Below are 112778 nucleotides of genomic sequence, written 5' to 3'. Positions count from 1 at the left end.
CCGATGGCACGAAAGAGCGTATCCGCGCCGCCATGCGCCATGCAGGGCTGATAAACTGAGGATCGCACTCTGAAATCCGGGGCGCCTTCGGGCGCCCTTTCCATGTGGGGCAAGGCACATGCGCAGCGTCAAGACCATCCATGTCGTTTCGGCTCATGCCGAGGGCGAGGTCGGTGACGTGATCGTCGGCGGCGTTGCACCGCCGCCGGGCGAGACCCTGTGGGAGCAGAGCCGCGCACTCTGGGCCAATCAGAGCCTGCGCGACCTTGTGCTGAACGAGCCGCGCGGCGGCGTCTTCCGCCATGCGAACCTGCTGGTGCCGCCGAAAAACCCGGCCGCCCAGATGGGCTTCATCATCATGGAACCCGAGGACAACCCGCCGATGTCGGGCTCGAATTCCATCTGTGTCGCGACGGTGCTTCTGGACAGCGGCATCCTGCCTATGGTCGAGCCGGTGACGGATCTGGTGCTCGAAGCGCCGGGCGGTCTGGTTGCGGTGCGCGCCGAATGCCGCGATGGCAAGGCCGAGCGCATCTTCGTGCGCAACCTGCCCTCTTTCGCCGATCGGCTGGACGCCACGCTGGATGTGCCGGGGTTGGGCCGGATCACCGTCGACACCGCCTATGGCGGCGACACATTCGTCGTGGTCGATGCCCAGACGCTTGGCTTCAGCCTTCGGCCCGAAGAGGCCCATCGCATGGCAAAGCTGGGCGTCCAGATCACCAGTGCGGCGGATGAGCAACTGGGCTTCCATCACCCCGAAAACCCCGACTGGCGGCACTTCTCGTTCTGTCTGTTCGCATCGCCGCTGACCCGCGTCGCTCAGGGCTGGGAAACGCAGCACGCGGTCTCGATCCGCCCCGGCAAGATCGACCGCTCGCCCACCGGCACCGCCGTTTCGGCGCGGCTGGCGCTGATGGCGGCCCGCAACCAGATCGCGCCGGGCGAGGTGCTGCGGGCGCGCTCGCTGATCGGCGGGCAGTTCGAGGGCCGCATCACCGGCGCTGCGCGCGTCGGCGACAGGCCCGCGATCCTGCCCGAGATTTCGGGTCGCGCCTGGATCACCGGCACGCATCAGCACATGCTCGACCCGGCCGATCCCTGGCCGCGCGGCTATCGCCTGACCGACACCTGGGGCGCGCGATGAGGCAGGAAGACCTGCGCGGGGCGGGCCTGATGACCGCCGCGATGGCAGGCTTTGCCGTCGAGGATCTGTTCATCAAGAAGGCTTCGGCCCATCTGCCACCCGGGCAGATCCTCCTGACCATGGGGCTGTGCGGCCTCCTGTTCTTCGCGCTTCTGTCGCGGCGCGCGGGCGAGCCTGCCTTTCCGGCGCTGTTCCGGTCGCGCGGCATGTTGATCCGCTCGGTCTTCGAGATCGCCGGGCGGCTGTTCTACGCGCTCGCACTGGCGTTGACGCCCTTGTCCAGCGCCAGCGCCATCCTTCAGGCGACGCCGCTGGTGGTGATCGCGGGCGCCGCCCTGCTGTTCGGCGAGAAAGTGGGCTGGCGGCGCTGGCTGGCCGTTCTGGTCGGTCTGGCGGGCGTGCTGGTGATCCTGCGGCCCGGGGTCGAGGGGTTTTCGGCGCTGTCGCTTCTGGCTGTGGCCGGGATGCTGGGCTTTGCCGGGCGTGACCTTGCCACGCGGGCAGCATCACGCGGATTGTCGAACCGCCAGCTCGGCACGCTGGGCTTTGCGATGCTGGCGCTGGCAGGCGCGATCATCCTGTCCTGGACCGGCGGGGCGCATCTGCCCTCGGCCCAGGCGGCGGCGCTGGTCGCGGGCGCCACAGTCTTTGGCATCGTCGGCTATCACACACTCACGGGCGCGATGCGCACGGGTGCGGTGGGGGCGGTCACGCCCTTCCGCTACACAAGGCTGGTCTTCGCACTGATCCTTGCCGCGCTGATCCTGGGAGAGCGGCCCGACACAGCCACCATCCTTGGCGCTACGCTGATCGTTCTGGCCGGGATCTACGGCCTGACCCGGCGCAGTTAGGGCGCTTTCGGAAACAGTCACGGCAGAGCGGTGCCACGGTGGCAAAAACCCGGTCGGGGCGGGGCGGCACCGACCCCGCGGCTAATGGCGAATCGGTGGCGTCTGGGCGGCCAATTCACCGACATACCCCCATTATTCCACTGAATTTTAACGGATATCCTGCCTAACATCAGGTTACTGCGCCGGCAGTTCGGGGCCGATCCGAAAGGTCTGCGGCAGTCGTTTCCAATTTCCGGCCAGTGACACAATTTCGCCTCAATCAAGGCGCAATTCCGGCCAGATTCAGGAAGCATTTGGGCACATCAGCGGCCTGCACGCCCAAGGTGTTAACGCCGCCGCCGACCGCCAGAAGGCGTCGATCCAAGGACAATCAAACCCCGTCTCGCCCCGTGCCAGCCCAGGCCCGGCCCATCAAAGGATCTGCGCCATGTTCATGCAGGACATCACCCGTTTCGCCGCCGCCCCCGTCCAAGCCGACACTTCCACCCAGATCGCCTCTGCCCATACCTCGTTCGGGCTCGTCGCCGGGACGCAAGTGGAAACCGCCGGGGGCTGGCGCATGATCGAGACCCTGCATATCGGCGAAAGCGTCTACACGCTGGATGGCGGCCTGGCCCGGATCGTCGCGATGAACCGGCGCGAAGTGCTGCCGGGCGAGCCGGTGATCCGCATCGCGGGCGGGTATTTCGACGCCTGCTCGGATCTGTTCCTGATGCCGGGCCAGGACCTGCTTCTGGACACGATGGGCCTGACCGAAGCGCCCTATACCTGCCTTTCGGCCGAAGTGCTGGCCGCCTGCCGGGGCATCAGCCGCAGCGCGACGCCACGCCGGGTCGAGGTCGTGACCCCGATCTTCGCCGAGGAAGAGGCGGTCTGGGCGCAATCGGGCGTGCTGCTGCGCTGCCCCGGCGTCAAGCCCGACGAGGCCTCGGCCTATCCACGCATGCATGACGCCGCCGCCGCGGTCTTTCTGGAAACCCGCCAGCGCCGCTTCAGCTGACCACGCCCTGCCCGCTCGCCTTCTGGCGGTGGCGATGGTCGATCTGCGCAAGCCTGACCTGACGCAGCGCCTCGATCAGAAGCGCGGTCAGCAGGCCGAACTGCAGAAAGCCGTTCGCCGCCGCCATGGCCGCCAGGATGCGCCATTGTGGCGCCGGAATCAGATCGCCCAGACCCAGTGTCGTAAAGGCCTCGAGCGCGAAATAGACGGAATCCTCCAGCGTTGCAAAGGCGCCCAGCCCGCGCAGCGACAGCGCCCAGATCCAGATCGCGGCGGTGATCGTCGCCAGCATCCACAAAAGCGTGCCCAGCAGCAGCAGGAACAGTTTCACATGCTGCGGCGGTTGCAGCAGCCAGGGATGGATGCGGCGGAAGACCTGCTCCATCACAAACGCCGCCAAGGCAGCAATGGCGACATTGATCACCAGAATGCCCGTTCCCAACACGATCTGATGCAGCACCGCAGCCCCCTTTGCGGCGGCGCGACTGGACAGAACCTGCGCGCGCGCCTATCTGGGGCGGATCATGGCCGAAAAATCCGACCCCAATTCCAAATTGATCGCCGAAAACCGGCGGGCCCGCTTCGATTACCATATCGAGAGCGATCTGGAAGCGGGCATCATCCTGCAAGGGTCCGAAGTCAAAAGCCTGCGCCAGGGCGGCAGCAACATTGCCGAAAGCTATGCCTCGGTCGAGGGGGGCGAGCTGTGGCTGATCAACGGCTATATCGCGCCCTATCTGCAAGCCAAGACCTGGGGCCATGAGGAACGGCGCCGCCGCAAGCTTCTGGTCTCGAAACGCGAGCTGTCGCGGCTGTGGAACGCCACCGCGCGCGAGGGCATGACGATCGTGCCCCTGAAGCTGTACTTCAATGAGCGCGGCATCGTGAAGCTCAAGCTGGGCGTCGCCAAGGGCAAGAAACTGGCCGATAAGCGCGAGACCAGCGCCAAGCGCGACTGGGATCGGCAGAAGGCGCGGCTGCTGAAACAGGGCGGCTGAGGCAGCGCGGGGAACCGCCATGCGCTTTTCCCATGAAATTTCACTAAATCTGAGTTAACCTTTTCGTACCGACCGGCCGAAACAGCGGCGGCGGAAATGGGAGAAAAGGGCATGGGACTTGAACTGATCATACAGTTGATTGCCGGCCTGGTAGGCGGCAACGCGGCTGGGGCGGGGTTGAAGAACCTCAATCTCGGGCCGCTTCTCAACTCGATCGTGGGCGCAGTGGGCGGCGCTGGCGGCGCACAGATCCTCGCGATGCTGGGCATGGGTGGCGCTGCGGATGCGGCGGCAGCGGGCTCGAGCATGGATATCGGCGCGATCGTGCAAAGCCTTGTCGGCGGCGGGGCGGGGGGTGCCATTCTGGTCGCCATCGTCGGCGCGCTGAAGAAGGCGCTGGTCAAGACGTGATCAAGCGATGATTGCGGCCGGGCGCGGGACAAGCTGCCGCGCCCGGCACACCGTCAAAGCCTTGCGCGCCGGGCCCTGCCCACGATAGGACGGGATTGCCCCTTACCCGCCGAGGCCCGACATGACCCAAGCCCCGCAGGACGATCCGCGCACACTGGTCTCGACCGACTGGCTGGCCCGCCATCTGAAAGACCCCGATCTGCGCATCCTGGATGCAAGCTGGTATCTGCCTGATGCCGGCCGCAACGGGCGCGCGGAATATGAAGCCTGCCATATCCCCGGAGCGCGCTTCTTCGACATCGACGAGATGAGCGATCAGCGGTCTTCGCTCCCGCATATGGCGCCGCCCAACGAGAAATTCATCAGCCGGATGCGGGCGATGGGCGTCGGCGATGGCCATCAGGTCGTGGTCTATGACGGGGCCGGGATGTTCTCGGCGCCGCGCGTCTGGTGGACGTTCCGGTTGATGGGCAAGCTGGACATCGCGGTGCTGGATGGCGGTCTGCCGAAATGGCTGGCCGAGGGGCGCGAGACCGAGGACATGCCGCCCGTGCTGCGCGACCGCCACATCACCGTGTCGCGCCAGAACCATCTGGTGCGCGACGTGACCCAGGTCGCCCATGCGGCCAAGCTGGGACAGGCGCAGGTCGTGGATGCGCGCGGAGCTGCACGCTTTGCGGGCGAGGCGCCGGAGCCGCGGCCCGGCCTGCGTGCGGGCCATATTCCCGGCGCGCTGAACCTGCCTTTCGGGCAGCTTCTGAAGCACGATGGCACGATGAAGGATATCCCCGGCCTCAAGGCCGCTTTCGAGGCGGCGGGGGTGGACCTTGCCCGGCCCGTCATCACCTCTTGCGGCTCGGGCGTGACGGCGGCGATCCTGGCACTGGCGCTGGAGCGGATCGGCCATCGCAACTGGTCGCTCTACGACGGGTCCTGGGCCGAATGGGGCATGTATGAAGACCTGCCGGTCGAAGCTGGCCCGGCACGCGTCACGCAGGTTTGACGAGGAAAAGACGATGCTGGAAAGCCTGAACCCACAGCCGCAGGACAAGATCCTGGCGCTGATCTCGATGTATCGCGACGACCCGAGACCGGTGAAAATCGATTTGGGCGTAGGGGTTTACAAGGATCCGACCGGGCTGACGCCGGTGATGCGCGCGGTCAAGGCGGCCGAGAAGAAACTGTGGGAGATCGAGACCACCAAGACCTATACCGGGCTGGCGGGGGAACCTGCCTACAATGCCGCGATGGTGGGGCTGATCCTGGGTGCGGACGAGGCCGACCGCGCCGCCAGCGTGGCGACACCGGGCGGCACCGGGGCGATCCGGCAGGCGCTGGAACTGATCAAGCTGGCCGCGCCGCAGGCGAAGGTCTGGATGAGCAATCCGACCTGGCCGAACCATCCTTCGATCGTCAAATACCTGAACATGCCGGCGGCGACCTATCGCTATTTCGATGTCGAAAGCTCGATGGTCGATGTCGAGGGGATGCTGGCGGATCTGGCGACGGTGGCGGCGGGCGATGTGGTTCTGCTGCATGGCTGCTGCCACAATCCGACCGGCGCCAACCTGACCGCCGCTGATTGGGACCGGGTGATCGCCGTGCTGAAAGACCGTGGCGCGGTGCCGCTGGTCGATCTGGCCTATCAGGGATTTGGCGACGGGCTGGATGCCGATGCGGAAGCCACGCGCAAGGTGGCGGCGGCATTTGACGAGGTGCTGATCGCGGCATCTTGTTCAAAGAATTTCGGCATTTACCGGGAACGCACCGGCATCCTGATCGCGCTGTCCAGCCCGGATCGCAAGGCGGTGGTACAGGGCAATCTGGCCTTCCTGAACCGCCAGAATTACAGCTTTCCGCCCGATCACGGCGCGCGTCTGGTGACGATGATCCTTGAGGATGCCGCGCTGACCGCCGACTGGAAGGCCGAGCTGGAAGAGGTGCGGCAGAACATGCTGGGGCTGCGCAAGCAGTTGGCGGACGAGCTGCGCAAGGCCACCAATTCAGACCGTTTCGACTTTGTCTCCGGGCATCGCGGGATGTTCAGCCGGTTGGGCCTGACCGAAGCGCAGGTCGAGACGCTGCGCAAGGATCATGCGATCTATATGGTGGGCGACAGCCGCATCAACATTGCTGGGCTGAACGCCCAGACGGTGCCGGTTCTGGCCAAGGCCATCGCGCAAGTGATCGGCTGAGAGCCCTGATTAACGGAATGTGAATGCCGGGCCGCGCGCCCGGCATTTTCGTTTTAGTATCAGAAATTTGACTGTCTTCCGAACGTCTTCCGATTGTCTTGCGAAGGTCTTCCGAACCCCCCCGCGGAACCGCCCCCTGACGGCCCCCGGAACGCAAACGGCCCGCGTCTTTCGACACGGGCCGCCTGTCCTGCGCAGGGGCTGCGGGGGAGGAGATCCGCAGCGGCCGCGCCATCGGCACCGGGGCGGGGGCGGACCGCCCCGGCGAAGGCTTAGTAATTGTAGGCGCGTTCGCCATGCGAGCTGAGGTCGAGACCTTCCCGCTCTTCGTCTTCCTTGACGCGCAGGCCGGTCACGGCCTTGACGATGAAGACGGCGATGACCGACACGATGCCCGACCACAGGATGGTCACGACCACGCCCTTGACCTGGGCCGCGACCTGGGCGCCCATCGTGCCCGCCTCGACCAGGAAGCCCGTACCGCCCAGCGAGGGGGCGCAGAGGATGCCGGTGCCGATGGCGCCGATGATCCCGCCGATGCCGTGGACGCCGAAGACGTCAAGGCTGTCGTCATAGCCCAGCTTGTGCTTCACCGTGGTCACGAAGAAGTAGCAGGCAGCCGAGGCGACGAAACCCAGGACGATCGCCCCCATTGGGCCGGTGGTGCCGCAGGCCGGGGTGATGGCGACGAGGCCCGCCACCATGCCCGAGGCCGCGCCCAGCATCGAGGCCTTGCCGCGCGTCATCACTTCGATCAGCGACCAGGCGATGATCGCGCCCGCCGTGGCGAGGAAGGTGTTGATCATGGCCAGCGTCGCGCCAGCGGTGGCTTCGAGGTTCGAGCCGACGTTGAAGCCGAACCAGCCGACCCAAAGCATCGCTGCGCCGACCATGGTCATGGTCATCGAATGCGGGGCCATGTTGTCCTTGCCGTAGCCGACGCGCTTGCCGATCATGATCGCCACGACCAGGGCCGCGATACCGGCATTGATATGCACCACGGTGCCGCCGGCAAAATCGATGGCCGACCAGTTGTAGATCAGGCCCGCCGCGTCCCAGACCATATGGGCGATGGGGAAGTAGGAGAAGGTCACCCAGATCACGGCGAAGAGGATCGCCGCCGAGAACTTGATGCGTTCGGCGAAGCCGCCGATGATCAGCGCCGGGGTGATGGCCGCGAAGGTCATCTGGAAGGCGATGAACAGATATTCCGGCAGGAAGATGCCATCCGAGAAAGTGGCGGCCGTGCTGTCGACCGAGACGCCCGAGAGGAAGATCTTGGCCAGACCGCCCCAATAGGGCGAGGTGCCGCCCCCGAAGGCGAAGGAATAGCCGTAGACGACCCAGATCACCATGACGACAGCGGCGATCAGCGTGCACTGCATCAGGACCGAAAGCATGTTCTTGGTGCGGACAAGACCGCCGTAGAACAGCGCCAGGCCCGGCACGGTCATGAACAGCACGAGCACGGTCGAGGTCATCATCCAGGCGACATCGCCCTTGTCGATGATCGGCGCTGCGGCGGCCGCGGCGTCGGTGGCGGTTTCCGTGGCGGTCGTGGCCGCCTCCTGCGCCCAGGCGGGCAGGCCAGCCATAAGCGCGGCGGGCAGCGCCGCGAGGCCAGCGAATGTGTTGCGGTAATTCATCTGTTGTGTTTCCCCTCTACCCCTGGCGGCGCTTACAGCGCGTCGTCGTCGGTTTCGCCTGTGCGCACGCGCACGGCATGTTCCACGTCGAGGACGAAAATCTTTCCGTCGCCGATCTTGTCGGTCTTGGCGGTGGTGCTGATCGTCGAGACGACCTGTTCGGCCAGCGCATCGGCCACCACGATTTCCAGCCGGACCTTCGGCACGAAATTCACGGCATATTCGGCGCCACGGTAGATCTCGGTATGGCCCGACTGGCTGCCGAACCCCTTGATCTCGGTCACCATCATGCCGCGCACGCCGATGGCGGTCAGCGCTTCGCGGACCTCATCAAGCTTGAACGGCTTGATTGCTGCAATGATGAGTTTCACATCCTTCCCCTTCGCTATGGCGGGGCCCGGGAAGCGGACCCTTGTGTGTGAGAGAGCCGTGCATCCCGGCGCGGGCACAAGAAAAGGGCAGCGGAAAGCCGCCCAGAAAACGGAATTTGCGCCTAAGGAATACGCATATGCGGCACGTCGCTTAAAATTCAGGCAGAACTGCGACGCGAATCGCAGGCGCGCGCCCTTCGCTTTGGCATGGAAGCGCGATAGATTCCGTTCCAGGAAACAGGGCTCCAGCGAAGGGCCCGGCGGGCGGCAGGCGGACGACAGATGGCAAAAGGCAATGACAAGGGCGGCGGACGGCTGGTGGCGGACCGCCGCTATACGGCCAAGCCCGCGGCGCAACCGGCGCGCAAGCCCGCCCCGAAGAAACCGGCGCCTCGGCGGCCGCGCCGCCAGCATGGGCTGATCGTGGGCATGGTGCTGTTCCTGTGGCGGATGGTCTGGGGCGTCCTGTGGCGCGTCACGGCGGTGGGCGCGCTGATCCTGGGCTGCGTGGTCTTCTATTTCTACGCTCAACTGCCGCCGGTGACCGACCTTCTGGATGGGCGCGCGCGCGGATCGGTCACCATGCTGGACCGCGAGGGCAAGGTCTTTGCCTGGCGGGGCGAGACCTTTGGCGGCCAGATCACAGCGGATACCGTCTCGCCCCATCTGCTCAACGCCGTGGTCGCGACCGAGGACAAGCGCTTCTTCTGGCATCTGGGCGTCAGCCCCCGCGGGATCATCTCGGCCATCCGCATCAACCTGTCGGAAGGGCGCGGGCCGTTCGAGGGCAATGGCGGGTCGACGATCACGCAGCAGGTGGCAAAGCTTCTGTGCCTGGGCGTGACCTACGACCCGGCGCAGTGGAAATCGGAAGCCGCCTATGAAAGCGACTGCCGCTCGGGTGGGGTGTGGCGCAAGATCAAGGAAGTGCCCTTCGCCATGGCGATGGAGGCCAAGTATTCCAAGAAGGAGATCCTGACGATCTACTTCAACCGGGCCTATCTGGGCGCGGGGGCACGCGGCTTCGAGGCGGCGGCGCAGCGCTATTTCGGCAAGTCGGCGGCCAATGTGACCCCGGCCGAGGCGGCGATGCTGGCCGGGCTTCTGAAGGCGCCCTCGACCTATGCGCCGACGGGCAATATCCAGCGCGCGCGCGACCGGGCGGCGGTGGTGATCGGGCTGATGCATGACCAGGGCTATCTGACCGATGCCGAAGCCAAGGACGCGCTGGATCACCCGGCCGAACTGGGCAAGGCGGCCAAGCAGGAATCGGGCGGCTTCTTCGCCGATTGGGTGATGGAGACGACGCCCGACTATCTGGCGCGCGACACGACCGAGGATGTGGTGATCGAGACCACGCTGGACCAGGCGCTTCAGGCCAAGACCGAAGCGGCGTTGAAATGGGTCTTCGAGAACAAGGTCAAGGCCGGGTCCAAGGCTCAGGCTGCGGTGGTGGTGATGAGCTCGGATGGCGCGGTGCGCGCCATGGTCGGCGGGCGCAACCTGCCGCAAGCGGGCGACTTCAACCGGGCCACCCAGGCGCTGCGGCAGACCGGATCGGCCTTCAAGCCCTTCATCTATGCCGTGGCGATGGATCTGGGCTATTCGCCGATGGACTATGTCGATGACAGCCCGTGGTCGATCTATGTGCCCGGCTCGGGCGAATATGCGCCCAAGAATTACGACGGCAAGTTCAAGGGCATGATCACGCTGACCCAGGCCCTGGCCGAAAGCCGCAACATCCCGGCGGTCAAGATCCAGGAACTGGTCGGGCGCGATCTGGTGAAGAAAGTGGCGACCGAATTCGGGGCCGCGACGAACCTTGCCGATGGTCCGGCGCTGGCGCTGGGGGCGGGCGAGTCGACCCTGATCGACATGACCGGCGCCTATGCGGGCATCCTGAACGGCGGCTCTTCGGTCAAACCCTATGGCCTGATGGCGCTGAAGCTGAAGGATGACAACGAGGTGCTGTTCGGCCAGGGCGGCGGCATCGGCGAGCGGGTGATCAGCGAAAAGGCCGCCCATGCGCTGATCTACATGATGACGCAGGTGATCGAGCAGGGCACCGGCCGGCGGGCCCGGCTGGACGGGCGCGAGGCGGCAGGCAAGACCGGCACGACGAACTCGGCCCGCGATGCCTGGTTCGTGGGTTTCACGGCGGATTACGTCGCCGGGGTCTGGATCGGCTATGACGACAACACCCCCCTGACCGGGGTCACCGGCGGCGGCCTGCCGGCCGAAATCTGGCACGAGGTGATGACGCGGATCAACGAGGGCGTCGAGGCGAAGCCCCTGCCCTCGGAAATTCCGCCCAATACGGTCACGGGCGCGGGCATGGACCCGGCCGCGGCCCCGGGCTGGACCGAACCCAAGCCGGAAGATTACGTCAAGCCCGAGGACGTACCCTATTTCGACGGCACCAACCCGAACAAGCCGGGCATGACCGAGGATGATCTGGCCGACCAGATCCTGAACGACGTGCTGGGCCAGGCGAACAACTGAGACCGGAACGAGAAAGGCGCGCCCCGCTAAGGGCGCGCCCGAAAATCCTTCGTGGGATTCAGCAGTTTTCTTCGAAAGACGCCGCGCAGAGTTTTCAAGACCTCCGGCGTTCCGGCGGGTCAGATCTTCTGCAGATCCGCGATCAGCGCATCGACATCGCCCTTGCGCTTGTCGAGCATGGCGCCGATCTCGGTGCGTTCGGAGGCGAGCATGTTCACGCCTTCGATGATGATGTTGAAGAACAGGTTCTTGCCCGCCTTGTCCGAGACATGCCAGCGCACCTCGAAGGGGCTTTCGCCCTTGAGATAGGCGGTCGAGATCACCTCGTAATAGGATTTCAGCGGCCGGGCATCCTTGACCTCGATCTTGCCGCCGATGAACTCGCGGAAGCGGCGGCCATATTTGCGGCTGATATAGCCCTGGAAGGCCTTGGTGAAGGCCTTCATCTGCGCCGGGCTGGCCGAACGTGCGGCGACGCCCAACGCCGAGCGCGCAATGGTGGGCACATCGGCGTAGCGGGTGAAAAGCTGTTCGAAAGCCGGATACATCTGCGCTTCGGACTTGCCCGAATTGATGACGCCATTCACTTCGGCCACGACCTTGTCGATCAGGGCGCGGGCCTGGTCGACATCCAGCGCGCGGGCCGGCAAGGCGCCGAAAGCCGCGGCAGCGGCGAAACCGGCACCGACAAAGGCGCGACGGGAAAGCACGATGTTACTGGCCATAGGGATCCTCATAGGGGTCGATGAAGCCGCCGTCGCCTGCCGCGCCATCCGCAGCCCCGTCGGTCTGGCCCAGCTCGAACCGGCGGTTCTGAAGATAGAGAAGCCGCGCCTGCGCATAGCTGTCGGCGCTTTCATATAGGATCGAATCGACGGTGTTTGAATAACGCTTGCGATCATTAAGCCGTGACAGGAGCTTTATGACCCGGACTGCGACGGCATCATCGCCCTCGAACACGGCGTTCAGCGGGTCGAAGGCGATGTCGACCACCTCGCCCACCGCATCGCGCGCGGTCGAGGGTCCAAGCAGCGGAAGTTCCAGATAGGGGCCTTCGCCGACGCCCCAGACATGCAGCGTCTCGCCGAAATCGGTCTTGTCGCGCGGAATGCCCGCTTCGGTCGCGACGTCGACCAGCCCGCCCAGGCCGAAGACCACGTTCACCGCGAATTGCGCGGCATTGCGACCGGCGCCCTCGACATTGCCCTGCAAGAGATGGTTGGCAAAGCTGCCCGGCAGGCTCAGCGTGTCGGCGACGTTGGAGATGCCCTGGCGCACGGGATTGGGCACGATGCCATAGGCATCGGCGCCGGGCGAGACCAGAAGCGTGTCGACACCCTTGTTCAGCCCGTGGACGGCCCGGTTCATCGGTTCCAGCGGGTCATTGATGCCGGGCGCCGAAGCGGTGCCCGAGGCGCAGGCGGCAAGGCAGAGGGGCAATGCCAGCGCCATGAGCGCCCTGCTTGCCGATTGCGATCCCGTCCGTTTCGCCTGCCCCATGCCTAACCACCCTGCGCAGCCCTGTTGGTGCCGCGCAGGCGGGCACGGTCGCATCACCATGCCCGGCGGGCGCAGACCTGTCAGCCTTACGGGTTGCTTTCGGCCATGACAACCGCCATTCGTTACGGAAGCAGGGCGGTGGCGAGGATCGGCCAGAGCATGTCGGTGTCACCAGGGGCGGACAGCCTGAAGGGCCGATCCGAGATCAGCGCGGCGCGGCGCCTGTCGCGCAAGGCGATCTCCGCGGCCTTCCTGTTCTCGGTCTTCATCAATCTGCTGATGCTGACCTCGCCGCTTTACATGTTGCAGGTCTATGACCGGGTGCTGGTGTCGCGCTCGGAGCCAACGCTTCTGGCGCTGACCCTGCTGATGGCCTTCCTGTTCCTGATCATGGGGCTTCTGGATCATGCCCGCGGCCGGGTTCTGGCCCGGATCGGGCTGCGGTTTCAGGAGGCGCTGGACGGGCGCGTTCTGGCGGCGGCCTTTCGGCGCCTGGCAGTTTCCCCGCGCGACACCAATGCCTTGGCCGCCCAGCGCGATCTGGAGGCCGTGGCGCGGCTGTGGAACTCGCCTTTGCTGGCCGCCCTGATGGACCTGCCCTGGTCGCCGGTCTTCGCGGCGGCGCTGTTCGTTTTCCATCCCTGGATGGGGGTGCTGGCGCTGGCGGGGGCAGCGCTGCTGGCTCTGATCACCGCGGCGAACCAATGGGCGACCGAGGCCCGGCTGAACGAGGCGACCTTGGCAAACCTGGCCGCCGACCGCCAGGCCGAGAACCTGAAATCGGAATCCGAGCTGATCCGGGCCCTGGGCATGACCGGCCATGCCTTCGCGCGCTGGCGGCGACTGCGGCGGCGGGCCCAAGCCCTGGGGGCCGCGACCAGCGACACCGCGGGCGCCTATGGCACGATCTCGCGGATTTTCCGCATTTTCCTGCAATCAGCCATGCTGGGCCTTGGCGCCTGGCTGGTGCTGCGGGGCGAGCTGTCGCCGGGCGCGATGATCGCGGGGTCGGTGCTGATGGGCCGCGCATTGCAGCCGATCGAGATCGCGGTCGGGCAATGGCCGGTGCTGACCCGCGCGCGCGCCGCGCGGGCGCGGCTGGCACGGTTGCTGACCGATGTCCCGCCCGAGGCCCCGCGCACCGCCCTGCCCCGCCCCGCCGCCCGGCTTGAGGCGCAGGGTCTGGTCGTCGTGCCGCCGGGCGAAGCGCAGGCGACGCTGCGGGGCGTGTCCTTCGCCCTCAGCCCCGGTCAGGCCATGGGGGTGATCGGGCCGTCGGGTTCCGGCAAATCCACGCTGGCCCGCGCGCTGATCGGGCTGTGGCGGCCCAGCGGCGGGCGGGTGCGGCTGGATGGCGCGACGCTGGACCAATATGACCCGGACGTGCTGGGCAGCTATATCGGCTATCTGCCGCAAAGCGTGGCCCTGTTCGACGGCACCATCGCCGAGAACATCGCCCGGCTCGATGCCGGGGCCGACCCTGCCCGCATCGTCGAGGCGGCGCAGAAGGCGGCGGTGCATGAGATGATCCTGCAATTGCCGCAGGGCTATGATACGCCGGTCTCGACCATGGGTGGGCGTCTGTCGGGCGGACAGATCCAGCGCATCGGGCTGGCCCGGGCCTTTTACGGCGATCCGGTCATCCTGATCCTGGACGAGCCGAATTCAAATCTGGACAATGACGGGTCGAACGCGCTGAACCAGGCGATCCGCTCGGCCAAGGCGATGGGCTGCGCCGTGCTGATCATGGCGCATCGTCCGGCGGCGATCCAGGAATGCGACCTCTTGCTGGTTCTGAAAGACGGCATGGTGCAGGCCTATGGCCCGCGCGAGAAGGTGCTGCGCGACACGGTGAAGAATGCGGGCGAGATCGCGCGTTCGACCGCGCCGGGGGGCGTGTCATGAGCGCCGACGAGAAAGCGGACGGGCCGGAGATGCCGCCCCTGACCCCAATCAAGGTCAGCTACGGTTTTGGCGGCGGCATTGGCGCCGTGGCGCAGGGCATGGCGCCCCCGCCGCCCGAGACCGTGGCCCCCGAAGCCACGGCCGAGACGAAACCCGAGGCCCCGCGCGATCTTCCGGTGCCCGTGCCACCCCTGCCCGCCCCGCGCCCGCCCGCCCGCTTTGCCGCGCCTGCCGAAGATGCGGGCGAGAGTGGCCCGCCACCCTGGTCGATGAAACGCCCGCTTTGGCAGGGCTTTGCCGCGCTGGTGGTTCTGGTCTTCGGCTTCGGCCTCTGGGCCACCTTCGCGTCGATCTCGGGGGCGATCGTCGCCTCGGGCCGGGTCGAGGTGGAACAGAACCGTCAGGTCGTGCAGCATCCCGATGGCGGGGTCGTGTCGGAAATCGCCGTGGTCGAGGGCCAGAGCGTGCAGGCGGGCGATGTGCTGATCCGGCTGGACGGGGTGCAGATCCGGTCGGAATTCACCATCGTCGACGGCACCCTGACCGAAATCCGCGCCCGCAAGGCCCGGCTTGAGGCCGAGCGCGATGGTGCCGCAACCGTGACCTTCCCCGCCGACCTGCTGGACGAGGCCAAGGCGCGGCCCGAAGTGGCCGAACAGGTCGAAGGGCAGCGCAAGCTGTTCGAGGCGCGGGCCGAAACCTCTGCGCGTGAGGCCGAACAGTTGGGCCAGCGCATCGAACAGATCAAATCGCAGATCACCGGAATCGACGCCCAATCCGCCGCCTTGGAGATCCAGCTTGGCCTGATCCGCAAGGAGTTGGCCAGCCAGCAATCCCTGTTGGACAAGGGGCTGGCCCAGGCCTCGGCCGTGCTGGCCCTGCAACGCGAAGAGGCGCGGCTTATGGGGTTGGTGGGCGAGCTGACCTCGCAGCGCGCCCAGGCGGGCGAGGGCATCACCGAAAACGAGGTGCAGATCACCCGCATCGGCGTGGTCCGGCGCGAAGAGGCGACGACGGAACTGCGCGAGATCGGCCCCCAGGAACTGGAACTGGCCGAAAAACGCCGGGCCCTGGCCGAACAGATCGACCGGCTGGACATCCGCGCCCCGGTCTCGGGCCAGGTGCTGGGGCTGGCGGTGACGACGCCGCAGGCGGTGCTGCGCCCGGCCGATCCGATCCTGTATATCGTGCCGCAGGACCGCCCGCTGGTGATCTCGGCCCAGGTGCCGCCGATCCATATTGACGAGGTCCATGTCGGGCAGGCGGCGGAACTGGTCTTCTCGGCCTTTTCCGCGCGCATGGTGCCGCATCTGAAGGGCAAGGTGACCGTGGTCTCGGCCGATGCGCTAAGCGATCCGCAGACCCGCGCCGCCTATTACCGGATCGAGATCGTGCTGGATCCGGGCGAAGTGGACAAGCTGGGCGGGCAGGCTCTGGTGCCGGGGATGCCGGTCGAGGCCTTCATCCAGACCGAGGCGCGCTCGCCCGCGGCCTATCTGCTGAAACCCTTCACCGATTACTTCGCGCTGGCCTTCCGCGAAAGCTGAGGTGCGCCCGTCTTGCCCCGGCTGCGGCCTGTGGCTAGGGTCGCCCGCAACCAGCAACCGCGGAGAACCCCCATGTCGATCGAAGCCCGCCTTGCCGAACTGGGCGTCACCCTGCCCGCCGCCCCCGCGCCTGCGGCGAATTACGTGCCCTTCGTCGTCTCGGGCAACCTGGTGCATATCTCGGGCCAGATCAGCCAGAACGAGGCCGGGTTGATCAAGGGCAAGCTGGGCGCCGATGTGACGGTGGAGCAGGGTGCCGAGGCGGCGAAGCGCTGCGCCATCTCGCTTCTGGCGCAGCTCAAGGCCGCCTGTGGCGGCGACCTGTCGCGGCTGGTGCGGGCGGTCAAGCTGACGGGTTTCGTGAATTCGGCCCCGGATTTCACCGACCAGCCCAAGGTGATCAATGGCGCGTCGGATTTCCTGGTCGCCGCCCTGGGCGATGCCGGGCGCCATGCCCGCTCGGCCGTCTCGGCTGCGTCGCTGCCGCTGGGCGTCGCGGTGGAAATCGACGCGATCTTCGAGATCCGGGTCTAGGCCCCATGCCCGCCCCAAGGGTGCCCCTGCCCGACAGCCTGCTGCGCCTGCCCGTCGCGCATCGTGCCCTGCATGACCGGGCGGCGGGGCGGATCGAGAACAGCCCCGCAGCCATTCAGGCCGCCATCGACGCAGGCTATGCGATCGAGATCGACCTGCAATTGTCCTCGGATGGCATCGCCATGGTGTTCCATGACGACGACCTGGACCGGCTGACCGCCGAAAAGGGCCCGGTCCGGGCGCGGACCGCGGCGGAGCTGGGCAGGATCGTCCTGACCGGCGGCAGCGACAGGATCCCGACCTTCGCCCAGGTGCTGGCTCAGGCGGCGGGCCAGGTGCCGCTTCTGGTCGAGATCAAGGACCAGTCGCTGGTCATGGGACCAACCGACGGGCGGCTTGAGGCGGCAACCGCCGAGGCACTGCAGGGCTACAAGGGCGATGTCGCGGTGATGTCCTTCAACCCGGCCGCCATCCATCACATGGCGCGGCTGGCCCCCGGCATCCCGCGCGGCCTGACCACGGCGGCTTATGATGCCGAGGGCTGGGCGCCGATGCCCGAAGAGATCTGCGCCCATTTCCGCGCCATCCCCGATTACGATGCCACCGGGTCAAGCTTCATCAGCCACGAGGCGGGCGATCTGGCCCGCCCGCGCGTGCAGGAGCTTGCCGCGCAGGGGGCAGCGCTTCTGTGCTGGACGATCCGTTCCCCCGCCGAAGAGGCCGCCGCCCGCCAACATGGCGCAAACGTGACCTTCGAAGGCTATCTCTCGCCCCTTCCGGCTTGACGCGCCTTCCCGGCGCGCCCAGCTTCATCCTGACAAAAATACCCTGCGGGGGGTCGGGGGGCGGAGGCCCGCCGGGTCTCTTCGCGACGACAGGCCGTCATGCCCGAGATCACGCTTCACGACAGCTTCACCGAGATCGACGCCGCCGATTGGGACGCGCTGGCCGCGCCCGAACAGGCGACGGGCCGCGCGCTGGACCCGTTCACCACCCATCGCTTCCTTGCGGCGCTGGACCGCTCCGGCTCGACCGGGCAGGGCACCGGCTGGACTCCGAAGCCCCTGATCCTGCGCGATGGCAGTCGGGCAGTGGCGGCCATGCCGCTTTATGCCAAGACCCACAGCCAGGGCGAATATATCTTCGATTTCGGCTGGGCTGAGGCCTTCGAGCGGGCAGGCGGGCGCTATTACCCCAAGCTGCAAGTGGCAGTGCCCTTCACCCCGGCGACCGGCAAGCGGTTTCTGGGCGCGCCCGACCACCGGAGGACGCTGGCCGATGCGGCAATCGGGCTGACGCGCGGCAATGGACTCTCGTCGCTGCATGTCACCTTCTGCACGGCGGATGAGGCCAAGGCGCTGGCGGGGCATCAGGGGCTTTTGCACCGGGTCAGCCAGCAATTCCACTGGCAGAACCGCGGCTACACGAGTTTCGACGACTTTCTGGCCGACCTCTCCAGCCGCAAGCGCAAGATGATCCGCAAAGAGCGCGAGACGGCGCGGGCGGCCGGGCTGACGATCCGGGCGCTCACCGGGGATCAGATCGAACCCCGGCACTGGCAGGCCTTCTGGCGCTTCTATCAGGATACGGGCAGCCGCAAATGGGGCAGCCCCTACCTGACCCGCGCCGCCTTTACCGCCTTTCATGACACGATGCGCGACGACATCCTGTTGGTCCTGGCCTTTGATGGCGACCGGCCGGTGGCGGGCGCGCTGAACTTCATCGGCCGCGACACGCTGTACGGCCGGTACTGGGGCTGCATCGAGGATCACCCCTGCCTGCATTTCGAACTGTGCTATTATCAGGCCATCGACTGGGCCATCGCGCAGGGGCTGCACCGGGTCGAGGCGGGGGCGCAGGGCGAACACAAGCTCGCCCGCGGCTATCTTCCGGCCGAGACCCATTCGCTGCACTGGATCGCCGATCCGAGCTTCCGCGACGCGGTGGCGGATTTCCTGGCGCGCGAGCGCGCGGCGGTGGATGAGGAGATCGGGATCCTGACCGCCTATGCGCCTTTCCGGCAGGCAGAGCGCCCATGACCGCCCCCCGGGGGTTTCACACCCCCGGACCCCCGTGGGATATTTAGGAACAGAAGACATCAACAGGATCGAGTCGCCATGCTGACCTTCTACACCAACCCGATGTCGCGGGGCCGGATCGCGCGCTTCATGCTGGAAGAGATCGGCGCGCCCTATGAGACGGTCTTTGTGAACTTCGGCGAGGAGATGAACCACCCCGATTACCGCGCCATCAACCCGATGGCCAAGGTGCCCGCGCTGGTCCATGACGGCCATGTCGTGACCGAGGTGGCGGCGATCTGCACCTATCTGGCCATGGTCTTTCCCGAAAAGGGCCTGATGGCCGAGGACAAGGCCGCCTTCTTCCGCTGGATGTTCTTCGGCGCCGGGCCGCTGGAGCAGGCGGTGGTGAACAATTCCTTCGGCTGGGTGCCGAAGACGCCGCAGGAGTCGGGCCGCACCGGCTATGGCAGCCTCGAACGCGTCAGCCGCACCCTGACCGAGCATCTCGAGCGGCACTATTACCTGGCCGACAACCGCTTCACCGCCGCCGATGTCTATGTCGGCAGCCAGGTCGGCTGGGGGCTGCGCTTCGGAACCATCCCGGCGAATGACACGTTGAACGCCTATTGGGAGCGGATCGCCGCCCGCCCCGCCCTGGCCGCCGCCAATGCCAAGGATGACGCGGCCATGCCGCCAAAGGCCTGACCCCGAGCCTGAGAAGGAGCTTCCCCATGCCCGCAACTCTGCTGACCGACCAGGATCGCAAAGCCCATCTGCCCGCCCTGGGACGCGCGGGCTGGCAGGCGGTGGAAGGCGAGGACGCCATCCGCAAGATCTGGAAGTTCCGCAATTTCTCGCAGGCCTGGGGCTTCATGTCCCGCGCCGCGCTGAAATCCGAGGCGATGAACCACCATCCCGACTGGCGCAATGTCTACAATGTGGTGGATGTCACGCTGTCCACCCATTCGGCCAAGGGGCTGACGCAACTGGATGTCGATCTGGCGCTGGCCTTCGACAAGATGGCGGGCGATGCCGAGACCCAGACCGATCATGGCGCGCCCATCGAATGCCTCTGCGGCACGGCCCCGAAAGCGGAATAGACTTCCTCTTGGCCCGGATACGCTCGGGGGGCAAGCAGCCCCCCGGGCGTTTCGGCACGGCTCAGATCTGCGCCAGCAGCGTCTCGCCGCCCGAGATCTCGCATTGCCCGGCATTTTCTTCCAGGTTCAGCTCTTTCACCACGCCATCCTCGGCATAAAGCGAATAGCGCAGCGAACGGCCGTAAAGCCCCGCCTGAGGCCGGTCGAAGGACAGGCCGATCGCCTTGGTGAACGCGCTGCCCGCATCCCCCAGCATGGTGATCCCGGCTTGGGTCGCCCCGGTCGCCTCGCCCCAGGCTTTCATGACGAAGGGATCGTTGACCGAGACACAGATGATCTCGTCCACGCCCTTGGCGCGGAACTTGTCGGCCGTGCGGGTGAAGCTGGGCACATGTGCGGTCGAGCAGGTGCCGGTATAGGCGCCGGGCAGGCCGAAGATCACGACCTTGCGGCCCTTGACCAGCGCCGAGACCTTCACCTCCTCAGGTCCGTTGCCGCCCATGCGCAGAAGCGTGGCCTCGGGCAGCGTGGCCCCTTTCGTCAATTTCGTCATTCTGGCGTCCTCGCGCGTTGAACCTCTTCCCCATCCGGTTATAGGGTCGCCGCCGGACAATGCCAGAGGGGGGTATGCGATGCGGGTGGTGATCGTGGGGGCCGGACAGGCCGGTGCCGCGCTGGCGGCGAAACTTCGCGCCCTGGGCCATCAGGGCCCGATCACCATGATCGGCACCGAAAAGGCCCCGCCCTATCAGCGCCCGCCGCTGTCGAAGGCCTATCTTCTGGGCGAGATGGAAGAGGAACGCCTCTGGCTGCGCGCGCCCGATTTCTGGACAGAGCAAGGGATCACCCTGAAACTGGGCCAGCCGGTTTCCGCCATCAACCCCGCCGCCCGGACCGTCACCGTCGGCACCGAGACCATCCCCTATGACGCGCTGGCGCTGACCACCGGCTCGGTGCCGCGCCGCCTGCCCGCTGCCATCGGCGGCGATCTGGCCGGGGTCTATACCGTGCGCAGCCTTGAAGATGTCGATGCGATGCGGGCCGAATTCACCCCCTGCCGCCGCGTCATCATCGTCGGCGGCGGCTATATCGGGCTTGAGGCGGCGGCGGTGGCGGCCAAGCTGGGGCTTCGCGTGACCGTGCTGGAAATGGCGCCGCGCATCCTGCAACGCGTCGCCGCGCCCGAGACCTCGGACCATGTCCGCGCGCTGCATGCCGACCATGGCGTGACCATCCTGGAATCCACCGGGCTTGAGCGTCTGTTGGGCGAGACCCGTGTCACCGGCGCCCGCCTTTCCGACGGGCGCGAGATCCCGGCCGATTTCGTCATCGTCGGCGTCGGCATCGCGCCCGACACCGCGCTGGCCCAGGCGGCGGGTGTGGCTTTGGACAATGGCATCGCCACCGATGCATTCGGCCGCACCTCCGACCCGGCGATCTGGGCGGCGGGCGACTGCGCGTCCTTCCCGCACAAGGGCGGCCGCATCCGGCTGGAATCGGTCGGCAATGCCATCGATCAGGCCGAGGCCGTGGCGGCCAATATGCTGGGCGCCGCGGAACCCTATCAGGCCAAGCCATGGTTCTGGTCGGATCAGTTCGACCTCAAACTTCAGATCGCCGGGCTGAACAGCGGCTATGACCATGTCGTCACCCGCCGGGCGGCGGATGGCGCGACCTCGTTCTGGTATTACAGGGGCGACCAGCTTCTGGCCGTCGACGCGATGAGCGACAGCCGTGCCTATATGGTGGGCAAGCGGCTGATCGATCAGGGCAAATCGCCCACGCCCGAGGCCATTGCCACGACGCAGGACCTCAAGGCACTGCTGAAATGAGGATCACATGAGAATCGTGGGCGGCACCCGCCGCGGGCTGGTGCTGGCCGATCTGGGCGAGGGCGACGCAGAGGCGCATCTGCGCCCGACCTCGGACCGGGTGCGCGAGGCGATCTTCAACCTCCTCACCAATTCCGCCCGCGAAAACCCGGTGCCCGGCGCGCGGGTGCTGGACCTGTTCGCCGGAACCGGCGCGCTGGGGCTCGAGGCGCTGTCGCGCGGCGCGGCGCGGGTGGCCTTTGTCGATGACGGCGCCAAGGCGCGGGCTCTTCTGCGGACGAATATCGAGAAGATGCAGGCCATGGGCGTGACCGATGTCTGGCGCCGCGATGCCACGCGGCTGGGGCCGAACCGGGGGCCGGGCTATGGCCTCGTCTTCCTCGACCCGCCCTATCGCAAGGGGCTGGGCGAGGCGGCGCTGGCCTCGGCGGTCGAAGGCGGCTGGCTCGCCCCTCAGGCGACGGTGGTCTGGGAAGAAGGCACCGCGCCCCTGCCGCCTGCGGGGTTCGAGATGCTGGACCAAAGGAAATATGGCGATACCCTAGTGACCTTGCTGAAAGCCCCCGGATGACCCGCCCCCAGGCCGTTCTGTTCGATTGCGACGGGGTGATCGTCGACAGTGAAGGCCCGACCTTCGATCTTCTGATCGAGGATCTGGCCACCCATGGCCTGCGGCTGACCCGGCAGCAGCTGGAGACCGACTATATCGGCGGCACGATCGAGACGGTCGCGGCGCGCGTCCGCGACAAGGGGACGCCGCTTCCCGCAGATTGGGTCGCACGGTTCTATGACCGCATGTATGCGATGCTGGCGCAGGGCACGCCCCTCGTTTCCGGCATCTTGACCGTCTTCGACGCGCTGGATGCGGCGGGCATTCCCTATGCCGTCGGCTCGAACGGCACGCCCGAGAAAATGGAGATCAGCCTGGGCCAGCACGGGCTGATCCCGCGCTTCCGCGCCGTGCTGTCCGGGCAGGCCATGGGCCGCCCCAAGCCCGACCCGGCGATCTATATTCAGGCCGCCAGGGCCTGTGGCGCCGATCCCGCCGCCTGCGTGGTGATCGAGGACAGTCCCTCGGGCGCCAGGGCCGCCCTTGCCGCCGACATCCCCTGCCTCGGCTATGCCGGGCATGGGCCGGACACGCCCCCCGCGCACCAGCTTGCCGCTCTGGGCGTGCCGCTCTTTGCCCGCATGGAAGATCTTCCCGGGCTTCTGGGCCTCTGATCCTTTCTTGGACAACACTCCGGGGTCCGGGGCAAAATCCCGGGGCCTCCCCATGACGCTGCGTTGCGGATGACTTCCGCCCCTACCCGCGCCATGGTCTTGCCCAAGGGAGAGCCACATGACCGCCTATCGCCATCTTCTGTCGCCCATCACGCTCTCGGGCGTCACGCTGCGCAACCGCGCCCTGATGGGCTCGATGCATACCGGGCTTGAGGAAACCGGCGACTGGTCGCGCGTTGCCGCCTTCTATGCGGCGCGGGCGGCGGGCGGGGCAGGGCTGATCGTGACCGGCGGCATGGCGCCCAACCGCGAAGGCGGGGTGTTTCCCGGCGCGGCGGGGCTGTTCAGCGACACGGATATCGCCAACCACCGCCGCGTCACCGATGCCGTCCATGCCGAAGGCGGCCATATCGCGATGCAGATCCTGCATGCCGGGCGCTATGCCTATGGCAAGGATTGCGTCGCGCCTTCGGCGATCAAGTCGCCGATCTCGCCCTTTGCCCCGCGCGAACTGGACGAAGACGGGATCGAGAAACAGATCGCCGATATCGCCACCGCCGCCGCCCGCGCCACGGAAGCGGGCTATGACGGGGTCGAGGTCATGGGGTCCGAAGGCTATTTCCTCAACCAGTTCCTCGTCCCCCATACCAACCGCCGGACCGATCGCTGGGGCGGGCCTTACGAAAACCGCATACGCCTGCCGGTCGAGGTGGTGCGCCGTGTGCGCGCCGCGCTGGGGCCGCAGAAGGTGCTGATCTACCGCATCTCGCTGATCGACCTGATCCCCGAAGGCTCAAGCTGGGACGAAGTCCTCACCCTCGCCCGCGCCATCGAAGCCGCCGGAGCCAGCGTGCTGAACACCGGCATTGGCTGGCACGAGGCGCGGGTGCCCACCATCGCCACCTCGGTTCCCCGCGCCGCCTTCGCCGACCTGACCGGGCGGCTGCGGCCCGAAGTCTCGATCCCGCTCATCACCTCGAACCGGATCAACACGCCAGACGTGGCCGAAGACCTTCTGGCGCGCGGCATGGCCGATATGGTCAGCATGGCGCGGCCCTGGCTGGCCGACCCGGATTTCATCGCCAAGGCGGCGGCGGGGCGGGCGGGCGACATCGCCCCCTGCATCGCCTGCAACCAGGCCTGCCTCGATCATACCTTCTCGGGCAAGCTGACCTCCTGCCTCGTCAATCCGCGCGCCTGCCATGAAACCGAACTGCCCCTGCCCCCCGTCGCCACGCCACGGCGCATCGCCATTGTCGGCGCCGGACCGGCCGGGATGGCGGCGGCGATCACGGCGGCAAATCGCGGCCACAGGGTCACCCTGTTCGAGACCGCCACCCGGCCGGGCGGCCAGCTGCATCTGGCGGCGGCGATCCCGGGGAAAGAGGAATTCAAGGGCCTGATCGACTGGTTCACCCGCCAGCTCGACCATCCGCTGATCACCCTCCGCCTTGGCGAAGCCGCCACCGAGGACAGCCTGCAAGGCCAGGACGAGGTCATCCTCGCCACCGGCGTTACCCCGCGCGATCCGGGGATACCCGCGGAACCCGGCGCGACGATCCTGTCCTATCTTCAGGTGCTGAAAGGCGCGCCCGTGGGCAAACGCGTCGCCATCATCGGCGCGGGCGGCATCGGCTTTGACGTCGCCGAGTTTCTCGCCGAGGCCGGGCAAAGCCCGACGCTGGACATCGGGGAATGGCGCAAGGAATGGGGCGTAGCGCCGCCCTGGACGGCGCGCGGCGGTCTGGTCGACCCGCAGCCCGAACCGCCCGCCCGCGACATCTGGCTGTTGCAGCGCAAGCCGGAAAAGCCGGGGCGGCGGCTGGGCAAGACCACGGGCTGGATCCACCGCGCCACCCTGGCCGCGAAAGGCGTGAAAATGCTGGGCGGCGTCGGGTATGAGCGGATCACCCCCGACGGCCTCTGGATTACCGGACCCGACAACCAGGAGCCGCAGCTGCTGGCCGTCGATGCCGTGGTCCTCTGCGCCGGGCAGGACCCTGCCCGCGATCTGTCAGCCAAGCTGGCCCAGGCGGGCATCTGCCACCATCTGATCGGCGGGGCGGATGTCGCGGCCGAACTTGACGCGAAACGCGCCATCGACCAGGCGGTCCGGCTGGCCGCGACACTATAGCCGGGGCGCGGGGCACGCCGCCCCGCCCGCCGGCCCTTACCCCTCGACGGGCTTCAGCACGCCGCCATCCAGGGCCGCCTGCAACTCGACCGGGTCCACCCCGCCATCGGCGTTGGTGTCGATGGCGCCGAACCCATCTTCGGTCAGATCCGGCCAGACCGTCTGCAATTCGACCAGCGACCAGACACCATTGCCATCGGTATCCTCGACCGCCGGCAGCGTCTGGGCGAAGGCGGCGCCCGCAAGGCCAAGGGGCAGGATCAGGGCTGCGATGCGTTTCATGTCTTTCTCCTTTCGATTGAGGGGGCCGCTGCTGCGATCCCCTTTCGCGTGCCGGCGGGTGACTGTCCCGACCGGGCTGCCCAACTGATCTGGACCGGGGTGGTGACCATTTCCAGTCCGGTCTGAATCGGGCGGATTTCCCCCGCCGGGATAGGCTGTCCGGGCGGGCACATTCCGCCGAAATCAGTATCTTGGTCCTTTTTCCGCTGAGCCGGACCCGAGTCGTCGGCGCCTCCTGGCCCGGATCCGCCTGCCTTGATCCTGTTTCCCTGCCTTCAACGATCCCCGCAATTACCCCGGATCGGACGCGTCCCTGCCGCGGTTCCGCCCGAATTGGACGCCAATCCTCGTCCATTGCCTCGCATCTGCTGCTGCCATGGGGAACTTGAATGGACCGTCTGACCGAAATGGAAGCCTTCGCCACCGTGGTGGATCAAGGTGGCTTCACGGATGCGGCCAAGAAGATGGGCATTTCGAAATCTGCCGTTTCGAAACATGTCTCTGCGCTTGAGGCCCGTCTGGGCGCACGTCTTCTGAACCGGACCACCCGCCGCGTCTCGCCCACCGAGATCGGGCTTGCCTATTACGACCGCGCCCGCCGCGTCCTGAACGATGCCGGAGAGGCGGATGCGCTGGTCACCTCGATGCAATCGGCCCCTTCGGGCCTGCTGCGCATCTCGGTCGCCACCGATTTCGGCGTGAACCTCCTCTCGCCGATCCTGGGGGATTTCCTGCTGGAATATCCCGAGATCACCGTGAACATGGTGCTGAACAACCGCTATGTGGAACTGATCAGCGAAGGCTTCGACATGGCGATCCGCGTGGGCGAGCTGGAAGACAGCTCGCTTCGCGCCCGGAAACTGACCGAGACCACCAAGCGCATGATCGGCAGCCCGGCCTATTTCCAGAAATACGGCCGCCCGATGAAGATCGATGACCTGAACGAGCACAAGCTTCTGCATTACTCGAATCAGGCCAATGGCAATGTCTGGAAGATCACCGCTCCCTCGGGCGAAAAGCGCCAGGTCCGCTCGAACGGCTGGCTCACGGTGAATGACGGCCAATCGCTGTTGAACGCCGCCATTGCCGGTCTGGGCATCGCCTTCCTGCCCTCGTTCCTTTACGCCGAGGCCATGCGCAAGGGCGAAGTGGAAGAGGCCGTGCCGGGCCTGCCGACCGAGGTTCTTGGCATCTATGCCGTCTACCCGCCGGGCCGCTTCACCCAGCCCAAGGTCCGCGCCTTTATCGACTTCCTGGCCCGCCGCTTCATCGACAAGGGGCCGGACAAGTGGTGAAACCGGGCGCGACGCCCTGATCTGCTGGGAAAATCAGAATTTCGTCAAAGGGTCGGGGCCGGAACAGCCTCGACCCTTCGGTTTTGGCGGCGGCCCTCATCGGTCAGATTCGTGGCGCGCGGCGCCAGCGGCCCCACCCCTGCGGCCGTGACCTGCGCACCCTTCACGCCGAATTTCTGCATCAGCACCTGCCGCACCGCCTCAGCCCGCCGCTCGGACAGGGCGACATTGGCCTTCAGGCCGCCCGATGCGTCGGAATGGCCAACCAGCGCCAGGCTGCGCGCGGCATCGGCCCCCAGCCAATCGGCCAGCGCCTGCAATGACGGGTAGTCGCCCTCCAGCAGCGCCGCCGATCCCGAGGCGAACGCCAGATCTTCCAGCACGACGGGCAGCCCGGCATCGAGCCGTGACACCACGTCCTGCGGCGCGGCTGCGTTGTCGGTCGCCGTCGGATCGACCGGCGCGATGGGGGAAACCGGCACGACCGGCTCCGGGGGTACGGCATCCGGCACAGCGGGCAGGCTCGGGTCGTCCGCCGCCGGTCGCGGCAGCAGCTCGGGCCCGACGCTGATCACCTGGACAAAGCCGAAATCGGCGGCGCGGCTGACCAGCAGGCTGACCGCCTCATCGCCCTTGCGCGCCGAGAGGAAACGGAAATCGCCCAGATCGACATGCATCGCCGGCTCGTCCATCACCTGCGTCGCAAAGCGAAAGTCAAAGCCACCGCAGGCCTCCGCCGCGCAATCCAGCACCACCTCATATCCCTCCGCGACCAGTTGGTCGCGCAGCGGTGCCATCAGATCCAGAAGCGAGGCGCCCGGCGCATCCAGCCGATAGGCGCGGCGGTCCACCATGCCCTCGATCATCTCCACCGGCAGGGTCGCGCCGTCAAAGCCTGCGATCGGCAGCGGATAGGCCTGATGCGCGGCGGGCAGGGCAGTGGCCGACAGGACGGGATAGGGCAGCGCCAGTTCGGGCGGCGCGGCACGGGCCGGCGTCAGGGCAAGACCGAGGGCAAGGCAGGCAAGGGCAGGCACGAGGGGCTGGGGCAAGGGCGGGCCTTCGGAACGGGCGGCGCGCGGGAAGGACGCGCTCACCGGACGCGATAATGGTAGTTGGTGACCGGCGCCATGCCGAGCCCCTCATACAGCGCCCTTGCGGCAAGGTTCCGCTCTGTCACCGCCAGCGACAGCCGCCGCGCCCCCTGCGCCGCCGCGAAACCCGCCGCCGCCTGCATCAGATGCCGCCCGATCCCCCGGCGCCGAAAGCTCTCGCGCACCTCGACCGCATGGATCATCGCCTCATCCCCGACGCAGGCAAGATAGGCTACCCCCGCCGGGCGGTCCCCCGCCCGCGCCAGGATCGCGGCCTTCGCCCCGTCGGCCCGTTCCATCACCGCGATCCTTCCGGCGCCGATCCCGGCCTCGGCCCAGATCGTCCGGGCGACCTCGAGCGGCGGCCAATGGGCAAAAGCAGCCAGGGGCGGCAGCTCCGCCACCAGCCCCTCGACCGGCGCGGCATAGGCGACGACCGGATCGTGCCGCCGATAGCCCCGCGCCTCGAGCGCCGCATCCAGCGCCGCCTCGCCCGGCCGGATCAGGAACAGGGGCGCCGCCATCGCGGCCTCCGCCGCCGCAAGATCGGCCTCGCCCCACGCCCCCTCCGCCGTGGCGGCCGAGACCCGCTGCCCGCCGCCCGCGCCATCGCGCAGCAGGAACGGGCCACAGCGGCGCAGCCCTGCCGCGGGCCAGCTCGCCTCCATCGCGGCGAAGAACCAGTCGGCGCCCCCGCTCATGCGACCAACGCCGAAAGTTCCTGCATCGCCGCCGCCAGCCGCCCCGGATCGGTGCCGCGGATCACCAGATTCGTGCCATAGGCCCCGTTCTGGTTGAACGGATAGGACCCCATCGACAGGTCTGGATAGCGCGCCGCCAATTCCCCGAACGGCGTCGCGATCTCGCCCTCGCCCCGCATCACCCGCAGGGATTGGCTCAACAGCGGCGCCCCTCCGGTCAGCCCCGGCAGGACGGAGGCCAGCATCGCCTCGAAAATCATCGGCACCCCAGCCATGACATGGACATTGCCGATGGTGAAGCCCGGCGCGACCGAGATCGGGTTGTCGATCAGCGCCGCCCCGTCCGGGATCCGCGCCATGCGCTGCCGTGCGGCGTTGAATTCCATCCCCTGCCGGTCGTAATGCGCCTGCAACAGGGCCATCGCATCGGCACGGTGCCCGATCCTTGCCCCCATCGCCTCGGCCACCGCATCGGCAGTGATATCGTCGTGGGTCGGCCCGATCCCGCCCGAGGTGAACACGTGATCCACCGCCGCCGACAGCGTCCGCACCGCCGCCACGATGGCCGCATGGTCATCGGCCACCACCCGCGCCTCGACCAGGTCGATCCCAGCCCGGGTCAGCGCCTGCGCCAGATAATGCAGGTTCGAATCGCGGGTCCGGCCCGAAAGGATCTCGTCCCCGATCACCAGCATCGCCGCCCTTGGATTCGCCATTCCGCCTCTCCTCACGCCTCTCCCCCCTGCTATAGCGTCCCGCCTGCGGCAATCCAACCACCTGCGCCTCTGGCCTTTTCCGCCTTCAGCGCCTATGTAGGGTCGCCGAAAGAGAGGCCCCGATGGACGAGACCCGCGCCCGCATCACCCGCGAAGGCATCCGCATCTATGAAGACGCGGATTTCGCCGGAATGCGCGTGGCGGGCCAGGTCGCGGCGGAAATCCTCGATGCCGTCGCGCCCCTGGTCAAACCCGGCGCCACCACCGCCGACATCGACGCCTTCATCACCGAGGAGATCGCCCGCCGCGGCGTGATCTCGGCGACGATCGGCTACAAGGGCTACCAGCACGCCTCCTGCATCTCGGTCAACCATGTGGTCTGCCACGGCATCCCCGGCGCCAAGGTGCTGGGCGATGGCGATATCCTGAACATCGACGTCACCGTGATCGTCGATGGCTGGTATGGCGACACCAGCCGGATGTATGTGGCGGGCGCCCTGCCGCGCAAGGCCGAGCGGCTGATCGAGGTCACGCATGAGGCGCTGATGCGCGGCATCGCCGCGGTCAAGCCGGGCAACACCTTCGGCGATATCGGCCATGCCATCCAATCCTTTGTCGAGCAGAACCGCATGTCGGTGGTGCGCGACTTCTGCGGCCACGGCCTGGGCCGCGTCTTCCACGCGCCCCCGAACGTGCTGCATTACGGCCGCGCCGGCACCGGCCCGGTGCTGGAAGAGGGCATGTTCTTCACCATCGAGCCGATGGTGAACCTCGGCCGCCCCGAGACCAAGGTCCTGGCCGACGACTGGACCGCCGTGACCCGCGACAAGTCGCTCTCAGCGCAATACGAACATTCGGTCGGCGTGACGGCGACAGGGTGCGAGATCTTCACCGGATCGCCGGGCGGAAAGTTCTTTCGCACCTGGGAGTGAGGGGGGGTCGCTGGGCGACACCTCGGAACGGCCAGTCACAGCGCGCGGCGCATCGGGCCGGGTCACGCTATTTCATCCGGAGAGTCAGTGAGCCGTCGTGCATTCGCCCGTGCCGCCGATGCCTCCTTCACGCGTGCATTTCTTGTCCGGCTCGGCGACCTGCGGTGTGCATGCGACAACCGCCAGCAGCGCAAAGAGTGCTATTGCCTTACGGATCATCCGACTTTGCCTCTCTCTTCCGGTCATGGAAAAAATAGCCCCCCGCCCGAAATCGATATGGACCATCCTCCGTATCCGGCAGGGCTCGGGCCATGGTATCCAACTCTTTGAGTGTCTGGGTCATCCGGGTTCGGAACCGGGTGTCAAGCTGCTCGACCGCACCGGCGGAAAGGCCTTGGTAATGGACGCCCATGTCATAGTTCCGTTCTGCGTCCGTCACGTTTGAAACGGCGACTTCAAGATGATCGCCGACATTGTCCGCAAGATAGGCCAACTGGTCATTTGATCCGGGAAGCGGTTGATAACTCCGTGTGTTCAGAATGACCTTGCCTCCGATTTCGGTGACCGCACCAATTTCTATCAGGACATCCAGGAAGGTTCGTGGATGGACATCCTTCCGAACTGAGCGCGCGAGAGTGGCAAAACTTGCCCCGTCGCCCTGAACCGGGATCCCCTCAGGGTCATAGTCCGGATCGTTCGACCAAAGCGCGATGATCTCGGCCAGAGGTTGACGTTGGTAGGGTTGACCCGCGGATTCGCCGCGCAAGCGAACGATATCGCGGCGCTGCAGCCCGGTCATGATGCTGACCTTGCTGTCCGTCACTTCACCATCGCAAAGCGCAACCGCAGCCTCGACATAGGCGCGCCGAAGCCGTTGCTCAAGAACCGGAAACAGCCAGCCCTTTCGGATGGCAAGCCGGGCGAGTGGGCGGAGGATCGGGTCGAGCCAATGCATGTGTGCATTTTGCACATTTCTATTGACTCAGCAAGAGCGGAATGAGATGTGCAAATTGCACACTAAATTTGGGTCTCAACTTGATGGATCGGAGAACACCAATGAAAATCCTGGCGCTAGCCATTTCCATCGCGCTGCTTGGCGCATGTTCTTCTCCATATTTTGTTGGCGATGCACCGCCTGTACCGGTGACCACCCAGACCCCGGATCATTTTGAACTGCCGGCGCGCTTTGCCGTTGCGCGTGTTGTCTATGGACAAACACGAGCCGCTGGCGCCGAGGAACAGGTCTTGTGGAAAAATCTGGCAGAGCAATCAGCAAGCCTTGGCAGTTTTTCTCCCCTGATAACCGGCGACCTTGAAGGCTGGCGGATCAGTGAGGGCAAGCTGATCGAGGCCGCGCGCCGACAGAACTACAACTACCTGCTTGTGGTCTGGATGGAGCCCGCAACCGGATCAGCCGATGTCATTCTTCTGGACGTTGGATCGGGCGGGAAGATGGCGACCGCCCAAGCTGTAGCGCCAAGCGGCGGTCAGCACGGTTTCTGGGGCGGTGAAATTCGCAACCCCGCCCGTTTGGAACGCGCCACTTTGAAGATTGCGAAAGCGACAGTCCCGGAGGTCGAAGAACTTCTGCGCGGTATCGTTGAGCGACAACGATGATTGACGGGACAGCCAAAGGCCGAACCGCCGTAGATATTTCCTCTGGCAGCGGAGGCTGCAAGTTCGAACTGGCACTTCTCCTCATGCAAGAAGAGACTGCGCTCTGTCCACATTGCAGTTCTTTGCTCTGAGCGTGGTGCCTCCGCTCCCCGCCCACCTCTACACCCACAGCACACGGCCCTGCCGAGCGGCTCGGCTAAGCCAATCTGCCAGACCTTCGGAAGACAATTGGAAGACCTTTGGAAGACGCGTTCTTCCGTCCTGCCAGACCCGTCCATTTCCCCCGCTGACGATCCACCTTCCAAAGCGCTTTGGAAGCCGTTAACCTCGCCTCAGTCCAAGGGAGGGAATCGGTCATGACGAAGATCCGCGTCACGGTCTGGGGCGAGAATGTCCATGAACGGACCAACGAAACCGTCCGCCAGATCTACCCCAGCGGCATGCACCAGTGCATCGCCGATGCGCTGAACGCGGCGGGCGGCATTGCGGCCACCACGGCGGTGCTCGACCAGCCCGATCAGGGCCTGCCGCCCGGGCGGCTTGAGGAAACCGATGTCCTGATCTGGTGGGGCCATGCCGCGCATGGCGACGTGGACGACGCTTTGGTCGCGCGGATCTGCGATGCGGTCTGGGCGGGCATGGGCGTGATCTTCCTGCACTCCGCCCATTTCTCCAAACCTTTCAAGCACCTGATGGGCACGCCCTGCAACCTTACCTGGCGCGAGGCGGGCGAACGCGAACGGATCTGGCTGACCTCGCGCCACCATCCGATCGCCGCCGGCCTGCCCGACCATTTCGAGCTGGAGCAGGAAGAGATGTATGGCGAACCCTTCGGCATTCCCGAACCGCTGGAGACCGTGTTCATCTCGTGGTTCCAGGGCGGCGAGGTGTTCCGCTCGGGCGTGACCTACAAGCGCGGCGCGGGCAAGGTCTTCTACTTCCGCCCCGGGCATGAAACCTACCCCACCTATCACGACGCCAATATCCAGCGCGTCATCGCCAATGGCGTGCGCTGGGCCTTCAATCCCGAGGCCCGCCTCGCGGCCCCCTCCGCCGCGCCAAACACTCCGGTTGAAAACGCTTTGGAAGCCATCCAGGAGCGCGGCCCCAAACTCCACGCCAAAGGCGAATCTGGCTACAAATGACTGAAAAAACTACAGAAAAACCGATCCGCCTGCTCATCCTCGGCACCGGCGGCATGGCCAACACCCACGCCGAAAACTTCACCGCCATTCCTGGCGTCGAGCTGGTGGCGGGGGTCGACCCCCGCCCCGACCCCCTTGCGGCGTTCTGCAAGACCCACGCCATCCCGCGCGGATTTGCCAATCTCGAAGAGGCCCTTGCCTGGGGTGAATTCGACGCCGCGGCCAATGTGACCCCCGATGCTGCGCATTGCCCGACCACCCTGCCGCTTCTCCTCGCCGGCAAGCATGTGCTGTGCGAAAAACCCCTGGCCACCAATGCCGGCGATGCCGCGACCATGCAGCGCGCCGCCGCGCTGGCGGGCGTGGTGAATATGGTCAACCTCAGCTATCGCAATGTCCCGGCGCTGCAAAAGGCGGCATCGCTGGTGCGCGACGGCGCCATCGGCGCGGTGCGGCATTTCGAGGCCTCCTATCTGCAAAGCTGGCTCACCCAGCCCGCCTGGGGCGACTGGCAGACCGAGCCGCAATGGCTGTGGCGGCTCTCCACCGCGCATGGCTCCAAGGGCGTGCTGGGAGATGTCGGCATCCATATCCTCGACTTCGCCACCTTCATCGCCGGCGAGGCGGCGACCGAGATTTCGGCCCGGCTGGCCACTTTCGACAAGGCGCCTGGCGGGCGGATCGGCGCGTATCGTCTCGACGCCAATGACAGCGTGACCATGCAGCTTCGTCTCGCCGGGGGCGCCCTGGGCACCGTCCATGCCACCCGCTTCGCCACCGGCCACCTGAATGATCTGCGGCTGCGGATCTACGGCACCAAGGGGGGGCTTGAGGTCAGCTTCGAGAATGCCACCAGCATGCTGCGCGCCTGCCTGGGCGACGACCGCCTGACCGCGACCTGGCGGACGGTCGACTGCCCCGACGTGCCGACGATCTACCAGCGTTTCATCGCCGCGATCCGCGGCGAGGGCCGGGCCGAGCCTGATTTCGCCAGCGGCACGGAATTGCAGCGCCTGCTGGACGCCGCCGAACTCAGCGCGGCAGAAGAGGGCAAGGCGCGACGCCCCTAGGTCCGGGGCAACCCGACAGCCTACATCGATTCCAGGCAATGCCGCCGGAAGGCGCGTTTCAGCATGTCCAGCTCGGCCCGCAGCAGATCGATCTCGGCGCGCAGGTCGTCTTCCATGGCGACGCCGGTGATCACGGTGAAATGCGCCAGCGTCTCGCTGCCTGCGCGGATGAGGAAGGTCTGCACCCCCTCGCTCAGCACCTCGGGCGGGATCGGCACCCGCACCGCGCATTCACCCTCGCGCCCCGGCACCGGCATCACCGCGACGCCGGACAGCGGCTTCTCCAGATGCAGCACCTCGATCTTCGGCGCCTGCGCGCCCGCGCCCGAAAGCACGCCCTCCCAGATCCCGGCCCGGATACGCGTCTGCGTCAGCTTCAGGTCGCCCGACATGCTTACAGCTCCGCTCTTGGTCTGCGACTGACCGTCACGTCCCGCAGGATGATCTGGTTCATCTCGGGGCCTTCGAAGATCAGGTCGATCCACAGCTTCTCGATCCGCTTCTCGTTCACCTTGGTATAGGCCAGATCGAATTCGACCATCACCTCTTCCTCGTTCAGCGGCAATTCCCGGACGATCTGCTCGACATTCGGCCCGTGCTTGACGTTGAGCCGGGCAAAGATTTCCAGCGGCTTTTCCATCTCGACGATCACATCCAGCCGGATCAGATGCCGCAGCTTCAGGCCCAGCGCCGCCTCGGGCGGCAGGTCCAGCACCAGCGACAGGAAAGACCCGTCAAAGCGGAACACATCCATGCGAAAGCCAAAGGGCGCCACGTCGGACTGCCGCGAATTGCGGATCTGGCGGACGGTCAGCTCTGATCTGCGGCAATCGTGAAAGATCGTTCCGCCCTCGCAGATCTGGGTACGGCCTGCGACCGAGGACAGGCCCGGCACCGGGATCTTGCCCTTCCAGAGATCGGGTCGCCAGGCCCAGTCGCTGCCGGTGGGCTTGCGGATCGCCGTGGCGCCGATCACCGGCAGGGCCAGCCGGTATTCGGCCTGATGGATGACCCGGTCCAGCTCGCGCCGCATCTGCCGGGCGCGGGCGCGCTGGCTGCGCAGCGCCTCGAGGCTCATCAGCGGGGCGTCTTCGGCCACCCGCGCCCAGCGCGCAAGGACGCGGCGAAAGACCAGCCGGTCCATCAGCTTGTCAAACCGCCCCGCCATCAACCCTGCCTTGCGTCCTTTCGCCGGCATTTGCCGGCATTGTTGAACCACTGGAAACGATTCCCACTAGACTTGAAAAGTCCTGCCAAGCCAAGCCGCCCCAGGCCTCAGCCGCCATTGGCGGCCTCGAAGCCTTTCACCGCTGCATCAAGGATCTTGCGGCCCTGATCGGCGGGCAGGGCCGCCCCCTGCGGTGCCGTGACCGAGATGGTCACCAGCCGCCCCTTCAGCCCCAGGATCGCGCGCCAATATTCACCCGCACGCCGGTCGGCGACCCGCATCACGAAAACCCCGCCCGACACTGCGGCCGATGACACCCTGACCGAGCTGGCCCGGCCGTCACGCGCCAGCGCCGCCCGGCCAAGCGAAGAGGTGAAATAGTCGCTCAGCGCCTTGCCCCCCAGGCCCAGAACCTCGGCCGAGCCCGGCCCTCCCGCTGTCAGGGTGATCAGGGCGGGCGCCGCGGTCGATGCTTCGCTGCATCGCCCCATCAGCACCACGGCGCCATCGGCCGCGTCATGGCTGGCGGCGCGGTCGATGCAATAGCCCTGCGGGGCCATCACCTTCATCTCGCCGCCCAGAAAAGACGCCGCGCGCGGCAAGGCGCCGCCGCTGTCCACCGCCACGCAGCCCGCCAGAAGCGCAAACCCGGCGACCAGACCGATCCATTTCGACATATGCGCGCATACTCCCGGCCGGCGTCCCCGGCCCGGAATATGTGCTGCCATGCGGCCCGGCCCCAGGCAAGGGATGCCTGCGTGCCGGGCCGGAAAATCGTTACGAAACTAAAGCCTCACTGGGAACAATATCGGGGCCCCGACCCAGAGGATCAGGAAACTTACAGCCATCAAGGTGCATATCCGCCATGCGGGAATGCGCCTGCGCCGATACGGGATACGCAACCACTCTTCCATGAACCCCTTATAGCGCATTAGGGCAAACTAATGGCAATGCCTCTGGTTGAAACATGTCGTTTCTGTGGCGAAGCCAATGCCACCCAGAGGCGAGCAAGCCCCGCCCTTCCCCTGCCGCCGCCTTTGCGGTAATTCCCTGCCCGCAGGACTGGCGCACAAGACGGGCGCGCAAGACCGGCGCCCCCGGCGCCGGGCCACAGAAGAAAGACGGATGCGATGAAATTCACCCTCTCCTGGCTTGCCGACCATCTCGACACCACCGCTTCGGTCGATCAGATCGCCGAGGCGCTGACCGATCTGGGCCTTGAGGTCGAGGGCGTCGAGAACCCGGCCGAAGCCCTGGGCGCCTTCCGCATCTGCAAGGTGATCGAGGCGGTTCAGCACCCCAATGCCGACCGGCTGCGCGTCTGCCGTGTGGCGACCTATCCCGGCGGCCCCGGCACGGCGATGGAAGAGATCCAGGTTGTCTGCGGCGCGCCCAATGCCCGCACCGGCCTTGTCGGCGTCTTCGCCCCGCCCGGCACCCATGTCCCCGGCACCGGCGTCGACCTGAAGCCCGGCAATATCCGCGGCGTCGACTCGAACGGGATGCTCTGCTCGGAACGCGAGCTGATGCTGTCCGACGACCATAACGGCATCATCGACCTACCCGAAGACGCGCCGCTCGGCATGCGCTTCATCGACTACAAGGGGCTGAACGACCCGGTGATCGAGATCAAGGTCACCCCGAACCGTCCCGACGCGCTTGGCATCCACGGCATCGCCCGCGATCTGGCGGCACGCGGCCTGGGCAAGCTGAAGCCCATCGCGATCCCGGCGATCGACGGCAGCTTCCCCTCGCCCCTGACGGTGCAGATCGACCCGGCGCTCAAGGAAAAGGGCTGTCCAATCTTCGCTGGCCGCCTGATCTGCGGCGTCAAGAACGGCCCCTCGCCCGATTGGCTGCAAGCGCGGCTCAAGGCGATCGGCCTGCGCCCGATCTCGACGCTGGTCGATATCACCAATTACTTCACCTACAGCTATAACCGCCCCCTGCACGTCTTCGACGCCGACAAGGTGCAGGGCGGCACCCTGCGCATCCACCCCGCCAAGGGCGGCGAAGAGATGCTGGCGCTGGATGGCAAAACCTATCGCCTCTCGCCCGGCCAGATGGCGATTTCCGATGATGCGGGCGTGGAATCGCTTGCTGGCATCATGGGCGGCGAACATTCGGGCTGCACCGAAGAGACGGTCAATGTCTTCCTGGAAAGCGCCTATTGGGATCCGATCACCATCGCCGCCACCGGCCGCGCGCTGAAGATCAACTCGGATGCCCGCTACCGCTTCGAACGCGGCATCGACCCGGCCTTCACCCTGCCCGGACTGGACCTGGCGACGCAGATGGTGCTCGACCTCTGCGGCGGCGAGGCTTCCTCGGTCGCGCTGGATGGCGCCGTGCCGGTCACGACCCGCAGCTACCGGCTGAACCCGGCCCGCGTCATCAGCCTGGTCGGCATGGATATCCCCGAGGCCGAACAGCGCCAGACCCTGACCGCCCTTGGCTTCACCCTGAAGGGCAATGACGCCACCCCGCCCTCGTGGCGGCCCGATGTGCTGGGCGAGGCCGATCTGGTCGAGGAAGTGGCCCGCGTCGCCAGCCTGACCAAGCTGCAAGGCGCGCCGATGAAGCGCAGCCAGCCCGGCGTGCCCAAGCCGATCCTGACCCCGGTGCAGGTGCGCGAAAAGGCGGCGCGGCGGCAGATCGCGGCCTTGGGCTACAATGAATGCGTGACCTACAGCTTCATCGAGGCCAAGGCGGCCTCGCTGTTCGGCGGCGGGTCCGAGGCGGTGCGGGTGGAAAACCCGATCTCCTCCGAGATGACGCATCTGCGCCCTGACCTTCTGCCCGGCCTTCTGGCCGCGGCGGCGCGCAACCAGGCGCGCGGCTTCGCCGATCTGGCGCTGTTCGAGGTCGGCCCCGTCTTCCAGGGCGGCGAGCCGGGCGAGCAACACCTGCAAGCGACCGGCCTTCTGGTCGGCGCCACCGCGCCGCGCGACCCCTATGGCTCGCGCCGCCCGGTCGATGTCTTCGACGCCAAGGCCGATGCCGAGGCGGTTCTGGCCGCCCTTGGCGCGCCCGCCCGGGTCCAGATCAGCCGCAAGGCCGCGGCCTGGTGGCACCCCGGCCGCTCCGGCGTGGTGGGCCTTGGGCCGAACACGCTGGCCACTTATGGCGAGCTGCATCCCCGCGTCCTGCAGGCGATGGGCGTCAAGGGGCCCGCCGTGGCCTTTACCGTCCTGGTGGCCAATGTGCCGTTGCCCAAGGTCAAATCGCCCACCCGTCCTGCGCTGGCGATCAGCGACCTGCAGGCGGTCGAGCGTGATTTCGCCTTTGTCGTCGACGCGGGCGTCGAGGCGCTGACCGCCGTGAACGCCGCCCAGGGCGCCGACAAGGTGCTGATCGAAAGCGTGCGGATCTTTGACCAGTTCACCGGCGACAAGGCCGAGGCGCAGATGGGCGCGGGCAAGAAATCCCTCGCCCTCACCGTGCGGCTGCAACCCGTCGACAAGACCCTGACCGAAGCCGAGATCGAGGCGGTTTCCGCCAAAATCATCGACAAGGTCGCCAAGGCCACCGGCGGCACGCTGCGCGGCTAGATCGCGGCCCACATGTCCTCCCGTGTCCGGCAGGGGAAGACCGGCTTGACGGCACCGCCAAAGCGGTGCTGGCTTCTGCGACACAGAGGAGCCCGCCGCCATGAGTCTTGAAACCTGGATCGCCTTCGTCGCGGCCTCGTCCATCCTGCTGGTCATCCCTGGCCCGACCATTCTTCTGGTCGTCTCCTATGCGCTGGGCCAGGGCTGGCGCGCGGCCCTGCCGCTGTCCATCGGCGTCGCCCTGGGCGATTTCACCGCCATGACCCTGTCCATGCTGGGCATCGGCGCGCTTCTGGCCACATCGGCGACCCTGTTCACGGTGCTCAAACTTCTGGGCGCGGCCTATCTGATCTGGCTGGGGGTAAAGCTCTGGCGCGCCGGGGACGAGATGAAGGTCGAGGCCGTGACCTCGCCCGCCGCCGCAGGCCGGATGACGGCCCATGCCTGGCTGGTGACCGCCCTGAATCCCAAGAGCATCACCTTCTTCGTGGCCTTCCTGCCGCAGTTCCTGGACCACAAGGGCGATTTCTGGACCCAGATGGCGGTCTTCGAAGCGACCTTCCTGACCCTGGCCTTTGCCAATGCCTTCGGCTACGGGCTTGTCGCATCGCGCGCCCGGCGGCTGGTGCGCTCGCCCCGCGTGATCCGCGGGGTCAACCGCACCGGCGGCAGCCTGCTGATCGGGGCAGGCCTTCTGACCGCCACCACCCGCGCCGCCTGACCCAAGGGGCGCCTCAGGCCGCCAGCAGCACCTTGGCCTCATGCCGCTTCAAAGTCGGCCTTGCGGCGGGCCAGGCTCCGGCCAGCCCCCGCAATTCGGGAAACAGCGTCAGCAGCTCGTCCCGCGCCGCCTCATCCAGCCCCGCCACGGTGCGGTCGCCCGGCTGGAAGCTCTCGCTCCAGGCGCCATCGGCCAACACCATCTCATGGCGGTCGAAGAGGAGATGGACATAGATCACCTCCCCTTCCTCCGCGACCTCGATCCCCGGCAGATCCAGCAGATGCTCGGCCCGCACCAGTACCTCGTCCGAGCCGAACAGCAGCTCTGCCCGCGCCCCTGACATCAGCATCCGGTGCTGGCGCGACACGAGCATCTCCTGCCGCGGCAGCCCACCGCCCAGCGCCCCCGCCGCGATCCGCACCGGCCTCAACCGCGCATCCGCCGCCAGCTCCGCCGCGCCCAGCCGCTTCTGCCCCACCCAGCGCAGCACCTGCACCCCGTGATCGCGCGTCACCACCCGATCGCCCGCCCGCAGCGTTTCCACCCGCCGCTCGCCCGCCTCGCAGGCGATCAACGTGCCCGGCGTGAAACACGCAATCACCTTCTCGATATTCGAGAAGACCATCGTTCCGGTCGGCAGGCCGGTGGAACTGAAGAAAGTGACAACGCCGTTTTCGGGATTCAAAGGGTTATAGGCGATGCGGAACGGGCCAAGATCGCGCAGATCCAGCACGTCCATGTCATCGGCATCTTCCGAACCGTCAACCAGCAGCCCGGCCCCGCCCAGGATCGTATCGGACCCCGTGCCACCCGACAGCGTCATGGCGCCCTGCCCGCTCAGAACGTCATTGCCCGCCCCGCCATACAGCGCATCGCCGATCCCGCCGGACAGCGTGTCATTGCCGTCACCGCCATACAGCGTGTCGGCCCCGTCGCCGCCGCTCAGATAGTCGTCGCCCGCCCCGCCATCCAGCAGGTCATTCCCCGCCCCGCCCGACAGCGTGTCATTGCCATCGCCGCCATACAGCCGGTCATTGCCGATGCCGCCATCCAGGCTGTCTTGCCCCGACCCGCCATAAAGCGAATCGTTCCCCGCCCCGCCCAGCAGCGTGTCATTCCCGGCACCGCCATCCAACGTGTCCTGACCATCGCCGCCATCCAGGCTGTCATTGCCCTCGCCGCCCGCCAGGCTGTCATTGCCAAGCCCTCCGAACAGCGAATCCTGCCCCGCCCCGCCATCCAGACTGTCATTGCCGTCGCCGCCGTCCAGGCTGTCATTGCCCTCGCCACCATACAGCGTATCCTGCCCCAGCCCGCCCAGCAGCGTGTCGTGACCCAGGCCGCCATCGGCCAGGTCGTTGCCCTCGCCCGCATCCAGCCGGTCGGCGCCATCGCCACCATAAAGCGTGTCATTGCCCACCCCGCCCAGCAGCGTGTCGTTCCCCACACCCCCGTCGATCAGGTCATTGCCGGTGCCGCCATCCAGGCTGTCATTGCCCTCGTCGCCCGCCAGCGTGTCATCGCCCGCGCCGCCCAGGATGGTGTCATTGCCGGCGCCGCCGTAGAGCGAGTCATTGCCGCCGCGGCCGTCCATCAGGTCGTTGCCCGCCCCGCCATAGAAGACGTTGGTGAACACATCGCCTGACAGGCCCATTTCGTCATAGCCGATCAGCGTGTCGTCAAAGGCGCTGCCGGTCAGCCCGTCGATGCCCTGCAGCACATCGCCCGTGGCATGGCCGCCGGTCGCAGTCCAGTCGGTCAGGTTGACATTGACCGCCGCGTTCGAGGCGGAATAGTCGGCAATGTCCAGATCCTCGCCGCCATAAAGGCTGTCCGCCCCGGCGCCCCCGATCAGCGTGTCGTCGCTGTCGCCGCCATACAGCGCGTCGCGCCCCTCGCCGCCCGACAGGACATTCGACCCCGCCCCGCCATAGAGCGTGTCGTTATAGGCGCTGCCGATGACATTCTCGATCGCCGACAGCGCATCGCCCGACGCATCGCCGCCCGACCCCGTCCCGCTGTCGAGATTGACATTCACCCCCGCGGTCGAGGCGGAGTAATCGGCCGTGTCGATGCCATCGCCGCCAAAAAGGTCGTCGCTGCCCGACCCGCCGATCAGCGTGTCATTGCCCGCGCCCCCATAAAGCTCGTCGCTGCCGCCCGCACCGGAGAGAAGGTCATTGCCCGCCCCGCCGTCCAGCGTATTGGCGCTGTTGTCGCCGCTCAGCGTATCGGCGAAATTCGACCCGCCCAGCGCCTCGATGCCTGACAGGACATCGCCCTGCGCATCGCCACCCAAGCCCGTGCCGGTGGCAAGGCTGACAGTCACCCCCGCGCCCGAAGACGAATACAGCACCCAGTCGGTACCCGACCCGCCATACAGCGTGTCTGCCCCCGCCCCGCCGATCAGCGTATCCGCCCCGCTGCCCGCGTCGATCAGGTCATTGCCCGTCCCGCCTTCCAGCAGGTTGGCACTGGAATTGCCGCTCAGCGTGTCGTTGAAATCCGACCCGACCAGATTCTCGATCGAGACCAGCGTGTCGCCCTGCGCATCGCCGCCCGTGCCGGTGCCGCTCGACAGGTTCACATTCACCGCAGCGGCGCTGTCGCTGTAATCGGCCGTATCCGTGCCGGACCCGCCATCCAGCCGATCATTGCCGCTGCCGCCGATCAGCGTGTCATTGCCGCCGCCGCCGAAAAGCGAGTCATTGCCCGCCAGCCCGGAAATAAGATCCGCGCTTGACGTGCCGGTCAGGGAGTTGTTCCCCGAATTCCCGGTTAAGGTCGCCACCTGTGTCTGCCTCGAAGGCGCCGGATACATTGCCCGGTGCCGTGGTTTCTGCCTGAGCCAAGTAAGGCCAAATTGTGGCGGAATTTGGTCGAATTTGATGGATCAGCGCGCGGCAGCCGGGCGCTCTGGCCGCGGCGTGGCGGCCATGCCACAAAAGGCCGCAAGCCATGCTTCTGGCGAGGTGATTGACGTACCTCATTCTTCACGGCAAAGCTGGGCACCGGAGGAAGAATGACCCGACCCACCGTCAATGACATTGCCCGCGAGGCCGGGGTCAGCCTGGCCACCGTCGACCGCGTCCTGAACGACCGGCCCGGCGTGCGCGCGCGCACCGTGCAAGCGGTGCAAGAGGCGGTGACGCGGCTGGGCTATGTCCGAGACATGGCCGCAGCCAATCTGGCACGCCAGCGCAGCTATGCCATGGTGGCCGCCCTGCCCGATGGCGACAGCCAGTTCCTGACCGTGCTGGAACAGGCGCTGCGCGAGGCGGGCGCCACCGCCGCCCTGTCGCGCACCGACCTGACCATCCTGCGCTATCCGGCCGAAGATGCCCATGCCCTGGCGGCGGCCCTGGCCGGCCTGCCCGACACCATTTCAGGCGTGGCGCTGATGGCGCCGGAAACGCCTGTGGTGCGCGATGCCGTGCGGGCGCTGCGCGCGCGCGGCATCCCGGTCATCGCGCTCGTGTCAGACCTGCCCAACAGCGAAAGGGCGCATTTCATCGGCATCGACAGCCGCGCCGCCGGACGCACGGCAGGCGTTCTGATGGGCCGTTTCTGTGGCAGATCAATGGGTTCCATCCTCGCCATCGCGCAATCCATGCAGTTGCGCGACGCGGTCGAACGTCGCCGCGGCTTTGACGATGTGATGCTGGCGCAATTCCCCGGCCTGACCGTCCTGCCCACGCTGGAAACCCATGGCTCCGACACCACGCTGCGCGCCGTGGTGACCGAGGCCCTGCGCCATGCCCCCGATGTGGCGGGCATTTACCTGATGGGCTCGGGCCATCGCGCTCTGTCGTCCACCCTTGCCGATCTGGGCCTGACCGGGCGCTTCACCGTGATCGGCCATGAGCTGACGCCGCATACGAGGCAGGCCCTGCTCTCGGGCCATATCGACGCGATCATCACCCAGAACATGGGCCATCTCGCGCGCTCGGCCCTGCGCGTCCTGCGCGCCAAGGCCGATCACAGCGCCATCGATTCCGCCCAGGAACAGCTTCGGATCGAGATCCTTCTCGCCGAAAACCTGACCCCCTGATCCCGGCGCCTCATCGGGCCACAGGCAGCCCCAACCCCGCGCGGCACCATTTTGAGGTACGCACCTCAAAAATTGCTTTACAGCCCGCCAGACGCAGGACTATGGTTTTTGCAGCAAGAAGGCCCGGCAGCGCGAAGGAGAGCGCGCCGCACGGGCACGCGACCAACGCCGATCATCACAGATCACCGGGAGGACATCATGAAAGCTGGACGCCTGGCCGCTGCCACGGCCATTTCGCTTGTCGCCGCCGCAGCCGCGGCCCAAGCGCAGGACAAGGAACTGACGCTCTGCTGGGCCGCCTGGGACCCGGCCAACGCGCTTGTCGAGTTGTCGAAAGACTTCGAGGCGCAATCGGGCGTGAAGATGAACTTCGAATTCGTGCCCTGGCCCAATTTCGCCGACCGGATGCTGAACGAGCTGAACTCGGGCGGCAAGCTGTGCGACCTGATGATCGGCGACAGCCAGTGGATCGGCGGCGCCGCCGAGAACGGCCATTATGTCAAGCTGAACGATTTCTTCGACGCCAATGGCATCTCGATGGATGCCTTCGTTCCCGCCACCGTGACCGGCTATTCCGAATGGCCGAAGAACACCCCGAACTACTGGTCCCTGCCCGCCTTCGGCGATGTCGTCGGCTGGACCTACCGCAAGGACTGGTTCGAACGCCCCGAAATCCAGGCCGCCTTCAAGGAAAAATACGGCCGCGACCTGACGCCCCCCGCCACCTTCGCGGAACTGAAGGAGGTCGCCGAATTCTTCCAGGGCCGCGAGATCGACGGCAAGACCGTCTATGGCGCCTCGATCTATTCCGAGCGCGGCTCGGAAGGCATCACCATGGGCGTCATGGATGTGCTCTACAGCTTCGGCTTCCTCTATGAAAACCCCGACAAGCCCTATGACATGGAAGGCTTCGTCAATTCTCCGGGCGCCGTCGCCGGTCTGGAATTCTACAAATCGCTTTACGATTGCTGCGTCGCGCCCGGCACCTCGAACACCTATATGGGCGAGGGGATCGACGCCTATAAATCCGGTCAGGTCGCGCTCCAGATGAACTTCGCCTTCACCTGGCCGGGGTTCGAGGTCGACCCGAACGTGGGCGGCGGCAAGACCGGCTATCTGGTCAACCCCGCCGGCCCCGATGGCAAGCAATTCGCGCAATTGGGCGGCCAGGGCATCTCGGTCGTGTCCTATTCCGACAATCAGGAAGCGGCGCTGGATTATATCAAATGGTTCGCCCAGCCCGAGGTGCAGAAGAAATGGTGGTCGATGGGCGGCTTCTCCTGCCTGCGCGCCGTGGTCGAGGACCCGTCCTTCGCCACCAGCCAGCCCTATGCCCAGACCTTCCTCGATTCCATGGCCATCGTGAAGGATTTCTGGGCCGAGCCCAGCTATGCCACGCTGCTGCAGGATTCGCAGAAGCGGTTCCACGATTACGTCGTGGCCGGCAATGGCACCGCGAAAGAGGCGCTGGACGGCCTGATTGCCGACTGGACCGAAGCTTTCGAGGATGACGGCAAGCTCTGACCGCCGCCTTCTGCCCGGCCCTTCGCGGGGCCGGGCCTCCCCTTCCTTCGGCGGCCCCTTCGCGCGCGCCCTGAGGTCCCATGTCCACGAAACTCGATTCCGTCGCCCTCGCGACCGCGCGCGCCACGCCGCGCCCCCTCGCCCGCCGCATCCGCGGCCTGTCTGACCGCACCATCGCCTGGCTTTTCGTCGGCCCGACCATCGTGCTGCTGATGGCGATCAACATCTTCCCGCTGATCTGGACCATCCGGCTGTCCTTCACCAACTACGCCGCCAACAAGCCCAATGCCGAGGTGAAATGGGTCGGATTGCGCAATTACACCCGCATCCTGACCGATGCCGACACTTGGGCCAATATGCAGACCACGGCCCATTTCCTGATCTGGACCCTGACCTTTCAGGTCATCCTGGGCTTTGCCCTGGCCTGGCTGATCAACCGCAAGTTCAAGGGCAATGACCTGATCACCACGCTGATCGTGCTGCCGATGATGCTCTCGCCCGCCGTCGTCGGCAATTTCTGGACGTTCCTTTACCAGCCGCAGATCGGCCTGATCAATTACGCGGTCGAATTCGTCACCGGCATCCCCGCCTCGTCCTTCTCCATGCTTGGCCCTGGCGGCTGGGCCAAATGGTCCATCGTCATCGTCGACACCTGGATGTGGACGCCCTTCGTCATGCTGATCTGCCTCGCCGGGCTGCGCTCGATCCCCGATTACATCTATGAGGCGGCCGAGATCGACCGCGCCTCGAAATGGCGGCAGTTCTGGACCATCACCCTGCCCATGGCGCTGCCCTTCCTGATGCTGGCCGTGCTGTTCCGCGGCATCGAGAATTTCAAGATGTTCGACATGGTCACGCTGCTCACCGGCGGCGGCCCCGGCGATGAGACCCTGCTGACCTCGATCGAACTGAAACGCGAAGCCTTCGAGAAATGGCGGACGGGCTATTCCAGCGCCTATGCCATCATCCTCTTTGTCACAGTCTTCGGCCTCGCCTCGATCTATGTCAAAGCGCTGAACAAGGTGAAGGAAAGATGAGCGGCCTCTCCTCAAGCTGGTCGGTGACCGAACCCTCGCCCGCGGCGAAATGGGTCGCTGGCACCCTGGTCGTGCTTTATGCGCTGATCACGCTGCTGCCCCTGGTCTGGATCATCTCGACCGGCTTCAAATCCGGCCCGGATTCGATTTCCTACCCGCCCAAGGTGTTTTTCGAACCCAGCCTCGAAGGCTATGTGAACCTCTTCACCACCCGCACCCGCCCCGCCGTATCCGAATTGCAGGCCCTGCCCCCGCCCGAGACCTGGTATGAACAGGTCGCCCGCGATCAGGGGATGCAGATCGTCGGCCCCTCGCGCTTTGGCGAACGCTTCCTGAATTCGGTGATCATCGGCTTCGGTTCGACCGCGCTGTCGATCTTTCTCGGCACGCTGGCGGCCTATGGCTTCTCGCGCTTCAAGGTGCCGCTGAAGGATGACCTTCTGTTCTTCATCCTCTCCACGCGCATGATGCCGCCCATCGCCGTCGCGATCCCGATCTACCTGATGTATCGCCAGCTCGGCCTCAGCGACACGCATCTGGGCATGATCCTGCTGTACACCGCCGTGAACATCTCGCTCGCCGTCTGGCTGCTGAAAGGTTTCATCGACGAGATCCCGCGCGAATACGAAGAAGCGGCCCTGATCGACGGCTACACCCGCTTTCAGGCCTTCCGAAAGGTCGTGCTGCCGCAGGCGGCGACGGGCATCGCCAGCACCGCGATCTTCTGCCTGATCTTCGCCTGGAACGAATATGCCTTCGCGGTGCTTCTGACCTCGGGCAAGGCGCAGACCGCGCCGCCCTTCATCCCCACAATCATCGGCGTCGGCGGCCAGGACTGGCCTGCCGTGGCGGCGGGGGCGACCCTGTTCCTGCTGCCGGTGATGATCTTCACCATCCTCCTGCGCAAGCACCTTCTGCGCGGCATCACCTTCGGCGCGGTGCGCAAATGAGCAAGACGTTCGGAAGACGTTTGGAAGACGAAAGGAAGACGTCGCAATGACCCGTTTTCTGACCGGCCTTCTGCACCTGCGGCGCGGCCCGTGGGAGATGCTGGCGACGATCCTGATCGGCCTTGGCGTCTTCATGCTGATGCAGCCCTTCTTCCTCTGGGCCTTCACCTGGTCCTTCCTCGTGACCCTTGCCGGTACGGTGATGTTCATCGTCACCAGCCATTTCCCGGAGTAGACCTTGGCCGAGATCGTCATCAGAAATCTGCGCAAGGAATTCGGCGCTTTCACCGCTGTGCAGGGGTCAAGTTTCACCATCGCGGATGGCGAATTCTTCATGCTGCTTGGCCCTTCGGGCTGCGGCAAGACCACCACCTTGCGCATGATCGCCGGCCTTGAAATCCCGACAAGCGGCGAGATTCTGATCGACGGCGAAGAGGTCAGCCGCCGCCCCGCAAGCCAGCGCGACATCGCCATGGTCTTCCAGATGTTCGCCCTGTACCCGCATCTTAACGTGCGGAAAAACATCGCTTATCCACTGGTCAGCCAGGGTGTCGCCAAGACCGAGGTGGCAAGCCGCGTCGCCGAAGTGGCCCGCATCCTGCGCATCGAACATCTGTTGGACAAAGGCGTCGGCGGGCTGTCGGGCGGCGACCGTCAGCGCGTCGCTCTGGGCCGCGCCATCGTGCGCCGCCCCAAGGCCTTCATGATGGACGAACCCCTGGGCGCGTTGGATGCCGAGTTTCGCGAGACCATGGCCGAGGAACTGCGCGCCCTGCACGACCGCATGGGCGCGACCACGGTCTATGTCACCCATGACCAGCTTGAGGCGATGCAGATGGGCGACAAGATCGTCGTGATGAATCATGGGGTTGTCGAACAGTTCGGCAAGCCGCAGGAAATCTACGATCACCCCGCCACGCTCTTCGTGGCCGATTTCATCGGCAGCCCATCGATGAACACGCTGCGCTTCGAAGGCGTGGCACAGGCCGGTGCAACCGACGTGACCCTGGGCGCCGCCCGCATCTCTGTGCCGCAATTGCAGGAAACCGCCAGCACACAATCGCTTGTGTTGGGCGTCCGGCCCGAACACATCACATTGGGCGAAACCGGCGATCTGCCCGCGCAGGTTCTGGCGACCGAATATCTGGGCACCACCCAGATCATCACCCTCGAAACAGCCTTCGGTCCGCTCAAGGCGCGCGCGCCTTCCGGCCAGCCCGCCCGCGTGGGCGAGACGCTGGGCCTCTCATTCACCGCGCCGAAACTGACGTTGTTCGACGGCGCCACCGGCCGCGCCCTGCGCAGCGCCGCCAATGCGGGGGTGCATCATGGCTGAGGTCACTCTTTCAGGTCTGTCAAAGGCTTACGGCGTCACGCAAGCGCTGAGGGATGTCTCGCTGACCATCCCTGACGGCGCTTTCGTCGTGCTTCTGGGTCCCACCGGCGCGGGCAAGACCACCACCCTGCGGCTGATCGCGGGCCTTGACCGGCCCGACAGCGGCGATGTGCGGATCGATGGGGTCTCGGTTCTGCGCGACACCCCCGCCCAGCGCGATATCGCCATGGTTTTCCAGCAATATTCGCTTTATCCGCATATGACCGTGCGCGACAATCTGGCCTTCCCGCTGCGCTCTCCGATGATCGCCATGCCCGAAGACCAGATCGCCACGCGCGTCGCCGAAGTGGCCCGCGTGCTGCGCATCCCGCATAAGCTCGACAACAAGGCCACCGCCCTGTCCGGGGGCGAGATGCAGCGCGTCTCGATCGGTCGGGCGCTGGTGCGAAACCCGCGCATCTACCTGATGGACGAACCGCTGAGCAGCCTTGATGCCAAGCTGCGGGCCGAGCTGCGGATCGAGTTGACGCGCATCCATGCCGAACTGGGCGCGACCTTCCTCTATGTCACCCACGACCAGATCGAGGCCATGACCATGGCCAGCCATGTCGGCGTGCTGGACGAAGGGCGGCTGGTGCAGTTCGGCACCCCGCGCGAGATTTATGAAGAGCCGATAAGCACTTACGTCGCCAGCCGCCTGGGTCAGCCGCGCATCACCCTTCTGCCCGCCGAGGCCTTCGGCGCGCTGGCCCCGCCGCCGCCCGGCGCGGCCCAGATCGGCCTTCGCCCCGAGCATATTCTTCAGGGTGAGGGCGCGCCCGCCACCGTGCACCGGCTGGAACATCTGGGCGACCAGACCCGCCTGCACCTGAGCCTGGGGACACATCAGATCGTTACCCTCGCCGATGCCCATACCGCGCTGGCCCCCGGCGACAGCCTGGCGATCCGGCCGCACAATCCCCTGTGGTTCGACGCCCAGGGCAACCGCCTAACCGCGCCCCAACCCTGACGGAGCCCGCCATGAAGCAGTTCATGAACAGCAAGGAAACCCTGGTGACCGAGGCCATCGACGGCTTCCTGCGCACCGCGGGGGGCAAGGCCGCGCGGCTGGACGGCTTCCCCCATATCAAGGTCGTGGTCCGCACCGACTGGGACCGCTCCAAAGTGGCGCTGGTCTCGGGCGGCGGCTCGGGCCATGAACCCAGCCATGCCGGTTTCGTGGGTCAGGGCATGCTGACGGCGGCGGTCTGCGGCGATGTTTTCGCCTCGCCCTCGGTCGATGCGGTGCTGGCTGGAATTCTCGCAGTGACGGGCAAGGCCGGCTGCCTGCTGATCGTCAAGAACTATACCGGCGACCGGCTGAATTTCGGCCTCGCCGCCGAACGCGCCCGCGCCTTCGGCCTCAAGGTTGCGATGGTGATCGTCGATGATGACGTCGCCCTGCCCGACCTGCCGCAGCCGCGCGGCGTCGCGGGGACGCTGTTCGTTCACAAAATCGCCGGCGCCCTGGCCGAGGCGGGCGAGGATCTGGACACGATCGCCGCCGCCGCGCAAGGCGTGATCAAGGGCGCGATTTCCATCGGCATGTCCCTCGACACCTGCACCGTGCCCGGCAGCCCCAAGGAAGACCGCATCGCCGCCGGTCATGCCGAACTGGGCCTGGGCATCCATGGCGAGGCCGGGGTGGAACAGGTCGCCTTTGGCGGTGCGCGGGCAGCGATGGCCATGGTGGTCGACCGTCTGGCCGCCCATCTGGGCAAGGGCGATCATGTCGCGCTTCTGAACAACCTGGGCGCCACGACGCCCCTGGAGATGAGCGTTCTGGCCGAGGAACTGGCCCGGTCGCCCCTGGCCGGGCGGTTGAAATGGCTGATCGGTCCGGCGCCGCTGATGACCTCGCTGGACATGCACGGCTTTTCGCTCTCGCTCCTGCCGATCAACGCCGCCCGGGTCGAGGCGCTTTGCATCCCCGTCGCCCCGCGCGCCTGGCCGGGCTGCTTGCCCCTAGCCGAAGTGCCGCTGCGCCCGCTGCCCGACGGGCTGGTGCCGATCCAGCCCCTGCCCTCGGCCCATCCCGCCCGCCGCGCCCTTGTGGAACGCTGCGCCCGGGCCCTGATCGCCGCCGAGGCCGATCTGAACGCGCTCGACGCACGGTCAGGCGATGGTGATACCGGCAGCACGCTGGCCGGGGCCGCGCGGGCCTTGATCGCAGCGCTGGACCGCCTGCCGCTGGCCGACCCCACCCAGCTTTACCGCGCCGTGGGCAATGAACTCAGCCAGACCATGGGTGGCTCTTCCGGCGTCCTGCTGGCGATCTTCTTCGCCGCGGCGGGCGATGCGGCCGCTTCGGGGCGGGACTGGATCGGGGCGCTGTCGGCAGGGCTTGACCGGGTGATGCAGGTCGGCGGCGCGGCCCAAGGCCACCGCACGATGATCGACGCCCTTGCCCCGGCGCTGGCCGCGCTGCCGCAGGGCCTGGGCGCCGCCGCCGCCGCTTCCCGCGCCGGGGCAGATGCCACCGCAGGCATGGTCCGCGCCAGAGCGGGGCGGGCAAGCTATCTGTCCCCGGATCGGCTCTCGGGCTTCAACGATCCCGGTGCCGAAGGCGTGGCGCGACTTTTCGAAGATCTCGCGAAAAGCTGATCCACAGACAGGGAACCGCCCCCTTGGCCACCGCGTTATCTCTCCGCCGCGGGCTGTTCCCCGGCGGAGGCGGCCAGGCGGCTGCCCCGGTCGCCAGCCTGCAGGGTGGAGCGCGTGACAGACCAGCAAGACCGCGGCACAGGCCCGTCGCAGCCAGCAGTGCGCCCCCTTCCCGCGCAGTCCCGCCCCGCCACCGGCGTCAGCCTTGCGGCGGGCGATGACCCCGGCCTGACCCGCAGCCTGTCCCTGGCCTCGCTCGCCGCCATGGTAGTGATTGTCGCCGTCCTGCATGTCGGGCGCGAGATTTTCCTGCCGCTGGCCTGCGCGGTGCTGATCACCTTCGCGCTTGCCCCCGCAGTCATCTACCTGCGCCGCAAGCGCCTTCCCCATCTGGTCTCGGTGCTGACCGTGGTGACGCTGGCCTTCGCCGCCATCGGCATCTTCGTTCTGATCGTGGTCGGCCAGGTCGGTTCTCTTGCCCAGCAGCTGCCCAGCTTCCAGGCCAATATCGTCACCAAGCTCGAGGCGCTTCAGGCGGACAATGACGGAAACCGCCTCGTCGCCCGGCTGACCCGCATGGCCAGCACCATCAATTCCGAGATCAGCACCACATTGAGCGAGGGAGAGGCCGAGGGCAGCCAGCCGGTGCAGGTCGAACTGGTCGAACGGCGAAATGCGTTCCAGATCCTCGCCGATCTTGTCGTACCCCTGGTCAGCCCGGCGGCAACGGCGGGTCTCGTGGTGGTGGTCGTGATCTTCATGCTCCTCCAGCGCGAGGATTTGCGCGACCGCTTCATCCGGCTGGTCGGCAGCAATGACATCCACCGCACCACGCAGGTTCTGGAAGAGGCGGGAACGCGGGTGGCGCATTACCTGCTCACGCAGCTTCTGGTAAACACCATCTATGCCGTGCCGATCGGCCTCGGCCTCTGGCTGATCGGCGTGCCCAATGCGGCCCTGTGGGGGATGCTGACGCTGGTCTTGCGCTTCGTGCCCTATATCGGCTCGATCCTCGCCGCCGCCTTTCCTTTGTTTCTGGCTTTCGCGGTCTCGCCCGACTGGTCGGCCGTTCTATGGACCGCCGCGCTGTTTATCCTGGTCGAGCTGATCACCTCGAATGTCATCGAGCCCTGGCTTTACGGCAGCCGCACCGGGGTCAGCCCGCTGGCGATCATCGTGGCCGCGATCTTCTGGACCTGGATCTGGGGTCCGCTGGGCCTGGTCCTCTCCACCCCGATGACAGTCTGCCTTGTGGTTCTGGGGCGGCATATCCCGCAATTCGCTGTCTTCGACATCCTGTTCGGCGATCGCCCGGTCCTAGCGCCCCATTCGCGGCTTTACCAGCGGCTTCTGGTCGGCGACATCGCTGAAAGCAGCTATCGTGCCATCGCCGATCTGGAAGACGAATACCTGGCCGATTTCCATCAGCAGGTCACGCTGCCAGCACTTCTTCTGGCCCAGTCAGACCACGCCCGCGCCGCGATGAGCCAGGCGCAGGAACGGACCTTTTCGGACTCGGTCTTCGACTTTCTCGATACGATTGAGCCGACCGTGGCCGAAGAACTGTCTGAATCTGAGGACCAAGATGCTACACCCGAGGGCATGGGGCGCAGCCTCATCTGTCTGGGTGGGCGTTCGGCGCTGGATGATGCCGCCGCGGCGGCACTGGCACAGGCGGCCCGCGCCGAGGGCGCCGAGGTGCAGGTTCTGCCGCATGACAGCCTGACGCCGGCGCGTTTCAATGCCGTCACGCAAAGCGGCGCGCAATGCGTGGTGATCAACTTCCTCGATCCCGCGCCGGCCCGTGGCGCGATCCTGCATCTGCGCCGCATCAAGCGCGCAGCGCCGCAAATGCGCGTGGGTGTGGTCCTGTGGCGCGCGCCCGAAACGCTGGACCCGGGCATGCCGATGTCGCCGCCAAGCGCGGAGACGAGGGAGGAAATCATCGCAACCGGCGCGGACTTCTGCGTCGGTACGGTGGACGAAGCTCTGACCGAGGCCTTCCGCGAGGTTGAGCCCGTGCCGCTGCCCGCCACGACCCCGCGCAAGCCTGCCCGCAGGCGCATGGTGCTGGTGCCCAGCCCCGCCGCGTAATGGTCTGACTGTGACGTGCCAAAGAGGTTTCTCGCGCGCCACGGGCTTCGGCTGAAATCGCCAAACTTCCGCGCCGGCGCCCGCAGGGCGAATACCTCTCAGCAAAGGGCACTTGTGCCGATGAACAGTCGACAGCGCGCCTGTGCCCTTGTGCAGCCGGGCAGACTGCCGCCGGGGGGGCAGCGACCACATCTTCACCTGCCCCAAAACCGCACGCCGATTTCCGCGGCCAATCGCCCCCTCAAGCCCGAAGCGCCTGGCGCGAACGCGCAAGCTAGATCGGGAAGTCCAGCCGCGACAGCGTTCCACCCTCTGGGCCAGGCTGCATCGTCATCTCGCCGCCAAGCTGCTGCGCGAATTGGCGGGCGATCGACAGGCCCAGGCTCGGCGCCTTCTCAAGCGAGAAGTCTTCGGGCAGCCCCCTGCCATTGTCCTGCACCTCCAATACGGCGCGGCGGTTCTCACCCTCACCCTGGCGGGCAAGGCTCAGCCGCAGCCGGGCCTTGCCCTGCTCTGGCATCCCATGTTCCAGCGCATTCATCACCATCTCGCTGGTGATCAACCCCAGCGGCACGGCCTGATCGCGGTTCAGGATCAGGGGCTCGACCGTCATGCTGACATCGGGGCGCGACTCAAGGTGGCTTGCTTCCAGCGTCTCGGTGGTGAGGTGACGTAGAAACTCATCGGCCACCACGTCCTGAAGATCGGGCGAATGCAGGCTGCGTTGCAGCCGCGACACGGTCGAGATCCGCTGCGTCGCCTCGCTCAGCGCCTTCTTCACCTCGGGCTGGTCGCTGCGCGTCGATTGCATCCGCAGCAGCGCCGCCACGGTGGCAAGATTGTTCGACACCCGATGCTGCAATTCGGAGAACATCAGTTCGCGAGAGCGCGCGATCTCCGAGGCGCGGCGCTTGGTCTCATCCAGCACCCGCAGCGCCGCCACCGTGGCCGCGACGAAGAAGACTTCGGCGGCGGTGATGACGATGTAAAAGACCATCGCCAAAAGCGCGCCGCTGTCGAAACTGAAGCCGTCACCGGGCGACACGAAGAAGCGCCAGGCGATCAGGCCGCAGAGCACCGAGACGATGGCCCCCGCCTGCACTCCGGCAAAAACCAGCGTAACAAGAACGGCGGGGAAGAACGTTAGAAACGGAAAGCCCTGTGGAAGATAGCCCTCCATCGCCACCCGCATCAGCGTCGAGATCACGATGGCGGCCAGCGCAAATCCGGTGGAATAGGCCAGGCTGTGCTTACGCAACAGCAAAAGCCCGAAGCGGCCAAACAGCGCCTCGTTCTCGGCGCGGACATTCGCAGGCACGGCCGGCAGAATTTCATGAATGATCGTACGCATTTCCCGCCAGTCTATCCCCCGCGCGGGCGCGATTGCCCCGCTTGCAACGACCATATGGTTTCGGCGCGCCGCCGCCAGTGGGCAAATTCCAACCCGGCAAATTTTGTCTCCTGACACAAGCCGGAACCAATCGGCAACCGGGGCGTTTGTTCGTAAACAGGGGGAAGCCATGCCGTCCATCGCCATCGAACGCCCGTCCAGCGCGCAGCCAGATGCCAAGCTGTCCTGCTCGGGTCCTGCGGCGCGGCGCAAGACCGGCCGCGCGACCAAGGCCCCTGCGGTTGCGCCGGGCATCCTTGTCACCCCCGCCGCCCTGTCCCTGCCAGAAATCGCCCTGCTGCATGATCGCGGCGGGAGGATCGTCGTGGCGGGCGATGCTCCTGTGGCGATGTCTCTCGCCGAACTTGCCCTGCCTTCCGCGACACGCCTCTGGGTCAACCTCCGCCAAAGCGCCGAGATCAGCCGCCTGCTGCTTGAAGCCCAGGCGGAGGGGCCGATTGGTCGGCTGATCCTTGCGCCCTGTGGCGATGGCGCCGCTGACACGCTGGCGATCATGCGCGTGGTTCTTGCCTTTCTGCCCGCGCTGCGTGCCCAGGGGCATGGCGAGATCACCCTCATCCCCTCGGACCCGGCATCGACCGCCACGTTGACAAGTTTTGCCGAAGGCCTCCGCCCCGGGCTTGCCGACAGCCGCATCGTCCTGACCGTCTCTGCGCCCGCCTGAAATTCTCCGACCCTGCCAGGGTCCTGTGCCTGTCCCTCACCTGCCCCGGCCCTGCGCCGGGGCTTTTCTTATCGGCCCGCCCGTTTCTTGGCGGTCCTTTCCGTCCCGGCTGGGCAGCAAAAAAGGCCGCAGGGCGAACCTGCGGCCTCGAGTTTGGCTCCTAGGGACAGGGAGCGGGAAAGCTTACAGCGGCGGCTTGCCGCGCGCGGCGCGGGCGATCAGCGAGATCACGAACAGCGCCAGGAAGATGAAGAACAGAATCTGCGCGATACCGGCCGATGCGCCGGCGATGCCGCCGAAGCCAAGCACAGCCGCGATCAGCGCGATGACGAGGAAGGTAAGGGCCCAACCGAGCATGATGATCTCCTTTTGAAGGGTCGCAAGGAACTCTGGGTCACGATCACCCTGGGTTCGAAGCGGGGTTCCGGTCGTTCTGCATATCCAACGTGCAGCCCGCCTGACGGTTCCCTGCCCCCACGCCCATGCTGCGGCAATTTGACGTCCAGCGGGGGCACAGACGGGCACGCGTGCAGATGCAGGCTGGACTCCGGCCTTCCCTTGCACCTTATGCTTCTCAGGACGGAACCCTCGCGCGCATCACGCGTTGGACTAGCAGAGAAGGCAGGGCCGGCGTGCCTGATGCGCGCTCTGCCCCTTTTGCCTCAAGCCGAGTTTGCCTCAAGCCGAAAGGATGACCGCCATGTCGATCGATTCCAACATTCTGAAGTCCAAAGCCGATGCGACCGCAGATGCGGCGCGCGATACCGCGACCCAGGCGATGGACACCGCCGAGACCGCCGCGGAAATGGCAGGCAGCAAACTGCGCAGCGTTGGCGCTGATCTGTCGTCGAAAGCCAGCGAACTCGGTGCCGACCTCACCTCGAAGGCCAGTGATGCCGCAGGTCAGCTTCGTGATGCCGCAGCCAGCAAGATCGAAGGCGCGCGGGGCGCGATCGCCGATGCGGGTGACCGCCTTGCCGACACGCTGCGCCGCGCCGCGGATGCCCCCGGCGCCCCCGCCTTGCAGACCCGCGCCCTGACCGCAATGTCGGACGGTGCAAGCGTGGTGGCCGAGACCCTGCGCGAGCGCAGCTTCACCGAAATGGCCGGAGACGTGAAGGCGCTGGCGCGCCGCAACCCCGCAGCCTTCGCGGCCGGAGCTGCTGTGGTCGGCTTTGCCCTGGCCCGGATGCTGCGGGCCAATAACGGCGGCGCCCGGTCGTGACCCGGCGCTATCCTGACAGTGAAGATGCCCCGCTTGCGGGGCTCTTTGCCGAGGTGATCACCGGCGTCTCGCGCCTTGTCCGGGGCGAGATCGCGCTTGCCAAGGCCGAGATGCAGGTGACGCTTCGGCAAACCGCGCGTGCGGCGGCACAGATCGCGCTGGCAGGCATTCTGGCCCTGGTCGGGCTGAATGTGCTGGCCGGGGCTGCCGTCGCGGCGCTGGTCGCCGCTGGTCTTGCGCCGGTCTGGTCGGCGCTGGTCGTGGGCTTGGCCTTCGTGCTTCTGGCGCTGGGCTATCTGCAACATGGCGCGGGCCTGTGGCGCAAGACCGATTTCCTGCCTCGCCGCCTGCGCGCCGCGCCGGTGAGCCCGCAGGAATCCTTCGAAACGGAGCTGACCCAGGATGGACGTCATGACACCAAAGGCCAAGCCTGACCCGCGCTCGCCCGAAGCCGAACTGGCCGCAGCCGAAGCGCAACTCGCCGCTGACCGTGCCGATCTTGATGCGGCGCTCGCAGCGCTGAAGCGCGAAATGGCGCCTGGCGCTCTTGCCCGTCGGGCAGGGTCCTCGCTCAAGGAACGGCTTCTGCCCTCGCATCTCCTTTCGGCCATGCGCCCGGCAGCTGCGGCGTCGACGGCCCCGGCCTCGGCGACGGTGAAACCCGATGACGCGCCCGCCTCCCCGCGCCCGACCCTGCGCCATGCGCCTTTTTCGGCCCGCAACCCGCGCCCTGAACAGGAGACCCCGATGGCGGAACCGACCAATCCCCTGCTCGCCGCCGGTTTCCGGGCGATGCGCGACAATCCTCTGATCGCCTCGGCAGTGATCGCAGCCGCGGGCGCGGCACTTGCCCATGCGCTGCCGCAGCGCGACGGCGAGACGAAGGCGTTACAAAACGCCCGCCGCTTCGCATCCGACAAGACCGGGAGTTTTTTCAGGGATGAGGCGCTGACGCTTGGCCTGTCGCTGGCAACCTCGCTGGCCGGGGCGCTGCTGACCGCGCCCGCCGTCGCCGCAGCGGCCGCCAGCGCGACCGAACCGGCGGCACCGCAGCCAGCAGCGCAGAGCGGTCCGAAAAGCGGGACGATTCGCGCAGCCTGACCAGGCTTCTTCCGCTCAAAGTCAAAAGGCCCGCGCCGTCCCCGGCGTGGGCCTTTTGATATGGTCTGCGCCGTCCTTGCCAGGCGAGGGGCAAAGGAAAAGGCCCGTGCCAGGGCACGGGCCTTTCCGTCTGTCAGTCTGGTTACGTCAGAGGCGACGCATCCAGTCATCGACCTTGCGCTCGGCCGCTGCCTTCTCATCACCGTATTTCTTCTGGATCAGCCCGACCATTTGCTCGCGCTTGCCCGCCACGCGGTCCCATTCGTCATCGGTGATGTCGCCCCAGGTCTCGCGGGCCTTACCCTTGAGTTGCGTCCAGCGGCCTTCGATCTGGTCCCAGTTCATCACATTTCTCCTTTCGGGAAAATCGGTTGCTTCACCTAAACAACGCCGCGGCCCCGTGGAGAGTTCCGCCGCTTTTCCCGAAAAGCCCTAGGCTGTCCGGGCCTGGAAGCTGATTTCCGCCAGCGCAGCGCCGCTTTCCACCCGCGTCTCCAGCACGCCGCCAAGCTGGCCAACGAAGGCCCGGATCAGCCGCGCCGCGATGCGCGCCGGGGCGTCGGTCTGCTCGCCCGTAAGGGTCGCCATGGCGCTGATCGGCCCCATGACGCGAATCCGCGCGCGGCCCTCATCGCAGGTCTGAAGGGTCACGCGGATCGGCGGATCGTCGGGCTCAACCGCATTGGCCGGGAAGCAGGACAGGATCTCGGCCAAAAGCAGCGCCATCGGCACCGCCTGTTCGGTCGGCACGACCAGCGGCGCAAGCTCGGCCTCGATCGAACCGGCCTTCGCATAGCGCTCATGGATCGCGCTGACCTTGGCGATCACATCGGCCATCAGTTCATGCACCGCGACATCGGCATCGCCCGAGATGCGATAGAGACTCAGGTGCACGGTCGACAGGGACATCACCCGGCTGTGCAGATTCTCCAGCAGACGCCGCGTTCCCTCATCGGGCTGCTCGCGCAGATGCATCCGCAGGACCGAGGCGATCAGTTGCAGGCTGTTGCCGGTGCGGTGATGCACCTCGCGCAGGAGCGCGTCCTTCTGATGGACAAGGTTCTCCAGCTCGGCCCCGTCCCGCAGGATCGTGGCGGTCATCGTGCGATAGGCCTCGGCCAGATCCTCGATCTCGGCCGGCGGATTGCGTAGGTTCAGATCGTGCCGCACCCTGTCGCCGCGGGCGAAGGCCAGCATCGCCTGCGCCATCATCCGAACATGCCGCGTGACAAGATGCTCGGCGGCAAAGACCGCCACGGCCAGCGCCGCGATCCACATCAGCCCCGGCACAAGGAAGGGCGTGATCGAGGGGTCGACCAGGGCCTCGTCCACGCCGATGCGCCAGGACCCCAACAGGAACAGATCCTGAGCCAAGGGCACGACAGCAAAAAGACGGTTGAACCCGCTGACTGCCGTGCCGGTGAAAACCTGGGTACCGCCTTCGGCGAGCGCAGCCAGACTGTGGTCGCGCGGCAGGCGCAGGGGAACGTCGTCCAGACCGGTGGTTGAGGTCAGGATATTGCCCTGCCGGTCAAAGGTGATCAGAGCGATGGGCCGGGTCTGCAGAGTATCCTGCGGACCGATGCTTTCTTGCGCCACCGCCTCATGCCGCAAGGAGACGCTCACGATCCCGATCTGGGTGCCTTCCACATCGAAGACCGGGGCTGCCACGCCCAGAACCGCCGTGCCCGAGACCGGACCCGCCAGGTTGATCACCATCTGGGGCACGGGGCTCGAGATCAGCTTCTGAAACACCGCGTTCCCGGAAAAGTCAAAGATACGCGCGCCCGAGGCGCAGCGCATCTTGCCCGACATCGGCGTATAGGCGACCAGCGTGGCCGCCGGTTCATGCGCCTGGGTCTGGTCCATGATCCGACGGCAGGTCGGCAGATCATCGACAAAAGGGGCGATAATCCCGGCCAGGGTCTCGACCGTGGCCTGTGCATCCTGAATCATGCGGATCTGCGGCGCGGCAGCCTGAACCGTCGCGCCCATCGCCGCAAGTTCCCGGTTGCGGGCAACTTCCTTAACGACGGAACTGGTTTGCTGAATCGCCAGAAGGCCAAGCGGCAGCAGAGCCAGCACGATCATGGCGGCAAGTCGCCGACCGACACCCCAATGCCGGGCGCCCATCCTGCCGTCGAGGACGTTGTCCGTCGTGCTGCCTTCGCTCATCGCTTCATGCCATGCCGCCCAACGCCACCCGTCAGGCGGCCGAAGGCACCGATCGTGAAATCACCGCCGTCATCGCCCCGTCTGTTCCGGCGAAGAGATCTTCGCCATCGCCGATTTGCATCAGTTCCGCCAGCCGCTTGCGCGCGCGGTTTGCCCGGCTTTTAACCGTGCCAACCGCCACGCCCATCATCTGGGCCGCATCCTCGCAGGAATAGCCGGAGGCGCCGACCAGGATCAGCACTTCGCGGTGCTCGGGGGAAAGCTGATCGAAGGCGCGCTGGAAGTCGTTGAAGGCCAGACGCCCGTCATGGGCCGGTTTCTCGTACATCGTGGCCGCATAAGCCCCATCGCTATCCGCCACTTCGCGCCGGGTCTTGCGCAGCGAGGAATAGAAGGTGTTGCGCAGGATGGTGAACAGCCAGGCTTCAAGATTGGTCGCGGGATCGAACTTGTCGATGTTCGACCAGGCCTTGAGGATGGTTTCCTGCACAAGATCGTCGGCCTGGGCCCCGTTGCGGCACAGGCTGATGGCGAAGGCACGCAGACCCGTCAGATGGTCTGCCAGTCGGTCGCGCGGCGAACGCTGCGCCGCGACCGTCCCCTGGTCGTTCGCTCGAGCCAGGGTTGCCATCATTTCTGCGCATCCTTCGCCTGGAGCTGCGCCAGCAGATCCTTGAAGCGATCAGGAACCTCTTCAGACAGAGCGTCCTGGTACACACGCTTCAGGTTTTCATCGATCTGCGCTTTCATCTCGGCGTTTATCACGCCTTTGCCCGATCTTGATTGCTGCATTTTTTCGTTCACCTAAGCACCTTATGGGAACCGAACGCAGTTGCCGGCGTTTGGTTCCCCAGAAGAACAGGGAAACGAGAGGAAATTTTCATGTCAACTTCGGAAGTGACCGGGGTTTCGGCATTGGTGTCGGCGCAGCTCCCGTATTTGCGCCGCTACGCGCGTGCGCTCACCGGAAGTCAAAGCTCGGGCGACCAATATGCCATCGCTACGCTCGAGGCCGTGCTGGCCGATCCCAACAGCATTTCGGCAGCGCCGAACCCCCGCGTGGCACTGTTCCGCGTCTTCCACACCGTCTGGTCCAGCACCGGAACCCCGGTAGCCGAAGCAGACAGCCGTCTGTCTGCCGCTGCGCAGGCGCATCTGGCCGCGCTGACCCCGAATTCGCGCGAGGCGCTGCTCTTGCAGACCATCGAAGGCTTCTCGCTGCCCGAAGTCGGCGAGATCATGGATCTCAGCAGCGACGAGGCGACCGAACTGGTCGCCCATGCGCTGCGCGAGATGGAGGCTTCTGTCGCGGGCCGCGTGCTGGTGATCGAGGATGAGGCGATCATCGCCATGGACATCTCGGGCATCGTGGAAAGCATGGGCCATGCGGTCACCGGCGTGGCGCGCACCCATGCGGGCGCCGTAGACCTGGCCGCACGCGACAAGCCCGACCTGATCCTGGCCGATATCCAGCTTGCCGACAATTCCTCGGGCATCGAGGCGGTGAACGAGATCCTTGGCCAGTTCGACGATATCCCGGTGATCTTCGTAACCGCCTTCCCCGAACGGCTTCTGACCGGCGAACGCCCCGAACCGGCCTTCCTGATCAACAAGCCCTATACCGAAGAACAGGTCCGTTCGGCCGTCAGCCAGGCGATGTTCTTCGCCTCGACCGAAACGCTCACCACCGCCTGAAGGTCCCCTCACCCGCAGGCAGGAAGGCCCGGCCCGTCCCCCCAGACGGCCGGGCCTTACCTTTTGGCGAAGGGTCCGTCGCGGCGATACAGGATCAAGGCGGCCAGCCCGCCCGACAGGGCACAAGGCAGCGCGACGGCCAGGTAGTCGGGCGGGGCAAGCGCCTGATCATGCCAAAGAACGACCGGCGCGCAAAGCCCCGCCACCAGCCCCGCGACAGCGGCACGGGCAAGCTCATCCAGCCCTGCCAGGCGGGCCAAGGCAAACCCCGCCATCCAGCCGACCAGCCCCGGCGGCACCAGCACCGGCGCGATCAGCACCGCGCCAATGGCCGAAACCGGCCAGAGGGCGGCCAGTTTCAACACCGTCACAATCCCCGCGCCTTGCACAAGCGCGGTCGCCACCGGCACCAGCAGGGCAGCCAGAACCACCGCCAGCGGGATCATCAAGACAATCCGCCGGTCCAGCCCCAGTACCGCCGCGAACGACCTTATCGCGGCCACGGCATCACCGGCGCGGCTTGCCTTTCCAGGTGTCCAGCCAGGCGCTGAACCGGCCCCAGACGCCGCGGGCGCGGGCGCGGGCCACGTCGCTTTCAGCCTCGACCCGGTCCCAGGCCTGCCCGGCACGATCCACCGCCGGGTCCAGCGCACGTTCCCGGAATTGCAGCCACATCTGGCGCAGCATGAACAGCGCAAAGGCCAGCAGCGTCAGGATCACGATGTTCAGCCAGGGGATCAGCGTCACATCCGGCCCCTCGACCGGGGTAATCTTCACCGCATTGGGGAAGATCGAGATCATCGGAATGCGCCAGCCGTAATGGGTAACCGCAACCCAGGTCGGGTTCGCCTTGTCGGATTTGTAATTCGTCGCCTCGGCCTGCAGGTTCGAGCTGTCCCATTTGAAATAGGGCGGCCAGATCCAGCCCGTATCCTCGTTGCGATAAACCATCACCGATTTGCCATCGGGGTAGACCGCCTCGATGAAGCGGATGTCGCGGGTGGTCGATGTGGTCTCGACCCCGGTTCCGCTGTCTTCCATCGAATAGAAAATCCAGTTCGCCCCGATCGGCGTCAGCTTGTTATAGGTGTTGATGATCTGTACCACGTCGCGCTGCGGCAACGTATAGTGCAGGAACAGCCCGACGATCAGCAGCAGCAGCAGCCGCAGGCCCCATTTGATCTTGGTCCACATCGGCGGCGCGTCCTTCAGCTCCAGTTGACGAAATAGATGGTGGCGATGAAGGCCAGCATCGGCAGGATGTAGATAAGCCATAAAAGGCGCCTTTTCAGCCCCTTCTCATAGTCCTGCATCCCCTTTTCGATCCAACCGTCGCGGTCGCCCTCCAGCCCTTCCGAGATCCAGCGCTTCTCAAGCTTCTCGCGCCGGACCGAACGCGAATAGATCGAGGTCAGAAAATAGACCACGGTCAGCCCGATAAGGGCGAAAAGCGCCAGCCTCAGCCATCCCAGTATCATCTGCGCCCGTCTCCCCATGGCCCCGACACCGCCCCGCCCCAGGGACCGGCGGCCACCGGCCGCGCCGGTTTCGGCCCTAGCTTCATCTCGGGGCGCGCCAGCTCGTCCATCCGCGGTTCCGGCCCAAACAGCGCCTCGCGCGCGCCTTCGCGGTCGACCTGATATTCCCGCGCCAGGAAATCGGCGACGTGGGCCTGCTTGCCCGGCGACCAGGTGCCATAGGCTTCGTAGAACCGTTCCTTGTGCACGATGAACATCTGCCGCACATCCATCGGCGACAGTTCCGACAAGAGCATGTTCACCAGATCGCGGTCGCGCCCCGCCCGCGCCCGCAGCGTGTAGAAATAGGCCGGATGTTCCGACGAGATGCGCGGCCAGGCCCCGGCACCTTCCACCCAGCGCAGCATGGCCGCCAGCCCGTTGAATTCTTCCGGCAGGCTGGACCCCAGCCGATAGGCCACCTTGCGCAGCTCAGTCCGCCGCCCGTCGCCGACCTCGATCCCCAACTGGTCAGCGGCATCGAGCAGGATGAAATCCATCTTCTGGCGCAGGATCGCCCCCGCATCCGCCCCGCGCGCCTGCACGATGGGTTCGACAAGCTGGTTGCGCTCCAGCCATTCGGCAATGTGGTTGCGATGGCTGAAATCCATCACCTGCGCGATGGGCAACTTGCCCAGCCCGCCCACCGGCTGGCGGCAGATCGCCGCCGGGAATTTCACGTCGCGAAAGACATAGACCCCGCCGAACAGGCTGGTCCACAGGTTCGCCGCCTCGAAGGTCATCGCGGGCAGGCTGATCGGCACCCGCGTCACATCGCCGGTCTTCTTGGCCAGCCCGATCATCTCGGCGATCAGCGCTTCATCCCGCCAGCCATCCGGCTCGCGCCGGAACTTCTCGATCAGCGCCGCCAGCTTTTCTGCATCGGCCACATGCCCGCCGATCGTATCGGCCTCGACCGTGACCTGCCGGTAGTCGAACAGCTGCGCCGGGGTGTCGACCGCATAGACCGAACCCTGCAATTCCCCGGCCACCGCGTCCCGCGCCGTCAGCGCGAACAACTGCGCCTCGTTCTTCTCGATGAACTGGGTCAGGATCGACCGGCTGGTCGAGAAGCGGATGTTCAGCAGCGGCGCTTCCTTTTGCTGCGTGGACAGAAGGATGAACTGCCGGTTCGCGCCATTCGGGTTCAGATAGAAATCATCGCCGAACTCATCGCCGATCTCGGGCGAATAGCCCGACAGGTCGATGTGGAAATCGGTCAGGGTAGTTTCGCGGCCGATCAGATGCTTCAGCGCCCGGTTGTAGCGGGTGACAAGCTGGGGCGAGGACACCTCGATGAGGTTCCCGAACATCAGCCCCTTCTCGATCAGCCGGTTCATATCAGCCCCTTGCCCACAGGCCCCATCTGGCCCCGAATCCCGTTCAGATGCCAGCAGAATTGGACGTCATCGCCCATCCCCACGCCCCATCGCCAGCCCCTTGCGCCGCTCGATCCCCTGCGCCCGGATGAGCCAGACCAGCGCCAAGAGCGGCCCCCAGAACAGCGCGAACCATGTGGAGCGCCGCAGAAGGTCGCCCGCCCGCGAGACTTCCGGCCAGCCCCCCTGCAACCTCCAGCCCTCAAAGGCCAGCCACAGCGCCCCGGCGGCAAGGGCGGCCACAGCGGTCAGGCAGATGGCCACCGCCAGCCGGGCCTGCGTGAGCGAGCCGCCCATCAGCGCCCGAGGGAGCAGGATGACCAGCGCCATGAGCAGGCCAAGGGGGAGAAGGGTGTTTTGGAACGTGATGGCTTCGGCCATGGTCAATTCTGCCGACTATAGCTACTTTCTCTCATACCGACTCTCAAACCTCTAGCTTCTTGGTCCAGTGCGTGCCCGAACGAACAGCTAATCAAAGTAGTTCGCTCCGAGCAAATCTATATGCTCCTTTCGAACAAGCCTTTCGAAGGGTAGATTATTGAATAGATCAAATCTCCTCGCACGAGGGGCGAGATTTCTTCCTTTCTCTGTGGCGCAATTGTAGTAAATGACAAGTAGTTCATCATCAGAAAAAAGAGATCTGAATAACCTCTTATAGGTAAGATCAACAACGGGAGACTCTTCGATGGCGCGCAACGAGTTATAAACAAATCTAAAATAATGCCCAAGATCCGAACGATGCTCAGCGTACATCTCTCCATACCTTACGAGGGTACGATCTGGCGCCAGATCGGGATACATTCTTTCTCCTGGCTCCGGCTCCGAAAACTTTTCAAAGAAAAAATGAAATGCGTCTCTTCCCTGGTGAATAACTCGACTATCACCAAATGTTCGAATATCGATCCCAGACACTATGGAGTTATGCGTCGCGACGAGCTCAAAGAAAAATGCATTGAAGCTCTGCTTCTCTAAGTGCCTGTTCGTAGTCGTAATCTCCTTTCTTTGTTCCGAAAGCTCATGGCTCTGAAGCCATACAGTCACAACGATCCAGATGAACGCCAATGCTCCCGCGAAACCCGCAAGCGTGTCACCGATCTCATTTGGCGGGGAATCCAAGAACCAATCAAGATTCGACCTACACTCCAGCACTGACTTTGAAGTGAGGGCGCAACGCTTCTGAGCGGCCATGACTCCTGACAAGATTAGAACAACCGCCGTAAGCATTACGCCAACGACTATGGGTCTCAAGCATTTCACGAAGCACTTGCTTACGCTCACCCCTTCCCCTCCAGATACCGCCGCTTCGCCTCTTCCGTCCGTTGCATGTCCCGCACCATCCCGGAAATCGCCGCCTCGTCCGACTTGTCGGCATAGCGGAATTCGCTGTCGGCGTAACGGTTCACCTCCTGGAGCACCATCTCGACGGTGATCGGGCTCATCAGAGCTTTGATCATCGCAAGCTTCTCGTCATAGGGCTTGAACAGGAACAGGTCGGGGTTTTCCATCCACTCGTCGGGCAATTCGAAATCCATCGCCCGGACCTTCACCGCATCGGTGATGTTCTTGATCGCCCGCCCGGTGAACCGCGCATCCGCCTGCTGGATCGCCTTCAGATAGGCGCCGATCTTGGCGATCGTGTCCAGCTTGCCCGTCTCCGCGGCCACCTTCTCCCACACCTTCACCAGCCCCTCTTCATGCGGGCGGGAATGGCCCTCGAAACTGGCGGCCACGGCTTTCCTGATTTCCTGCGCGGCATAAAGCTGGTGATCGCCCAGCGGGATCTGGTGGTTCTTTCCCAGCAGCAGCGCGAGGATGTCGATGTAATCGTCCTTCGTCTGCGGCCCGTCGACCAGGAACCGCGCCCCAGCCCGCTGGCGCAAGGCATCATCGACATTCTCGGGGTAATTGGAAAACATCCCGAAGGTGCAATTGCCGCGCACCACCGTGCCCGCGCCGGCAAAAGCGCCCATGAACACCGCCGTCACCTCTTGCTGGCCGGCACTGGACTGCCGGTCGCCGCGCTTGCCCGCCACCTGGTCGATATCGTCGATCGTGCCGAAACCGATCACGCCGGGGTCGATCACCGCGTCAATGAAAGCCTTGGCATTCTGGCCCGACTTGCCCTGATAGCTGTCGATCTGGTCGATGCTGAAATTGCGGTAGAGGAATGGATAGCCCGCCACCTTGCAGTAATCATGCAGCAATCCCGCCATCATCTGGATCAGTGTGGTCTTGCCCGTGCCCGGCGCGCCATCGCCCATGAAGGTGAAGATGAAGCCGCCCAGTTCCGCGAACGGGTTCAGCTTCCGCTCGAAATCATAGGCCATCAGCATCTTGGCCAGCTTCATCGACTGATATTTTGCGATGTGGTTGCCCACCACCTCATGCGGTTTCTTGAAGGCCATGGTCAGGGTGCCGCCCTTGGCCGCCCGGGCCGGGGTGAAGCCGGAAATCGTCAGCCCGTCTGCCTCGACCTTCCAGCTTGCCCCCTTGAACGGCCCGACCCGGGCGGCGGCATCGGCCCGCAGCGCAACCTTCCGCATCAGCGCCTCGCAGAAGGCCACGACCGTGGCGACCAGCCGCGCCTCGTCGCCTGCGAAAGTGGCGATGTCCTGATCCAGCTCCCACAGCGCCCCCTGCAGGGCCAAGGGCGCATTGTCGGTCAGCACTTCATCGACCGAGCCGATCTCGACCGTGACCGACCCCATATGCTCGGCCAAAAGGAAAGCCGTCGCATTGGCAAAGGTGAACAGCACCGCCAAAGCCTCGGCCGCCAGCAACTCGGTGAATTCGCCCCGCCGCCCTTCGGACAGCCGCCCCTCGAGATTGGCCTTCTTCAGCTCGGCCAGCCCCGATTGCGCCGAAAGCTGCTCGCCCAGGGCCAGCGCAATCGCAAGCCCCCGCCGCAGTGCCCCCAGGACCGAGGCCTGAACCGGCGAGACCAGACCGTCCCCCAGCCCCTCGACCCGCTCGGCCAAACGAACACCGCCCGGCCGCGCCGTCGATCGCGTCGCCATGCCCACGACGGTTGACCGGAATCGCGGCCGCGCGCCGATGCCGGGCGAGCGTTCCACCCCCGGCTCGGGCGCGGTCGCCGTGGCCAGACGCGGCGCATGGTCAAAGCCGGTCAGCAACCCCAGCGCGGCGTCATACTGCGCCCGGATCGCCTCTTCCTTCAATTCCATCGTGTCGCGCGTGTTCATCACATCCTCCGGCCGGTGCGCCCGGCTTCACCCTTCGCCTGCCGCTCGGGGCTATTTGGGGACAGATGAAGGGCTTACTGACTTCATCTGTCTGAAAATATTCCGGGGTCCAGGGCAGAGCCCCGGGGCGTCCATCCCGCGCTACCGGGCCGGAATAAGCCGCCCCCCGGCGCCCACCACGAATTTCCGTATCCCCCGCAGCCCGGCCGGGTCCTGCTCCACCAGCACCTGATAGGGCCGCTCGGGCAGGATGATCATCCGTTCCAAACTGGTCGTTCCCGTATCGGCCCCGGTCAGCGGGTCCAGCTTGTAGACCTGCCGCACCCGCGACGAGAACCAGCCATCCTTCACCTCTTCTTCACGGTCCGAGACCAGATCCTCGACCGTCCAGACCAGCGCCCAGTCCTGACCCTCGGGCGCGCGGGCATCTTCCAGCACTTTGGAAATCGGCCCCGATTGCAAGGTGAAGCTCGCCGAATACATCGGGCCAAGGGTGATCCGCCGCAGGCGTTTGGGGTGCAGCCCCTCGAAATCCTGGTCAAAGCCGGTCGCAATGGTCAGAAGCTTCAGCCCGCCCACCGATTGCGCCAGAACCTTATGCTGCAAGGGCGGCCAGCGGTAATCGTCATTGGGCAGGGGTTTCTTGCCGGAATCCTCGACATCCATCAGATAGACGACCGGCAGGTTGACCTGGGCATCCCAGACCGCCCAATGCACCAGATAGTGCCGCCGGTCCCCCACCTGCTCGATCCATTGCGCATCCGGGTCGTTGCGCGCCCAGAAGATGCCGCCCGCCTTCAGCGCCTCGAAATACAGCCGCTGCGACAGGGCGAATTGCAGCCCGGCGGGCAGTTTCAATTCGCCCACGATGGTGCGGATCATCCGGTCCTTGAGTTCGGCCTCGGATGCCATCCCGGCCAGATGCTTGTCGGCCTGGGCCGCATCCAGCGCCATGACCATCAATTCCTGCGCGACCGGAAAGCCTGATTCATGCCGGTCGATGGTCAGCCGCGGCGCGCCCTCGGCCCGGCCCGTCATCAGGTATTTGTGGTTCAGGGCGCGGAAGGTGCCGATCACCCCGGCAAGATAGCCACCCAGAACCCGCGCTTCGGTGCGGGTCAGCCGCCCTTCGCCCTCGATCTCGGCCGCGACCCGGCCAAGATACGAGCCGATCTCGGCGAATTTCAGGAAATAGCGCCGGGCGACCTCGGGCTCGTAAAGTTCGGCGTGGTCGCTGACCAGCGCCTCCTTGACCTCATTGCCCGCCACGATTTTCCCCCAGCGCCAGCCCCTCAGCCGCCATACGCGTTCTTGTCATGCTTCTCGACAATGGCGGCAAAGCGGCGGGCAAAGCGTTCGTCGGCCTTGGCCTTGTCTTCCAGAATCTTGCGGGCGAACACCATATGCCCCTCATGCGCTTCCAGCATGTCGGCCATCTTGGCATTGGTCGCGGCGCCGATCCCGGCCATGGCGGCCTGCGCCTCCTGATCCGTCTTCACGCCGATCTCGTTGATCCGGTGCGCCACGTCCTGCTGCTGCGCCGTCTTTAGGCTCGAGGTCAGGGCGTCATACAGCACCACCCGCTGCTTGGTATCGGTCTGCAGCTTGTTGATCAGCACCAGCTGGGTCGCGGCCTGATTGGTCAGGCTGTCGACCCAGGTCTTGCCCTTTTCGATATAGCGCTCCAGCGTCTGGCTGCGCGCGAGCTTGACCTGTTCATCCTGCACCAGCGCATTGTGCTTGGCGTTCAGGGTCGCCAGTTCGGTCTCCAGCTTGGTGCGCGCCGCCGCATCCATCTCGACCGAGATCTTGTTCTCCAGCTCGATCAGCGCCGGGTCCATGGCGGCAATCTCCTTGCGCACCGCCTCCAGCGCCTCGACCGTGGTTTCGCGGTCGGTCAGCGTGCCCGAAAGATTCGCCTCGACCCGCGACTTCTGCACGTTCAGCATTTCAAGCTGGCCTTGCAGCAGCTTCACGATCACGTCCGACTTGGCGATCAGATCCTGCAACTTGTCGTCGATCGTCGCATCGCGCAGCCGCTCTTGGCGCAGGCTTTCAGATTTTCCCTTGGAGAAGATACCGACAAAGCTCTCCCAGCCGGTCTTCGAGCGCATCTCGTCGAACTCGGTCGAAAAGGCCGCCGTCACGTCGTCCAACCCCATGATCAGCTCGGCGATATTGGCGTTCATCACCTCGGTATGCTTGTGCACATCCTCAAGCGTCGCATTCTCGACATCGATCGACACCCCCTCATCGACGCGCAGCCGGGCGGCCTCGATCGTGGCAGTGATCGAACTGATCTTCTCCTGCGCCGCACGGACCTGCTTTTCGCTCTCCAGAATCTGTGCCTCGAAATCCGCCATCGCGCCCTCCTGAGCCGCTGTGCCTGCCACAATGCAGCAGCAATGTAAGAATGAATGACATTCCGTCCAGTGGGGGAATTCTGATTGCCCCCATGCCCCCGCGCAAGGCAGAATTTCCACATGCAGGAAGACGCCCTTCTTCTGGCGGTCACCGCCCGCCGCGACGCGCTGATCGGCCTTGCGCAGGATCTGATCCGAATCCCCACGCTGAACCCGCCGGGGCGCAACTATCGCCAGATCTGCGACTATCTCGCCACCCGCTTCCTCGCCCAGGGCTGGGAGGTCGAGATCCTGCGCGCAACGGGCGCCCCCGGCGACAGCGACGCCTTCCCGCGCTGGAACCTCGTGGCCCGCCATCGCGGCGGCCCCGGCCCCTGCGTGCATTTCAATGGCCATCACGATGTGGTCGAGGTCGGGCAAGGCTGGACCCGCGATCCCTTCGCCGCCGAAATCGACGGCGACCGCATCTATGGCCGCGGCGCCTGCGACATGAAGGGCGGGCTGGCGGCCAGCGTGATCGCCGCCGAGGCCTTCCTTGCCACCTGCCCGGGCTTTTCCGGCATCATCGAGATCTCGGCCACCGCCGATGAGGAATCGGGCGGCTATGGCGGCGTGGCCTGGCTGGCGGAACGGGGCTATTTCGCCCCCGAACGCGTGCAGCATGTCATCATCCCCGAGCCGCTGCACAAGGACCGGATCTGCCTGGGCCATCGCGGCGTCTGGTGGGCCGAGGTCGAGACCAGGGGCCGCATCGCCCATGGCTCAATGCCTTTTCTGGGCGATTCTGCGATCCGCCACATGGGCGCGGTGCTGCGCGAGATCGAGGACAAGCTCTATCCCGCCCTGGCAGGCCGCGTCACAAGAATGCCCGTCGTGCCCGAAGGCGCGCGCACCGCCACGCTCAACATAAATGCCCTGCATGGCGGGGCCGCCGAACCGCAACCGGGCGATACATCGCTGCCTGCGCCCTGCGTGGCCGACAGCTGCCGGATCGTTTTGGACCGCCGCTTCCTGATCGAAGAGACCCTGCCCGAAGTTAAGGCCGAATTGCGCGCCCTGCTCGACGGGCTGGCCGCCCGCCGCGCGAATTTCCGCTACGAAATCCGCGATCTCTTCGAGGTCCACCCGGCGATGACCGAGCCCGACGCCCCCGTCGCCGCCGCCACTGCCCGCGCCATCGAAAAGGTCATGGCCCGCGCCCCCGATTACGTCGCCTCGCCCGGCACCTATGACCAGAAGCATATCGACCGCATCGGCAAGCTGAAGAATTGCATCGCCTATGGCCCGGGCCTCTTGCATCTCGCCCATCAGCCCGACGAATGGATCGGCATCGAGGACATGCTCGACAGCGCCAAGGTCATGGCGCTGGTTCTGGCCGACCTTCTCGCCCCGGTCCCGTGATCCGTCATCTTGGCGGAAATACTCCGACGGTCCGCAGGCAGCGCCTCCGGGGGCCGCCACAGGCCCTCACACCGGGATATTGTCGATCAGCCGCACCCCGTCCAGCCAGGCCGCCGCCAGCATCCGGCGCGGGCGGTGCGGATCGTCCGATGGCATCAGCGTCGCCGCATCGCGCAGCTCGATATATTCCACCCGCTCGAACCCGACCGAACGCATCTTCTCGGCCGCCTCGCGGATCGCCATACGGTCGGGCTGGCCCGCGCGGATATCCTCGGCCGCTGCCGCGATCGCGGCATACAGCACCGGCGCCCGCACCCGCCCCGCCGGGGTCAGCCGCACATTGCGCGACGACATCGCCAGGCCATCCGCCTCGCGGATCGTCTCGCAACCGACGATCTCGACCGCCAGATTCAGGTCGCGCACCAGTTTCAGGACCACCTGAAGCTGCTGCCAGTCCTTCTGGCCGAAATAACCACGGTCAGCCAGGGTCATGCCAAACAGCTTGGTCACCACGGTCGCCACGCCGTCGAAATGCCCGGGGCGCATCTTGCCCTCCAGCGGTTCCGACACGCCCGAGACAGAAACCACGCTGCCGAAGCCTTCAGGATAAACCTCTTCCGGCTGCGGCGCGAAGATCGCATCGACCGGCACCGTCGCCAGAAGCGCCGCGTCGGCCTCCTCGGTCCTTGGATATTTCTTCAGATCGTCCGGGTTATTGAACTGCATCGGGTTGACGAAGATCGTCGTGATCACCCGGTCGCATTCCACCCGCGCTCGCCGCGCCAGCGACAAATGGCCCTCATGCAGCGCCCCCATGGTCGGCACCACGCCGATCACCTCGCCCGCCGCGCGCCAGCCGCGCGCCGCCGCCCGCAACTCGGCCACCGTCCGGTAGATCGGGATCATTTCTTCACCGGCAGCGCATCGGCAAAGGCATGTTCCGGCGCCGGAAAGACCCGCGCGCGCACATCTGCGGCATAGGCGGCGATCGCCTCATCCGCCGCGCGGCCCAATTCGGCATAGCGCTTGACGAATTTCGGCCGGAAATCGGTGAACAGACCCAGCATGTCATCGACCACCAGCACCTGCCCGTCGCAGCGCACCCCCGCGCCGATGCCGATGGTGGGGATCTCCAGGCTTTGGGTGATGCGTGCTGCCAGCCCCTCGGGCACTTTTTCCAGCACCACCGAGAATGCCCCCGCCGCCTCGACCGCGCGGGCATCTTCCATCACCTTCTCGGCCTCGGCGTCACGGCCAACAACCTTGTAGCCGCCCAGCGTGTTCACCGCCTGCGGCGTCAGGCCGACATGGGCCATGACCGGCACACCGCGGGCCACCAGAAAGGCGATGGTCTCGGCCATATGCAGGCCGCCCTCCAGCTTCACCGCAGTGGCGCCCGTCTCGGCCATCAGCCGCGAGGCATTGCGGAACGCCTGCTGCGGGCTTTCCTCATAGCTTCCGAAGGGCATGTCGATCACCGGCATCGCCTTCTGCGCGCCCCGCACCACGGCGCGGCCATGCAGGATCATCATCTCCATCGTGACGCCCAGGGTCGAGGGCAGGCCATGGATCACCATCCCGACCGAATCCCCGACCAGCACAATGTCGCAATGCGCATCGACCAGCCGCGCGACCGGCGTGGAATAGGCCGTCAGCACGACGATCGGCGCACCGCCCTTGCGGGCGCGGATATCGGGGGGAAGAACGGCACGGACGGGGGCGCTGGCGCTCATCTGCTCACCTCTGGCTGGATCGACGGGCGTTTCAATTCTGCCCGCCATAGATGCACGCGCATCGTCCGGCTGCAAGAAAATTACGCCGCAGCGCAGCGGGCCTGACCGCCTTGACCGCGCAGCCGCGACAAGCCCAATGTCCGACGAAAGGAGACACCGATGACCCCCACCCTTCTGCAACGCGTCACGCGCGAAGGCTGCACGCCCGAAACCGAACCCCCCGCCGCCGAGAAAGTTCTGTCAGGCGACCCGGTCCACACGACCTGGAATCTCGAGGAAACCGACGGGCTCTACAGCGGCCTCTGGCAATCGACCCCGGGCAAGTGGAAGGTCTCCTATGCCGAATGGGAATATGTCTACATCCATTCCGGCCATTCCATCCTGACCGATGCGCAGGGCGTCGCCACCCATCTGCGCGCGGGCGACAGTTTCATCATCCGCCCCGGTTTCGCGGGAACCTGGGAAGTGATCGAGACCACGCTCAAGGATTACGTCATCCGCAGCTGAGCCAATGGAAAAGGGCCACCCCGTCCGGGGCGGCCCTGTCCAAGTCGGTCGCGCGACCCTTAGCTTTCGGTATGCGCGTCCTGTTCCTTATACTCCTCGACCGAGAGAGGCGGGCAGTCATCAGCCGGAATCCCCTGCCGCTTGCATTGCGCCAGATGTTTCTTCTCGGCGCGCTCGGCCGCCTTGGCCTCGGCCGCTTCCCAGGCCTCGATCGCCTTCTGGTCCTTTTCGCGCTGCGCGATCGCCTCGGGCGTCTGCTTCACGATCCGGCCGAAAGCATCGTCCATATAGGGGCCTTCGACGGCCAGGCTTTCCTCAAGCGTGCGCACCTTGACCCGGGCCCCGGTATCGGCGCGGTTGAACAGGTCGATGGCATCCTGGTTGAAAAGACGGATGCAGCCCGCGCTCGTCGCCCGCCCGATCGAGGCATTATCGATCGTGCCATGGATGCGGAACATCGTGTCGCGCCCGCCGCGATAAAGGTACAGCGCCCGCGCGCCCAGCGGATTCTCAAGCCCGCCCGGCAGGCCGCCGGCATATTCGGCATAAAGGTCGGGCCGGGTGCGGATCATGTTCGCGGTGGGCGTCCACGACGGCCATTCCTGCTTGCGGCCGACATAGCCCGTGCCCTTGAACGACAGGCCTTCGCGACCGACGGCGATGCCGTAGCGGATCGCCTTGCCGTTTTCCATCACCCAGTAGAGCTTGCGCGAATAGACATCGACCACGATGGAATTCGGCGGATCATCTCCCGCGTAATCGACCTCGACCTTGGTATTGCCGTCGATCAGGTATTTCGGCTTCACCGCAGGAATGAAGTACTCGCCATCCTGCACCGCCTCATAGCCCGGCACACCCTCGGGGCCCTTGGTTTCAGGTTTGGCTCCACAGGCTGCCAGCAGCGGCAGCAGAAGCATTGTCGCAAGCGACAGGCGCAGGTTGATCACGTTCGAATCCCCGGAGGTAAGCCCTTGACGAGCCGCACCTTGGACGTTGCCCCCCCCTCAGCGTCAAGTCCTGCGATGCAGATTCCGAACAAAAGCCACAGGGCGTTGCCCTCAGGTTGCCCGCGGCAGGGGTGGGACCGGCGCGCCGGGCGGCCCGTTCACCGCCCATTGCGCGGCAAAGGCCCGGCCATAGGCCGGCCGCGCCTCGGCCCGCGCCACATAGGCGGCAAGGCTTGGCGCGCCGGTCAGAAGCGCGCCGGATTTCAGGCGCTGCAGCACCGAGACCATCGTCAGATCGCCCGCGCTGAATTCCCCGGCCAGCCAGTCATTCCCGCCCAAGGCCGCCGCCACCCGCGCCAGCACCGCCGCGACCCGCGCGTCCAGCATCGGCAGGCGCTCGGCGTGCCAGGGCTTGTCACGCTCCGTCAACATTGGCACTTCGCGTTGCAGCACGACCGGCTCAACCGAATTCAGCGCCGCGAACAGCCATGAGATCGCCAGCGCCTTTGCCTTCGGCGCCTCGGGCAAAAGGCCCGGATGGCGCTGGGCCAGATGCAACACGATGGCCCCGGTCTCGAACAGCACCACCCCGTCTTCCTCATAGCTCGGGATCTGGCCAAAGGGCTGCCGGGCCAGGTTCTCGGGCGCCTTCAGCGCCTCCCAGGGCACCAGCCGCACCTCATAGGGCAGGCCCAGCTCCTCCAGCGCCCAGCGGATCCGGGTGTCGCGGGCAAGGCCCCGACCGCCGTCCGGCGAACGTTCAAAGGCGGTGATGGTGATGGTCATGTCACCCCTCCCTTTGCCCCATGGTCACGCGGCGCGGCCGCGCCAGTCAAGGCCCGCCCTCCCGACAGGCAAAAGCCCCCCGGGTTGCCACCCGGGGGGCTTTCGTCAGCGCTGGATCGGCTCATTCGACCTTGCCGATGGTCCAGAACAGCGTCTCGCCCGACGAGTCATCCACACCGTCATTGTCAGTCACGACCCAGCCCGCGCCCGTCGCGTCGATGGCGAAACCTTCGATCTTGTCGACGGCATAGCCATGGGTCACGGCCAGGTCGGGCAGGAAGTCATGCACCGGCTCCTTCACCACGACCGGCAGGGCGCCGCCCAGTTCGGCGGGCTTCAAATCGGCCAGCTTCACCCGATACAGCTTCTTGGTGGCGGCCTTACCCGCGATCTGGTTGTCGCGCTCGATCACATAGGCCCAGTCGCCCCTGATCGTCAGTTCCGACAGGCCCATCCAGCCGCCTTCGACGGGCGCGTCCAGCGGGTAATGCACCGCCCCCCAGACCTGTTCGGCGGGATCATAGCTCAGCAGCTTGACCATGCCCTTCGGATCGTCCTGCCATTCGCGCTGCATGGCCATCCACAGCTTGCCATCTGCCATGGCGATGCCTTCAAAACCAAAGCGGATCTCAATGTCCAACAGCGCTTCGGGCAGGCCGACCTGTTCCTTGATCTCGCCCTTGTCGTTGACGTGATACAGCGCATGCGGGATCAGCTTGTCGCTGCGGCCTTCGCTGGCCAGCCAGAAGCCGCCCTCGCCATCGGTGGTGATGCCTTCCAGATCCAGCAGCTGCGCCACATCGCCGCCGCGGGTGATGTCGATGGCGCCGGTGATCTTCGCGGGCATCTGCGTGGCGTCGATGGTGTAGATGCGCGGCATCATGCCATAGACACTGTCCGACACGGCATAAAGCTTGCCCCCAGTTTCGGGATCGGCCGCCAGACCCGACAGCGCGCCCCAGCCGATCAGGGGATCGCTGCCTTCCGAGGTGATCATCGGATAGGCCGGGGTGCCTTCGCCCAGTTCATACAGCATGACATGCGCCGGAGCGCCGCCGTCTTCGCGCAGGTCCACTTCATTCGCGGTGGCCAGCAGGTTGCGCGACGGAATCGCGATGATGCCTTCGGGGCTGATGCCGCTGGGCAGAAGTTGCTTCAGCACCGGATGGGCCACATCGGTCAAGTCATAGACCGCGACGATGGATGACCGCTCAGACACGACGAAGAGGTAACGGCTGTCGCCGAAGGTCGCGACCTCGACCGATTCCAGCTCGACGCCCTTCTTGTTGCGATGCTCGGGGTAATGGCCAATGGCGGCGATGGCCATTTCCAGCGAGGCGCCGCTTTCATAGACGACCGTGCCATCCTTGTTCCAGATGGTGAAGCCGCGCGAGCCGCCCTTCCAGTCGCCTTCATTGGCGGCGACGAAATGGTCATTGTCGATCCACTTCACCCCGTCGGGTTCGCGGGCGACGCCCTCCATCTTGCCGGTGAACTCCAGCCTGCCGTTCTTCTTGGTGTCGACGCCGTCGATATCCACCGTCCCGGCCGAGAAGGCCTTGGCCACCGTGCCATCTGCGCCGATCACCACGAAGGCGTTGTTTTCCTGCAGGCTGACAACGATCTCGCCCGCATCGTTGAAGGACAGGAATTCCGGCTCTGGATCATCGCCCGCCACATCGACCAGACCCGTCACATCGATCTTTTGCATCCCCGCGCATTCCACCGCGCCATCCTTGACCGGCAGCCTGACCACGAAACCGGCAGGCATCTGCGGCAGGTCGCCGTCATTCACCTCTTCATCGCGCTCATTCTCGATGGCGACGGCGATGAAAGCACCGTCCTTCGACTTGGCGACCGAATCCGGCTGCCCACCCAGATCGCATTCGGCGACCACCTTCTTCGCGGCGATGTCCACCGTCACCAGCTTGCCCGAAGGGCTGGTGTAGCTTTCGGACGTGTTCACCCCCACCATCGCCATGCCGCCATCGACAACGGTCGTCGTCGGCTCGCCGCCCATGTCGATATTGCCAAGGGGTTTCGGCGCCCTGGGATCGGTGATGTCGACCAGCCCGATCACGCCCAGCGGGCTGTCGGAATAGATCAGCGTCATGCCGTCTTCAGTGGCGGTAAGGATCTCGGCGCTGGTGGCGCGGGCGCGATCTTCGCCTTCCGCCATGTTGTCCGGGGTCGCGAAAGAAGCAACACGGTTGAACAGCATCTCGGCCCGCGCGGGCAGGGCCGCCGTCAACGCAAGGGCAGAGGTAAGACAAGCAGAGCGAAGACGCATGGTCCATTCCTTCGGTGTGAATCGCCCCGAGGGAATGGCCGCCGCCCGTATCAGCCGGGCGACGGTTCAGTGACAGTTCTGTTACGCGATGATGTTGAAGCCCGGCCCATAGGGATAATGGGTGATGTCTTCGGCCCCGTCCTCGGTGATGACCAGGATGTCATGCTCGCGATAACCGCCCGCGCCCGGCTCTCCGTCCGGGATGGTCAGCATCGGCTCCATGCTGATGACCATGCCGGGTTCCAGAACGGTGTCGATGTCCTCGCGCAGTTCCAGCCCCGCCTCGCGCCCGTAATAATGCGACAGAAGGCCGAAGCTGTGGCCATAGCCGAAGGTGCGGTATTGCAGCAATTGCCGCTCGGCCAGGAAGTCGTTGATCTGCGCGGTGACGCCCGAGCAGCTGGCCCCGGGTTTCAGCAGGCTCATCCCATATTCATGGGCGGCGATATTCGCCTCCCAGATCTTCAGGCTGGCGGGGTCGCACTCGCCCAGGAACAGAGTGCGCTCCAGCGCAGTGTAATAGCCCGAGATCATGGGGAAGCAGTTCAGCGACAGAACCTCGCCCCGCCCGATCGCCCGGTTGGTGACGGGGTTATGCGCGCCATCGGTGTTCAAGCCGGATTGGAACCAGACCCAGGTGTCGCGGTATTCGGCATCGGGGAAGCGTTTGGCGATCTCGCGCTCCATGGCGTCACGCCCGGCGATGGCGATTTCCAGCTCGGTCGCCCCGTCGCGGATCGCCGCGCGGATCGCATAGCCGCCCACATCGGCGACGTTGCAGCCATGCTTGATCAGGGCGATCTCGGCCTCGGATTTCAGCATCCTTTGCTGCATCGTGGCAGGCGAGATGTCCATGCCGCGCTTCGGCTTAAGGAAGCTGTTCAGCTTCTCCGCCCGCTCCATCGTCAGATGGTCGGCCTCGCAGCCGATGGCCTTGCCGGTGCCGGTGATGCCCGCGACCACGCGCCAGAAATTGTCGCGGGTCCAGTCGGTATAGGTGATGTTGTCGCCGATGCTGCGCCGCCAGGGCTGCCCCGCGTCGATCCCGGCAGAGACGGTGATGCAATCGGTGGCGGTCACGACGCAGGCATAGGGCCGGCCAAAGCTGCAATAGAGAAAGCCCGAGTAATAGGCGACATTGTGCATCGAGGTCAGCACCACGGCGTCAAGCGAGTGCAGCTCCATGATGTCGCGCAGACCGGCGAGGCGGTCTTCGTACTCGCTGTCCGCAAAGGGCAGAACGCCCTTCTGGCCGCCATTGTGGAAACGGTAGGATTCGGGACGTGTCGTCATATCAGACCCCATAGGACGGGGCCGCGACGGGACCCCGAAAGGTCCCGGCGTACAGGACGTCAAGCGGAAACTTCCGCAGGCGTTCGGGGCCGGCTTGCCCCTGCGTCGACGCCATCGCCGCAGCCCGGGGCGAAGATGCCCGCTTGCGACATTCCGCGCAAGGGGTTGCCTGGGCGCATTTCACCCCCATCTGCGCAGGAACGCAAAAGAACAGGAGACGTGACAGATGCAATGTCCGGTGGATGGCGAGACGCTGGTGATGGCCGACCGCAACGGCGTGGAGATCGACTATTGTCCGCGCTGCCGCGGCGTCTGGCTGGACCGGGGCGAACTTGACAAGATCATCGACCGCGCCGCCAGCGCTGCCCCCGCTCCCACTCTGGCGCAACCCGCCGCCGCGCGCGGCTCGGCCCCCGTCTACCAGCCCGAACCGCGCCAGACCCGCTCCGATTACGACGACCGCCGCCGCCACAAGGATGACGACAACGATTATCGCCACAAGCGCAAGCGCAAGGACAGCTTCCTGTCCGACCTGTTCGACTTCTGATCCGTCACACCGACCGGGAGATTCCGCCATCCACCCGAAGGTTCTGCCCGGTGATATAGCCCGCAGCCTCGGAGAGCAGGAATCCCACCGTCCCGGCGATTTCCGCCGTCCGCCCGTAGCGCCCCATCGGGATGCGGCGGCGGAATTCTTCTTTTTCCGGCAGGCTGTCGATGAAGCCCGGCAGGACATTGTTGATGCGGATTCCATCGGCGGCATGGGCATCGGCGTAAAGCTTGGTAAAGGCCGCCAGCCCCGCCCGCGCCACCGCGCTGGTCGGGAAAGCCGGGTCCGGCTCGAAAGTGGCGAAGGTCGAGATATTGACGATCGCGCCTGCGCCCTGTGCCTTCATCACCGGAGTGACCGCCCGGATCGACCGCACGGCAGAGAGGAAATAGACGTCAAACCCCTTGCGCCAGTCGTCATCGGTGATCTCGGCCACCGGTGCGCGCGGCCCATGGCCCGCGCTGTTCACCAAGGCGTCGATCCTTCCCCAGCGCTCAAGCGTCGCCGCCACCAGCCGGTCGATGTCGGCCTGCACCTGATTGGACCCGGTCACCCCGATCCCGCCCAGAGCCTGCGCCAGCGCCTCGCCCTTGCCCGACGAAGACAGGATCGCCACCCGATAACCTGCCTCGGCCAGATGCCGCGCCACCGCCGCCCCCATGCCCGAGCCGCCCGCCGTCACGACCGCAACCTTTTCCATCTTGCCCTCCTGTATTGACCTGCCGACCATAGCGCCCGCGACAGGCGGCGAAAGGGGGGCCGTCTGCCCCCCTCGGCGCTGCGCGCCTCACCCCCCGAGGATATTTTGGAACGGAAGAACACATGCGACGCGGAGCACGGAACCTGATCACCGATGTCGCGGGGCTGACGGTCGGCAATGCGCAGGATCTCGCGCTGCGATCAGGCGTGACCGTCGTCACCGGGCCGGCGCCCTTTGTCGCGGCGGTGCATGTCATGGGCGGGGCGCCCGGCACGCGCGAGACCGATCTCCTCGCCCCCGATCGGCTGGTGCAAGAGGTGGACGCGCTGGTCCTGTCGGGCGGGTCGGCCTTTGGCCTTGCCGCCTGCGACGGCGTGGCGGCAGGCCTGCGCGCGGCGAGGCGCGGCTTTGCGGTCGGGCCGGTACGGGTGCCGATCGTGCCGGGGGCAATCCTGTTCGACCTCTTGAACGGCGGTGCGAAGGATTGGGACGAGACGCCCTATCCGGCGCTGGGCCGGGCCGCGCTCGCCGCTGCCGGGCCTGATTTCGCGCTGGGCACGGCGGGGGCCGGTACCGGCGCGATGACAGGAGATCTGAAAGGCGGGCTCGGATCGGCCTCCTGTGTGCTACCCTCCGGCATCACTGTTGGCGCGCTGGTCGCGGTCAATGCTCTGGGCCGCGCCACGGCAGGGGAAGGCGGCCAGTTCTGGGCTGCGCCCTTTGAAGAAGGGGATGAGTTTGGCGGTCTGGGCATCGCCGCCGCGCAGGGGCAAGAGGCGCCCTTGCCAATGAAACGGCTGGGCGAGGCGACGACCATCGCCGTGGTCGCGACCGATGCCCTGCTGACCAAGCCGCAGGCGCATCGGATGGCGGTTGCAGCGCATGACGGCATGGCGCGGGCACTGGTGCCCTCGCACACGCCGCTTGATGGCGACCTTGTCTTCGCCGCGGCGACCGGGCTTCACCCGCTGCAAGACCCGGTCTGCGACCTGTTCCAGATCGGCCATGCCGCCGCGACCTGTCTGGCCCGGGCGATCGCGCGCGGGGTCTATCTGGCGCAGGCCCAGCCGGGTGACCTGCAACCCAGCTGGTCGGCACGGCATCGCAAAGGTTAAGAACTGCTGAATTCTGAAATTCAAGCCATTGAAATTTCTTCATATCATCTTTGTCCCGCCGTGGGACAAAGCCTACCAGCGCGTCAGGGCGGCCTCATCCTCGTCCTTGGCGGCGACCCATTCCGCCCCATCGGCCCCGATTTCCTTCTTCCAGAATGGGGCGCGGGATTTCAGGTAATCCATCAGGAACTCGGCTGCAGCAAAGGCATCGGCCCGGTGCGGCGCCGCGGTGGCGACCATCATGATCGCCTCGCCCGCCTTCAGCCGCCCGTGGCGGTGGATCACCAGCGCATCCGCCAGCGCCCAGCGCGCCCGGGCCTGATCCATCATCGCACCGATCGCCTTTTCGGTCATCCCCGGGTAATGCTCGATTTCCATTGCCGTCAACGCGCCGCCATTGTCGCGCACGATCCCGGTGAAGGTCACCACCGCGCCCGCGCCGGGCACCGAAGCGGCAAAGGCTTCAGACTCGTCACCCAGCGAGAAAGCCTCGGTCTGGACCGACAAGCGCATCCTCACCCCCCGGTCATCGGCGGAAAGAAGGCCACCTCGCGCACCCCGGCCAGAGGCGCGTCAAAGCCCGACAGTTCCTGATCCAGCGCCACGCGCAGGCTGGCCAGATCGGCAAAGGCCAGCGCATAGCGCTCTTCACGCGCTGACAGCTCGGCCATCAGATCGGCCACGGTCGCGGCCTGTGTCTCTACCCGCTCGCGTGGCAGGCCGATCCTCTCCCGCACCCAGGCGAAATAGAGCAGGTCGATCATGGCTCGTCCTTGAGATAGGGCACGGCCTTGTGGAAATATTCCCAGCCGGTCAAAGCGGTCAGCAGGGCGGCGATCCAGATCAGAACCATCCCCACCTGATTGGCGGTCGAGGCACAATCCTGCTTGCCGCAGGCGCGGATCGGATCGGCAAGACCTTCGGAAACGGCCTGGACATATTGCTCGGGCGTCATGCCCTGCATCGCCACGCCGTTCAGATATTCCAGCCCCGTGCCCAGAAACAGCGTCGCGATCGCCACCATCTGCGCCGTGGTCTTCCACTTGGCCAGCTTCGTTACCTTGAGCTGCGCCTTCGGGCCAAGATATTCGCGCAGACCCGAGACAAACACCTCGCGGAACAGAATCACCGTCGCAGGCAGGATCAGCCAGGGCGCCATGCCATTATAGCCGGTCAGCACCATGATCGCGATGACCACCATCGCCTTGTCGGCGATCGGGTCCAGCATCGCCCCGAATTTCGACTCCTGCTTCCACAACCGAGCAAGATAGCCGTCGAACCAGTCGGTGATCGCGGCCCCCACGAACAGGGTCAGCGCGAACCAGTCGGCCCAGGGGCGGTGGAAATAGAGAAACATCACCGCGACGCCAGGAGCGGCGAGAAGACGCAGGAAGGTCAGCGTGTTGGGAATTGTCCAGACCATGGCCCATTGGTAGCCCAAGGTCCAAGGCGGCGAAAGGGGGCGAAGTTGACGCAGCACCGCGGCCCCTCAAGGCCGCGGCTTTCGGCGCACCTCCACCGGTCGACATGATGGTTTCGGCCCATGCAGGTTTTCCACAACGCTGCCTCGGCACAGGGCCGCGCGCGAGGCAGCCACGAAGCGCGCCCTGAAGCAAGCCGATCCGGTCAAAGGTCGCGGTCAGTACAGCCTGGCTTTCGACCGATTTGCGACCCTTGCCGCGCAAGCATGCGAATCAGATCTCGTTCCATGCGCTGCCATCGAACGGGGTTTCGGTCAAACTTCCGGCCAGCGTCGTGGCCTCTTGCTGGGCCAATCGCGCCGAGGGACGAACGGCCCATGGCATCCCCAAGCTGCTTCCGTTCTGTCCGGCGCTCGATGCCGCCCCAGCTCTCATCGTCGCAGCGATCCCGAAGACATGACCGGGCTTTTCGTTGCCGAGGCGCAGGTCGGAAGACCATGTGCAAGCCGCAAAATCCCCGAGACGGCCAGAACCCAGCCGCACCAGCAGGAGGACAGCGGATGCCTCGGATGTCGGCCCTTCAGGCTATTCGCGGGCCAGGTTTCCGCATGTTCGACCTCGATCCTGGCGCCTTGCGAGGTCGAAGGCCGAAAGCGGGCCTGAAACAGCGGGCTTCACAGGGGATAGCGCAGGCAAAATCCAGGAGGAGTCGCGCCGCTTGCGGCTGTTCTCGACTTTGCCGACAGCGGGCGCGTCCCGATCATTTCGCGGCGACGGCCGACCGATTATTGCCGTCAGGGCCGCTGTCCGTGGGCGATGCGCCACTTTCACCGGCGCTGCCACGACGCAGCCCGACCAGGGTTGCCGTGATGGCGAAGGTCTGTTCCATCATCCGCTTGAGACTGTCGGAGATCGAGCCCTGCACTTCGTCGATCCGATCGATGGTCGCGGTCAGCGTCGCCTGACTTTCTGCCGATTTCCGGCTTTCCACCCGGGCGAGAATGCGGATCGTGTCGAGACCCAGGATCATGCGCCGCAGGTCGACCGAGGCTTCGTTCAGGCTGGCGGCCAGACCTTCGGCCTCGCGCAGCGCCGCCTGGGCACGGATCAGGCAATCCTGGCGGACCTCCACCATCTTCTCGCGATCGATCCGCCGCTCGGTCCCCTGGTATTCGGGATCAATGCGGTCATAGGACAAGACGAGTTCGCCTTGCAGACGGGCGCAGGCCGTGAGGATCAGGCTGATGCGCACGGCCTGGGCCATCTTGCCGCAAATATTGCCCTTTCCCGAGACGATGCCCGACAGGCGACTGGAAATCTCTTCCGAAGCGATCTTGTAATTGACCGAAATCTGGCTGATCGGGCCGCCCTGCGGTTCAAGCCGTGCGGCCACCAGCCGCATGTTGACGGGCAACAGCACCAGATCGGCGAATTGCGCCACCAGACGCGACTGTTCGTCCAGCGTTTCCTGCAACAAGGCAAGCAGGGACGCCAGCGCCTGGGTCTGCGAATCCGCGCGTCGGCCCAGAGCCTGGTCGCGCTGGTGAATTTCGCGCGCCAGCGCATCGGCAGCGAAGGCGTCATAGCTGCCATAGCCAAGTCGGGCCAGCGTGGCGAGCAGTGCTGCCTCTGATGCCTCGGGTGTCAGCCCTTCCGCCCTTTCGCGGGCGGTATGCGCGACATATTCGTTGCGTATCGTATCGAACAGCGCACCGTTTGGCCGCAGCCGAACCGAGAAATAGCCGCCTTTGCAGGGAACCGCCGCCGCCAGCACCCAGTAATAGCCGCCGCTTGAATGGCGGTTGCGCACATAACCAACGGCCGGTTCGCCCTGTTTCAGCAGTCGCCAGAACAGGTGGAAAAAGCCCTTGGGCATTTCGGGGTGGCGGATGACGCGATGCGGCGAGCCGACGAGCTGACGCCAGTCGATCCCGGCCATACGCTGAAAAACCGGGTTCGCCGAAATGATCACCCCGCGTTCATCGGTGCGGGAATAGATCAGTTCGTCAAAGCCGAAGGTCATTTCTCCGGATTCGGCGACATGCGAGGTCTTCGGCTTGGAACTGTGCATCGCGGCCCTGCCTGATTGGACAGGGTCTTTCTGCCGCAAGACCTTTACCGAATGCTTACGGGCCGTGGCTCACGGCCTAGTCACGGTGAAAATAATTGTAGACGGTTTCTGCCATGGCCTCGGAAATCCCGTCCACCGCCATCAGATCCGGCAGGGCCGCGCGGCTGACCGCCTTCGCGCTGCCGAAATGCGCCAGAAGCGCGCGTTTGCGCGCCGCGCCCACGCCCGGAATGTCGTCCAAAGGTGTGGCGGAAACCGCCTTGGCGCGTTTGGCACGGTGCGCGCCATTGGCCCAGCGATGCGCTTCGTCGCGCAGGCGCTGCACGAAATACAGAACCGGATCGTTGCGCTGGAGCGCGAAGGGCCTTTCGCCAGGGCGGTGGAATTCTTCTTTCCCCGCGTCGCGGTCGATCCCCTTGGCCACGCCCACCACCGGCACATCCTCGACCCCCATCTCGGCCAGGATTCCCGCAACCGCCGAAACCTGCCCCGCGCCGCCGTCGATCAGCAGAAGGTCGGGCCAGGTGTCACCCTGCCGGTCCGGGTCCTCCTTCAAGAGCCGGTCGAAGCGGCGCATCAGAACTTCGCGCATCATGCCGAAATCGTCGCTGTTCGCGCCTGCCTCGGAGCGGATGTTGAACTTGCGATATTGCGATTTGAGGAATCCCTCGGGTCCCGCCACAATCATGCCGCCGACCGGGTCGGACCCCTGAATATGCGCGTTGTCATAGACCTCGATCCGTTGGGGCGGGCCGTCGAGATCGAAGGCCTCGGCCAGACCGGCCAGCAGCTTGGCCTGGGTCGAGGTTTCCGCCATCCGCAAGGCCAGGCTTTCTCGGGCGTTGCGGGCGGCGTTTTCCACCAGCTCGGCCTTCTCGCCCCGCAGCGGCACCGCCAGTTCCACCTTGCGCCCCGCCCGCGCCGACAGCGCCTCGGCCACCAGATCGGGGTTTTCCACCGGATGCGACAGAAGGATCAGTCGCGGCGGATCCTTGTCGTCGTAGAACTGGGTCAGGAAGGCCTCGAGGATTTCTGGCGCCTCGGCACCCGAGCCGGTGCGCGGATAGAAGTCACGGTTGCCCCAGCTTTGATTGGCTCGGATGAAGAAGACCTGCACGCAGGCCTGCCCATGCTCCAGATGCAGAGCGACCACATCGGCCTCGGCCACGCCCCGCGGGTTGATGCCCTGCGCGGTCTGCACCGCCGTCAGCGCCTTGATCCGGTCGCGCAGGGCGGCGGCGCGCTCGAATTCCATCGCTTCGCTGGCTTCGGCCATGGCCTTGGCCAGATCGGCCTGAACGCTGGTCGACTTACCCTGCAGGAACCGCTCGGCATCCGAGACCAGGGCTGCATATTCCGCCTCGCGCACCCGGCCCACGCAGGGCGCGGCACAGCGCTTGATCTGGAATTGCAGGCAGGGCCGGGTGCGGCTTTCGAACATGGCGTCCGAACAATTGCGCAAAAGAAAGACCTTCTGCAGCTGGTTCAGCGTCCGGTTCACCGCCCCCGCGCTGGCAAAGGGGCCGTAGTAACTGCCCTTCTCTTTCTTCGCGCCGCGATGCTTCTTGATCTGGGGGAAGACATGGTGCTTGGCGATCAGGATGTTCGGGAAGGACTTGTCGTCCCGCATCAGCACGTTGTAGCGCGGCTTCAACTGCTTGATCAGGTTCTGTTCCAGCAAAAGCGCCTCGACCTCGGTCCGGGTCGAGAGGAACATCATGCTCGCGGTTTCATGGATCATCCGCGCGATCCGTGCCGAATGACCCGAGGGACGCGCATAATTCGACACACGCGCCTTCAGGTTGCGCGCCTTGCCGACATAAAGCACCTCGGACGCTGCGTTCAACATGCGGTAGACGCCGGGCGAGCCGTCGAGATGGCGCAGGTAGCCGCCAATCACCTCATGCCCGTTGCGCGCTGTGTCCGTCATGCGAAAAGACCCATTCCCGATCTGGCGATTCTTGGCTTTCGCTGCACCGAACGCAACCCGGGAGCAAGGGCAAAGCTGTCCACGGTTTCTGTGGATAAGATTGCGGAGAAGATTTCGGGAAGGCCCGATTTTCGTTGTTTTGGGGCGGTTTCGGAGAGTTGTCTAAAAAATAGGCAGAAAAATAAGCCGTTGAAATAAAAGGAAAGGATAATTCTTCAACTGGCAAACTCTTGACTTTCAAGGCCTTTTTGTAACGCATTGGTGAAGGCCGCGCGGAAAGTGGACAACTTTCCCTCCGGTCATTCGACACCCAGCACGTCAGGCGTCTGCCAGGCCAGGTGCTGACCGCCATCGACCGCAATCATCTGGCCGGTCACCGAGGGGCTGTCGAGAAAGAACCCAAGCGCCGCAGTCACATCGCCAAGGTTAGCGCCGCGGCCGAGAGGCGTAGCCGCGCGCTGTCGGGTGAAATGCTGCTCGCTCTGCCGTGCCCCACGCAGGGTCGGGCCCGGACCGATGGCATTGACCCGGATATGCGGCGCCAGCCCCTGAGCCGCCGTGCGGGTCAGCGCCCAAAGGCCCATCTTGGCAATCGTATAGGTCGAGAATTCCGGCGTTGGCTTCCAGACCCGCTGGTCGATCATGTTGACGATCAGGCCCTTGGCAAGCGGTTCGTCGGTCGCGTCAGGTTCGGCTGCGGGGCATTGGCGGGCGAAGCCCTGGGTCAGCACATAGGGTGCGCGCAGGTTCGATTCCATGTGGCGGTCCCATCCCTTGCGGGTGGCCGAGTCGATCCGGTCATAATCGAAGATCGAGGCATTGTTCACCAGAACCGTCAGCGGACCCAGGGCATCTGCGGCGCGGGGCACAAGCGTTTCCACCTGCGCCTCATCCAGAAGATCGGCCTTCAGCACCGCCGCCCGTCGCCCAAGCGCGCGGATTTCGGCGGCAACCGCTTCGGCCTCATCCTGCGAGGTGGCGAAATGCAGGGCGACATCATGGCCGCGACCGGCCAGGTACAAAGCCATGGCGCGTCCCAGCCGGCGGGCGGCCCCGGTGACCAGCGCGCTCATGTGCGCTTGCCGCAGGCGCAGGGGCCCTTGCCGATGCGCGGTCGCCCGCAATCAGGGCAATAGGCCGACCGGCGCCGGAGCACCGGGCCAGAGCCAGGAAAGAAGAGCTTGCCGATCATGCCAACCAGACCCATGGCAAGGAGAAACAGCAGGATGATCTTGACCAGCATCTCACAGCCCGTATTGCGCCCAGAGCGCCCGATCTTCCACCGCCGCAAGCCCGCTGTCCACCAGCGAAAGCCCGAAGCGTTGCAGAAGACCCCGGCGCTGGCCATGCGGCACCAGCCGCACCTTTTCGCCGTAAAGCGCTTGCATCTTGGGTTTCAGATGGGCGATGCCGTCGGCCAGTCCCAGCGCGACCGCCCTTTGCCCCAACCAGATATCGGCGTTGAACAGATCGGCTGACTCGTCCAGCCTGCCGCCGCGCCGCGCCCGCACCTGGGCGATGAAGATCTGGTGCAGCGGCTCGATCAGCGCGCGGATACGGGCGACATCGGCCTCGGTCTGCGGGCGGAACGGATCGGCCAGGCTTTTCGAATGTCCCGCCGTCTGCACCCGCCGTTCCACCCCCAGCCTGGCCAGCGCCTCTGGAAAGCCGAACCCGGCCGAGATCACGCCGATCGAGCCCAGGATCGAGCTTTCGTCGGCCCAGATCTGGTCGGCCGCCGTGGCAAGCCAGTAGCCGCCCGAAGCGGCGACATCCTCGACAAAGGCATGGACAGGGATCTTCTTCTCGTCCGCAAGGCGCCGGATACGGGCGGCGATCAGGCTTGACTGCGCGGGCGACCCTCCCGGCGAGTTGATCGCCAGCGCGATGGCAACCGGCTTGCCGCGCGAAAAGGCGCGTTCGATCACCGGAGCAAGGCTGGCATCCGACAGGGACCGGGTCCCCATGCCGATCGAGCCTTGCAGGCGGATCACGGGCACAAGAGGCGGCTTGGCAAGAAAGGGGATGAAGCGGCGCATGGGCCAGAGTTAGGCCCTGCCGGTCGGGCAGACAAGAGAGGCCAGAGCCGCGCCGGCAATCGTGCATGTCGCACCGCCCTTGCCCCCGCCTGCCGCGCGCTTCATCCTGCACCCATGATCGACAAGCTGGAAATGTTCATCGCCCTCGCGCGCGAGCGTCACTTCGGCCGCGCCGCCGAGACCTGCGGCGTCACGCAACCCTCGCTTTCGGGCGCGATCCGCCAGCTTGAAGAACAGCTCGGCGTACAACTGGTCTTTCGCGGCAGTCGCTTTCAGGGCCTGACGCCCGAAGGCGAGCGCGTTCTGGACCGTGCGCTGCGCATCGTTGCCGACACCCGCGCCCTGCGCGACGAGATGCGCAGCATGCGCGCGGGGCTGAGCGGGCATCTGCGGCTGGGTGTCATTCCCACCGCCTTGCCCATGGTGGCCGACCTGACCGGGCCCTTCGCCGCCCGCCACCCCAATGTCAGCTTGACGATCCTGTCGCGTACCTCGACCGAAATCCTGGCCGGAATCGAAACCTTCGATCTGGATGCCGGCATCACCTATCTCGACAACGAACCGCTGGGCCGCGTCGCGCGCGTGCCGCTCTACACCGAATTCTATCGCCTGCTCTGCGCGCCGGGCACGCCCCTGGCTTCGAATCCGCGCGTCACCTGGGCCGAAGTGGCCGCCCTTCCGCTGTGTCTTCTGACCAGCGACATGCAGAACCGCCGCATCGTCAACCAGCATCTCGCCGAAGCCGGAGCAAGCGCCGCGCCGCGGATCGAGTCGAACTCGACCATTGCACTTGTCGCCCATGTGCTGACCGGCCAATGGGCCAGCATCGTGCCGATGCGACTTGCGCAGATTTTTGCGCCCGAAGGGCGGCTTTGCGCCATTCCGATCGTCGAACCCGAGGCCGAGCATCAGGTGGGCCTGATTGCCGCACGACGTGATCCGCAAACGCCTGTTTTGACAGCGTTTATCGATGCCGCGAGCCGGAAGAAGGCCTGACGAAAGTCGCATACGACAGTATGCATCGCGGCAATTGATAGGTTTTTCCTATCGCAACACGGCAATCCACGCTTGATTGCCCTATCAACGAAAGTATGAAGAAGGAACGCAAGCCAAAGGTCGCCGCCATGCTCGATTCCGTCTCCCTGCAATCCCGTTTGGATGAGATCCTTGAGGTCCATCGCGACCGCGAAGGGGCGCTCCTGCCGATCCTGCATGACGTTCAGGAAGCCTTTGGCCATGTGCCGCAAGAGGCCCTGCCGATCATCGCAAAGGCGATGAACATCACGCGGGCCGAGGCCCATGGCGTGATGTCCTTCTACCACGATTTCCGCGAAAAGCCCGCCGGGCGCACCGTGCTTAAGCTTTGCCGGGCCGAGGCCTGTCAGGCCATGGGCGCCGATGCCCTGGCCGATCACGCCAAGCGCAAGCTGGGCCTCGACTGGCACGAGACCACCGCGGATGGCGCGGTGACGCTGGAGCCGATCTTCTGCCTGGGCCTTTGCGCCTGCGGCCCCGCTGCGCTGGTCGGCGACCGGCTGGTGGCGCGGCTGGACACGGCCACGCTCGACAAACTGATCGGGGAGGCCCGCTGATGCGCATTTACGTTCCCATCGACGCCGCCGCCCGCGCCCTTGGTTCCGATGCCGTGGCCGATGCCGTGGCGCGCGAAGCCGCCAAGCGCGGAATCGAGATCACGCTGATCCGCAACGGCAGCCGTGGCATGGTCTGGCTTGAACCGCTGGTCGAGATCGTCACCGATCTGGGCCGCATGGGTTTCGGCCCGATGACCCCTGCCGATGTGCCGGCCCTGTTCGATGCGCCCGAACACCACCCCAAGGCCCTGGGTCTGACCGAGGAACTGCCCTGGATGGTGCGCCAGACCCGGCTGACCTTTGCCCGCGTCGGCGTGATCGACCCGCTTTCTCTGGCGGAATACGAACTTCATCACGGGCTGAAGGGCCTGCGCCGCGCCCTGACCATGACCGGGGCCGAGATCGTCAAGGAAGTGACCGACTCTGGCCTACGCGGCCGTGGTGGTGCTGGCTTCCCCACGGGCATCAAGTGGAAAACCGTCCACGACGCGCCTGAGGGCCAGAAGTACATCGTCTGCAACGCTGACGAGGGCGACAGCGCCACTTTCGCCGACCGGATGCTGATGGAAGGCGATCCCTTCACCCTGATCGAGGGCATGGCGATTGCCGGGCTCGCCGTGGGCGCGACGCGCGGCTATGTCTACACCCGGTCTGAATATCCCGATGCCGTGGCGCAGATGACCCGCGCCATCGAGGTTGCCCGCAAGGAGGGCGTGCTGGGCGCTTCGGTCCTTGGCTCGGGCCGGGCCTTCGACATGGAGGTGCGCGTCGGTGCCGGGGCCTATGTCTGCGGCGAAGAGACCAGCCTGCTGAACAGCCTGGAGGGCAAGCGCGGCGTGGTGCGCGCCAAGCCGCCGCTGCCCGCGCTGCAAGGCTTCCTGGGCAAGCCCACTGTCGTCAACAACGTGATCTCGCTGGCCTCGGTGCCGGTGATCATGGAACGCGGCGCCGCCTTCTACCGCGATTATGGCATCGGCCGCTCGCATGGCACCATGGCCCTGCAGATCGCGGGCAATGTGAAATACGGCGGTCTCTTTGAAACCGCCTTCGGCCTGACCCTGGGCGAGATCGTGAATGACATCGGCGGCGGCACGGCGACGGGCCGCCCGGTCAAGGCGGTGCAGGTCGGCGGCCCCCTGGGCGCCTATTTCCCGCCCGCCCTGTTCGATACGCCTTTCGGTTATGAGGAATTCGCCGCCAAGGACGGGCTGATCGGCCATGCCGGTGTCTGCATCTTCGACGACAGCGCCGACATGCTGTCGCAGGCGCGCTTCGCGATGGAGTTCTGCGCCATCGAAAGCTGCGGCAAATGCACGCCCTGCCGTCTGGGCGCGGTGCGCGGCGTGGAAACCATCGACCGTATCGCGCGCGGCGACAGTTCCGCGATCCCGCTGCTCACCGACTTGTGCAACACGATGAAGGCCGGGTCGCTTTGCGCGCTCGGGGGGTTCACCCCATATCCTGTCATGTCCTCGCTCACCCATTTCCCCGATGACTTCGCCCGCGCGAAGGAGGCAGCCGAATGAAAGACTTCAAGGACTTCATCATCCCCGACCGCGACTTCGGGACCCCCGCCGCGAAATCGAAGCAACTGGTCACGCTGACCATCGACGGCTTCGACGTGACCGTGCCGGAAGGCACCAGCATCATGCGCGCGGCGGCCGAGCTGGGCATTTCGGTGCCCAAGCTTTGCGCCACGGATTCGGTCGATGCCTTCGGCTCCTGCCGGCTTTGCCTGGTGGAAATCGAGGGCCGCAACGGCACGCCCGCTTCTTGCACCACACCCGTCGCTGCGGGGATCAAGGTCCATACCCAGACCGGAAAGCTCAAGACGCTTCGTCGCGGCGTGATGGAACTGTATATCTCGGACCACCCGCTCGATTGCCTGACCTGCTCGGCCAATGGCGATTGCGAATTGCAGGACATGGCCGGAGCCGTCGGCCTGCGTGATGTGCGTTATGACGCGATCGAAACCCATTTCCGCGCCCGCAACACCAGCGGCGAGGCCAATCCGCAATGGAAGGCCAAGGACGAGTCCAACCCCTATTTCAGCTATGACCCGGCGAAATGCATCGTCTGCTCGCGCTGCGTGCGGGCCTGCGAGGAAGTGCAGGGCACTTTTGCGTTGACGATCGAGGGCCGGGGCTTCGACAGCCGCGTCTCCTTTGGCGCCAAGACCGATACCGCGCTGACCTCGGACTGCGTGTCCTGTGGTGCCTGCGTGCAGGCCTGCCCGACCGCGACGCTTCAAGAAAAGTCAGTGATAGACATCGGCACGCCCGATCGTTCGATCGTGACGACCTGCGCCTATTGCGGCGTCGGTTGCCAGTTCAAGGCCGAGATGCGCGGCGACGAGCTGGTGCGGATGACCCCCTACAAGCAGGGCAAGGCCAATCGCGGCCACAGCTGCGTCAAGGGCCGCTTCGCCTATGGCTATGCGATGCACCAGGATCGCATCCTGAAGCCGATGGTCCGCGACAGCATCAATGATCCCTGGAAAGAAGTCAGCTGGGCCGAGGCGATGGATTTCGCCGCGACCCGGATGAAGGCGATCCAGGAGAAATACGGCCGCCAGTCGGTCGGCGTGATCACCTCGTCGCGCTGCACCAACGAGGAAACCTACCTCGTCCAGAAGCTGACCCGCGCCGTGTTCATGAACAACAACACGGATACCTGTGCCCGTGTCTGCCATTCGCCCACCGGCTATGGTCTGGGCCAGACCTATGGCACCAGCGCTGGCACCCAGGATTTTGACAGCGTCGAAGAAGCCGATGTCATCATGGTGATCGGCGCTAACCCGCATGCCGGCCACCCGGTTTTTGCCAGCCGGATGAAAAAACGGCTGCGCAAGGGCGCCAAGCTGATCGTCGTCGACCCGCGCCGGACGGAAACGGTGGAAGGCCCGCATTACAAGGCGGCCCATCACCTTGCGCTGACCCCGGGCACCAACGTCGCCGTCGTTTCGGCCATCGCCCATGTCATCGTGACCGAGAAGCTTTACAACGAAGAGTTCATCCGCAGCCGCTGCGACTGGGACGAATTCCAGGATTATGCCGAATTCATCAGCGACAAGAAGCACTCGCCCGAGGCGGTGCAGCTTGTCACCGGCGTTCCGGCCGAGGAGATCCGTGGGGCGGCCCGGCTTTACGCCACCGGCGGCAATGCCGCGATCTACTATGGCCTGGGCGTGACCGAGCACAGCCAGGGCTCGACCACGGTCATCGGCATTGCCAACCTTGCCATGCTGACCGGCAATATCGGTCGGCGCGGTGTGGGGGTGAACCCGCTGCGCGGCCAGAACAACGTGCAGGGCTCTTGCGACATGGGGTCCTTCCCGCATGAACTGCCGGGCTATCGCCATGTGAAGAACCCCGAGGTTCGCGCGATCTATGAAAAAGCCTGGGGCGTCACCATTGACCCGGAGCCCGGCCTGCGCATCCCCAACATGCTGGACGCCGCCGTCGAGGGCACGTTCAAGGGCCTGTATTGCCAGGGCGAAGACATCCTGCAATCCGACCCCGACACCAAGCATGTCTCGGCCGGCCTTGCCGCGATGGAATGCGTCATCGTCCATGACCTCTTCCTGAACGAGACGGCGAATTACGCACATGTGTTCTTCCCCGGGTCCTCTTTCCTGGAGAAGGACGGCACCTTCACCAATGCCGAACGCCGCATCAACCGCGTGCGCAAGGTCATGGCTCCGAAGAACGGCTATGCCGACTGGGAAGTGACCCAGATGTTCGCCAAGGCGATGGGCGCGGATTGGGGCTATACGAACCCCAGCCAGATTATGGACGAGATCGCCATGACCACGCCGTCCTTCGCCCGGGTCACCTATGACCTTCTCGACGAGATGGGTTCGGTCCAGTGGCCCTGCAACGACAAGGCGCCGGAAGGCACGCCGCTGATGCATATCGACGGCTTCGTGCGCGGCAAGGGCAAGTTCATCCGCACCGAATATGTCGCGACCGATGAAAAGACGGGCCCGCGCTTCCCGCTGCTGCTGACGACCGGGCGCATCCTGTCGCAGTACAACGTGGGCGCACAGACCCGGCGCACCGCGAACGTCGTCTGGCACGATCAGGACGTGCTGGAGATCCACCCCCATGATGCCGAGAACCGCGGCATCCATGAGGGCGATTGGGTGCGGCTGGCCAGCCGATCGGGCGACACGACGCTGCGCGCCACGATCACCGACAAGGTGGCGCCGGGCGTGGTCTACACGACTTTCCACCACCCCGACACGCAGGCCAATGTCATCACCACCGATTTCTCGGACTGGGCAACAAACTGCCCGGAATACAAGGTGACGGCAGTGCAGGTCAGCCCTTCGAACGGGCCGAGCCAGTGGCAGGAAGACTATAACCAGATGGCGAACCTGTCGCGCCGCATCCTGCCCGCGGCCGAGTGACAGGCGCGCGATGAAAGGCGCAAGGTCCCTGCCGCGCCTCTCTTTCGGGGCGCAGGTCCAGCCGGGAGAACGCAACCTGCCCGAAGAGCGGGCGGTTGCGCTGTCCTTTAACGGCTCGACCCAGGCCGTGATGATGGCGACTCCGGCGGATCTAGAAGATTTCGCCTATGGCTTCGCGTTGACCGAAGGCATCGCGACGCCCGACGAAATCCTGTCGGTCGATGTGGAATGGGCCGAACGGGGCATAGACCTTCAGGTCTGGTTGCAAGAGGGCGCGCAAGGCCGGCTGGCCTCGCGCCGCCGCACCATGGCCGGGCCGGTCGGCTGCGGACTATGCGGCATCGACAGCATAGACCAGGCGCTGCGCGAACCCTTTCCCGTGCCGCCCTCGACCTTCCGACTGCGCCCCTCGCAGGTCATGGCGGCGGTAGCGGCCCTGCCCGGCGCCCAGCCGCTGCATGATGTCACTCGCGCCGCTCATTGCGCCGGTTTCTGGGATGGCACCAGCCTGATCGCAACGCGTGAAGATGTCGGCCGCCACAATGCGCTGGACAAGCTGGCGGGCCATCTGATCCGCCACGACCATCCCGAAGGCGCGGTTGTGCTGACCAGCCGTGTCTCGATCGACATGGTGCAGAAGGTCGCGGCCCTTGGCGCGCCCATGCTGATTGCCGTGTCCGCCCCCACCGCCGATGCCGTGGCCCTGGCCGAGCGGGCCGGCATTACTCTTGTCGCGCTTGCCCGGCCCGACCGGTTCGAGCTTTTCACCCATTCCGACCGCATCACCCCGGAGACCGCCCATGTCCGCTAATCACGCGCCCGACAACAAGATTGCCCGCATGGCGAACCAGATTTCGCAGTTCATGGAGACCAAGCCCCATGCCGAGGGCCTGGCCGGGCTGGCGGCGCATATCAACGATTTCTGGGAGCCGCGGATGCGAAAGCAGTTCTTTGAACTGGTCGATGCCGGCGGCGAAGGCCTGCGCCCCCTGGTGCTGGAGGCGGCGGCCCAGATCAGACGGCCCGCAGCCGCCTGATCTCAGCCCTGCGGGACGTGGTTCCAGCGCGCCGGATCGGTCGCGCGGGCGATACGCAGATAGGTGAAGAGGCCGGTGAACAGCCCCGCCGCGGCAAGCAGGATGGCCACGGCCAGTTGTGTCGTGTTTTCAACACCTGCCGTTAGCGCGATATAGCCAAAGGCCCAGAAGCCCGACCAGCTTATGACGCACAGCGTTGCGATGAACTTGTTCATATCGTCTCCTTGATTGCGGCGCGGGGCTCCTCTTCCCCGCGCCGCAAACTCCCTCGGGCCGCAGACTACCGAAAAATCCGCCCCTGTCGCGGCAAATCGTCGCTGCGACGGCAACGCCGCGTCGCAGCGTCAGAGCCAGGCCGCGGCGAGGATATGCCCTTCCGAGAGAGCCAGCCCGCCATTGATCCCATGACCAGCGCGGAAGCCTCCGACATCTGTCTGGAAGGCTGCGACAAAACCAGCGCCTTGGACCGAGATATGCAGGGCCTCAAAGCCAAAAAGCTGGCGTGATCGGGGATATTGCGCCTTGTAGGCCGCTTCCTTGGCACAAAAGATTTGCCGCGCGGCGCGCCCGGGCAAGGCCTGTGCTTGCACCCAATCCAGTTCTGCCGGCAGCAGGATCATCGCCCAGATGCGCGGCTCAAGCGCCTCGTCCGGCTCTAGATCAAGCCCGATCCCGATGCTGCCCAGCCGCAGCGCCGCAAGACAGGCAGTGGTGCTATGGGTGATCGTGCCCATAACGCCGTCTGGCCAGACAGGCGCCCGATCCGTGCCTTGAGGAAGTGCTTCGTGCGCCAGGCCAAGCTCAACCAATGCCGCCCGTGCTGCGGCACGGCCTGCGGAGAATTCGGCCAGACGGCGCGGTACCGCACCGGGAAGGGTCTCGCCTTGCATCAGCGGATACATAAGAGCCGGATTGCTGGCCGCAACAGCCGTGCCCGCGGGCAACAGCCCACGAGCCACCGCCGCCAGGGCCGCAAGATCAGGCATCGACACCCCGGCGCGCCATCCGCATCGCCCGCCGCCGCGCCATTGCATCGCCGAGACTGTCCGCCGTGATGGGGGCGGCGGGAACGGGTTGAACCGGCACTGGCTGCACGGCAGGGCGCTGCGGCCCTTCGATATGCGCGGCCAGTGCCTCGAGCACGGGAAAGCGGAAAATGTCTGTGATCGAGACCTTGGCCGCCCCCAGCCGGTCGCGGATCTCGCGATGGGCCTGCACTGCCAGAAGGCTGTGGCCGCCCAGGGCAAAGAAATTGTCCTTCGCCCCGACCTTGGCCACGCCCAGCACGCGCTGCCAGATCGCCGCCAGATCCGCCGCAACCGAAGAGGCGGGGGCCTCGAAGGCACCCATAGCCTGCGCGGTGCCCGCCGCGGCGGCTCGGCCTGCATTGGGCGCAGGCAGGGCCTTGCGGTCCACCTTGCGGTTCGGGGTCAGCGGCATCGCGTCCAGGCGGACGACATGCGCGGGCACCATATGCTCGGGCAGTTCCGCCGCCAGCGCCGCCTTCAGCCCGGTCTCCGCCGCCGTACCGGTGACATAGGCCACCAGCCGCAGATCGCCGGGGCTGTCCTCGCGTGCCAGAACCACGGCCTGGGTCACGCCCGGCTGGCCTTCCAGCACGGCCTCGATCTCGCCCAGCTCGATCCGGTAACCGCGCAGCTTGACCTGATGGTCGCTACGGCCGAGGAAATCCATCTTGCCATCCGGGCGCAGCCGCACCAGATCTCCGGTGCGATACATCCGGCCCCGATGGAAGGGGTTATCGCAGAACCGTTCCGCCGTCAGGTCGGCGCGCTGCCAGTAGCCCCGCGTCACGCCCTCGCCGCCGATCCACAATTCGCCTGCCACGCCGGGCGGCACCGGCCGCCGTGCCTCGTCCAGCGCATAAAGCTGCTGGTTTGCCAGCGGCGTGCCGATATTGACCACCGCCTCCTCGCCCGAAACCTCTTCGACCGAAGACCAGATCGTCGTCTCGGTCGGGCCATACATGTTCAAAAGTCTCGCCACGCCTGCGCCGCGCAGATCCTGCACCAGGGCGCCCGGCAGGGCCTCGCCGCCGACCAGCATCACCTTGACCCGGGACAGCGCCAGCCGCGCCTCGTCATTCATCGCGATCATCCGCGCCATCGAGGGCGTGCATTGCAGATGCGTCACGCCATGGCGCAGGATCTGGCCGGCGATCGAGAAATCATCTTCGGCCACGCCGCCGCCGGCATTGGCGCGCCGCACCACCTCGGCCAGTGGATACAGCCCCTCCATCACCGTCTCGGGCGCGATGCCATAGTCGATCAGGCAGGCCACCTCGCCCACGCCGATCCGCTTCAGCTCTTCCACCCGCGCCAGCGCATCCTCGACCGTGCCAAACAGGCCGGAATCCTCGAAATAGCGCTGGAAGGCGAAATCGAGGATCGCCGCATTCTCTTCATCCGACAGGCTGCGCAGGTCGATGTCCATAGGGTTCGACACGCCCTGCGGCTTCTTGAAGGCAGGGAAAGCCCAAGCATATTGCTTCACCAGGCCCGCGGCGCTGGCAAGATAGGCCTTCATCGGCCCTTCGGCCACGCGCCGCACAAGCGCCCGGTCGCGCCCGACAAAGCTGTGAAGCATCAGCGTGACGGTGTGCTCCGCCGGATCATACCCGGCATCCCTCAGGGCCTGATGGTAAAGTTTGATCTTGCCCGCGACTTCCTCGATGGTCTGCCCCAGAAGATGGGTCAGCACATTCGCGCCCAGGGCGCCCGCCTCGCGCCAGGTCTCGGGGTTGCCCGCCGTGGTGACCCAGAGCGGCAGCTCGGCCGATACCGGGCGCGGCTGGGTTTTCACCGTGAACATCGTGCCATCGGCCTTGGGGAAATCCACCCCCTCGCCGCGCCACAGCCGCCGCACCTGATCGGCCGCCGCGAACATCGCCGCCTTGTTGTTGGGCGGGGCATTCTCGGGGCGCAGCACGAAATCATCCGGGTGCCATCCCGAAGCGATCGCCATGCCCGCGCGCCCATTGGTCAGGTTATCGATCACCGCCCATTCCTCGGCAATCCTTGCCGGATGGTGCAGCGGCACCACGCAAGACCCTGCCCGCACGGCGACATTGTTCGTCACCGCCGCCACGGCGGCCCCGGTGACCGAGGGGTTCGGATAGGGCCCGCCAAAGGCATGGAAATGCCGCTCGGGCGTCCAGACCGCACAGAACCCGTTTCTGTCGGCAAATTTCGCGCCTTCCAGCAGCAGCTCGTATTTCTTCGGCCCCTGACCGTCGTCGTTGCCCCAGTAGTACAGCGAAAAGTCCATCTTCGCGGCGCTGGTGACCGGCCCCTGCGACACCAGCGCCCGGTTCTCGTCGGAGGAAATCACCACCTTGAAGCCGCGCGACAGCGTCCAGAACAGTTCCAGCACCGAGATGTCAAAGGACAGCGAGGTCACTGCCAGCCAGACGCCCGGATCGGTGCCCAACCGGTCATCCATCCCGGCGAAGAAGTTCACCACATTGCGGTGTTCGACCATCACCCCCTTGGGCCGCCCGGTCGAACCCGAAGTATAGATCAGATAGGCCACATCTTCGGGCGTGACGCCGCTGACCGGGTTGGTCTCGGGCGCGGCGGCCAGGCGGGGGTCGGCATCCAGGCACAGCGTCTGAGCCGTGAAGCCTCCGGCCAGCGCCGCTTGCGTGACGATCACCGGCGCGCCGGAATCCTCGGCATAAAGCGCCAGCCGATCAGCCGGATAGGCCGGGTCCATCGGCACATAGGCGCCGCCCGCCTTTTGAATCGCCAGCGCGCCGACGACCAGATCGACCGAGCGGCGGGTGGACAGGCCGACCAGCGTGCCGGGCCGAACCCCCATGGCGATCAGCACATGCGCGGCCCGGTTAGCGCGGGCGTTGAGCTGGGCATAGGTCAGCGTCACCGCCTCGAAAGCCAGGGCCGGCGCATCGGGCGTGCGCGCGACCTGCGCCTCGAAGGCGGTATGCACCATCAGGTTGCGGTCGTGGTCGCGGGCGGTGGCATTGACTTGCTCAATGGCGAAGGCGCGCTCGGCTTCGGTGAGGGGAGACAGGTCCTCGAATCGCGCGCCGGGCTGAGCCACGATCCGCGCCGCGAGATGGCTGATCCGGGCGGCCAGCATGTTCGCAAGGGCAGGGTCAAGCCGGGCGGCGTCATAATGCAGCGCGCTTGGCGCCAGCGTGACCACGCTGCCCGCAACCGGCCCTGTTTCAGAAAGCGCAAGTTGAGGCACAAGAATGCCGGCCAGGGCGGTATCGCGGGTCATCAGGTCAAGCGACCAGCCGGTTGCCGGCGCGTACAAGGCGGTTTCGGCAGCGGCAAGCGCCGCACCGATCTCACCCTCGGCGACCAGCCGGGCGGGCTGCCAGGCGGACAGATAGCCCGGCATCCCGGGCGCCCCCCGCGCCAGGTCCGCCACGCCCAGCCCCAGGGCCTGCAGCGCCGCCAAGGCGAGAACCGGCACTGCGCCGGAAACCTGCACCGTTTCCCAGCGCGCCGCGCCCGTTGCGGCTGCGGCATCGGAGATTACGGCAGGGGCAAGACCGGCCAGCGCGGCCCGCACCCTGCCCTCCTGCGATGCGATGTCCGCAAGCGCGGCGGTCAGGCGCGCAGCCTCCTCTGCCGCCAGAAGCGGCAAAGGGCTCTCGCCAATCTCGGAAGGCCGCACGGCGCCGCCCTTGACCTGACATGTCAACCGGTTCAGCCGCACAGCCCCCGTCGCGCATGCCACGACCAGCCCGTCATCGCCTGCCGACAGCACCATGCCTGGCGCGCCAGATCCCTCGGCCATTTCGGCGCTGCCAACGTTCACCACGCGCGATCCAGTGTCGATCTTGGCGGTGGTCAGCGGGTTCCAGTAGCGACCATGATCCAGCGCGCGAACCAGCCGCACCACCGCTTCGGCGGGTTGGGCAAAGTCGATCCGGCCCATCGCAGCGGGCCGGTCGGAGCGGCGATGCATCCGGCCCGCGCCAGCCGCCTGCGCACGCGGCCGCACGCCGGTTTCAAGCTGGGAGAGCACAGCGGGGAAACTGTCCAGACCGGCCTCGAAACAGCGGGTGTTCAGCGTCAGCGCGGTTTCACCGGCGGCAATCGGAAAGCGGCGTTCTTCCAGAACCCGGCCTGCATCCACCCCGCCCTCGATCAGATGCCAGGTCACGCCATGCTGCGCCTCGCCCGCCAGCAAAGCCCAGACCGGCGCGTTCAGCCCGGCATGGTCCGGCAGGGGGCCGTCATGGAAATTCACCGCACCTTTCGCCCCCTTGGCCAGTACGGCCAGAGGAAGCACGGTCAGGTTGGCAATCGACAGGACCCAATCTGCGTCAGGCAGCCGGCTTGCGAGATCGCGGCCCGGCGCGACCAAGGCAAGACCCCGGCCTTCGGCCCAGCGGCGCAGCTCGGCGCTTTCCGTCACCACCGCCGCGATATCGTGGCCCCGCGCCAGAGCCATCTCGCCGCATTGCGCAGTCAGCGTCTCGTTGCCGATCAGGATCGCCGTAAACCGCATGTCACCCTCTTTCACTCACTCGGCCGGTCGCCCGCGCCCCACAAACTTGCGGCCATGATGCCGCGCCATATCACGCAGAAAGCCCGGCGGATCGCCAAGGTCCTTGCGCTGGAACACAAGCCTGAACCGCCACAGGGCCCCACCCGCCAGCGCAGCCACGGTCGCCATGGCGGCATAGCCCGCGCCATGTTGCTTGCGAAAATAATGCCAGCGGCTGTCCAGCCAGAATTCGGGAATCCGTTGCCAGGTCTTCATCCCGGTCGAGCCGCCGCCAATATGCGTGACCCGGCTTTCCCGCACGAAATCCATCGGCCAGCCCGCCAGCTTGGCGCGGCGACACAGATCGGTTTCCTCGAAATACAGGAAGAAGGTCTCGTCAAAGAGGCCAATCGCGTCCAGCGCATCCTGCCGCATCATCAGGCTCGCGCCAGCCAGCCAGTCAACCGGCCCGCTGCGGTCGGGGATCGGCTGGGCCACGATCCAGCGCCGCAACAGGCGCGAGACAGGGCCGAAACGCAGATGCGCCTCGAACTCGCCGGGAATCGAGGGAAAGCGGAAAGCCGTGCGATGCGGCTCTCCATCCGTGCCGTGCAGAAAACTGCCGGCAAAGCCCGTGCGCGGATTTGCCTCGAGATGGGCCAGCAGCGCGCGGATCGCGGCGGGTTCGGGAAACGCGTCGGAGTTCAACAGATAGACATAATCAGGTCGTTCGCCACCCGGCAGGCCGGCGCGGATACCGAAATTGTTGCCCGCGCCAAAACCGCCATTGCGGCCCGATTGCACCACCCGCACCTGCTGCGGCCCACGATCCCAGCCGCGCTCGGCCACGACCCGCGACATTGTCTCGAACGACCCGTCGCCGGAATCATTGTCGACGATGACCAATCCGCCCTCGATCCCCGTCAGCGCCACCAGCGCAGCTTCGGCTGATTGCAGTGTCATCTCGGCCGAACGCCAGTTCAGGATCACCGTCAGAAGGCGTGCCATCCCTTACTCCGCCGCCGTGGCCATTGGGGGCGCAGGACAGGGTTGCACCTCGATCTCGGCCATCGCCGCCTTCAGCCGTGCAGCCATGACGCGCACATTCGGTTCAAGCACCATGCTGTCATGATCGCCCGGCACCTCCACCACCTGAAGCTGCCGCGCAAACCGCGTCAGATCATTGTCGCCAAAGACATATTCCTTGGCGGCAGAGACGAAGTTCCCCGCCGTAACCTTCCAGCGCCGGTCCAGCGGCGGGCGCATCAGCAGCGTCGCTCCCTGTCGCGGTTCCATCTGATAGGCCGGCAAGGCCGCGCGGAAGGCGGCCTCGATCGCGGAATTGTGGAAGCTGGTCGCATCCTCCTCGGCCGCCCCGCCTGCCCGCTTGGCCTTTTCCCAGGCCCAGCGGTTCCGCGCCCATTCGGCCAGATAGCCCGGCCCCTTCTCGCGCAGCTCGGCCAACTTGATCAATGCCTTGTCGCGGCGATTGAGCACAGGCCGCATCGGCAAGGGTGTGTCGAGCAGCACCAGAAGCGAGACGGTTTCCCCCGCCGCCTCAAGCTGCCGCGCCATTTCCCAGGCGATCAGCCCGCCGCCCGAGAAACCGCCCAGAAGGTAGGGGCCCTGCGGCTGCACCTGCCGCACCTCTGTCAGATAGTCGCGCGCGGCGTCGGGGAAATTGTCATGCGGCCTGTCCTCGCCGTATAGCCCGCGCGCCTGCAGGCCGTAGAAGGGCCGGTCGCCGCCCAGAAGCTGTGCAAGATGACGCAGGTTCAGCACATTGCCGAACATGCCGGCGACCAGGAAGAAGGGCTGCTTCGGCCCGCCCTCGCCGCGATGCATCGGCACCAGATGGGTGAACCGCCGCTGCGGCGCCGGGCTGGTTGCAACTGTCTGCGGGCCTGCCGTCTCGCCGGGGGCATCTGTCAGGCGCTGTCCGGTCGCCTCGGCGATCAGCGCCGCACAGGCGGCGACGGTCGGGGCTTCGAACAGGACCGAGATCGGGAAATCGACCTTGAAGGCCTTTTTCACCATGGCGAAAAGCCGCACGGCGATCAGGCTGTGGCCGCCAAGGTCAAAGAAGGAATCCTCTACCCCCACCTGTCCCACGCCCAGAAGATCCTGCCAGAAGCCGACCAGCGCCTTCTCGATATCGTTGCGCGGCGCCAGGTAATCGCTGTCCAGATCGGGGCGTTCGAAACTTTGCCCCTTGTCGCGCTGAACCTCTTGCGCGGCGGCCTGGCGCACCAGCGCCGGCAGGTCGAGCGAGGAGACACAGACCTGCGGCCGACCCAGGGCCAGCGCCCGGCCCAGCGCCTCGGCACCTTCCTCGGGGCGGATGCCCTGACGGAAGGCCGCAAGCAGGCGTTCCTCGGCGGGCGAAGGCGCGCGTGCCACATCGTCCTCGAAGCGGATGCTGCGCGGATCCGGCAGCGGCAGGGCAAGCGCGCCGTCCAGCCGCAAAAGCGTGAAGCCCGCAATTTCGGCACAGACCTCGCCCTCGGGCGTGGCCAGGGTGATGTCGAACATCGCCGTCTGTCGGTCTGCCGCATTGGGCGCGGCATTGCGGACATGGCTGACCAACTCGGCTGGCAACGGGCGATAAAGCCGCAGGCTGCCATAGCGCAGGGGTACCCAGAGATGATCGTCGCGATAGCCCCGGATCAAGCCCATCGCCCAACCCGTGGCAATGTCTGCCAGCGCCGGGTGAACCAGCCATTCTGCCGCCTCGGACGTGAAGGCCGCGGGAAGCGCGAGCCGGGCCAGCCCTTCATCTTCAGAAAGCGCGATTTCGTTCAACACACGCCAGCGCGGGCCGAAACGCAGGTGCCGTTCCTGGGCGGTGACCATGCCCGCTTCGCGGCGCGGCGCGCGCAAGCGGGCAGCGATCGCGGGCAGGTCAAGCCGCGGCGGTGACCCGGTCAATGGCAGGAGACGCGCGGTGGCATGGGGAAGCCAGCCCTTGCGCCCCCGCAGCGTGACCTGCGATTCCACCTCGAACCCATAGCCCTCATCGCTGCGCACAAGGCGCACGCGGATCGGGCGGCTTTCGCCCTCGTCCACGTCCAAAGCCCGGAAGAAAGTCAGATCGGCAATCTCGACCGCGCCGGTCTCACCCTGCGCGGCCCAGGCCTCGGCGGCCAGTTCCAGATAGCCAGTGCCGGGGATCAGCGCCGTGCCCTCGGCCGTGCGGTGCCCGTCCAGCACCCAGCGCCCGGTGTCATAGCGCGCCAGGAACACCCGGTCGCCCTGCGCATCGAACCCGGCCTCGTCCAGCATCGGCCTGTCAATCGGCAGCCGCGGCGTCTCTGGCCGCCCGGCGCGGTCGGCCAGGCTTTCCGCCGCCATGCCGACTCCCTGCCAGATGCCCCAGTTCAACGCCACGACCCGCGTCCGCCCGCCCGCCCGCGACTGCGCCCAAGCGTTCAGATATTCGTTCGCGGCAACGTAATCGACCTGCCCCGCAGGTCCGGTGACGGTCGAGGTCGAGGCGAAGGCCAGAATCAGCCCGACCGAGCCATCCGGGAACAGCCGGTCCAGCACCTGCGTGCCATGCAGCTTGGGAGCAAAGACCTCTTCCGCAGAAGCCGGGGTCTTGGTCACCAGCGGCCCGTCATCGACCACACCCGCCGCATGGATCACCGCCGCGACCGGGCCAAAACGCGCCACGCCCGCATCGCGCGCGGCGGTCATTTCATCGGGATTGGCAACATCGGCGCGGGTCACCAACACCTCGCCCCCCAGCGCCTCAAGCCGTTGCAGCGCCAGGATGCGGCGCGAGACCGGATCACCCGGCGCATGGGCGGCCAGATGGCGCGGCCACAGCGTGCGGTCCGGCAGGGCACTGCGGGCGATCAGGGTGATCTTCACGCCATGGCGGCGGATCAGGTCTTCGGCCACGGTCAGGCCGATGCCGCCGAACCCGCCAGTGATCAGCACATGCGCGCCTTGCGGCAAATCGGCCCGCGCCTCGGGCAAGGCCACCTGACGCAACCCGGCCTCATAGCGGCGGCCCTTGCGCAGGGCCGCGCGGGCCGCGCCTTCGGCAAGCGCCTCTTCCAGAGCCGCCGCGGCGCCTTCACTCGCGGAAAGGTCAGGCTCAAGGTCCAAGGACGACAGGACCAGCCCGGGCAATTCCTTGCCCGCCACCAGAACCGGCCCCTGCACCATCGCCTTTTCCGGCCAGAACAGGTTTTCCTCGCGCAGCCGCGCCGCGCCATTGGTCAGCGCCACCAGCTTGACCGGCAGCGGCAACCCTTCATCCGCCATGGCCTGGATCAGGAACAGCAGCGACCAGAATCCCTGTTCCAGATTGCGATGCAGGAAGCTTGATCCCGGGCGGTAGTTTTCGCCCTTCGTCACCAGCCAGCCATGGAGAATGCGCTGCGGCGCCAGCCCGCGCGCGATCAAATCGGCGACCAGAAGATCATACCCCTCGCGCCCCCGCTCGGGCGCCAGCACATATCCACCCTCGCCGTCACGGGCGAATCTGTCCCCCGCCCGAACGGTCACCACCCGATGTCCCGAAGCGCGCAAAAGCCGGGTGGCCTCGGCAACTAGGCCCGTCGAATCGGCAAAGACCAGCCAAGTTTCGGGCGCGGCCTCGGTCAGATCGGCCAGATCGAACCCCGCCGCCGCGGGCTTCCAATGCGGCGCCCAGCCCCAATCGGTGATCTCGGCCAGACGCTCGGGCGCGGGGGCCTCTTGCGGCGCGGCGGCAGCGGCGGCTTCGATGAAGTAATCCTTGCGTTGGAAGGCATAGCTCGGCAACGGCACCCGGCGCCGCCGCGCCCCGCCCCAGATCGGCGCCCAGTCGACATTGACGCCGCAGGCCCAGAGCCGCGCGATGCTGGCCATGTGCCATTCGTCATCGGCCATCGCCTGATCAGGGTGGCGCAGCGCCGGGACCACCTGCCTCGAGGCCACGCCATTGGCCTGCGCCAGCGATGACAGCGCCCGGCCCGGACCCATTTCCAGAAAGACCCGCCCCGGCACGTCGGTCAGCGCCGCCATGCAGGCGCGGAAATTCACCGTATTGCGCAGATGCGCGACCCAATAGGCGGGATCGGTCGCCTCGACCGCCGTCAGGGGCGCGCCGCTGCGGTTCGAGATCACTGGCAGGCGCGGCGCAGACAGAGGGATGCTGCGAAGATAGGAATCGAACTTCGTCAGGATCGGTTCCAGCATCCGGCTATGCGCCGCGATGTCGATGGCGATGCGCTGGGTTTCAACCCCGCGCGCCGTCAGATCATCGGCCAGCGCCAAAAGTGCCGCATCCGGCCCCGAGACGACGCACAGCCCCGGCGCATTGACCGAGGCCATGTCCAGATCGCCGGTCAGAAGAGGGCGCAGCTCGGCCTCGTCCATCGGGACCGACAGCATCCCGCCCGGCGCGATCGTGTCGAACAGCCGCCCGCGCAAGAGGACAAGTCCGATGCAATCCTCGAAACCCATCACGCCCGCCAGACAGACCGCCGTATTCTCGCCCATGGAATGGCCGACCAGCGCGGAGGGCGAAACACCCCAGCTTTGATACAGCTTCGCCAGCGCATATTCGGTGATCATGATCAGCGGCAATTGCACCGAGGGGCGTTTCAACGCCTGATCCGCCGCCGCCTCCTTCCCCTTGGCGGGCAGCCACAGCGCGCGGATGTCATGGTCGATCTGCGGTTCCAGCACCGCCAGTCCTCGATCCATCCAGTCGGCGAAGACGGGCTCGGTCTCATACAGGTCGCGCGCCATGCCGGCATATTGCGCGCCGCCGCCGGGGAACATGAAGACGACCTCGGGGGCCGCGCCCAAATGGTCATGGTTGAAAACCCGGCGCGGATCGGCCCCTTCCAGAAGCGCCGCCGCCTGCGCCGCATCGCGGGCGACGAGCACCCGGCGCTTGTCAAAGGCGCGGCGGCCCTCTTTCAAAGTGTAGGCCACATCGGCCAGCGGCAGATCGGGATGCGCACGCAGATGGGCTGCCAGCCGAACCGCCTGCGCGTCCAGTGCCGCCTTGCTGCGCGCCGACAGGACCAGCGGCTGGAACGGCCAGTCGCTTTCCTCGGACGCCGGGGCCGCAGGCGCCTCCTGCAGCACGGCATGGGCATTCGTCCCGCCCACGCCCAGCGAATTCACCCCGGCCCGCAGCACCGGCGCGGTCCAGTCGGTCAGCCGGTCATTCACCCGGAAGGGCGATGTCTCGAAATCGATCGACGGATTGGGCGCCTCGTACCCCAGCGAGGGCGGCAATTGCCGATGATGCAGCGACAACGCCACCTTGATCAGGCTTGCCACCCCGGCGGCGGTATCGAGATGGCCGATATTCGTCTTCACACTGCCGATGCGGCAGCTGCCCACGGCATCCGTCGTCTCGCGGAAGGCCTGGGTCAGTGCTGCAACCTCGATCGGGTCGCCCAGATAGGTGCCGGTGCCGTGACATTCGACATAGGAAACGCTGCCCGCATCGACGTCGGCCAGCATCTGCGCCTCGGCCACGCAGGCGGCCTGCCCGTCGACCGAGGGTGCCAGATAGCCGGCCTTGGCAGCGCCGTCATTGTTGATCGCACTGGCCTTGAGGATGGCCCAGATATGGTCGCCATCGCGGATCGCATCCTTCGCCCGGCGCAGCACCACACAGCCCGCGCCGCTGCCAAAGACTGTGCCCTGCGCGCGATGGTCGAAGGCGTGGCATTGGCCATCGGGCGACAGGATCTCACCCTCGGTGAACAGATAGCCCCGCCCATGCGGCAGCTCGATCGTCACGCCGCCCGCCAGCGCCATGTCGCATTCGCCCGACAAAAGCGCCTGCGCAGCGTAATGCACCGCCACCAGCGAGGTGGAACAGGCCGTCTGCACATTCACGCTCGGCCCCTTCAGGTCGAGGATATGGCTGACGCGGGTCGAGAGGAAATCCTTGTCATTGCCGGTATGGCGCAGCAGGAACATGCCGGTCTGATCCACCAGATCGCGGTTCGAGCAAAGGTTAAAATAGAAATAGCTGCCCATGCCGCAGCCTGCCCAGACGCCGATGGCGCCGGGAAAACCCTCGGGCGGGTGGCCCGCATTTTCCAGAGCCTCCCAGGCCACTTCCAGAAAGGCGCGATGCTGCGGATCAAGGATCGCGGCTTCCTTGGGCGAAAAGCCGAAGAACTCGGCATCAAAGCCCTTGAACCCGTCCAGAACAGCCGCCGCCGGGACGTAGTTCGGACGACGCATCTGGGCGGGGTTTTCGCCATTCGCCAGAAGCTCGGCCTCGGAAAGCTGGCGGATCGACGCGATTCCGTCGCGCAGGTTCTGCCAATAAGTCGTGATGTCCGGCGCGCCGGGCAAATGCGCGGCCATGCCGACAATCGCAATGTCGGTCTCGGCCACATCTGCATTCGCATCGGCCCCACCGATGCCCTGCTTCGCCGTCTGGTTCACAAGCTACCCACTTTCACACCGTCTCGCCAGACCAGGACCTGGTCGGAAGAGTCTCGTCTGCCAACCGCCAGACCTGTTGAATTTACGGCAAATGCCGCACCTGCGATACCCCGCGCCGAGGCGCAGGCCGATCTTGCTGGGCAGGGCGACAATGCCACGGAATTGCCACATTGTTGCCACTTTTTCAGGCAGAACATGGCCGAAATGCGGTGAAAGCCGCTACCAGAAGCCTGCGCCGGCCCCCCGTGCCATGCGGATTTGCGCGCCCAGATAGACAATAAGATCAAAGCCGAACCCCAAGGTCGTCACTCCGGCCCGCCGCAAGGCGCCCGGCCGTGTCAGCCGCTTGACCAGGAAATGCACCGGCACATAGCCGAAGGGCAGGCGCGGCAGGCGGGCGCGCAGCACGCCGGGCAGCCAGGCCTCATCTGCCGCCGCAAGGCGCAGGGCGGACGCGCGGGTCTCGGGCGGCAGGCTGCGCAGATAATCGAAAAGGCATAGGTTGATGGCGCTGCCGATGACGATCCGCTCCTGATGGCGGATCAGGCCGCGCAGCGTGGTTTCCGAACCATAGACGTGGAACACGCCCTCTGCCCCGTCGATCCGGGTCAGATCCTCAGGCGTGGTCAGGCCATCTGTCAGCACCATGGCGCGCAGAAACCCGTCCTCGACGGGCAAGCCGACCGGCAGGTGGAACGCGCGGGCGCGCATGGAAGGCATGGCGTAAAGCTGGCCGCAGATCGCGGTCTTCCAGTCGTCCAGACCACCCGCTGCCTTGAGCGCCAGGCGCGGCACCAGCCCCTTTGCCCCGCGCAAGGCGAGATCCTTGACCGGCTGGCTGTTCAACACCCAAAGCCCGGGCCGCGCCAGAAGGCCCATGATCAGCCGGGCCAGCATGTCGGGTTCGGTCCATTCGATATCGGCATCGGCGAAGACCAACGCCTCTGCATCGGGGCGCGAAAGATCATGCACGAAGCGGTTCCAGGTCCGGCTCTTGCCGCCTTCGGGCAGATCGGCCACCTCGGCTCCCGCCGCCGCCGCGCGCAGGGCCGTGTCATCCCGGCAGCCATTGGCCAGTACAAGGACACGCAGGTCGATGCCCGCCGCCACGCAATGCTGCGCCTGCGCCAGACTTGCCGCGACCATGGCCGGGATTCCCACCGCCTCGTTATGGGCAAAGATGCCAAGATCGACCTGCCGCATCAGATCACCGTCCTGCGCGGACGCGGCAAATCTTCCCCCCCTGCCGGGACCTGCCCCGTCTTGCGGGCGCGGGCCAACGCCTCGGCATGGCCAAGTACCGCGCCCCCGATCAGCCAGGTCAGCGGCACAAGCGTGGCATTCGGCAGCAGGTCGACCAGGTTGAAAGCGAAGATCAACGACAGCGCCGCCGCATAAGGCGAGATCGCCGCCGCCCCACGCGCCAGCGCCTCACGCGCCAGCAGCCCTACCGGCAAGGCCAGCAGCCCGAATTCCGCCAGATAGCCCAGCCAACCATAGGTCCCGATCTGGATGACCCAAGCACCGTCGGGAATTGTCGCAATCTCGCCGGTCGTCGGATCGTGCAACAGGTTACGCGCATAGCCGCCCCAACCGAACCACGGTCGCTCGGCGGCGCGGGCCAGCAATTCCTCTTCGTTGAAGATGCGGAAGGCCAGCGAGCCGGCCCGATCGGCGGACAGGCCCTTGAAGAAACCCACGATCGTTTCGACAGGCACAAGATGCGCCCCGCGCAGCAGCGGATAGGCCAGGACCACCGCCACCGCCAGCACCGCCGCGGCCGCCTGCACCCGGGGAGAAGCGAAGAAGAGCAGCGGCAACAAGACCATCGCATAGGCCAGCGGTCCAAAGCTCTTACAGAGCACCAGCATCATTCCCAGCCAGAGAAAAACTACAAGCTGGCGCGGCCGTGCCTCGGCCGGCCCTTCGCGCAAGAAGACGGCGGCAGCGGCCAAGGCCATGAGCGCAAAGAAGGCGACCCAAAGGCCATGCGGCAGAAAGACGAACGGGCGGAAGCCGCCGAACCGCATCGCCTGGGCGAAGTCATGCTGGAAATAGCCGTAGAGCCAGAGATTAAACTGCGGCGAAAGCCGCACTTCCAGCAGCATGGGCAGCGAGTAGATCAGCCCGCCAAGGACCAGCGCCTGCATAAGCGCGCGCAGCGCCTGTGGTGTCGCAAGGTCGCGTCGCGCGAGATAGAGCGGCAGGATGTACAGAAGATGGTTCGCCACGGCGGCAATGCTGTCATAAATGTGCATCCCGGGAATGTAGGCCACACCCATGATCACCGGATCGCCATTGGTCAGCACAGTGAAGAAAGGCGAGAGGAGGAACATCCCCATCAGCACCCGCCCGATCCCGCCATCCGGCCAGATCGACAGCCGCTGCTTCAGCATCAGAACCGTCACGACCAGCGCCGAAAGCGCAGGCAGCGTGTCCTTATCGATATCCGGCACCACGGGGAGGTCAAAGCGCAGCAGGGGCGGTAGGAAAAGATAGCCCCCCAGCACCGACCAGATCAGCGCCCGGCCCGGATCAAGGCGGGTATAAAGCAACCAGACCACCAGCGGCCAACTCAGCAGCATGTAGATGGCGAAGAGCGTGGGCTGGATGTCGGACACGGGGCGAAATGACCAGAATCAGTAGGGCAGGGCGAAGAGGTGGCAGATTGCGCAATCGCGGCTCTGCGCCTGCCGCGGCCACCGTTAGCACGAATTGCCGGGTCACGGCCAGTTTCGCGCATTCGATTCCATGCCGGAAACATTCTGTTCTGCGTCGCGGGGGCTTCGTCGAAGCCCCTATCCCGTGCTAGAGATAGCGTCAGTTTCCCGTGTTCCCGCCTGTTCCAGGATTGTACCTCGTTGGATTTTTGTTTCTCCGATACCCGGATCGGCGTCACCCATGCCAATGGAACCGCGCTGCTCGATACCGTTGTCGCCCGGCTTGCCGCCCGTCAGGGCTTTGCCCTGGCAACCATCAACCTCGATCACCTCGTCAAGCTCTCGCATGACCCGGAGTTCCGCGCCGCCTATGCGGCGCAGGACATCGTCGTTGCCGATGGCAATCCGATCGTCTGGCTGTCACGGCTTGCGGGCCGCCCGGTCAATCTTCTGCCCGGCTCTGACCTTGTCCTTCCCCTGGCCCGCGCCGCCGCCTGGCTGGGCGTGCCGCTGTCGATGATCGGGGCCACTGCCGAAGCGCTTGACGGGGCGGCACGGCGTTTGCGGGACGAGGTCCCGCAGTTGAATATCGGCATCCTGCACGCACCCCCGATGGGCTTCGATCCGCAGGGCGAAGAGGCGCAAATCGTGCTTGCGCGGCTTGAGAGAATGGGACCCGGTCTGTGCTTCATCGCCCTGGGCGCCCCGAAGCAAGAGCGCTTCGCGATGCTTGGCCGCAGGCTGGCGCCCCAGACCGGCTTTGCCTCGGTCGGCGCCGGGGTCGAATTCCTGTCCGGTCACCAGAATCGGGCGCCTGACTGGATGCGCGCCCTGGCGATGGAATGGCTGTGGCGGGCCCTCAGGGCGCCCCAGCGCATGGCACCGCGCTACCTTGCCTGCCTGGCGATCCTGCCCGGTCAAGCCATGGCGGCGCTCCGGCAGCGGCACACGCAGCGCGGCGAGCGGGAAAGGGCCTAGCCCTTGTACTCGATCAGCCCGCGCCGACGCCCGCGAAGACGATTCAGCCAGTATCCGGCAACGCCCAGCGCTTCGGGCACCTTGCCCAGCACCGCGAATAGCGCCGCCGCAGGGTCGCCCCAGCGCAGGGCAAGTCGCAGCGCCTGCAGGGGCCAGGCCAGCAGGATCAGCCAGCCCAAGGGATGCAGAAAGCTGCCCGCCAGAAGCGCCAGAAGCGGCACCCCCAGCCCCCAGAGCACGGCGCGGCGCGTCTCGGCCACCCAATGCCGTTCGGGGCTTGCGCCATGAAGGGCCGCGCCCTCGGCAAAGGCATGTCCCGCGCGCTGCGTGCGACGCCACCACTGCGAGAAACGGGTCATCGCCGCATCGTGCAACGTCATCTCGGCATCCAATCGCCAGATCTCTCCGCCCGCGCGGCGAAGACGCAGGCACAACTCGGGCTCCTCGCCTGCGATCAGGTCCTCGCAATAACCGCCCACCTCCCGCAGCGCTCGGACGACCATCAGCGCGTCCCCGCCGCAGGCGCGTGCCGGCCCGACTGGCGTATCCCATTCCCGGTCGGCCAGCCGGTTCCACAGACTTGCTTCGGGATGGCGCTCGCGCCGTCTGCCGCAAAGGACAACGGCGGCCGGATGGGCGGCAAGCCCGGCAAGCGCGGCCGGGATCCATCCCGGCTGCACCTCGCAATCGCCATCGACGAACTGCACCAAATCTGCCTCGACCCGCGCCAGACCGGCATTGCGCGCCCGGGCGGCGGTGAAGGGCTGGCTCATATCCAGCTCGACCACGACGGCCCCGGCCGCCTGTGCCGCTGCGACCGAACCATCGCGCGATCC

General features: G+C 65.9%; 105 protein-coding genes (2 of these 105 only partly in view). 52 read left to right on the top strand and 53 right to left on the bottom strand.

Annotated features, from left to right (window positions below):
• The 4 genes from dapA to ACED67_RS06395 all read left to right on the top strand — a co-directional run.
• On the top strand, positions 1-59 hold the end of the coding sequence (gene dapA / locus ACED67_RS06410) for a 4-hydroxy-tetrahydrodipicolinate synthase (protein WP_395540748.1). Its footprint begins 817 nt before the window's first position; 59 of the gene's 876 nt are visible here — the last part of the coding sequence; its start codon lies beyond the left edge, outside the window; the stop codon is at positions 57-59.
• 59 nt (positions 60-118) lie between these two features.
• Positions 119-1147 (top strand): trans-3-hydroxy-L-proline dehydratase, encoded by a 1029-nt coding sequence (locus ACED67_RS06405; RefSeq protein WP_395540747.1) that lies wholly within the window; start codon positions 119-121, stop codon positions 1145-1147.
• On the top strand, positions 1144-1998 hold the full coding sequence (locus ACED67_RS06400; RefSeq protein WP_395540746.1) for a DMT family transporter: 855 nt from the start codon (positions 1144-1146) through the stop codon (positions 1996-1998). Before ACED67_RS06405 ends, ACED67_RS06400 begins: the two co-directional genes overlap by 4 nt.
• Positions 1999-2425: 427 nt before the next feature.
• Positions 2426-2998: a Hint domain-containing protein gene (locus ACED67_RS06395; RefSeq protein ID WP_395540745.1), complete on the top strand. Its 573-nt coding sequence runs from the start codon at positions 2426-2428 to the stop codon at positions 2996-2998.
• On the opposite strand, the gene ACED67_RS06390 is transcribed toward ACED67_RS06395, so the two are convergent.
• Positions 2991-3458: an ion channel gene (locus tag ACED67_RS06390; RefSeq protein ID WP_395540744.1), complete on the bottom strand. Its 468-nt coding sequence runs from the start codon at positions 3456-3458 to the stop codon at positions 2991-2993. The two genes, ACED67_RS06395 and ACED67_RS06390, sit on opposite strands and share 8 nt — an antisense overlap.
• A gap of 64 nt (positions 3459-3522) precedes the next feature.
• Here ACED67_RS06390 and smpB point away from each other — a divergent pair, with 64 nt between their 5' ends.
• The 4 genes from smpB (at position 3523) to ACED67_RS06370 (ending at position 6602) form a co-directional block, all read left to right on the top strand.
• On the top strand, positions 3523-3996 hold the full coding sequence (gene smpB, locus ACED67_RS06385; RefSeq protein ID WP_395540743.1) for an SsrA-binding protein SmpB: 474 nt from the start codon (positions 3523-3525) through the stop codon (positions 3994-3996).
• 111 nt (positions 3997-4107) lie between these two features.
• A complete protein-coding gene (locus ACED67_RS06380; protein WP_395540742.1) occupies positions 4108-4407 on the top strand; it encodes a hypothetical protein in 300 nt (99 codons plus the stop codon).
• A gap of 121 nt (positions 4408-4528) precedes the next feature.
• Positions 4529-5410, top strand: a complete 882-nt coding sequence (gene sseA, locus ACED67_RS06375; protein WP_395540741.1) for a 3-mercaptopyruvate sulfurtransferase — start codon at positions 4529-4531, stop codon at positions 5408-5410.
• A 13-nt stretch (positions 5411-5423) separates the two neighbouring features.
• Positions 5424-6602 carry an amino acid aminotransferase gene (locus tag ACED67_RS06370; RefSeq protein WP_395541139.1) on the top strand — a complete coding sequence of 393 codons (1179 nt, stop codon included), beginning with the start codon at positions 5424-5426 and terminating at the stop codon, positions 6600-6602.
• 272 nt (positions 6603-6874) lie between these two features.
• On the opposite strand, the gene ACED67_RS06365 is transcribed toward ACED67_RS06370, so the two are convergent.
• Together ACED67_RS06365 and ACED67_RS06360 are read right to left on the bottom strand one after the other, a co-directional pair.
• Complete coding sequence (locus ACED67_RS06365; protein ID WP_395540740.1) at positions 6875-8248, bottom strand: ammonium transporter; 1374 nt, start codon at positions 8246-8248, stop codon at positions 6875-6877.
• A 32-nt stretch (positions 8249-8280) separates the two neighbouring features.
• Complete coding sequence (locus ACED67_RS06360) at positions 8281-8619, bottom strand: P-II family nitrogen regulator (RefSeq protein ID WP_395540739.1); 339 nt, start codon at positions 8617-8619, stop codon at positions 8281-8283.
• Between the two features lie 282 nt (positions 8620-8901).
• Between ACED67_RS06360 and ACED67_RS06355 the strand changes: the two genes are divergently transcribed.
• Positions 8902-11121 (top strand): transglycosylase domain-containing protein, encoded by a 2220-nt coding sequence (locus tag ACED67_RS06355; RefSeq protein ID WP_395540738.1) that lies wholly within the window; start codon positions 8902-8904, stop codon positions 11119-11121.
• A gap of 119 nt (positions 11122-11240) precedes the next feature.
• Here ACED67_RS06355 and ACED67_RS06350 read toward each other — a convergent pair whose 3' ends face one another.
• Together ACED67_RS06350 and ACED67_RS06345 are read right to left on the bottom strand one after the other, a co-directional pair.
• Positions 11241-11846, bottom strand: coding sequence for an MlaC/ttg2D family ABC transporter substrate-binding protein (locus ACED67_RS06350; protein ID WP_395540737.1), 606 nt, complete (start codon positions 11844-11846; stop codon positions 11241-11243).
• Positions 11836-12573: an MlaA family lipoprotein gene (locus tag ACED67_RS06345; protein ID WP_395540736.1), complete on the bottom strand. Its 738-nt coding sequence runs from the start codon at positions 12571-12573 to the stop codon at positions 11836-11838. Before ACED67_RS06345 ends, ACED67_RS06350 begins: the two co-directional genes overlap by 11 nt.
• A 207-nt stretch (positions 12574-12780) precedes the next feature.
• Between ACED67_RS06345 and ACED67_RS06340 the strand changes: the two genes are divergently transcribed.
• From ACED67_RS06340 to ACED67_RS06310, 7 genes are all read left to right on the top strand, one after another.
• Entirely contained in the window at positions 12781-14526 is a 1746-nt protein-coding gene (locus tag ACED67_RS06340; protein WP_395540735.1) for a type I secretion system permease/ATPase, read from the top strand.
• Positions 14527-14795: 269 nt separating this feature from the next.
• Entirely contained in the window at positions 14796-16073 is a 1278-nt protein-coding gene (locus tag ACED67_RS06335) for an HlyD family type I secretion periplasmic adaptor subunit (protein WP_395541138.1), read from the top strand.
• 72 nt (positions 16074-16145) lie between these two features.
• Complete coding sequence (locus tag ACED67_RS06330) at positions 16146-16607, top strand: RidA family protein (RefSeq protein WP_395540734.1); 462 nt, start codon at positions 16146-16148, stop codon at positions 16605-16607.
• 5 nt (positions 16608-16612) lie between these two features.
• Entirely contained in the window at positions 16613-17392 is a 780-nt protein-coding gene (locus ACED67_RS06325) for a glycerophosphodiester phosphodiesterase family protein (RefSeq protein ID WP_395540733.1), read from the top strand.
• A 99-nt stretch (positions 17393-17491) separates the two neighbouring features.
• A complete protein-coding gene (locus ACED67_RS06320; protein ID WP_395540732.1) occupies positions 17492-18646 on the top strand; it encodes a GNAT family N-acetyltransferase in 1155 nt (384 codons plus the stop codon).
• A 78-nt stretch (positions 18647-18724) separates the two neighbouring features.
• The gene (locus ACED67_RS06315; RefSeq protein ID WP_395540731.1) at positions 18725-19333 is read left to right on the top strand and encodes a glutathione S-transferase family protein; all 609 of its coding nucleotides are present in this window, start codon (positions 18725-18727) and stop codon (positions 19331-19333) included.
• Positions 19334-19359: 26 nt separating this feature from the next.
• The gene (locus ACED67_RS06310) at positions 19360-19728 is read left to right on the top strand and encodes a 4a-hydroxytetrahydrobiopterin dehydratase (protein ID WP_395540730.1); all 369 of its coding nucleotides are present in this window, start codon (positions 19360-19362) and stop codon (positions 19726-19728) included.
• Between the two features lie 61 nt (positions 19729-19789).
• On the opposite strand, the gene ACED67_RS06305 is transcribed toward ACED67_RS06310, so the two are convergent.
• Positions 19790-20281, bottom strand: a complete 492-nt coding sequence (locus ACED67_RS06305) for a peroxiredoxin (RefSeq protein ID WP_395540729.1) — start codon at positions 20279-20281, stop codon at positions 19790-19792.
• A gap of 79 nt (positions 20282-20360) precedes the next feature.
• Between ACED67_RS06305 and ACED67_RS06300 the strand changes: the two genes are divergently transcribed.
• The 4 genes from ACED67_RS06300 (at position 20361) to ACED67_RS06285 (ending at position 24918) form a co-directional block, all read left to right on the top strand.
• Positions 20361-21560, top strand: a complete 1200-nt coding sequence (locus ACED67_RS06300) for an NAD(P)/FAD-dependent oxidoreductase (RefSeq protein WP_395540728.1) — start codon at positions 20361-20363, stop codon at positions 21558-21560.
• A gap of 7 nt (positions 21561-21567) precedes the next feature.
• A complete protein-coding gene (gene rsmD, locus ACED67_RS06295) occupies positions 21568-22131 on the top strand; it encodes a 16S rRNA (guanine(966)-N(2))-methyltransferase RsmD (protein WP_395540727.1) in 564 nt (187 codons plus the stop codon).
• Positions 22128-22784 (top strand): HAD family hydrolase, encoded by a 657-nt coding sequence (locus ACED67_RS06290; protein WP_395540726.1) that lies wholly within the window; start codon positions 22128-22130, stop codon positions 22782-22784. The genes rsmD and ACED67_RS06290 overlap by 4 nt, the downstream gene beginning before the upstream one ends.
• Positions 22785-22902: 118 nt before the next feature.
• Entirely contained in the window at positions 22903-24918 is a 2016-nt protein-coding gene (locus tag ACED67_RS06285; protein WP_395540725.1) for an oxidoreductase, read from the top strand.
• Between the two features lie 36 nt (positions 24919-24954).
• Here the strand turns inward: ACED67_RS06285 and ACED67_RS06280 are convergent, their stop codons facing one another.
• On the bottom strand, positions 24955-25200 hold the full coding sequence (locus ACED67_RS06280; protein ID WP_395540724.1) for an EF-hand domain-containing protein: 246 nt from the start codon (positions 25198-25200) through the stop codon (positions 24955-24957).
• A gap of 389 nt (positions 25201-25589) precedes the next feature.
• On the opposite strand from ACED67_RS06280, the gene ACED67_RS06275 reads away from it, so the two are divergent.
• Entirely contained in the window at positions 25590-26495 is a 906-nt protein-coding gene (locus ACED67_RS06275; RefSeq protein ID WP_395540723.1) for a LysR family transcriptional regulator, read from the top strand.
• Positions 26496-26539: 44 nt separating this feature from the next.
• On the opposite strand, the gene ACED67_RS06270 is transcribed toward ACED67_RS06275, so the two are convergent.
• Genes ACED67_RS06270 through ACED67_RS06260 form a run of 3 tightly spaced genes read right to left on the bottom strand, consistent with a single transcriptional unit; the run spans position 26540 to position 29006 of the window.
• Complete coding sequence (locus tag ACED67_RS06270; RefSeq protein ID WP_395540722.1) at positions 26540-27547, bottom strand: OmpA family protein; 1008 nt, start codon at positions 27545-27547, stop codon at positions 26540-26542.
• Between the two features lie 41 nt (positions 27548-27588).
• A complete protein-coding gene (locus ACED67_RS06265; RefSeq protein ID WP_395540721.1) occupies positions 27589-28290 on the bottom strand; it encodes a GNAT family N-acetyltransferase in 702 nt (233 codons plus the stop codon).
• Complete coding sequence (locus ACED67_RS06260) at positions 28287-29006, bottom strand: competence/damage-inducible protein A (protein ID WP_395540720.1); 720 nt, start codon at positions 29004-29006, stop codon at positions 28287-28289. Before ACED67_RS06260 ends, ACED67_RS06265 begins: the two co-directional genes overlap by 4 nt.
• 122 nt (positions 29007-29128) lie before the next feature.
• On the opposite strand from ACED67_RS06260, the gene map reads away from it, so the two are divergent.
• The gene (map, locus tag ACED67_RS06255) at positions 29129-29938 is read left to right on the top strand and encodes a type I methionyl aminopeptidase (RefSeq protein WP_395540719.1); all 810 of its coding nucleotides are present in this window, start codon (positions 29129-29131) and stop codon (positions 29936-29938) included.
• Positions 29939-30146: 208 nt separating this feature from the next.
• On the opposite strand, the gene ACED67_RS06250 is transcribed toward map, so the two are convergent.
• Positions 30147-30893, bottom strand: coding sequence for a DUF6502 family protein (locus ACED67_RS06250; protein ID WP_395540718.1), 747 nt, complete (start codon positions 30891-30893; stop codon positions 30147-30149).
• Between the two features lie 101 nt (positions 30894-30994).
• Between ACED67_RS06250 and ACED67_RS06245 the strand changes: the two genes are divergently transcribed.
• From ACED67_RS06245 to ACED67_RS06235, 3 genes are all read left to right on the top strand, one after another.
• Positions 30995-31555 (top strand): hypothetical protein, encoded by a 561-nt coding sequence (locus ACED67_RS06245; protein ID WP_395540717.1) that lies wholly within the window; start codon positions 30995-30997, stop codon positions 31553-31555.
• A gap of 356 nt (positions 31556-31911) precedes the next feature.
• The gene (locus tag ACED67_RS06240; protein ID WP_395540716.1) at positions 31912-32700 is read left to right on the top strand and encodes a ThuA domain-containing protein; all 789 of its coding nucleotides are present in this window, start codon (positions 31912-31914) and stop codon (positions 32698-32700) included.
• Positions 32697-33770 (top strand): Gfo/Idh/MocA family protein, encoded by a 1074-nt coding sequence (locus tag ACED67_RS06235; protein ID WP_395540715.1) that lies wholly within the window; start codon positions 32697-32699, stop codon positions 33768-33770. The genes ACED67_RS06240 and ACED67_RS06235 overlap by 4 nt, the downstream gene beginning before the upstream one ends.
• Positions 33771-33790: 20 nt before the next feature.
• On the opposite strand, the gene ACED67_RS06230 is transcribed toward ACED67_RS06235, so the two are convergent.
• The 3 genes from ACED67_RS06230 to ACED67_RS06220 form a co-directional block, all read right to left on the bottom strand.
• The gene (locus ACED67_RS06230; protein ID WP_395540714.1) at positions 33791-34162 is read right to left on the bottom strand and encodes a hypothetical protein; all 372 of its coding nucleotides are present in this window, start codon (positions 34160-34162) and stop codon (positions 33791-33793) included.
• 2 nt (positions 34163-34164) lie between these two features.
• Positions 34165-34938 carry a DUF6478 family protein gene (locus ACED67_RS06225; protein ID WP_395540713.1) on the bottom strand — a complete coding sequence of 258 codons (774 nt, stop codon included), beginning with the start codon at positions 34936-34938 and terminating at the stop codon, positions 34165-34167.
• A gap of 107 nt (positions 34939-35045) precedes the next feature.
• Positions 35046-35615 (bottom strand): cation transport ATPase, encoded by a 570-nt coding sequence (locus ACED67_RS06220; protein WP_395540712.1) that lies wholly within the window; start codon positions 35613-35615, stop codon positions 35046-35048.
• A 453-nt stretch (positions 35616-36068) separates the two neighbouring features.
• Between ACED67_RS06220 and pheT the strand changes: the two genes are divergently transcribed.
• Together pheT and ACED67_RS06210 are read left to right on the top strand one after the other, a co-directional pair.
• The gene (pheT, locus tag ACED67_RS06215; protein ID WP_395540711.1) at positions 36069-38489 is read left to right on the top strand and encodes a phenylalanine--tRNA ligase subunit beta; all 2421 of its coding nucleotides are present in this window, start codon (positions 36069-36071) and stop codon (positions 38487-38489) included.
• 100 nt (positions 38490-38589) lie between these two features.
• Positions 38590-39210, top strand: a complete 621-nt coding sequence (locus ACED67_RS06210) for a LysE family translocator (protein ID WP_395540710.1) — start codon at positions 38590-38592, stop codon at positions 39208-39210.
• A 13-nt stretch (positions 39211-39223) separates the two neighbouring features.
• On the opposite strand, the gene ACED67_RS06205 is transcribed toward ACED67_RS06210, so the two are convergent.
• The gene (locus ACED67_RS06205; protein WP_395540709.1) at positions 39224-42001 is read right to left on the bottom strand and encodes a Hint domain-containing protein; all 2778 of its coding nucleotides are present in this window, start codon (positions 41999-42001) and stop codon (positions 39224-39226) included.
• A gap of 231 nt (positions 42002-42232) precedes the next feature.
• On the opposite strand from ACED67_RS06205, the gene ACED67_RS06200 reads away from it, so the two are divergent.
• The 9 genes from ACED67_RS06200 (at position 42233) to ACED67_RS06160 (ending at position 52845) form a co-directional block, all read left to right on the top strand.
• On the top strand, positions 42233-43261 hold the full coding sequence (locus ACED67_RS06200) for a LacI family DNA-binding transcriptional regulator (RefSeq protein WP_395540708.1): 1029 nt from the start codon (positions 42233-42235) through the stop codon (positions 43259-43261).
• A gap of 198 nt (positions 43262-43459) precedes the next feature.
• Positions 43460-44785 (top strand): ABC transporter substrate-binding protein, encoded by a 1326-nt coding sequence (locus ACED67_RS06195; RefSeq protein WP_395540707.1) that lies wholly within the window; start codon positions 43460-43462, stop codon positions 44783-44785.
• 80 nt (positions 44786-44865) lie between these two features.
• Entirely contained in the window at positions 44866-45822 is a 957-nt protein-coding gene (locus tag ACED67_RS06190) for a carbohydrate ABC transporter permease (RefSeq protein ID WP_395540706.1), read from the top strand.
• Positions 45819-46772, top strand: coding sequence for a carbohydrate ABC transporter permease (locus ACED67_RS06185; protein ID WP_395540705.1), 954 nt, complete (start codon positions 45819-45821; stop codon positions 46770-46772). The genes ACED67_RS06190 and ACED67_RS06185 overlap by 4 nt, the downstream gene beginning before the upstream one ends.
• Positions 46773-46818: 46 nt before the next feature.
• The gene (locus ACED67_RS06180) at positions 46819-47007 is read left to right on the top strand and encodes a hypothetical protein (protein ID WP_395540704.1); all 189 of its coding nucleotides are present in this window, start codon (positions 46819-46821) and stop codon (positions 47005-47007) included.
• Positions 47008-47010: 3 nt separating this feature from the next.
• Complete coding sequence (locus ACED67_RS06175; protein WP_395540703.1) at positions 47011-48108, top strand: ABC transporter ATP-binding protein; 1098 nt, start codon at positions 47011-47013, stop codon at positions 48106-48108.
• Positions 48101-49117 carry an ABC transporter ATP-binding protein gene (locus ACED67_RS06170; RefSeq protein ID WP_395540702.1) on the top strand — a complete coding sequence of 339 codons (1017 nt, stop codon included), beginning with the start codon at positions 48101-48103 and terminating at the stop codon, positions 49115-49117. The genes ACED67_RS06175 and ACED67_RS06170 overlap by 8 nt, the downstream gene beginning before the upstream one ends.
• An 11-nt stretch (positions 49118-49128) precedes the next feature.
• Positions 49129-50751 (top strand): dihydroxyacetone kinase subunit DhaK, encoded by a 1623-nt coding sequence (locus ACED67_RS06165; protein ID WP_395540701.1) that lies wholly within the window; start codon positions 49129-49131, stop codon positions 50749-50751.
• Between the two features lie 159 nt (positions 50752-50910).
• The gene (locus tag ACED67_RS06160; RefSeq protein ID WP_395540700.1) at positions 50911-52845 is read left to right on the top strand and encodes an AI-2E family transporter; all 1935 of its coding nucleotides are present in this window, start codon (positions 50911-50913) and stop codon (positions 52843-52845) included.
• A 274-nt stretch (positions 52846-53119) separates the two neighbouring features.
• Here the strand turns inward: ACED67_RS06160 and ACED67_RS06155 are convergent, their stop codons facing one another.
• Positions 53120-54196 carry a sensor histidine kinase gene (locus ACED67_RS06155; RefSeq protein ID WP_395540699.1) on the bottom strand — a complete coding sequence of 359 codons (1077 nt, stop codon included), beginning with the start codon at positions 54194-54196 and terminating at the stop codon, positions 53120-53122.
• A gap of 169 nt (positions 54197-54365) precedes the next feature.
• Here ACED67_RS06155 and ACED67_RS06150 point away from each other — a divergent pair, with 169 nt between their 5' ends.
• Complete coding sequence (locus ACED67_RS06150; RefSeq protein WP_395540698.1) at positions 54366-54920, top strand: hypothetical protein; 555 nt, start codon at positions 54366-54368, stop codon at positions 54918-54920.
• Positions 54921-55103: 183 nt separating this feature from the next.
• Here ACED67_RS06150 and ACED67_RS06145 read toward each other — a convergent pair whose 3' ends face one another.
• Positions 55104-55277 carry a DUF1328 domain-containing protein gene (locus ACED67_RS06145; protein WP_395540697.1) on the bottom strand — a complete coding sequence of 58 codons (174 nt, stop codon included), beginning with the start codon at positions 55275-55277 and terminating at the stop codon, positions 55104-55106.
• A gap of 343 nt (positions 55278-55620) precedes the next feature.
• Here ACED67_RS06145 and ACED67_RS06140 point away from each other — a divergent pair, with 343 nt between their 5' ends.
• The 3 genes from ACED67_RS06140 to ACED67_RS06130 are packed head-to-tail and all read left to right on the top strand — an operon-like array spanning position 55621 to position 57246.
• Positions 55621-56145: a hypothetical protein gene (locus ACED67_RS06140; RefSeq protein WP_395540696.1), complete on the top strand. Its 525-nt coding sequence runs from the start codon at positions 55621-55623 to the stop codon at positions 56143-56145.
• On the top strand, positions 56142-56579 hold the full coding sequence (locus tag ACED67_RS06135; RefSeq protein ID WP_395540695.1) for a phage holin family protein: 438 nt from the start codon (positions 56142-56144) through the stop codon (positions 56577-56579). The genes ACED67_RS06140 and ACED67_RS06135 overlap by 4 nt, the downstream gene beginning before the upstream one ends.
• Positions 56557-57246, top strand: coding sequence for a hypothetical protein (locus ACED67_RS06130; RefSeq protein WP_395540694.1), 690 nt, complete (start codon positions 56557-56559; stop codon positions 57244-57246). Before ACED67_RS06135 ends, ACED67_RS06130 begins: the two co-directional genes overlap by 23 nt.
• 147 nt (positions 57247-57393) lie before the next feature.
• Here ACED67_RS06130 and ACED67_RS06125 read toward each other — a convergent pair whose 3' ends face one another.
• From ACED67_RS06125 to ACED67_RS06110, 4 genes are all read right to left on the bottom strand, one after another.
• A complete protein-coding gene (locus tag ACED67_RS06125) occupies positions 57394-57591 on the bottom strand; it encodes a CsbD family protein (protein ID WP_395540693.1) in 198 nt (65 codons plus the stop codon).
• 87 nt (positions 57592-57678) lie between these two features.
• Complete coding sequence (locus ACED67_RS06120) at positions 57679-59421, bottom strand: sensor histidine kinase (protein ID WP_395540692.1); 1743 nt, start codon at positions 59419-59421, stop codon at positions 57679-57681.
• Between the two features lie 31 nt (positions 59422-59452).
• A complete protein-coding gene (locus tag ACED67_RS06115) occupies positions 59453-60055 on the bottom strand; it encodes an RNA polymerase sigma factor (RefSeq protein WP_395540690.1) in 603 nt (200 codons plus the stop codon).
• Positions 60052-60225 (bottom strand): NepR family anti-sigma factor, encoded by a 174-nt coding sequence (locus ACED67_RS06110; RefSeq protein ID WP_395540689.1) that lies wholly within the window; start codon positions 60223-60225, stop codon positions 60052-60054. Before ACED67_RS06110 ends, ACED67_RS06115 begins: the two co-directional genes overlap by 4 nt.
• Positions 60226-60303: 78 nt before the next feature.
• Between ACED67_RS06110 and ACED67_RS06105 the strand changes: the two genes are divergently transcribed.
• Positions 60304-61116, top strand: coding sequence for a response regulator (locus tag ACED67_RS06105; RefSeq protein WP_395540688.1), 813 nt, complete (start codon positions 60304-60306; stop codon positions 61114-61116).
• Positions 61117-61172: 56 nt separating this feature from the next.
• Here the strand turns inward: ACED67_RS06105 and ACED67_RS06100 are convergent, their stop codons facing one another.
• From ACED67_RS06100 to ACED67_RS06060, 9 genes are all read right to left on the bottom strand, one after another.
• Positions 61173-61619: a hypothetical protein gene (locus tag ACED67_RS06100; protein WP_395540687.1), complete on the bottom strand. Its 447-nt coding sequence runs from the start codon at positions 61617-61619 to the stop codon at positions 61173-61175.
• A 4-nt stretch (positions 61620-61623) separates the two neighbouring features.
• Complete coding sequence (locus tag ACED67_RS06095; RefSeq protein ID WP_395540686.1) at positions 61624-62310, bottom strand: DUF1523 family protein; 687 nt, start codon at positions 62308-62310, stop codon at positions 61624-61626.
• 14 nt (positions 62311-62324) lie between these two features.
• Positions 62325-62594 (bottom strand): hypothetical protein, encoded by a 270-nt coding sequence (locus tag ACED67_RS06090; protein WP_395540685.1) that lies wholly within the window; start codon positions 62592-62594, stop codon positions 62325-62327.
• Positions 62591-63973, bottom strand: a complete 1383-nt coding sequence (locus ACED67_RS06085; protein WP_395540684.1) for a DUF6638 family protein — start codon at positions 63971-63973, stop codon at positions 62591-62593. The genes ACED67_RS06090 and ACED67_RS06085 overlap by 4 nt, the downstream gene beginning before the upstream one ends.
• Before the next feature lie 66 nt (positions 63974-64039).
• Positions 64040-64393, bottom strand: a complete 354-nt coding sequence (locus tag ACED67_RS06080) for a hypothetical protein (RefSeq protein WP_395540683.1) — start codon at positions 64391-64393, stop codon at positions 64040-64042.
• Positions 64394-64480: 87 nt separating this feature from the next.
• Positions 64481-65200, bottom strand: coding sequence for a putative phage abortive infection protein (locus ACED67_RS06075; RefSeq protein WP_395540682.1), 720 nt, complete (start codon positions 65198-65200; stop codon positions 64481-64483).
• Positions 65201-65286: 86 nt separating this feature from the next.
• Positions 65287-67215, bottom strand: a complete 1929-nt coding sequence (locus tag ACED67_RS06070) for an ATP-binding protein (RefSeq protein WP_395540681.1) — start codon at positions 67213-67215, stop codon at positions 65287-65289.
• A gap of 141 nt (positions 67216-67356) precedes the next feature.
• A complete protein-coding gene (locus ACED67_RS06065) occupies positions 67357-68484 on the bottom strand; it encodes a hypothetical protein (protein ID WP_395540680.1) in 1128 nt (375 codons plus the stop codon).
• A gap of 23 nt (positions 68485-68507) precedes the next feature.
• Positions 68508-69578, bottom strand: coding sequence for a coiled-coil domain-containing protein (locus tag ACED67_RS06060; protein ID WP_395540679.1), 1071 nt, complete (start codon positions 69576-69578; stop codon positions 68508-68510).
• A gap of 120 nt (positions 69579-69698) precedes the next feature.
• Here ACED67_RS06060 and ACED67_RS06055 point away from each other — a divergent pair, with 120 nt between their 5' ends.
• On the top strand, positions 69699-70979 hold the full coding sequence (locus tag ACED67_RS06055) for an acetylornithine deacetylase/succinyl-diaminopimelate desuccinylase family protein (protein ID WP_395540678.1): 1281 nt from the start codon (positions 69699-69701) through the stop codon (positions 70977-70979).
• Positions 70980-71045: 66 nt separating this feature from the next.
• On the opposite strand, the gene panC is transcribed toward ACED67_RS06055, so the two are convergent.
• Both panC and panB read right to left on the bottom strand, forming a co-directional pair.
• Entirely contained in the window at positions 71046-71885 is an 840-nt protein-coding gene (gene panC / locus ACED67_RS06050; protein WP_395540677.1) for a pantoate--beta-alanine ligase, read from the bottom strand.
• Positions 71882-72712 (bottom strand): 3-methyl-2-oxobutanoate hydroxymethyltransferase, encoded by an 831-nt coding sequence (gene panB / locus ACED67_RS06045; protein WP_395540676.1) that lies wholly within the window; start codon positions 72710-72712, stop codon positions 71882-71884. The genes panC and panB overlap by 4 nt, the downstream gene beginning before the upstream one ends.
• A 159-nt stretch (positions 72713-72871) precedes the next feature.
• On the opposite strand from panB, the gene ACED67_RS06040 reads away from it, so the two are divergent.
• Positions 72872-73219 (top strand): cupin domain-containing protein, encoded by a 348-nt coding sequence (locus ACED67_RS06040; protein ID WP_395540675.1) that lies wholly within the window; start codon positions 72872-72874, stop codon positions 73217-73219.
• A gap of 59 nt (positions 73220-73278) precedes the next feature.
• On the opposite strand, the gene ACED67_RS06035 is transcribed toward ACED67_RS06040, so the two are convergent.
• The 4 genes from ACED67_RS06035 to ACED67_RS06020 form a co-directional block, all read right to left on the bottom strand.
• A complete protein-coding gene (locus ACED67_RS06035; RefSeq protein ID WP_395540674.1) occupies positions 73279-74166 on the bottom strand; it encodes a L,D-transpeptidase in 888 nt (295 codons plus the stop codon).
• Positions 74167-74277: 111 nt separating this feature from the next.
• The gene (locus ACED67_RS06030; protein ID WP_395540673.1) at positions 74278-74952 is read right to left on the bottom strand and encodes a glutathione S-transferase family protein; all 675 of its coding nucleotides are present in this window, start codon (positions 74950-74952) and stop codon (positions 74278-74280) included.
• 121 nt (positions 74953-75073) lie between these two features.
• Positions 75074-77242, bottom strand: a complete 2169-nt coding sequence (locus ACED67_RS06025) for an esterase-like activity of phytase family protein (RefSeq protein ID WP_395540672.1) — start codon at positions 77240-77242, stop codon at positions 75074-75076.
• Between the two features lie 81 nt (positions 77243-77323).
• Positions 77324-78535, bottom strand: a complete 1212-nt coding sequence (locus tag ACED67_RS06020; protein ID WP_395540671.1) for a M24 family metallopeptidase — start codon at positions 78533-78535, stop codon at positions 77324-77326.
• A 226-nt stretch (positions 78536-78761) separates the two neighbouring features.
• On the opposite strand from ACED67_RS06020, the gene ACED67_RS06015 reads away from it, so the two are divergent.
• On the top strand, positions 78762-79082 hold the full coding sequence (locus ACED67_RS06015) for a TFIIB-type zinc ribbon-containing protein (protein WP_395540670.1): 321 nt from the start codon (positions 78762-78764) through the stop codon (positions 79080-79082).
• Positions 79083-79086: 4 nt separating this feature from the next.
• Here ACED67_RS06015 and ACED67_RS06010 read toward each other — a convergent pair whose 3' ends face one another.
• On the bottom strand, positions 79087-79785 hold the full coding sequence (locus ACED67_RS06010) for an SDR family oxidoreductase (protein WP_395540669.1): 699 nt from the start codon (positions 79783-79785) through the stop codon (positions 79087-79089).
• Between the two features lie 122 nt (positions 79786-79907).
• Between ACED67_RS06010 and ACED67_RS06005 the strand changes: the two genes are divergently transcribed.
• Positions 79908-80900, top strand: coding sequence for a P1 family peptidase (locus ACED67_RS06005; RefSeq protein ID WP_395540668.1), 993 nt, complete (start codon positions 79908-79910; stop codon positions 80898-80900).
• A gap of 72 nt (positions 80901-80972) precedes the next feature.
• Here ACED67_RS06005 and ACED67_RS06000 read toward each other — a convergent pair whose 3' ends face one another.
• The 8 genes from ACED67_RS06000 to ACED67_RS05965 all read right to left on the bottom strand — a co-directional run bounded on the left by ACED67_RS06000 (position 80973) and on the right by ACED67_RS05965 (position 88361).
• Positions 80973-81413: a molybdenum cofactor biosynthesis protein MoaE gene (locus ACED67_RS06000; protein WP_395540667.1), complete on the bottom strand. Its 441-nt coding sequence runs from the start codon at positions 81411-81413 to the stop codon at positions 80973-80975.
• 2 nt (positions 81414-81415) lie between these two features.
• A complete protein-coding gene (moaD, locus tag ACED67_RS05995; protein ID WP_395540666.1) occupies positions 81416-81664 on the bottom strand; it encodes a molybdopterin converting factor subunit 1 in 249 nt (82 codons plus the stop codon).
• Positions 81661-82323, bottom strand: a complete 663-nt coding sequence (gene pgsA / locus ACED67_RS05990) for a CDP-diacylglycerol--glycerol-3-phosphate 3-phosphatidyltransferase (protein ID WP_395541137.1) — start codon at positions 82321-82323, stop codon at positions 81661-81663. The genes moaD and pgsA overlap by 4 nt, the downstream gene beginning before the upstream one ends.
• A 758-nt stretch (positions 82324-83081) precedes the next feature.
• Positions 83082-84392, bottom strand: a complete 1311-nt coding sequence (locus ACED67_RS05985) for a PAS domain-containing protein (RefSeq protein WP_395540665.1) — start codon at positions 84390-84392, stop codon at positions 83082-83084.
• Positions 84393-84468: 76 nt separating this feature from the next.
• Complete coding sequence (gene uvrC, locus ACED67_RS05980) at positions 84469-86322, bottom strand: excinuclease ABC subunit UvrC (protein WP_395540664.1); 1854 nt, start codon at positions 86320-86322, stop codon at positions 84469-84471.
• Between the two features lie 299 nt (positions 86323-86621).
• A complete protein-coding gene (locus ACED67_RS05975) occupies positions 86622-87395 on the bottom strand; it encodes an SDR family oxidoreductase (RefSeq protein WP_395540663.1) in 774 nt (257 codons plus the stop codon).
• Complete coding sequence (locus ACED67_RS05970) at positions 87392-87565, bottom strand: hypothetical protein (RefSeq protein WP_395540662.1); 174 nt, start codon at positions 87563-87565, stop codon at positions 87392-87394. Before ACED67_RS05970 ends, ACED67_RS05975 begins: the two co-directional genes overlap by 4 nt.
• A 1-nt stretch (position 87566) precedes the next feature.
• On the bottom strand, positions 87567-88361 hold the full coding sequence (locus ACED67_RS05965) for a S49 family peptidase (RefSeq protein WP_395540661.1): 795 nt from the start codon (positions 88359-88361) through the stop codon (positions 87567-87569).
• A gap of 114 nt (positions 88362-88475) precedes the next feature.
• Between ACED67_RS05965 and ACED67_RS05960 the strand changes: the two genes are divergently transcribed.
• The 6 genes from ACED67_RS05960 to ACED67_RS05935 all read left to right on the top strand — a co-directional run bounded on the left by ACED67_RS05960 (position 88476) and on the right by ACED67_RS05935 (position 95401).
• Positions 88476-89357, top strand: a complete 882-nt coding sequence (locus ACED67_RS05960) for a LysR family transcriptional regulator (protein WP_395540660.1) — start codon at positions 88476-88478, stop codon at positions 89355-89357.
• 128 nt (positions 89358-89485) lie between these two features.
• Complete coding sequence (locus ACED67_RS05955; protein WP_395540659.1) at positions 89486-89953, top strand: formate dehydrogenase subunit gamma; 468 nt, start codon at positions 89486-89488, stop codon at positions 89951-89953.
• A complete protein-coding gene (locus tag ACED67_RS05950; protein WP_395540658.1) occupies positions 89953-91479 on the top strand; it encodes a formate dehydrogenase beta subunit in 1527 nt (508 codons plus the stop codon). The genes ACED67_RS05955 and ACED67_RS05950 overlap by 1 nt, the downstream gene beginning before the upstream one ends.
• Entirely contained in the window at positions 91476-94364 is a 2889-nt protein-coding gene (gene fdhF, locus ACED67_RS05945; protein ID WP_395540657.1) for a formate dehydrogenase subunit alpha, read from the top strand. The genes ACED67_RS05950 and fdhF overlap by 4 nt, the downstream gene beginning before the upstream one ends.
• A 10-nt stretch (positions 94365-94374) precedes the next feature.
• Positions 94375-95175 carry a formate dehydrogenase accessory sulfurtransferase FdhD gene (fdhD, locus tag ACED67_RS05940; protein WP_395540656.1) on the top strand — a complete coding sequence of 267 codons (801 nt, stop codon included), beginning with the start codon at positions 94375-94377 and terminating at the stop codon, positions 95173-95175.
• On the top strand, positions 95165-95401 hold the full coding sequence (locus ACED67_RS05935) for a formate dehydrogenase subunit delta (RefSeq protein ID WP_395540655.1): 237 nt from the start codon (positions 95165-95167) through the stop codon (positions 95399-95401). The genes fdhD and ACED67_RS05935 overlap by 11 nt, the downstream gene beginning before the upstream one ends.
• A 2-nt stretch (positions 95402-95403) precedes the next feature.
• Here the strand turns inward: ACED67_RS05935 and ACED67_RS05930 are convergent, their stop codons facing one another.
• The 7 genes from ACED67_RS05930 to ACED67_RS05900 all read right to left on the bottom strand — a co-directional run bounded on the left by ACED67_RS05930 (position 95404) and on the right by ACED67_RS05900 (position 110925).
• Positions 95404-95616 carry a hypothetical protein gene (locus tag ACED67_RS05930; protein ID WP_395540654.1) on the bottom strand — a complete coding sequence of 71 codons (213 nt, stop codon included), beginning with the start codon at positions 95614-95616 and terminating at the stop codon, positions 95404-95406.
• A gap of 129 nt (positions 95617-95745) precedes the next feature.
• Positions 95746-96387 carry a 4'-phosphopantetheinyl transferase family protein gene (locus ACED67_RS05925; RefSeq protein WP_395540653.1) on the bottom strand — a complete coding sequence of 214 codons (642 nt, stop codon included), beginning with the start codon at positions 96385-96387 and terminating at the stop codon, positions 95746-95748.
• Positions 96380-100909, bottom strand: coding sequence for a MupA/Atu3671 family FMN-dependent luciferase-like monooxygenase (locus ACED67_RS05920; protein WP_395540652.1), 4530 nt, complete (start codon positions 100907-100909; stop codon positions 96380-96382). Before ACED67_RS05920 ends, ACED67_RS05925 begins: the two co-directional genes overlap by 8 nt.
• Positions 100910-100924: 15 nt before the next feature.
• Positions 100925-101896, bottom strand: a complete 972-nt coding sequence (locus ACED67_RS05915; protein ID WP_395540651.1) for a glycosyltransferase — start codon at positions 101894-101896, stop codon at positions 100925-100927.
• 3 nt (positions 101897-101899) lie between these two features.
• Entirely contained in the window at positions 101900-108304 is a 6405-nt protein-coding gene (locus ACED67_RS05910; protein ID WP_395540650.1) for a type I polyketide synthase, read from the bottom strand.
• 219 nt (positions 108305-108523) lie between these two features.
• Complete coding sequence (locus ACED67_RS05905; RefSeq protein WP_395540649.1) at positions 108524-109507, bottom strand: glycosyltransferase family 2 protein; 984 nt, start codon at positions 109505-109507, stop codon at positions 108524-108526.
• The gene (locus ACED67_RS05900; protein ID WP_395540648.1) at positions 109507-110925 is read right to left on the bottom strand and encodes a hypothetical protein; all 1419 of its coding nucleotides are present in this window, start codon (positions 110923-110925) and stop codon (positions 109507-109509) included. Before ACED67_RS05900 ends, ACED67_RS05905 begins: the two co-directional genes overlap by 1 nt.
• A 240-nt stretch (positions 110926-111165) precedes the next feature.
• Between ACED67_RS05900 and ACED67_RS05895 the strand changes: the two genes are divergently transcribed.
• Entirely contained in the window at positions 111166-111942 is a 777-nt protein-coding gene (locus ACED67_RS05895; RefSeq protein ID WP_395540647.1) for a WecB/TagA/CpsF family glycosyltransferase, read from the top strand.
• Here ACED67_RS05895 and ACED67_RS05890 read toward each other — a convergent pair.
• On the bottom strand, positions 111939-112778 hold the 3' portion of the coding sequence (locus tag ACED67_RS05890; RefSeq protein ID WP_395540646.1) for a glycosyltransferase family 2 protein. Its footprint extends 132 nt past the window's final position; the window shows 840 of its 972 coding nt (coding positions 133-972); its start codon lies off the right edge, out of view — the gene reads right to left on this strand; it ends in the stop codon at positions 111939-111941. The genes ACED67_RS05895 and ACED67_RS05890 overlap by 4 nt on opposite strands.

The organism is Neotabrizicola paludis, assembly GCF_044142105.1.
Taxonomy (GTDB): Bacteria; Pseudomonadota; Alphaproteobacteria; order Rhodobacterales; family Rhodobacteraceae; genus Pseudogemmobacter.
Note: the sequence above shows the minus strand (reverse complement) of the source record. Positions and strands in the feature narration are given on the sequence as shown.

What these genes read in the sequence shown, in the direction of transcription:
- ACED67_RS06405 (WP_395540747.1), top strand. Translation starts at nt 119, where the DNA reads ATGCGCAGCGTCAAGACCATCCATGTCGTTTCGGCTCATGCCGAGGGC.
- ACED67_RS06400 (WP_395540746.1), top strand. Translation starts at nt 1,144, where the DNA reads ATGAGGCAGGAAGACCTGCGCGGGGCGGGCCTGATGACCGCCGCGATG.
- ACED67_RS06395 (WP_395540745.1), top strand. Translation starts at nt 2,426, where the DNA reads ATGTTCATGCAGGACATCACCCGTTTCGCCGCCGCCCCCGTCCAAGCC.
- smpB (WP_395540743.1), top strand. Translation starts at nt 3,523, where the DNA reads ATGGCCGAAAAATCCGACCCCAATTCCAAATTGATCGCCGAAAACCGG.
- ACED67_RS06380 (WP_395540742.1), top strand. Translation starts at nt 4,108, where the DNA reads ATGGGACTTGAACTGATCATACAGTTGATTGCCGGCCTGGTAGGCGGC.
- sseA (WP_395540741.1), top strand. Translation starts at nt 4,529, where the DNA reads ATGACCCAAGCCCCGCAGGACGATCCGCGCACACTGGTCTCGACCGAC.
- ACED67_RS06370 (WP_395541139.1), top strand. Translation starts at nt 5,424, where the DNA reads ATGCTGGAAAGCCTGAACCCACAGCCGCAGGACAAGATCCTGGCGCTG.
- ACED67_RS06365 (WP_395540740.1), bottom strand. Translation starts at nt 8,248, where the DNA reads ATGAATTACCGCAACACATTCGCTGGCCTCGCGGCGCTGCCCGCCGCG.
- ACED67_RS06355 (WP_395540738.1), top strand. Translation starts at nt 8,902, where the DNA reads ATGGCAAAAGGCAATGACAAGGGCGGCGGACGGCTGGTGGCGGACCGC.
- ACED67_RS06350 (WP_395540737.1), bottom strand. Translation starts at nt 11,846, where the DNA reads ATGGCCAGTAACATCGTGCTTTCCCGTCGCGCCTTTGTCGGTGCCGGT.
- ACED67_RS06345 (WP_395540736.1), bottom strand. Translation starts at nt 12,573, where the DNA reads ATGGCGCTGGCATTGCCCCTCTGCCTTGCCGCCTGCGCCTCGGGCACC.
- ACED67_RS06340 (WP_395540735.1), top strand. Translation starts at nt 12,781, where the DNA reads ATGTCGGTGTCACCAGGGGCGGACAGCCTGAAGGGCCGATCCGAGATC.
- ACED67_RS06335 (WP_395541138.1), top strand. Translation starts at nt 14,796, where the DNA reads ATGAAACGCCCGCTTTGGCAGGGCTTTGCCGCGCTGGTGGTTCTGGTC.
- ACED67_RS06330 (WP_395540734.1), top strand. Translation starts at nt 16,146, where the DNA reads ATGTCGATCGAAGCCCGCCTTGCCGAACTGGGCGTCACCCTGCCCGCC.
- ACED67_RS06325 (WP_395540733.1), top strand. Translation starts at nt 16,613, where the DNA reads ATGCCCGCCCCAAGGGTGCCCCTGCCCGACAGCCTGCTGCGCCTGCCC.
- ACED67_RS06320 (WP_395540732.1), top strand. Translation starts at nt 17,492, where the DNA reads ATGCCCGAGATCACGCTTCACGACAGCTTCACCGAGATCGACGCCGCC.
- ACED67_RS06315 (WP_395540731.1), top strand. Translation starts at nt 18,725, where the DNA reads ATGCTGACCTTCTACACCAACCCGATGTCGCGGGGCCGGATCGCGCGC.
- ACED67_RS06310 (WP_395540730.1), top strand. Translation starts at nt 19,360, where the DNA reads ATGCCCGCAACTCTGCTGACCGACCAGGATCGCAAAGCCCATCTGCCC.
- ACED67_RS06305 (WP_395540729.1), bottom strand. Translation starts at nt 20,281, where the DNA reads ATGACGAAATTGACGAAAGGGGCCACGCTGCCCGAGGCCACGCTTCTG.
- ACED67_RS06300 (WP_395540728.1), top strand. Translation starts at nt 20,361, where the DNA reads ATGCGGGTGGTGATCGTGGGGGCCGGACAGGCCGGTGCCGCGCTGGCG.
- rsmD (WP_395540727.1), top strand. Translation starts at nt 21,568, where the DNA reads ATGAGAATCGTGGGCGGCACCCGCCGCGGGCTGGTGCTGGCCGATCTG.
- ACED67_RS06290 (WP_395540726.1), top strand. Translation starts at nt 22,128, where the DNA reads ATGACCCGCCCCCAGGCCGTTCTGTTCGATTGCGACGGGGTGATCGTC.
- ACED67_RS06285 (WP_395540725.1), top strand. Translation starts at nt 22,903, where the DNA reads ATGACCGCCTATCGCCATCTTCTGTCGCCCATCACGCTCTCGGGCGTC.
- ACED67_RS06280 (WP_395540724.1), bottom strand. Translation starts at nt 25,200, where the DNA reads ATGAAACGCATCGCAGCCCTGATCCTGCCCCTTGGCCTTGCGGGCGCC.
- ACED67_RS06275 (WP_395540723.1), top strand. Translation starts at nt 25,590, where the DNA reads ATGGACCGTCTGACCGAAATGGAAGCCTTCGCCACCGTGGTGGATCAA.
- ACED67_RS06265 (WP_395540721.1), bottom strand. Translation starts at nt 28,290, where the DNA reads ATGAGCGGGGGCGCCGACTGGTTCTTCGCCGCGATGGAGGCGAGCTGG.
- ACED67_RS06260 (WP_395540720.1), bottom strand. Translation starts at nt 29,006, where the DNA reads ATGGCGAATCCAAGGGCGGCGATGCTGGTGATCGGGGACGAGATCCTT.
- map (WP_395540719.1), top strand. Translation starts at nt 29,129, where the DNA reads ATGGACGAGACCCGCGCCCGCATCACCCGCGAAGGCATCCGCATCTAT.
- ACED67_RS06250 (WP_395540718.1), bottom strand. Translation starts at nt 30,893, where the DNA reads ATGCATTGGCTCGACCCGATCCTCCGCCCACTCGCCCGGCTTGCCATC.
- ACED67_RS06245 (WP_395540717.1), top strand. Translation starts at nt 30,995, where the DNA reads ATGAAAATCCTGGCGCTAGCCATTTCCATCGCGCTGCTTGGCGCATGT.
- ACED67_RS06240 (WP_395540716.1), top strand. Translation starts at nt 31,912, where the DNA reads ATGACGAAGATCCGCGTCACGGTCTGGGGCGAGAATGTCCATGAACGG.
- ACED67_RS06235 (WP_395540715.1), top strand. Translation starts at nt 32,697, where the DNA reads ATGACTGAAAAAACTACAGAAAAACCGATCCGCCTGCTCATCCTCGGC.
- ACED67_RS06230 (WP_395540714.1), bottom strand. Translation starts at nt 34,162, where the DNA reads ATGTCGGGCGACCTGAAGCTGACGCAGACGCGTATCCGGGCCGGGATC.
- ACED67_RS06225 (WP_395540713.1), bottom strand. Translation starts at nt 34,938, where the DNA reads ATGGCGGGGCGGTTTGACAAGCTGATGGACCGGCTGGTCTTTCGCCGC.
- ACED67_RS06220 (WP_395540712.1), bottom strand. Translation starts at nt 35,615, where the DNA reads ATGTCGAAATGGATCGGTCTGGTCGCCGGGTTTGCGCTTCTGGCGGGC.
- pheT (WP_395540711.1), top strand. Translation starts at nt 36,069, where the DNA reads ATGAAATTCACCCTCTCCTGGCTTGCCGACCATCTCGACACCACCGCT.
- ACED67_RS06210 (WP_395540710.1), top strand. Translation starts at nt 38,590, where the DNA reads ATGAGTCTTGAAACCTGGATCGCCTTCGTCGCGGCCTCGTCCATCCTG.
- ACED67_RS06200 (WP_395540708.1), top strand. Translation starts at nt 42,233, where the DNA reads ATGACCCGACCCACCGTCAATGACATTGCCCGCGAGGCCGGGGTCAGC.
- ACED67_RS06195 (WP_395540707.1), top strand. Translation starts at nt 43,460, where the DNA reads ATGAAAGCTGGACGCCTGGCCGCTGCCACGGCCATTTCGCTTGTCGCC.
- ACED67_RS06190 (WP_395540706.1), top strand. Translation starts at nt 44,866, where the DNA reads ATGTCCACGAAACTCGATTCCGTCGCCCTCGCGACCGCGCGCGCCACG.
- ACED67_RS06185 (WP_395540705.1), top strand. Translation starts at nt 45,819, where the DNA reads ATGAGCGGCCTCTCCTCAAGCTGGTCGGTGACCGAACCCTCGCCCGCG.
- ACED67_RS06180 (WP_395540704.1), top strand. Translation starts at nt 46,819, where the DNA reads ATGACCCGTTTTCTGACCGGCCTTCTGCACCTGCGGCGCGGCCCGTGG.
- ACED67_RS06170 (WP_395540702.1), top strand. Translation starts at nt 48,101, where the DNA reads ATGGCTGAGGTCACTCTTTCAGGTCTGTCAAAGGCTTACGGCGTCACG.
- ACED67_RS06165 (WP_395540701.1), top strand. Translation starts at nt 49,129, where the DNA reads ATGAAGCAGTTCATGAACAGCAAGGAAACCCTGGTGACCGAGGCCATC.
- ACED67_RS06155 (WP_395540699.1), bottom strand. Translation starts at nt 54,196, where the DNA reads ATGCGTACGATCATTCATGAAATTCTGCCGGCCGTGCCTGCGAATGTC.
- ACED67_RS06150 (WP_395540698.1), top strand. Translation starts at nt 54,366, where the DNA reads ATGCCGTCCATCGCCATCGAACGCCCGTCCAGCGCGCAGCCAGATGCC.
- ACED67_RS06145 (WP_395540697.1), bottom strand. Translation starts at nt 55,277, where the DNA reads ATGCTCGGTTGGGCCCTTACCTTCCTCGTCATCGCGCTGATCGCGGCT.
- ACED67_RS06140 (WP_395540696.1), top strand. Translation starts at nt 55,621, where the DNA reads ATGTCGATCGATTCCAACATTCTGAAGTCCAAAGCCGATGCGACCGCA.
- ACED67_RS06130 (WP_395540694.1), top strand. Translation starts at nt 56,557, where the DNA reads ATGACACCAAAGGCCAAGCCTGACCCGCGCTCGCCCGAAGCCGAACTG.
- ACED67_RS06125 (WP_395540693.1), bottom strand. Translation starts at nt 57,591, where the DNA reads ATGAACTGGGACCAGATCGAAGGCCGCTGGACGCAACTCAAGGGTAAG.
- ACED67_RS06120 (WP_395540692.1), bottom strand. Translation starts at nt 59,421, where the DNA reads ATGAGCGAAGGCAGCACGACGGACAACGTCCTCGACGGCAGGATGGGC.
- ACED67_RS06115 (WP_395540690.1), bottom strand. Translation starts at nt 60,055, where the DNA reads ATGATGGCAACCCTGGCTCGAGCGAACGACCAGGGGACGGTCGCGGCG.
- ACED67_RS06105 (WP_395540688.1), top strand. Translation starts at nt 60,304, where the DNA reads ATGTCAACTTCGGAAGTGACCGGGGTTTCGGCATTGGTGTCGGCGCAG.
- ACED67_RS06095 (WP_395540686.1), bottom strand. Translation starts at nt 62,310, where the DNA reads ATGTGGACCAAGATCAAATGGGGCCTGCGGCTGCTGCTGCTGCTGATC.
- ACED67_RS06090 (WP_395540685.1), bottom strand. Translation starts at nt 62,594, where the DNA reads ATGATACTGGGATGGCTGAGGCTGGCGCTTTTCGCCCTTATCGGGCTG.
- ACED67_RS06085 (WP_395540684.1), bottom strand. Translation starts at nt 63,973, where the DNA reads ATGAACCGGCTGATCGAGAAGGGGCTGATGTTCGGGAACCTCATCGAG.
- ACED67_RS06080 (WP_395540683.1), bottom strand. Translation starts at nt 64,393, where the DNA reads ATGGCCGAAGCCATCACGTTCCAAAACACCCTTCTCCCCCTTGGCCTG.
- ACED67_RS06075 (WP_395540682.1), bottom strand. Translation starts at nt 65,200, where the DNA reads ATGGCCGCTCAGAAGCGTTGCGCCCTCACTTCAAAGTCAGTGCTGGAG.
- ACED67_RS06070 (WP_395540681.1), bottom strand. Translation starts at nt 67,215, where the DNA reads ATGAACACGCGCGACACGATGGAATTGAAGGAAGAGGCGATCCGGGCG.
- ACED67_RS06060 (WP_395540679.1), bottom strand. Translation starts at nt 69,578, where the DNA reads ATGGCGGATTTCGAGGCACAGATTCTGGAGAGCGAAAAGCAGGTCCGT.
- ACED67_RS06055 (WP_395540678.1), top strand. Translation starts at nt 69,699, where the DNA reads ATGCAGGAAGACGCCCTTCTTCTGGCGGTCACCGCCCGCCGCGACGCG.
- panC (WP_395540677.1), bottom strand. Translation starts at nt 71,885, where the DNA reads ATGATCCCGATCTACCGGACGGTGGCCGAGTTGCGGGCGGCGGCGCGC.
- panB (WP_395540676.1), bottom strand. Translation starts at nt 72,712, where the DNA reads ATGAGCGCCAGCGCCCCCGTCCGTGCCGTTCTTCCCCCCGATATCCGC.
- ACED67_RS06040 (WP_395540675.1), top strand. Translation starts at nt 72,872, where the DNA reads ATGACCCCCACCCTTCTGCAACGCGTCACGCGCGAAGGCTGCACGCCC.
- ACED67_RS06030 (WP_395540673.1), bottom strand. Translation starts at nt 74,952, where the DNA reads ATGACCATCACCATCACCGCCTTTGAACGTTCGCCGGACGGCGGTCGG.
- ACED67_RS06025 (WP_395540672.1), bottom strand. Translation starts at nt 77,242, where the DNA reads ATGCGTCTTCGCTCTGCTTGTCTTACCTCTGCCCTTGCGTTGACGGCG.
- ACED67_RS06020 (WP_395540671.1), bottom strand. Translation starts at nt 78,535, where the DNA reads ATGACGACACGTCCCGAATCCTACCGTTTCCACAATGGCGGCCAGAAG.
- ACED67_RS06015 (WP_395540670.1), top strand. Translation starts at nt 78,762, where the DNA reads ATGCAATGTCCGGTGGATGGCGAGACGCTGGTGATGGCCGACCGCAAC.
- ACED67_RS06010 (WP_395540669.1), bottom strand. Translation starts at nt 79,785, where the DNA reads ATGGAAAAGGTTGCGGTCGTGACGGCGGGCGGCTCGGGCATGGGGGCG.
- ACED67_RS06005 (WP_395540668.1), top strand. Translation starts at nt 79,908, where the DNA reads ATGCGACGCGGAGCACGGAACCTGATCACCGATGTCGCGGGGCTGACG.
- ACED67_RS06000 (WP_395540667.1), bottom strand. Translation starts at nt 81,413, where the DNA reads ATGCGCTTGTCGGTCCAGACCGAGGCTTTCTCGCTGGGTGACGAGTCT.
- moaD (WP_395540666.1), bottom strand. Translation starts at nt 81,664, where the DNA reads ATGATCGACCTGCTCTATTTCGCCTGGGTGCGGGAGAGGATCGGCCTG.
- pgsA (WP_395541137.1), bottom strand. Translation starts at nt 82,323, where the DNA reads ATGGTCTGGACAATTCCCAACACGCTGACCTTCCTGCGTCTTCTCGCC.
- ACED67_RS05985 (WP_395540665.1), bottom strand. Translation starts at nt 84,392, where the DNA reads ATGCACAGTTCCAAGCCGAAGACCTCGCATGTCGCCGAATCCGGAGAA.
- uvrC (WP_395540664.1), bottom strand. Translation starts at nt 86,322, where the DNA reads ATGACGGACACAGCGCGCAACGGGCATGAGGTGATTGGCGGCTACCTG.
- ACED67_RS05975 (WP_395540663.1), bottom strand. Translation starts at nt 87,395, where the DNA reads ATGAGCGCGCTGGTCACCGGGGCCGCCCGCCGGCTGGGACGCGCCATG.
- ACED67_RS05970 (WP_395540662.1), bottom strand. Translation starts at nt 87,565, where the DNA reads ATGCTGGTCAAGATCATCCTGCTGTTTCTCCTTGCCATGGGTCTGGTT.
- ACED67_RS05965 (WP_395540661.1), bottom strand. Translation starts at nt 88,361, where the DNA reads ATGCGCCGCTTCATCCCCTTTCTTGCCAAGCCGCCTCTTGTGCCCGTG.
- ACED67_RS05960 (WP_395540660.1), top strand. Translation starts at nt 88,476, where the DNA reads ATGATCGACAAGCTGGAAATGTTCATCGCCCTCGCGCGCGAGCGTCAC.
- ACED67_RS05955 (WP_395540659.1), top strand. Translation starts at nt 89,486, where the DNA reads ATGCTCGATTCCGTCTCCCTGCAATCCCGTTTGGATGAGATCCTTGAG.
- ACED67_RS05950 (WP_395540658.1), top strand. Translation starts at nt 89,953, where the DNA reads ATGCGCATTTACGTTCCCATCGACGCCGCCGCCCGCGCCCTTGGTTCC.
- fdhF (WP_395540657.1), top strand. Translation starts at nt 91,476, where the DNA reads ATGAAAGACTTCAAGGACTTCATCATCCCCGACCGCGACTTCGGGACC.
- fdhD (WP_395540656.1), top strand. Translation starts at nt 94,375, where the DNA reads ATGAAAGGCGCAAGGTCCCTGCCGCGCCTCTCTTTCGGGGCGCAGGTC.
- ACED67_RS05935 (WP_395540655.1), top strand. Translation starts at nt 95,165, where the DNA reads ATGTCCGCTAATCACGCGCCCGACAACAAGATTGCCCGCATGGCGAAC.
- ACED67_RS05930 (WP_395540654.1), bottom strand. Translation starts at nt 95,616, where the DNA reads ATGAACAAGTTCATCGCAACGCTGTGCGTCATAAGCTGGTCGGGCTTC.
- ACED67_RS05925 (WP_395540653.1), bottom strand. Translation starts at nt 96,387, where the DNA reads ATGCCTGATCTTGCGGCCCTGGCGGCGGTGGCTCGTGGGCTGTTGCCC.
- ACED67_RS05920 (WP_395540652.1), bottom strand. Translation starts at nt 100,909, where the DNA reads ATGCGGTTTACGGCGATCCTGATCGGCAACGAGACGCTGACTGCGCAA.
- ACED67_RS05915 (WP_395540651.1), bottom strand. Translation starts at nt 101,896, where the DNA reads ATGGCACGCCTTCTGACGGTGATCCTGAACTGGCGTTCGGCCGAGATG.
- ACED67_RS05905 (WP_395540649.1), bottom strand. Translation starts at nt 109,507, where the DNA reads ATGCGGCAGGTCGATCTTGGCATCTTTGCCCATAACGAGGCGGTGGGA.